This window comes from Serratia sp. Sp408 (assembly GCF_057180665.1).
On the sequence record NZ_JBXUFT010000009.1, the window covers coordinates 1 to 115,343 of the forward strand.

At 56.9% G+C, this 115,343-nt stretch carries 99 protein-coding genes, 3 tRNA genes and 1 pseudogene (1 of these 103 running past the window's edge); 36 read left to right on the plus strand and 67 right to left on the minus strand.

Annotation, left to right across the window (positions count from 1 at the left end; translation table 11 throughout):
* Positions 1-429: 429 nt before the first annotated feature.
* Positions 430-993, minus strand: a complete 564-nt coding sequence (gene gmhB / locus AC2AXP_RS20105; protein ID WP_039991821.1) for a D-glycero-beta-D-manno-heptose 1,7-bisphosphate 7-phosphatase — start codon at positions 991-993, stop codon at positions 430-432.
* Between the two features lie 186 nt (positions 994-1,179).
* Here gmhB and metN point away from each other — a divergent pair, with 186 nt between their 5' ends.
* The 6 genes from metN to proS all read left to right on the plus strand — a co-directional run bounded on the left by metN (position 1,180) and on the right by proS (position 6,857).
* A complete protein-coding gene (metN, locus tag AC2AXP_RS20110) occupies positions 1,180-2,211 on the plus strand; it encodes a methionine ABC transporter ATP-binding protein MetN (RefSeq protein WP_004959319.1) in 1,032 nt (343 codons plus the stop codon).
* Positions 2,204-2,857: a methionine ABC transporter permease MetI gene (locus AC2AXP_RS20115; protein ID WP_004959318.1), complete on the plus strand. Its 654-nt coding sequence runs from the start codon at positions 2,204-2,206 to the stop codon at positions 2,855-2,857. Before metN ends, AC2AXP_RS20115 begins: the two co-directional genes overlap by 8 nt.
* Positions 2,858-2,915: 58 nt before the next feature.
* Positions 2,916-3,731: a MetQ/NlpA family lipoprotein gene (locus tag AC2AXP_RS20120; RefSeq protein ID WP_004959317.1), complete on the plus strand. Its 816-nt coding sequence runs from the start codon at positions 2,916-2,918 to the stop codon at positions 3,729-3,731.
* A gap of 178 nt (positions 3,732-3,909) precedes the next feature.
* Complete coding sequence (rcsF, locus tag AC2AXP_RS20125) at positions 3,910-4,314, plus strand: Rcs stress response system protein RcsF (RefSeq protein ID WP_039991820.1); 405 nt, start codon at positions 3,910-3,912, stop codon at positions 4,312-4,314.
* Complete coding sequence (tsaA, locus tag AC2AXP_RS20130) at positions 4,311-5,018, plus strand: tRNA (N6-threonylcarbamoyladenosine(37)-N6)-methyltransferase TrmO (RefSeq protein WP_004959313.1); 708 nt, start codon at positions 4,311-4,313, stop codon at positions 5,016-5,018. The genes rcsF and tsaA overlap by 4 nt, the downstream gene beginning before the upstream one ends.
* A gap of 120 nt (positions 5,019-5,138) precedes the next feature.
* Entirely contained in the window at positions 5,139-6,857 is a 1,719-nt protein-coding gene (gene proS / locus AC2AXP_RS20135; RefSeq protein ID WP_004959311.1) for a proline--tRNA ligase, read from the plus strand.
* A 75-nt stretch (positions 6,858-6,932) separates the two neighbouring features.
* Here the strand turns inward: proS and nlpE are convergent, their stop codons facing one another.
* Genes nlpE through AC2AXP_RS20150 form a run of 3 tightly spaced genes read right to left on the minus strand, consistent with a single transcriptional unit; the run spans position 6,933 to position 8,638 of the window.
* On the minus strand, positions 6,933-7,616 hold the full coding sequence (gene nlpE / locus AC2AXP_RS20140; RefSeq protein ID WP_004959310.1) for an envelope stress response activation lipoprotein NlpE: 684 nt from the start codon (positions 7,614-7,616) through the stop codon (positions 6,933-6,935).
* A 56-nt stretch (positions 7,617-7,672) separates the two neighbouring features.
* Positions 7,673-8,086, minus strand: a complete 414-nt coding sequence (gene arfB, locus AC2AXP_RS20145) for an alternative ribosome rescue aminoacyl-tRNA hydrolase ArfB (RefSeq protein WP_004959308.1) — start codon at positions 8,084-8,086, stop codon at positions 7,673-7,675.
* Between the two features lie 3 nt (positions 8,087-8,089).
* Positions 8,090-8,638: a YaeQ family protein gene (locus AC2AXP_RS20150; protein ID WP_004959304.1), complete on the minus strand. Its 549-nt coding sequence runs from the start codon at positions 8,636-8,638 to the stop codon at positions 8,090-8,092.
* 203 nt (positions 8,639-8,841) lie between these two features.
* Between AC2AXP_RS20150 and AC2AXP_RS20155 the strand changes: the two genes are divergently transcribed.
* Together AC2AXP_RS20155 and rof are read left to right on the plus strand one after the other, a co-directional pair.
* Positions 8,842-9,042: a YaeP family protein gene (locus AC2AXP_RS20155; RefSeq protein WP_039992600.1), complete on the plus strand. Its 201-nt coding sequence runs from the start codon at positions 8,842-8,844 to the stop codon at positions 9,040-9,042.
* Positions 9,029-9,292, plus strand: a complete 264-nt coding sequence (gene rof, locus AC2AXP_RS20160) for a Rho-binding antiterminator (protein ID WP_039991819.1) — start codon at positions 9,029-9,031, stop codon at positions 9,290-9,292. The genes AC2AXP_RS20155 and rof overlap by 14 nt, the downstream gene beginning before the upstream one ends.
* Positions 9,293-9,359: 67 nt before the next feature.
* Here the strand turns inward: rof and AC2AXP_RS20165 are convergent, their stop codons facing one another.
* The 8 genes from AC2AXP_RS20165 to AC2AXP_RS20200 all read right to left on the minus strand — a co-directional run bounded on the left by AC2AXP_RS20165 (position 9,360) and on the right by AC2AXP_RS20200 (position 19,042).
* Positions 9,360-9,674, minus strand: coding sequence for a c-type cytochrome (locus AC2AXP_RS20165; protein ID WP_484381899.1), 315 nt, complete (start codon positions 9,672-9,674; stop codon positions 9,360-9,362).
* 19 nt (positions 9,675-9,693) lie between these two features.
* On the minus strand, positions 9,694-11,004 hold the full coding sequence (gene tilS, locus AC2AXP_RS20170; protein ID WP_484381900.1) for a tRNA lysidine(34) synthetase TilS: 1,311 nt from the start codon (positions 11,002-11,004) through the stop codon (positions 9,694-9,696).
* A gap of 56 nt (positions 11,005-11,060) precedes the next feature.
* Complete coding sequence (dtpD, locus tag AC2AXP_RS20175) at positions 11,061-12,521, minus strand: dipeptide permease DtpD (protein WP_004959284.1); 1,461 nt, start codon at positions 12,519-12,521, stop codon at positions 11,061-11,063.
* A 185-nt stretch (positions 12,522-12,706) separates the two neighbouring features.
* Positions 12,707-14,848, minus strand: coding sequence for a lysine decarboxylase CadA (cadA, locus tag AC2AXP_RS20180; protein ID WP_039991818.1), 2,142 nt, complete (start codon positions 14,846-14,848; stop codon positions 12,707-12,709).
* Between the two features lie 94 nt (positions 14,849-14,942).
* Complete coding sequence (gene cadB, locus AC2AXP_RS20185; protein WP_039991817.1) at positions 14,943-16,286, minus strand: cadaverine/lysine antiporter; 1,344 nt, start codon at positions 16,284-16,286, stop codon at positions 14,943-14,945.
* 360 nt (positions 16,287-16,646) lie between these two features.
* On the minus strand, positions 16,647-18,194 hold the full coding sequence (cadC, locus tag AC2AXP_RS20190; protein WP_004959272.1) for a lysine decarboxylation/transport transcriptional activator CadC: 1,548 nt from the start codon (positions 18,192-18,194) through the stop codon (positions 16,647-16,649).
* Positions 18,195-18,283: 89 nt separating this feature from the next.
* Complete coding sequence (locus tag AC2AXP_RS20195) at positions 18,284-18,673, minus strand: VOC family protein (protein WP_004959270.1); 390 nt, start codon at positions 18,671-18,673, stop codon at positions 18,284-18,286.
* Between the two features lie 135 nt (positions 18,674-18,808).
* Entirely contained in the window at positions 18,809-19,042 is a 234-nt protein-coding gene (locus AC2AXP_RS20200; protein ID WP_039991815.1) for a glutaredoxin domain-containing protein, read from the minus strand.
* Between the two features lie 147 nt (positions 19,043-19,189).
* Between AC2AXP_RS20200 and AC2AXP_RS20205 the strand changes: the two genes are divergently transcribed.
* Complete coding sequence (locus AC2AXP_RS20205) at positions 19,190-19,732, plus strand: MarR family winged helix-turn-helix transcriptional regulator (protein ID WP_081445095.1); 543 nt, start codon at positions 19,190-19,192, stop codon at positions 19,730-19,732.
* Between the two features lies 1 nt (position 19,733).
* On the opposite strand, the gene AC2AXP_RS20210 is transcribed toward AC2AXP_RS20205, so the two are convergent.
* The 18 genes from AC2AXP_RS20210 to rpsB all read right to left on the minus strand — a co-directional run bounded on the left by AC2AXP_RS20210 (position 19,734) and on the right by rpsB (position 42,016).
* Positions 19,734-21,875 carry a lysine decarboxylase LdcC gene (locus AC2AXP_RS20210; RefSeq protein ID WP_484381901.1) on the minus strand — a complete coding sequence of 714 codons (2,142 nt, stop codon included), beginning with the start codon at positions 21,873-21,875 and terminating at the stop codon, positions 19,734-19,736.
* Between the two features lie 107 nt (positions 21,876-21,982).
* Positions 21,983-22,942 carry an acetyl-CoA carboxylase carboxyl transferase subunit alpha gene (gene accA / locus AC2AXP_RS20215; RefSeq protein WP_004959261.1) on the minus strand — a complete coding sequence of 320 codons (960 nt, stop codon included), beginning with the start codon at positions 22,940-22,942 and terminating at the stop codon, positions 21,983-21,985.
* A 12-nt stretch (positions 22,943-22,954) separates the two neighbouring features.
* Entirely contained in the window at positions 22,955-26,443 is a 3,489-nt protein-coding gene (dnaE, locus tag AC2AXP_RS20220; RefSeq protein WP_039992597.1) for a DNA polymerase III subunit alpha, read from the minus strand.
* A gap of 94 nt (positions 26,444-26,537) precedes the next feature.
* Positions 26,538-27,146, minus strand: a complete 609-nt coding sequence (gene rnhB, locus AC2AXP_RS20225; protein ID WP_004959254.1) for a ribonuclease HII — start codon at positions 27,144-27,146, stop codon at positions 26,538-26,540.
* A complete protein-coding gene (gene lpxB / locus AC2AXP_RS20230) occupies positions 27,143-28,291 on the minus strand; it encodes a lipid-A-disaccharide synthase (RefSeq protein ID WP_484381902.1) in 1,149 nt (382 codons plus the stop codon). Before lpxB ends, rnhB begins: the two co-directional genes overlap by 4 nt.
* Positions 28,292-28,294: 3 nt before the next feature.
* The gene (gene lpxA, locus AC2AXP_RS20235; RefSeq protein ID WP_004959245.1) at positions 28,295-29,083 is read right to left on the minus strand and encodes an acyl-ACP--UDP-N-acetylglucosamine O-acyltransferase; all 789 of its coding nucleotides are present in this window, start codon (positions 29,081-29,083) and stop codon (positions 28,295-28,297) included.
* A gap of 3 nt (positions 29,084-29,086) precedes the next feature.
* Complete coding sequence (fabZ, locus tag AC2AXP_RS20240; RefSeq protein ID WP_147415637.1) at positions 29,087-29,542, minus strand: 3-hydroxyacyl-ACP dehydratase FabZ; 456 nt, start codon at positions 29,540-29,542, stop codon at positions 29,087-29,089.
* 174 nt (positions 29,543-29,716) lie between these two features.
* Positions 29,717-30,739 carry a UDP-3-O-(3-hydroxymyristoyl)glucosamine N-acyltransferase gene (gene lpxD / locus AC2AXP_RS20245; protein ID WP_198773918.1) on the minus strand — a complete coding sequence of 341 codons (1,023 nt, stop codon included), beginning with the start codon at positions 30,737-30,739 and terminating at the stop codon, positions 29,717-29,719.
* Positions 30,740-30,743: 4 nt separating this feature from the next.
* Positions 30,744-31,241 (minus strand): molecular chaperone Skp, encoded by a 498-nt coding sequence (gene skp / locus AC2AXP_RS20250; protein ID WP_039991812.1) that lies wholly within the window; start codon positions 31,239-31,241, stop codon positions 30,744-30,746.
* Positions 31,242-31,400: 159 nt separating this feature from the next.
* Entirely contained in the window at positions 31,401-33,803 is a 2,403-nt protein-coding gene (gene bamA, locus AC2AXP_RS20255) for an outer membrane protein assembly factor BamA (RefSeq protein ID WP_004959239.1), read from the minus strand.
* Positions 33,804-33,838: 35 nt separating this feature from the next.
* Complete coding sequence (rseP, locus tag AC2AXP_RS20260; protein WP_039992593.1) at positions 33,839-35,194, minus strand: sigma E protease regulator RseP; 1,356 nt, start codon at positions 35,192-35,194, stop codon at positions 33,839-33,841.
* A 28-nt stretch (positions 35,195-35,222) separates the two neighbouring features.
* A complete protein-coding gene (cdsA, locus tag AC2AXP_RS20265) occupies positions 35,223-36,071 on the minus strand; it encodes a phosphatidate cytidylyltransferase (protein WP_004959236.1) in 849 nt (282 codons plus the stop codon).
* A 9-nt stretch (positions 36,072-36,080) separates the two neighbouring features.
* Positions 36,081-36,839, minus strand: coding sequence for a (2E,6E)-farnesyl-diphosphate-specific ditrans,polycis-undecaprenyl-diphosphate synthase (ispU, locus tag AC2AXP_RS20270; protein ID WP_004959232.1), 759 nt, complete (start codon positions 36,837-36,839; stop codon positions 36,081-36,083).
* Between the two features lie 280 nt (positions 36,840-37,119).
* Positions 37,120-38,316 carry a 1-deoxy-D-xylulose-5-phosphate reductoisomerase gene (ispC, locus tag AC2AXP_RS20275; protein ID WP_039991811.1) on the minus strand — a complete coding sequence of 399 codons (1,197 nt, stop codon included), beginning with the start codon at positions 38,314-38,316 and terminating at the stop codon, positions 37,120-37,122.
* Between the two features lie 155 nt (positions 38,317-38,471).
* Positions 38,472-39,029, minus strand: coding sequence for a ribosome recycling factor (gene frr, locus AC2AXP_RS20280; protein WP_039991810.1), 558 nt, complete (start codon positions 39,027-39,029; stop codon positions 38,472-38,474).
* Between the two features lie 243 nt (positions 39,030-39,272).
* On the minus strand, positions 39,273-39,998 hold the full coding sequence (gene pyrH, locus AC2AXP_RS20285) for a UMP kinase (protein ID WP_004959220.1): 726 nt from the start codon (positions 39,996-39,998) through the stop codon (positions 39,273-39,275).
* A 184-nt stretch (positions 39,999-40,182) separates the two neighbouring features.
* Positions 40,183-41,034 (minus strand): translation elongation factor Ts, encoded by an 852-nt coding sequence (gene tsf / locus AC2AXP_RS20290; protein ID WP_088499771.1) that lies wholly within the window; start codon positions 41,032-41,034, stop codon positions 40,183-40,185.
* A 256-nt stretch (positions 41,035-41,290) separates the two neighbouring features.
* Complete coding sequence (gene rpsB / locus AC2AXP_RS20295) at positions 41,291-42,016, minus strand: 30S ribosomal protein S2 (protein ID WP_004959211.1); 726 nt, start codon at positions 42,014-42,016, stop codon at positions 41,291-41,293.
* Positions 42,017-42,384: 368 nt separating this feature from the next.
* Here rpsB and map point away from each other — a divergent pair, with 368 nt between their 5' ends.
* The 4 genes from map to AC2AXP_RS20315 all read left to right on the plus strand — a co-directional run bounded on the left by map (position 42,385) and on the right by AC2AXP_RS20315 (position 47,422).
* Positions 42,385-43,179: a type I methionyl aminopeptidase gene (gene map, locus AC2AXP_RS20300; protein WP_004959210.1), complete on the plus strand. Its 795-nt coding sequence runs from the start codon at positions 42,385-42,387 to the stop codon at positions 43,177-43,179.
* A 68-nt stretch (positions 43,180-43,247) separates the two neighbouring features.
* Positions 43,248-45,926 carry a bifunctional uridylyltransferase/uridylyl-removing protein GlnD gene (glnD, locus tag AC2AXP_RS20305; RefSeq protein WP_039992591.1) on the plus strand — a complete coding sequence of 893 codons (2,679 nt, stop codon included), beginning with the start codon at positions 43,248-43,250 and terminating at the stop codon, positions 45,924-45,926.
* Between the two features lie 166 nt (positions 45,927-46,092).
* On the plus strand, positions 46,093-46,917 hold the full coding sequence (dapD, locus tag AC2AXP_RS20310; protein WP_004959206.1) for a 2,3,4,5-tetrahydropyridine-2,6-dicarboxylate N-succinyltransferase: 825 nt from the start codon (positions 46,093-46,095) through the stop codon (positions 46,915-46,917).
* 115 nt (positions 46,918-47,032) lie between these two features.
* The gene (locus tag AC2AXP_RS20315) at positions 47,033-47,422 is read left to right on the plus strand and encodes a DUF3461 family protein (RefSeq protein WP_004959202.1); all 390 of its coding nucleotides are present in this window, start codon (positions 47,033-47,035) and stop codon (positions 47,420-47,422) included.
* A gap of 774 nt (positions 47,423-48,196) precedes the next feature.
* On the opposite strand, the gene AC2AXP_RS20320 is transcribed toward AC2AXP_RS20315, so the two are convergent.
* Genes AC2AXP_RS20320 through AC2AXP_RS20330 form a run of 3 tightly spaced genes read right to left on the minus strand, consistent with a single transcriptional unit; the run spans position 48,197 to position 49,780 of the window.
* Complete coding sequence (locus AC2AXP_RS20320; RefSeq protein WP_198773917.1) at positions 48,197-48,646, minus strand: flavodoxin; 450 nt, start codon at positions 48,644-48,646, stop codon at positions 48,197-48,199.
* A gap of 31 nt (positions 48,647-48,677) precedes the next feature.
* Complete coding sequence (truC, locus tag AC2AXP_RS20325) at positions 48,678-49,451, minus strand: tRNA pseudouridine(65) synthase TruC (RefSeq protein WP_004959198.1); 774 nt, start codon at positions 49,449-49,451, stop codon at positions 48,678-48,680.
* A complete protein-coding gene (locus AC2AXP_RS20330; RefSeq protein WP_039992590.1) occupies positions 49,451-49,780 on the minus strand; it encodes a YqcC family protein in 330 nt (109 codons plus the stop codon). The genes truC and AC2AXP_RS20330 overlap by 1 nt, the downstream gene beginning before the upstream one ends.
* Positions 49,781-49,963: 183 nt before the next feature.
* On the opposite strand from AC2AXP_RS20330, the gene AC2AXP_RS20335 reads away from it, so the two are divergent.
* A complete protein-coding gene (locus AC2AXP_RS20335) occupies positions 49,964-51,202 on the plus strand; it encodes an MFS transporter (RefSeq protein WP_039991808.1) in 1,239 nt (412 codons plus the stop codon).
* Positions 51,203-51,817: 615 nt separating this feature from the next.
* Here AC2AXP_RS20335 and syd read toward each other — a convergent pair.
* Positions 51,818-52,372 carry a SecY-interacting protein gene (gene syd, locus AC2AXP_RS20340; protein WP_039991806.1) on the minus strand — a complete coding sequence of 185 codons (555 nt, stop codon included), beginning with the start codon at positions 52,370-52,372 and terminating at the stop codon, positions 51,818-51,820.
* 63 nt (positions 52,373-52,435) lie between these two features.
* On the opposite strand from syd, the gene queF reads away from it, so the two are divergent.
* The 3 genes from queF to xni all read left to right on the plus strand — a co-directional run bounded on the left by queF (position 52,436) and on the right by xni (position 55,675).
* The gene (gene queF / locus AC2AXP_RS20345; RefSeq protein ID WP_004959189.1) at positions 52,436-53,281 is read left to right on the plus strand and encodes an NADPH-dependent 7-cyano-7-deazaguanine reductase QueF; all 846 of its coding nucleotides are present in this window, start codon (positions 52,436-52,438) and stop codon (positions 53,279-53,281) included.
* A gap of 219 nt (positions 53,282-53,500) precedes the next feature.
* Positions 53,501-54,865, plus strand: a complete 1,365-nt coding sequence (gene ppnN, locus AC2AXP_RS20350) for a nucleotide 5'-monophosphate nucleosidase PpnN (RefSeq protein ID WP_039991805.1) — start codon at positions 53,501-53,503, stop codon at positions 54,863-54,865.
* A 51-nt stretch (positions 54,866-54,916) separates the two neighbouring features.
* The gene (gene xni, locus AC2AXP_RS20355; protein WP_004959185.1) at positions 54,917-55,675 is read left to right on the plus strand and encodes a flap endonuclease Xni; all 759 of its coding nucleotides are present in this window, start codon (positions 54,917-54,919) and stop codon (positions 55,673-55,675) included.
* Between the two features lie 93 nt (positions 55,676-55,768).
* Here xni and rlmM read toward each other — a convergent pair whose 3' ends face one another.
* The 4 genes from rlmM to AC2AXP_RS20375 all read right to left on the minus strand — a co-directional run bounded on the left by rlmM (position 55,769) and on the right by AC2AXP_RS20375 (position 58,831).
* Complete coding sequence (gene rlmM / locus AC2AXP_RS20360; protein ID WP_004959184.1) at positions 55,769-56,869, minus strand: 23S rRNA (cytidine(2498)-2'-O)-methyltransferase RlmM; 1,101 nt, start codon at positions 56,867-56,869, stop codon at positions 55,769-55,771.
* The gene (locus AC2AXP_RS20365) at positions 56,862-57,257 is read right to left on the minus strand and encodes a DUF423 domain-containing protein (protein ID WP_088499772.1); all 396 of its coding nucleotides are present in this window, start codon (positions 57,255-57,257) and stop codon (positions 56,862-56,864) included. The genes rlmM and AC2AXP_RS20365 overlap by 8 nt, the downstream gene beginning before the upstream one ends.
* A gap of 50 nt (positions 57,258-57,307) precedes the next feature.
* The gene (locus AC2AXP_RS20370) at positions 57,308-58,225 is read right to left on the minus strand and encodes a transcriptional regulator GcvA (RefSeq protein ID WP_004959182.1); all 918 of its coding nucleotides are present in this window, start codon (positions 58,223-58,225) and stop codon (positions 57,308-57,310) included.
* 381 nt (positions 58,226-58,606) lie between these two features.
* Entirely contained in the window at positions 58,607-58,831 is a 225-nt protein-coding gene (locus AC2AXP_RS20375) for a YgdI/YgdR family lipoprotein (protein WP_004959181.1), read from the minus strand.
* Between the two features lie 192 nt (positions 58,832-59,023).
* On the opposite strand from AC2AXP_RS20375, the gene csdA reads away from it, so the two are divergent.
* Complete coding sequence (csdA, locus tag AC2AXP_RS20380) at positions 59,024-60,229, plus strand: cysteine desulfurase CsdA (protein ID WP_430299847.1); 1,206 nt, start codon at positions 59,024-59,026, stop codon at positions 60,227-60,229.
* A 24-nt stretch (positions 60,230-60,253) separates the two neighbouring features.
* On the plus strand, positions 60,254-60,688 hold the full coding sequence (gene csdE, locus AC2AXP_RS20385) for a cysteine desulfurase sulfur acceptor subunit CsdE (RefSeq protein WP_039991804.1): 435 nt from the start codon (positions 60,254-60,256) through the stop codon (positions 60,686-60,688).
* Here csdE and tcdA read toward each other — a convergent pair.
* Together tcdA and mltA are read right to left on the minus strand one after the other, a co-directional pair.
* On the minus strand, positions 60,679-61,488 hold the full coding sequence (gene tcdA, locus AC2AXP_RS20390; RefSeq protein WP_004959178.1) for a tRNA cyclic N6-threonylcarbamoyladenosine(37) synthase TcdA: 810 nt from the start codon (positions 61,486-61,488) through the stop codon (positions 60,679-60,681). The two genes, csdE and tcdA, sit on opposite strands and share 10 nt — an antisense overlap.
* A gap of 116 nt (positions 61,489-61,604) precedes the next feature.
* Positions 61,605-62,759, minus strand: a complete 1,155-nt coding sequence (gene mltA, locus AC2AXP_RS20395; protein ID WP_004959177.1) for a murein transglycosylase A — start codon at positions 62,757-62,759, stop codon at positions 61,605-61,607.
* A 246-nt stretch (positions 62,760-63,005) separates the two neighbouring features.
* Here mltA and AC2AXP_RS20400 point away from each other — a divergent pair.
* The 3 genes from AC2AXP_RS20400 to AC2AXP_RS20410 all read left to right on the plus strand — a co-directional run bounded on the left by AC2AXP_RS20400 (position 63,006) and on the right by AC2AXP_RS20410 (position 63,347).
* Positions 63,006-63,082: transfer RNA gene (locus AC2AXP_RS20400), tRNA-Met, on the plus strand.
* Positions 63,083-63,142: 60 nt separating this feature from the next.
* Positions 63,143-63,219, plus strand: a tRNA-Met gene (locus tag AC2AXP_RS20405).
* Between the two features lie 51 nt (positions 63,220-63,270).
* Positions 63,271-63,347, plus strand: a tRNA-Met gene (locus AC2AXP_RS20410).
* Between the two features lie 103 nt (positions 63,348-63,450).
* Here AC2AXP_RS20410 and amiC read toward each other — a convergent pair.
* Positions 63,451-64,707, minus strand: a complete 1,257-nt coding sequence (gene amiC, locus AC2AXP_RS20415; protein WP_004959176.1) for an N-acetylmuramoyl-L-alanine amidase AmiC — start codon at positions 64,705-64,707, stop codon at positions 63,451-63,453.
* Positions 64,708-64,937: 230 nt separating this feature from the next.
* Here amiC and argA point away from each other — a divergent pair, with 230 nt between their 5' ends.
* Positions 64,938-66,263 (plus strand): amino-acid N-acetyltransferase, encoded by a 1,326-nt coding sequence (gene argA, locus AC2AXP_RS20420; protein WP_039992588.1) that lies wholly within the window; start codon positions 64,938-64,940, stop codon positions 66,261-66,263.
* 13 nt (positions 66,264-66,276) lie between these two features.
* Here argA and recD read toward each other — a convergent pair whose 3' ends face one another.
* The 12 genes from recD to rppH all read right to left on the minus strand — a co-directional run bounded on the left by recD (position 66,277) and on the right by rppH (position 84,982).
* A complete protein-coding gene (gene recD / locus AC2AXP_RS20425; RefSeq protein WP_484381903.1) occupies positions 66,277-68,151 on the minus strand; it encodes an exodeoxyribonuclease V subunit alpha in 1,875 nt (624 codons plus the stop codon).
* Positions 68,148-71,708 (minus strand): exodeoxyribonuclease V subunit beta, encoded by a 3,561-nt coding sequence (gene recB / locus AC2AXP_RS20430; RefSeq protein WP_004959173.1) that lies wholly within the window; start codon positions 71,706-71,708, stop codon positions 68,148-68,150. Before recB ends, recD begins: the two co-directional genes overlap by 4 nt.
* Positions 71,705-74,593 carry a pitrilysin gene (gene ptrA / locus AC2AXP_RS20435; protein ID WP_004959172.1) on the minus strand — a complete coding sequence of 963 codons (2,889 nt, stop codon included), beginning with the start codon at positions 74,591-74,593 and terminating at the stop codon, positions 71,705-71,707. The genes recB and ptrA overlap by 4 nt, the downstream gene beginning before the upstream one ends.
* Before the next feature lie 180 nt (positions 74,594-74,773).
* Positions 74,774-78,145, minus strand: a complete 3,372-nt coding sequence (gene recC, locus AC2AXP_RS20440) for an exodeoxyribonuclease V subunit gamma (protein WP_484381904.1) — start codon at positions 78,143-78,145, stop codon at positions 74,774-74,776.
* Positions 78,146-78,210: 65 nt separating this feature from the next.
* Positions 78,211-78,642 (minus strand): prepilin-type N-terminal cleavage/methylation domain-containing protein, encoded by a 432-nt coding sequence (locus tag AC2AXP_RS20445; RefSeq protein WP_004959169.1) that lies wholly within the window; start codon positions 78,640-78,642, stop codon positions 78,211-78,213.
* The gene (locus AC2AXP_RS20450) at positions 78,632-79,072 is read right to left on the minus strand and encodes a YgdB family protein (protein WP_004959168.1); all 441 of its coding nucleotides are present in this window, start codon (positions 79,070-79,072) and stop codon (positions 78,632-78,634) included. The genes AC2AXP_RS20445 and AC2AXP_RS20450 overlap by 11 nt, the downstream gene beginning before the upstream one ends.
* On the minus strand, positions 79,069-79,644 hold the full coding sequence (locus AC2AXP_RS20455; protein WP_039991802.1) for a prepilin peptidase-dependent protein: 576 nt from the start codon (positions 79,642-79,644) through the stop codon (positions 79,069-79,071). Before AC2AXP_RS20455 ends, AC2AXP_RS20450 begins: the two co-directional genes overlap by 4 nt.
* Positions 79,638-80,138: a prepilin peptidase-dependent protein gene (locus AC2AXP_RS20460; protein WP_039992586.1), complete on the minus strand. Its 501-nt coding sequence runs from the start codon at positions 80,136-80,138 to the stop codon at positions 79,638-79,640. Before AC2AXP_RS20460 ends, AC2AXP_RS20455 begins: the two co-directional genes overlap by 7 nt.
* Positions 80,139-80,336: 198 nt before the next feature.
* Positions 80,337-81,131: a thymidylate synthase gene (thyA, locus tag AC2AXP_RS20465; protein ID WP_004959165.1), complete on the minus strand. Its 795-nt coding sequence runs from the start codon at positions 81,129-81,131 to the stop codon at positions 80,337-80,339.
* Between the two features lie 6 nt (positions 81,132-81,137).
* Positions 81,138-82,010 (minus strand): prolipoprotein diacylglyceryl transferase, encoded by an 873-nt coding sequence (gene lgt / locus AC2AXP_RS20470; RefSeq protein WP_004959164.1) that lies wholly within the window; start codon positions 82,008-82,010, stop codon positions 81,138-81,140.
* A gap of 185 nt (positions 82,011-82,195) precedes the next feature.
* Positions 82,196-84,442 carry a phosphoenolpyruvate--protein phosphotransferase gene (gene ptsP / locus AC2AXP_RS20475; RefSeq protein ID WP_004959163.1) on the minus strand — a complete coding sequence of 749 codons (2,247 nt, stop codon included), beginning with the start codon at positions 84,440-84,442 and terminating at the stop codon, positions 82,196-82,198.
* A gap of 12 nt (positions 84,443-84,454) precedes the next feature.
* Positions 84,455-84,982 carry an RNA pyrophosphohydrolase gene (gene rppH, locus AC2AXP_RS20480; protein WP_004959157.1) on the minus strand — a complete coding sequence of 176 codons (528 nt, stop codon included), beginning with the start codon at positions 84,980-84,982 and terminating at the stop codon, positions 84,455-84,457.
* Positions 84,983-85,677: 695 nt separating this feature from the next.
* Between rppH and mutH the strand changes: the two genes are divergently transcribed.
* From mutH to AC2AXP_RS20500, 4 genes are all read left to right on the plus strand, one after another.
* Complete coding sequence (gene mutH / locus AC2AXP_RS20485; protein ID WP_088499773.1) at positions 85,678-86,364, plus strand: DNA mismatch repair endonuclease MutH; 687 nt, start codon at positions 85,678-85,680, stop codon at positions 86,362-86,364.
* 91 nt (positions 86,365-86,455) lie between these two features.
* On the plus strand, positions 86,456-87,172 hold the full coding sequence (locus AC2AXP_RS20490) for a TerC family protein (RefSeq protein WP_004959150.1): 717 nt from the start codon (positions 86,456-86,458) through the stop codon (positions 87,170-87,172).
* Positions 87,173-87,315: 143 nt separating this feature from the next.
* Positions 87,316-87,534 (plus strand): YgdI/YgdR family lipoprotein, encoded by a 219-nt coding sequence (locus tag AC2AXP_RS20495; protein WP_004959143.1) that lies wholly within the window; start codon positions 87,316-87,318, stop codon positions 87,532-87,534.
* Between the two features lie 202 nt (positions 87,535-87,736).
* Positions 87,737-88,777, plus strand: coding sequence for an NADP(H)-dependent aldo-keto reductase (locus AC2AXP_RS20500; RefSeq protein ID WP_039991800.1), 1,041 nt, complete (start codon positions 87,737-87,739; stop codon positions 88,775-88,777).
* Positions 88,778-88,807: 30 nt separating this feature from the next.
* On the opposite strand, the gene lplT is transcribed toward AC2AXP_RS20500, so the two are convergent.
* From lplT to AC2AXP_RS20515, 3 genes are all read right to left on the minus strand, one after another.
* Positions 88,808-90,013, minus strand: a complete 1,206-nt coding sequence (gene lplT, locus AC2AXP_RS20505) for a lysophospholipid transporter LplT (protein ID WP_004959138.1) — start codon at positions 90,011-90,013, stop codon at positions 88,808-88,810.
* Positions 90,013-92,166, minus strand: coding sequence for a bifunctional acyl-ACP--phospholipid O-acyltransferase/long-chain-fatty-acid--ACP ligase (aas, locus tag AC2AXP_RS20510; RefSeq protein ID WP_198773906.1), 2,154 nt, complete (start codon positions 92,164-92,166; stop codon positions 90,013-90,015). The genes lplT and aas overlap by 1 nt, the downstream gene beginning before the upstream one ends.
* 418 nt (positions 92,167-92,584) lie before the next feature.
* The gene (locus AC2AXP_RS20515; RefSeq protein ID WP_004959136.1) at positions 92,585-94,861 is read right to left on the minus strand and encodes a molybdopterin guanine dinucleotide-containing S/N-oxide reductase; all 2,277 of its coding nucleotides are present in this window, start codon (positions 94,859-94,861) and stop codon (positions 92,585-92,587) included.
* Positions 94,862-95,106: 245 nt separating this feature from the next.
* On the opposite strand from AC2AXP_RS20515, the gene galR reads away from it, so the two are divergent.
* Positions 95,107-96,126 (plus strand): HTH-type transcriptional regulator GalR, encoded by a 1,020-nt coding sequence (gene galR / locus AC2AXP_RS20520; protein WP_004959134.1) that lies wholly within the window; start codon positions 95,107-95,109, stop codon positions 96,124-96,126.
* Between the two features lie 6 nt (positions 96,127-96,132).
* Here the strand turns inward: galR and AC2AXP_RS20525 are convergent, their stop codons facing one another.
* The 4 genes from AC2AXP_RS20525 to AC2AXP_RS20540 form a co-directional block, all read right to left on the minus strand.
* Positions 96,133-96,906: an FCD domain-containing protein gene (locus AC2AXP_RS20525; RefSeq protein ID WP_004959133.1), complete on the minus strand. Its 774-nt coding sequence runs from the start codon at positions 96,904-96,906 to the stop codon at positions 96,133-96,135.
* A gap of 134 nt (positions 96,907-97,040) precedes the next feature.
* Positions 97,041-97,358 (minus strand): PTS sugar transporter subunit IIB, encoded by a 318-nt coding sequence (locus AC2AXP_RS20530; protein WP_039991799.1) that lies wholly within the window; start codon positions 97,356-97,358, stop codon positions 97,041-97,043.
* A 10-nt stretch (positions 97,359-97,368) separates the two neighbouring features.
* Positions 97,369-98,796, minus strand: a complete 1,428-nt coding sequence (locus AC2AXP_RS20535) for a glycoside hydrolase family 1 protein (RefSeq protein ID WP_198773905.1) — start codon at positions 98,794-98,796, stop codon at positions 97,369-97,371.
* A gap of 8 nt (positions 98,797-98,804) precedes the next feature.
* A complete protein-coding gene (locus AC2AXP_RS20540; protein WP_004959127.1) occupies positions 98,805-100,127 on the minus strand; it encodes a PTS sugar transporter subunit IIC in 1,323 nt (440 codons plus the stop codon).
* Positions 100,128-100,309: 182 nt separating this feature from the next.
* Here AC2AXP_RS20540 and AC2AXP_RS20545 point away from each other — a divergent pair, with 182 nt between their 5' ends.
* Positions 100,310-100,624 (plus strand): PTS lactose/cellobiose transporter subunit IIA, encoded by a 315-nt coding sequence (locus AC2AXP_RS20545; protein ID WP_039991797.1) that lies wholly within the window; start codon positions 100,310-100,312, stop codon positions 100,622-100,624.
* 86 nt (positions 100,625-100,710) lie between these two features.
* Positions 100,711-101,721, plus strand: a complete 1,011-nt coding sequence (locus tag AC2AXP_RS20550; protein WP_198773903.1) for a LacI family DNA-binding transcriptional regulator — start codon at positions 100,711-100,713, stop codon at positions 101,719-101,721.
* Between the two features lie 99 nt (positions 101,722-101,820).
* Here AC2AXP_RS20550 and lysA read toward each other — a convergent pair whose 3' ends face one another.
* Entirely contained in the window at positions 101,821-103,077 is a 1,257-nt protein-coding gene (gene lysA / locus AC2AXP_RS20555; protein ID WP_039992585.1) for a diaminopimelate decarboxylase, read from the minus strand.
* 132 nt (positions 103,078-103,209) lie between these two features.
* Here lysA and AC2AXP_RS20560 point away from each other — a divergent pair, with 132 nt between their 5' ends.
* On the plus strand, positions 103,210-104,133 hold the full coding sequence (locus AC2AXP_RS20560; protein WP_198773902.1) for a LysR family transcriptional regulator: 924 nt from the start codon (positions 103,210-103,212) through the stop codon (positions 104,131-104,133).
* Here the strand turns inward: AC2AXP_RS20560 and AC2AXP_RS20565 are convergent.
* Both AC2AXP_RS20565 and AC2AXP_RS20570 read right to left on the minus strand, forming a co-directional pair.
* On the minus strand, positions 104,120-105,277 hold the full coding sequence (locus AC2AXP_RS20565) for an MFS transporter (RefSeq protein WP_004959118.1): 1,158 nt from the start codon (positions 105,275-105,277) through the stop codon (positions 104,120-104,122). The two genes, AC2AXP_RS20560 and AC2AXP_RS20565, sit on opposite strands and share 14 nt — an antisense overlap.
* 304 nt (positions 105,278-105,581) lie before the next feature.
* Entirely contained in the window at positions 105,582-106,493 is a 912-nt protein-coding gene (locus tag AC2AXP_RS20570) for a LysR family transcriptional regulator (RefSeq protein ID WP_198773901.1), read from the minus strand.
* A gap of 109 nt (positions 106,494-106,602) precedes the next feature.
* On the opposite strand from AC2AXP_RS20570, the gene AC2AXP_RS20575 reads away from it, so the two are divergent.
* Both AC2AXP_RS20575 and AC2AXP_RS20580 read left to right on the plus strand, forming a co-directional pair.
* Positions 106,603-107,487: an MBL fold metallo-hydrolase gene (locus AC2AXP_RS20575; RefSeq protein WP_004959114.1), complete on the plus strand. Its 885-nt coding sequence runs from the start codon at positions 106,603-106,605 to the stop codon at positions 107,485-107,487.
* A 23-nt stretch (positions 107,488-107,510) separates the two neighbouring features.
* On the plus strand, positions 107,511-108,161 hold the full coding sequence (locus tag AC2AXP_RS20580; RefSeq protein WP_039992584.1) for a DsbA family protein: 651 nt from the start codon (positions 107,511-107,513) through the stop codon (positions 108,159-108,161).
* 38 nt (positions 108,162-108,199) lie between these two features.
* On the opposite strand, the gene AC2AXP_RS20585 is transcribed toward AC2AXP_RS20580, so the two are convergent.
* The gene (locus tag AC2AXP_RS20585; protein WP_004959110.1) at positions 108,200-108,907 is read right to left on the minus strand and encodes a hypothetical protein; all 708 of its coding nucleotides are present in this window, start codon (positions 108,905-108,907) and stop codon (positions 108,200-108,202) included.
* Between the two features lie 199 nt (positions 108,908-109,106).
* Here AC2AXP_RS20585 and AC2AXP_RS20590 point away from each other — a divergent pair, with 199 nt between their 5' ends.
* Both AC2AXP_RS20590 and AC2AXP_RS20595 read left to right on the plus strand, forming a co-directional pair.
* On the plus strand, positions 109,107-110,840 hold the full coding sequence (locus tag AC2AXP_RS20590) for an ABC transporter ATP-binding protein/permease (RefSeq protein ID WP_484381905.1): 1,734 nt from the start codon (positions 109,107-109,109) through the stop codon (positions 110,838-110,840).
* 197 nt (positions 110,841-111,037) lie between these two features.
* Positions 111,038-112,267: a CynX/NimT family MFS transporter gene (locus AC2AXP_RS20595; RefSeq protein ID WP_416153061.1), complete on the plus strand. Its 1,230-nt coding sequence runs from the start codon at positions 111,038-111,040 to the stop codon at positions 112,265-112,267.
* Here AC2AXP_RS20595 and AC2AXP_RS20600 read toward each other — a convergent pair.
* The 3 genes and pseudogenes from AC2AXP_RS20600 to AC2AXP_RS20610 form a co-directional block, all read right to left on the minus strand.
* Entirely contained in the window at positions 112,264-112,434 is a 171-nt protein-coding gene (locus tag AC2AXP_RS20600; protein WP_004959106.1) for a hypothetical protein, read from the minus strand. The two genes, AC2AXP_RS20595 and AC2AXP_RS20600, sit on opposite strands and share 4 nt — an antisense overlap.
* 12 nt (positions 112,435-112,446) lie before the next feature.
* Positions 112,447-112,569 (minus strand): annotated as a pseudogene (locus tag AC2AXP_RS20605) (YmiA family putative membrane protein); the annotation flags it as partial.
* Between the two features lie 365 nt (positions 112,570-112,934).
* Positions 112,935-114,587 (minus strand): multidrug ABC transporter permease/ATP-binding protein, encoded by a 1,653-nt coding sequence (locus AC2AXP_RS20610; RefSeq protein WP_004959105.1) that lies wholly within the window; start codon positions 114,585-114,587, stop codon positions 112,935-112,937.
* A gap of 200 nt (positions 114,588-114,787) precedes the next feature.
* Between AC2AXP_RS20610 and AC2AXP_RS20615 the strand changes: the two genes are divergently transcribed.
* Positions 114,788-115,343: the 5' portion of a LysR family transcriptional regulator gene (locus tag AC2AXP_RS20615; RefSeq protein WP_004959103.1), read on the plus strand. The gene runs 365 nt beyond the window's last position; 556 of the gene's 921 nt are visible here — the first part of the coding sequence; its start codon is at positions 114,788-114,790; its stop codon lies beyond the right edge, outside the window.

The following is a 115,343-nucleotide window of genomic DNA, read 5'->3' on the forward strand; positions in this document are numbered from 1 at the left end:
TCAATCTGAGCCATGATCAAACTCTTCAATTAAAAGCTTGATTTGCTTCAACTCGTGAAGCGGTGCTCAAAGATTCACTAAATGAATTTTACTTCAGTAGTCACTCTTCAAGACTTGATATTTTTTTTGCTGCCGAAGCAGCTGGATATCGTCTTGTGAGTGCCCACACAGATTGTCTGATAAATTGTTAAAGAGCAGTGAGTTACGCGCCGAAGCTTGTTAACTCGAGGTGGCGTATATTACGCTTTCCTCTTTCAGAGTCAACCCGTTTTTTCAGGATTTTTTCTCTTTCGCCCTGGCTAGCTTGTGAAGTGAATCACTTGCCGTTGTGCCCGGTCGATGGAGGCGCATTATAGGGAGCCGGTTCAGAATGACAAGGATTAATATTCACTTTTCTTCCGACCGCTCACTATTCAGTCATAACGCCGATTAAATCCGCTTTTTAATCGCCTCGGGCAGGTCTGCCAGGCTATCCAGCACCCAATCCGCCTGTTTTTCACCGTCTTCGGTTACCGGTTTGCCGGTACGCACCAGGACTTTGGTGCCAACGCCCGCCGCCGCCGCCGCCAACATATCTTCTACTTTATCGCCAACCATATAAGAAGCAGCCATATCAATGTCCAATTCTTGCTGTGCTTGTAACAGCATGCCCGGCTGCGGTTTACGACAGTCACAGGTTTGACGGTAGGCGTCTACCGTGGCGTCAGGTAAATGTGGGCAGAAGTAAATACCATCGAGATCGACCTCACGGTCGGCCAGCGACCAGTCCATCCATTCGGTCAACTGCATAAACTGTTCTTCGCTGAACATGCCGCGCGCAATGCCGGACTGGTTGGTCACCAATACCAGGGCAAAACCCATTTTTTTTAGCTCACGGCATGCATCAATCACACCGTCAATAAATTGGAAATTATCGATTTCATGGACGTAGCCATGATCGACATTTATCGTGCCATCACGATCTAAGAAAATAGCTGGAACGCGTTGTGTCACCGGTTTACTCCTGAGGACCTGAAAACGCGCACAGTATCGCATGTTTGCCCTATGCTGAGAACGTTAGAGAACAACCTTGCCCGTTGACTTAGACGTCTAGACGCCTTAACATCTGAGCATACCTTGGTTCCACGCCAGGGTTTACTTTTATCTAGCCACGGGCAACCACGCTAAAATAAGAAGAATATGATTAAACTTTCTAACATCACCAAAGTGTTTCAGCAGGGTTCGCGCTCCATCACTGCGCTGTCAGACGTGACTCTCCACGTCCCTGCCGGACAGATCTACGGCGTTATCGGCTCCTCCGGCGCCGGTAAAAGCACGCTGATTCGCTGCGCCAACATGCTTGAGCGCCCTACCTCCGGCCAGGTACTGGTTGACGGACAGGATCTGACCTCGCTGTCGGAAAGCGAACTGACGCGCGCGCGTCGCCAGATTGGCATGATCTTCCAGCACTTTAATCTGTTGTCATCCCGCACGGTGTTTGGCAACGTTGCGCTGCCGCTGGAGCTGGACAGCACCCCGCGCGCGGACATCAAAAAGCGCGTCAGCGAATTGCTGGAGCTGGTCGGCCTGTCAGACAAGCATGACGCCTACCCCGCCAACCTGTCCGGCGGGCAAAAACAGCGCGTGGCTATCGCCCGTGCGCTGGCCAGCAACCCCAAGGTGCTGTTGTGTGACGAAGCCACCAGCGCACTGGACCCGGCGACCACCCGCTCCATTCTGGAGCTGTTGAAAGATATCAACCGCCGCCTCGGCTTGACCATTCTGTTGATCACCCACGAAATGGACGTGGTAAAGCGCATTTGCGATCAGGTTGCCGTAATCAGCCAGGGCCAACTGATTGAAAAAGACAGCGTCAGTGAAGTGTTCTCGCATCCCAAGACGCCGCTGGCGCAGCAATTTATTCAATCCACGCTGCATCTGGATATTCCTGACGACTACGCATTGCGTCTGAGCCCAGACCGCACCGGCGATCGCCAACCGCTGCTGCGCCTGGAGTTCACCGGCCAATCGGTCGATGCGCCACTGCTATCGGAAGCCGCTCGCCGCTTCAACGTCAACAACAACATTATCAGTGCGCAAATGGATTACGCCGGCGGAGTGAAGTTCGGCGTAATGCTGGCCGAGCTGCACGGCAGCGATGAAGACGCACTGGCGACAATTAAGTTCCTGCAAGAAAATCAGGTAAAAGTAGAGGTTCTGGGTTATGTCTGAGGCAATGATGTGGTTAATGGCGCGTGGCGTATGGGAAACCGTCATGATGACCTTTGTCTCGGGTTTCTTCGGTTTTGTCATCGGCTTGCCAGTTGGCGTGCTGCTGTACGTTACCCGCCCGGGACAAATCATCGCCAACCCGGCGCTGTATAAGGTGTTGTCGGGCCTGGTGAATATTTTCCGTTCGATACCCTTCATCATTTTACTGGTGTGGATGATTCCCTTTACCCGCATGATCGTGGGTACCTCGATTGGCCTGCAGGCGGCGATCGTTCCACTCACCGTTGGCGCTGCACCGTTTATCGCCCGCATGGTTGAAAACGCGCTGCTGGAAATCCCGTCCGGTCTGGTTGAGGCGGCACGCGCCATGGGGGCAACCCCGATGCAGATCATCAAGAAAGTGCTGCTGCCCGAAGCCTTGCCGGGTCTGGTCAACGCCGCCACCATCACCCTGATTACCCTGGTCGGCTATTCGGCGATGGGCGGTGCGGTCGGCGCCGGCGGCCTGGGGCAAATTGGTTATCAGTATGGATACATTGGTTATAACGCTACAGTTATGAATACGGTATTAATATTACTGGTAGTGCTGGTTTACCTGATCCAGTTCTGTGGCGATCGGATTGTTAAAACCGTTACCCATAAATAAGTTTCACAGCAACGCGCTCAACGGCGCATTACTTATGCGAGTCTAAAGAGGAAGGGATATGTCGTTAAAACTTAAATCCATCGCGGCAATCGGCGCACTGATCGGCACTCTGGCTCTGACAGGCTGCGGTCAGGATGAAAAAGATCCAAACCATATCAAAGTGGGCGTTATCGTCGGCGCCGAACAGCAGGTAGCGGAAGTCGCGCAAAAAGTCGCCAAAGAAAAATACGGTCTTGACGTTGAGCTGGTTACCTTCAACGATTACGTACTGCCAAACGAAGCGCTGAGCAAGGGCGATATCGACCTCAATGCCTTCCAGCACAAGCCTTACCTGGATCAGCAAATCAAGGATCGTGGTTATAAGCTGGTGTCGGTTGGCAGCACCTTCGTGTATCCGATTGCCGGTTACTCCAAAAAAATCAAATCGCTGAGCGAACTGCAACCGGGCTCGCAAATCGCCCTGCCTAACGATCCAACCAACCTGGGTCGTTCACTGCTGCTGCTGCAACAGGAAGGTTTGATCAAACTGAAAGACGGCGTTGGCCTGCTGCCAACCGTGCTGGATGTTACCGAGAACCCGAAAAACCTCAAGCTGGTCGAACTGGAAGCGCCACAGCTGCCACGTTCACTGGACGATCAGCAGATCGCGCTGGCGATTATCAACACCACCTACGCCAGCCAGATTGGCCTGACTCCGGCAAAAGACGGTTTGTTCGTTGAAGGCAAAGAGTCTCCTTACGTCAACCTGCTGGTTTCCCGTGAAGATAACAAAGACGCAGAAAACGTGAAGAAATTCGTTCAGGCTTACCAGTCTGATGAAGTTAACGATGCTGCCAATAAAATCTTCAACGGCGGTGCGGTAAAAGGCTGGTAATTCAATGGCCAAACGGCCGAGAGAATCAGAGCTGTCATCCGAATAACCTTCGGCTAACAGCTCCCACCACGCTATTTTATTCCTATAATTGCAAGACGGGCTGCGGCCCGTCTTGTTATTTCCACCATAGATTGCTTCAATAGCGCCACTTTATTTTATAAAAGGCAGAGGAATTTCCATGCGTGCTTTACCTCTCTGTTTGTTAGCGCTTACGCTAGGTGGCTGCTCCATGCTGCGTACCGAGCCAACCTCAACAAACAGTACCAGCAAACCAACGGCGACCACGCCAAGCAAAACCACACCTGCAGCGCGCCCGGCGCCGGTCAAGCTGTATAAAAGCGCCGAAGAGCTGGTCGGCAAGCCATTCCGCGATCTGGGAGAAGTGTCTGGCGAGTCTTGCCAAACCACCGTTCAGGATTCACCGCCGAACATGGCAACCGCACGTAAACGCATGCAGATCCGTGCGTCCTACATGAAGGCCAACGCCGTATTACTGCACGACTGCCAGATTGTCAGCGGTGTAGCCGGTTGTTATCAACAAGCCGTTTGCCAGGGTTCTGCGCTTAACGTCTCGTCCAAATGACCGAGTTCGTCTTTAATCAGATCGGTACTATCCGTTCACCGTACAAGGAAAAGTTCGCCGTACCCCGTCAGCCGGGACTGGTGGAAGACGGTGGCGGAGAGCTGGTTCTGCTGCCGCCTTACAATCAGGCAGAAGCGGTTCGCGGTCTTGGCGAGTTCAGCCATCTATGGGTGATGTTTATCTTCCATCAAACCATGGACGGCGGCTGGCGGCCAACCGTGCGCCCACCACGCCTCGGCGGCAATACCCGCATGGGCGTGTTTGCCACCCGCTCGACCTTTCGCCCCAACCCGCTCGGCATGTCGCTGGTTGAGCTGACCGGCATCCGCGTTCACGGCGGCGAAGTGGTGCTGGAACTGGGCAGCCTGGATCTGGTTGACGGCACGCCGGTAGTGGATATCAAGCCCTATCTGCCGTTTGCCGAAAGCCAGCCGCAGGCGATAGCCGGTTTTGCACAGGATGCCCCGCCTGCCGATATGCCGGTGTGCTTTTCGCCGCAAGCGGAACAGCAACTGAATGACAATCTGACACGCTACCCCAACCTGCGTCGTTTTATCAGCCAGGTACTGGCGCAAGACCCGCGCCCCGCCTACCGCAAAGGCGAGAAAACCGATCGTGATTACGCGGTCTGGCTGCTGGATTTCAACGTGCGCTGGCGGGTCGTTGACGAGGTGAGCGAAGTGCTTTCACTCGAGCGCCGTTAAATTTCCTCGCTCTCTCTTTTGACAACCGGCACACGCTGTTAAACTAAATCACTTTTGACAATTTTGGCCGCCACTCTGGCTGCCCGTTGCAATTTGCAGTTCTAACGGAACCAAAACACCATGCGTACTAGCCAATATCTGCTCTCCACACTGAAGGAGACACCTGCCGATGCCGAAGTGATCAGCCACCAGCTGATGCTGCGCGCCGGGATGATTCGCAAACTGGCCTCCGGTCTTTATACCTGGCTGCCGACCGGCCTGCGGGTTTTGAAAAAAGTTGAGAACATCGTTCGCGAAGAAATGAATAACGCCAATGCGATCGAGGTTTCCATGCCGGTGGTGCAACCAGCGGATCTGTGGCAGGAAAGCGGCCGATGGGAGCAATACGGCCCGGAATTGCTGCGCTTTGTCGACCGTGGCGAGCGTCCGTTCGTGCTCGGCCCTACGCATGAAGAAGTGATTACCGATCTGATTCGCAATGAAATCAGCTCTTACAAGCAGCTGCCGCTGAACTTCTTCCAGATTCAGACCAAGTTCCGCGATGAAGTTCGCCCACGCTTTGGCGTTATGCGTTCACGCGAATTCCTGATGAAGGACTCTTATTCGTTCCATACCACGCAGGAATCGCTGCAGGCCACCTACGATGCCATGTATCAGGCCTACAGCAAGATTTTCAGCCGTATGGGCCTCGACTTCCGGCCGGTACAGGCGGATACCGGCTCGATTGGTGGCAGCGCGTCCCATGAATTCCAGGTGTTGGCCGCCAGCGGTGAGGACGATATCGTCTTCTCGACCGGTTCCGATTATGCCGCCAACATCGAACTGGCCGAAGCCGTCGCGCCGGCACAGCCGCGTGCGGCAGCAACCGAAGAACTGCGCGTCGTTGATACGCCAAATGCCAAAACCATCGCCGATCTGGTTGATCAATTCCAGCTGCCGGTAGAAAAAACCGTCAAAACGCTGCTGGTGCACGCCACAGAAGAGAGCGGCCATAAACTGGTTGCCCTGCTGGTGCGCGGCGATCACGAACTGAATGAAATCAAGGCCGAGAAACTGCCACAGGTGGCCGCACCGCTGACCTTCGCCAGCGAAGAAGAAATTCGCGCCATCGTCGGTGCCGGTCCAGGTTCGCTAGGCCCAATCAACATGCCGATTCCCGTGGTGATCGACCGCAGCGTAGCGGCCATGAGCGATTTTGGCGCCGGCGCCAACGTTGACGGCAAACACTACTTCGGCATCAACTGGCAACGCGACCTGCCGCTGCCGCAGGTGGCTGATATCCGTAACGTGGTTGAAGGCGACGCCAGCCCGGACGGTCAGGGCACCTTGCTTATCAAACGTGGCATCGAAGTGGGCCATATCTTCCAGCTCGGCACCAAATACTCGGAAGCGATGAAAGCAACCGTGCAGGGTGAAGACGGTCGTAACCAGCTGTTGAACATGGGCTGTTACGGCATTGGCGTTACTCGTGTGGTGGCGGCAGCCATCGAGCAAAACCACGACGATCGCGGCATTATCTGGCCAGACGCCATTGCGCCGTTCCACGTCGCCATTCTGCCAATGAACATGCACAAGTCATTCCGCGTGCAGGAACTGGCGGAAAAACTGTACGCCGAACTGCGCAGCCACGGTATCGACGTCATCCTCGACGATCGTAAAGAGCGCCCGGGCGTGATGTTCGCGGATATGGAACTGATCGGCGTGCCGCACTCGATCGTGATCGGTGACCGCAATCTGGATAGCGACGAGATCGAATACAAAAATCGTCGCGTCGGCGAAAAACAGATGATAAAAACCGGCGATATCGTTGAGTATCTGCTGGCGCAGATCCAGCGTTAATCCGGACCGTGTCGGCATCCCGCGACCAACGGCCAACAAAAAACCCGCCTTGGCGGGTTTTTTTTCGCGTTTCGCTTATCGGCTGGCGCAGTTCTGGTTTTTATCGAACCTGATTTGCCCGTCCGGCACCAGCGCTTTCTCCACCAGCCCCTCTTCCATCGACGGCTGTACGCTAAAGTGGCCATTCAGCATCAGGAATACCGGTTCGCCGCCTTCGGCACCGGCCTTGGCATAGCCTTGTTCCAGCGCCAGATTATTGGCTACCGGGAAGGTCTTGCCGGTGGCGCAGTCTTTAAATACCGCCGCATCCGCCATATAGCTATAGCTGCCACGCAGCGCCATTGGCGTGTTCGGCAGTTTTTTCTCTACCGGTTGCAAGCGGTAGTTTAGCGTCGACACGATCGGCGCGCCGCTTTGATCCAACAGCGCCAGATCCTTGCCCTGCGGATGGAAATAACGTTTTTCGCCGTTGTTATCCGTCAGCACCAGCTTGTCGGCGGTACGCGCCCAGCTACCGTAGCTGGCAAACGTGCGATCGCCATCCTTACTGCCGAGGTAGGTTTCCTGCAGGACAAAGGTCCCGTCTTCATCAAGGAATAATGAGGTTTCCAGACCAGAGCAGTCGGCACAAGGCAATATGCCCTGATAACTTTGCTGCATTGGCTGCAGCGGTTGTTCCTTGGGCTGGTAATGATTGTTACAGCCTAATAAAGAGAGTGCGCCTGCGGCTAGAAACAGCGCGATTGTTATTTTCTTCACAGTTATTCTCCTACTGCGCTCTTCCCTTCAATAATGAAGGAAATAACCCAAATTCCTTAAGGGCGGACCTTGCCACGCAACGCTTTTGTCGCGCCTTTGCGCACCTTGTTTTCCAGTCGGCGTTTTTTCGCGCCTTTACTGGGTTTGGTCGCTTTACGTGTTTTTTCCACCACCATTGCCTGACGAATCAGCGCCACCAGCCGAGCCAGTGCCGCTTCACGATTTAATTCCTGACTACGGTATTCCTGCGCCTTGATAATCACCACACCGTCGCCGGTAATCAAATGATGATTAAGCGCCAATAACCTTTCTTTATAATACTCTGGCAGGCTGGAGGCCCGGATGTCAAAGCGCAAATGGATGGCGGTTGAGGTTTTATTCACATGCTGGCCACCGGCGCCCTGCGCGCGAATGGCCGTAAGTTCAATCTCGTGGTCCGCTATGGCGACATTTCTTGACAGTTCGAGCAACGGTTACACCTGCGCCTGTTGCCACTCGGCAAACTGGATTTCCAGACTATTCTGAGCATCAGACAGCCAAATAGTTCCTTCCTGCAACGTCGCTTGCAGCGTCATATTGCGATTGGCCAGCGCCGTCAGACGGGCCAATTGTTCATCATCCAAAAACCGAATGCTCAGGTTTTTGTGGTTAGCGACCTTACTTTGCATCGACTGCCACCACACGCGAGCCGCGCGTTCGCCATAGGCATAGACCACCACGCGTGGCGACTGATTGCAGGCTTTCTTAATACGCTTCTCATCCGGCAGCCCCATTTCGATCCACATTTCCAGACCGTTATGGTCATTGCGCTGCCAGATTTCCGGTTCGTCGTCGGCGCTAAGCCCTTTGGTAAACGTCAGCCGTTCGTCAGCGTGGCAGATCCACGCCAGCAGGCGCAACATCATCCGCTGTTCTGTCTCTGATGGATGCTGGGCAATGGTCAGCATCGCATCGTGATAGAAGTGACGATCCATATCGGCGATATTGACCGTGGCTTTATAAATAGTTGCTTTCAACGCCATGGGTAACCTCATTATTTTCAGGGCACAGTGTACTTGATTTCACCTGTTTCCGCTGAGAAAGCTCGGCGTTGTCGATATGGTACGGTGCTGATAACTTAATAACACCTGTGCTATAGTCCTCTAGGATAGGTTAACACTCTGAGAGCCTGAGTTTCATTGCATCAGGGCCGTCAATGACGCAGAGGTTCTTAAGGGAGGTAACTGTGCAACAATACAGCGAGTTAGTACGCCGTTTTTACGCCGAGATAGGCAGTGGGGATCTTGGCTACGTGCCCGATGCGCTAGCATGTGTATTAAAGGCATTGGACGATGTTGCTGCGAATAGCGCACTCCCGTCCTCCGTTAGGGAACAGGCGGCCTTTGCCGCCGCTAACTTATTGGTGAGCGACTATGTTGATGAATGATGAGTACCAATCCATCAATTGCGATGACTATGAAAGCCTGGAACTCGCCTGTCAGCATAACTACATCCTGACGCTGGAGTTACGCGACGGAGAAACGCTTGAAGGCAAGGCCAGTGAGCTGAAGTTTACCAAGGGCGTTGAGTATCTGATTATCGATCAAAGCGGCAGCGCACGTAGCCTGCGCCTGGACCATATCAAGAGTTTCAGCCATCCGCAAATCGGTACCGTGGTCGTCAGCCTGTCGGACTGAGCCACACGGTAACCCCATCCCACAGGGCAGCCAATGGCTGCCCTCGTCATTTCTGCACCGCGGGCTCTCAGGGTTTGAGGCTAGCGTAATAGGCCGCCAGATCGGCGATATCAGCGTCCGACAGTCCGGAGACGTACGCCCGCATCACCTCCGCCTGCCCGCCGGAACGGCCGCCGCTTTTATAGGCCTGCAGCGCGTGCTCCAGGTACATGGCATTTTGCCCGGCCAGATTAGGGTACATCGGCACCGACACTTTACCGCTCGCACCATGGCAGGCGAGGCAACTGGCTGATTTCTCCTTGCCGGCTGCGGCATCGCCGGCGGCCAGAGCCGACAGGCTGAACACGGCAAGCGCCGCCAGCAGAACACTGACAAATTTCATGATTATTCCTTTGGGATGCTTATTTTTTATTCCAGCGCAGCCGCCATACAGGGACATCAGCCACCGGTTGTCCGGCTTCGGTGATAAAAACCCCTAATGCGGCAATCAGGCAGTCATCATAATAGATCAACGGAATACGTTCACGCTGCCAAGGCGCAATCGCCAATTCCTGCCACAGTTTTTTAGCCGAACGCGAATGTCTGCGCCCCGCGATACGTAACCTGCCGCTAACGCCAAAACGCACGCTCACCGCCTGCTGCGGCTGCGGTGCGCGTACGATAATCTCCCCTTCGCCACGACTGATGCTGCCCAGGCCATCTGGCAAAGCGAGCGTCGCCGCGTCGAACCAGGGCAAATGCACTGCGCACAAGTCTGCCAACGGCGGCAGCAGATACAGGCGCTGGCGGTAACGGCGAACCTGGTAATGGGCCAGTTGCAGCTGCGGTTCCGCGTCGGCGCGCGCCAATGCCACCTCGTCCCACAGCCGTTGCAATTGCTCGCGTGACGGCATGGTGAAACCAGCGAGCGCTATCCAGCGGCGCAGCAATGCAAAACGCCGCGGGGCAGAACATGCCTGTAACCCGTCTATGGCAATCGACAGCTCTTGGTCAGTCAACGCCTGCAACTGCTCCGCCAGCAGTTCGTCAAGCAACAGCTCCTGCTCGGCGCACAGGCTGGCGCTGCGCGCAGCGGCAGTGGCAAAGTGCGGCCAGCGCTGCGTCAATAGCGGCAGCACCTGCAAGCGCAGAAAATTGCGGTCGAAACGTGCATCCTGATTACTGTCATCCTCGATCCAGTCGAGTTGCTGCCGAGCGGCATACTGTTCCAACTGCCGGCGGCTCACCCCGAGCAGCGGACGCAGCAACGGGGAGTCGCCCAGCGTGCCGTGCGTCGCCATTGCCGCCAGCCCCGCCGGCCCGCTGCCGCGCTTTAGCGCCAGCAGAAAGGTTTCGCACTGGTCGTCGAGATGCTGTGCCGTCAGCAGGGCCTCACCGCTCGACAGCGTCCGTTGCAGTGCCTGGTAGCGCGCCGTACGCGCCGCAGCCTCCAGCCCGCCGTCGCGACTCTCCACCTGCACATACTGCACCACCAGCGGCACCTGCCAGTTGGCACACTGCCGCTGGCAATGCGCGACCCAGTCATCGGCCAGGGCGCTCAGGCCGTGGTGCACATGCACCGCGCGCAATTGCAGCTCCGGCCGCCGTTGGCGAAGTTGCACCAGCAAGTGCAGCAATACGCTGGAATCCAGCCCGCCGCTGAACGCCACCAGCCACTGGCGGTGCTCGCCCAGCTGTTCTGCGAGCTGCGTCACTAATTGATTGGTCTTCATTGTTCGGCTTTATCACATCCACATTGCTGCACGGTAACTCTGCCGCCCCCGATCAATCAAGCATTAACCACCCGGCCAAGGCGGCGAGCGACCATCCACCAACCGACCAGCACGGCAATCACCAGCAATGCGCTGCCGGCCGCCCCCCAGCCAATCTGGCTGAAAATGCTGCCGTAGGCCTGGATCGCCGCGCCGCCGAGGCGATCTTCCGCCATCTGATTAGCGATAATGCCCGCCAGATAATTGGCCACCGAACCGGTCGCCAACATGTAAATACCGGTCAGCACGCCGGTGGCACCGGGGATATTCAAGCGGGTGATCTGCGCCATGGCCACCGGATCGATAAACAGTTCGGCGAACCCCATCATCGCCAGGCCGGCAATCATCAGCCCCATCGACGCTTGCCCGTTAATGTGCCCCAGCCGCGCGTTGAGCGCCATCAGCATAAACCCAACGCCGATCAACAGCAGGCCAAAGGCAAATTTGCACCAAATGCGCAACGTACGATTGCCCTCGCCCTCCGCGCTCATCAACCAGGCCAGCGCCACGCCGCCGAGCATCACCGCAAAGGCGTTCACCGACTGGAACAGCGCGGTAGGTACTTGCCACGATAACCAGCGACGATCGACGAAATGATCGATAAACAGGCTGATCGAACTGCCGCCCTGCTGAGCAAATGCCCAGAACAGCGTGCCCAGCAGCATCAGTATGACGATCTGCCACAGCGCACGCCGCTGCGTCGCATCCACCCGCCACAGAATACGCGCCACCAGCACCACCGCCGCCAGGCATACCAGAACCAGCAAATAACCGGCCAGGTCGTGAATAAATAAAAAGGTGAACAGCAGCGGCGACAACGGCAATGCGAGCAGTAGCCAGCCCCAATGCGGCACCCCTCCGCTTTTGCTCCGCATCAAGGCAACATTGACGCCACGGGTATGCTGAAAATGGCGGCTGCCACACAGAAAAATCATCAGACCGGCAAACATGCCGATACCCGCCAGGGCAAAGCCAACGTGCCAGCCGTAATGTTCCGCCGCCAGTCCACAGGCGATCGGTGCCAGGATCGAACCGACGTTGCCCGCGGCGTACAACAGCGAAAACCCCCCTTCGCGACGCGGATCGTGCGGTTGATACAGTTCGCCCAGCAGGCAGCTGATATTGGATTTAAACAGGCCATAACCGCAGACGATAATCGCCAGCGCCAGATACAGCGACTGGCTGGAAACCGCGCTCAGTCCAAGTACCACGTGGCCTAGCGTCATCAGCGCCGCACCGGCAATCACCGCGATGCGATTGCCCAGCAGGCGGTCGGCCAGCCAACCGCCGAGAATCGGCGTAACGTAAACCAGAGAAGCATAGGCGCTGTAGAGATTGATGGCGTGGCTGTCAGAATAGCCGAGTTGGTGGGTTAGATAGAGAATAAGTAACGCACGCATGCCGTAAAAGCTGAAATATTCCCAAATTTGTATCGCTACGACATAGTAGATTGCGCGCGGCTGTGAGGGTGTTTTCATGGTTTTCTCCCATCAGTCGATGAACTGCACGGCAAAAGGGAAGCGCGAACGCTTCCCTCGGTCCCCGTCATCATTACGCTGCCTTCAGATTGCCTGCACTACCGCGCTGCATTGACTTGCGTCTATTCATCGTCAGTGTTTTCAGCCGCCTTGATGCATCGCCAACCATGTCGGGTACGCTGGCCTTACTTATCGTTTTTCAGCACCTTCACGGTGTAGCGGCCATCCGCCTGACGGTAAGCGCCGTGGATATCGGTTTCGAAGCCCGGATAATGCGCGCCGATTTCGCACAGCATTTGCAGGAACTCCAGTACCGGCCGGCTTTCTTCGGTCAGCATTTCACCTGGCATGACCAACGGTACGCCTGGAGGATAAGGCAGAATCATGTTGGCATTGACCTTGCCAACCATCTCTTCCAGATACACTTCCTCAACCTCGCCGTGCAGCTCTTTCTGGAATGCCTGATACGGGTTCATCACCATGGTTGGCAACACCTCAAAGGCGCGGTACATCAGATCCGGCAGGTTATGCTGCTCGACCAACTGGTGAATATTGCGAGCCAGATCCTGAATGCGCATGTTTTCATAGAACTCAGGCGCTTCCTGATACAGCGACGGCAGCATGTTTTTCACCCGCAGGTTCAGATCGAACGAGCGCTTGAAGTCGGTCATGGCACGCAGCAGGCTGAGCGCCTTGGTTTTGTCGATACCAATGCTGAACAGGAACAACAGGTTATACGGACCGGTTTTTTCAACGATAATGCCGCGCTCATCCAGATACTTGGCCACAATGCTGGCCGGGATACCGAACGATTGCATGGTCCCTTCTTTGCTCATCCCTGGCGTCAGAATGGTCACCTTGATCGGGTCGAGATACATATGCTCGTTATCGATGTTTTTGAACCCGTGCCAGGCGCTGTCCGAACGCAGCGGCCAGCACTCCGGCTCATCGATATGCTCCGGCTGCCAAACGTCAAAGAACCAACCGTCGGACTCAACGTTCAGTCGTTTGATCTCCTTGCGGAAGCGGATGGCACGTTCAATCGAACCGTTGATCAGACGCTTGCCGGCATTGCCCTTCATCATCGCCGCCGCGGTTTCGGTCGACGCCACGATGCCGTAATGCGGCGAGGTGGTGGTGTGCATCATATAGGCTTCATTGAAGGTTTCTTCGTTGATGTCGCCCTTCACGTGGATCATCGATGCCTGTGAGAATGCCGCCAGCAATTTATGGGTGGATTGGGTTTCATAAATCACCTTGCCTTCCACACGGCCGCCGCTCATGCCGCACTTGCCTTTATAAATCGGGTGGAAATTGGTATACGGCACCCAGGCGGAATCAAAGTGAATGGATTTAACGTCCAGCGTGTTTTTAATAAAATCGGTGTTGTACAGCAGACCATCGTAGGTCGAGTTGGTGATCACCGCATGCACCGGCCAGGTCGCGTTCGGCGTTTCTTTTACCCGTTTGGCGATGGTGGCACGGCTAAATTCGCTCTGCGGGATGCCGCCGAGAATGCCGTAGGCGTTACGGGTTGGTCGGAAGTAGATCGGCGTGATGTCGCTCATCATCATCAGGTGCGTCAGCGATTTGTGGCAGTTGCGGTCAATCAGCACCGTGCTGCCCGCTGGCGCCGAGTACATGCCGACGATTTTATTGGCGGTGGAGGTGCCGTTGGTCACCATGTAGCTGCGTTCAGCGTTGAATACGCGGGAAATATACTCCTCGGCTTCTTTGTGCGGGCCGGAGTGGTCCAGCAGCGACCCCAGTTCCGATACCGAAATAGACACGTCGGACTTCATGGTATTGGCGCCAAAGAAATCATAAAACAGGCTGCCGACCGGGCTTTTCTGGAACGCGGTGCCCCCCATATGGCCTGGGGTACAGAAGGTGTATTTGCCTTCTCGCACGTATTTGAACAACGCCTTGGTCAACGGCGGCAGAATGGTATCGATGTATTCATCGGTGTTTTGCTTGATTTTGGCAGCAATATCCTGCGCCGCGCCCAGCGCGTATTCAAAGAAACGTACCTGCATGCGCAGATCGTTCAGGCTGACATCGAGCGTCGAGTAGGTATTGGCAAAGGCGTAAAGCGGCATGTATTCATTGAGCTGGCTGATTTCTTCGCACAGCTCCAGATTGTATTTGTCCCAGTCGAAAATCACCCCGCACAGGCGGGCATTATTTTCGATCAGTTTGAGCAGGTCTTCGCGATCGTTAGGATAAACAATGCGGAAATCCAGTCCTTCCAACGCCTGATGCAGTTCACGGATCGGCTCTTCTTTAAAGTAGACACCCATGTGATTCATGATGGCGATAACGTTCATAAGCATTTCTCCTGGCAAAGCAAGCCCCTTCCCATCGCGAGACAGGTCGGAAAGAAAGAGGCTGAGGTCATATCAGTTGGTCAGAGGCGGTGGATCAGTGCGCTTTGGCCGCTGCGTTGTCTTCGATAGCTGCCGCGTTGGCAACCTGACGGGTATTCATTTTCCGGGCGTAGAACATCAGGATGATCAGGCTGACGATAAAGGTGCCGGACAGTTCGAACGAATTGGCACCCATCAAGGCGATGAAGCAGAAGCCACAGCCGCAGATGGAAGCGATCAGGCTCAACAGGTTGCGAACATTGACGCCTTCAAAGCGAATCAGGTCTACGCACGAGTAGAAGTAAGGCAGCATGGTCAGCAGTACCGCGATGCCGGTCAGTTCGCCAAACAGGTCGGATGCCTTGCCGCCGTTGGAGCTCATCAGGGTGATCAGCACCATTAACGCGGTCATTTTGCAGCTGGCCAGCAGCAGGCCTTTCTTCGGTATGCCGTTTTTATCCAGTTCGCCGTACACTTTCGGGAAGTTACCGTCATTGGCGGCACGAACCCCGGCCTGGCCTACCAGCATCATCCACGAGCCCAGCGAGGTCAGACAGGCGAAGGCGGTGAAGGCTGAGACCATTGGCGCGGCCCAACCGCCCATAATGGTGGAGGCACTGATGGCAAACGGTGCGCCACTGGCGGCCATTTGGCTGGCAGGGTACATGCCGCTCAATACCTGGGTGGCGGCGATATAGATAATGCCGGCCAGACCGGTCCCCAACATGGTGGCCAACGGTACGGTGCGTTTCGGATTTTTTACCATGCCGGTGCTGACCGCAGCAGATTCCACACCGATGAAGGCCCACAGACACAGCAGAATACTTTTAACCACTGCGTGACTGTCAGTGGTGGTGGAGGTATTCCAGTTCGCCTGATAGGTAGCGACGTCAAACCAGTGCCAGCCGGCAATGGCGGTCACCACAATCGGGATCAACACCAGCACCAGGCCAAGGGTGGTCAAACGGCTGACCCAGGATCCGCCGAGCAGATTGACAAAGGTGAACACCCAGACGATAGCAATACAGGCAATGCCTGCCGGTACCGGATTATTCAGCGCGGGGAAGAAGGTAGAAAGGTAGGAAACGGCGGTAATGCCGATGGCCAGATTGCCAATCCAGTTGGCATGGTAATACAGAACGCCGGTCTGGAAGCCAAAGGCCGGCGATATTTCCCCGGCGTAGGCAATAGGGCCACCCTGTTGTGGATTTTTAGTGGCAAGTCTGGCGTAAACATAGGCCAACGACATCGCACCAATAATAGATATCACCCAGCCCCAAATGGCAATGGAGCCGATACTTGCCAGGTTCGCGGGTAATAGCGCAATCCCGCTCCCCATCATATTCCCGGCGACCACGCCGGTGCAGGCAATAAGCCCTATCTTCTTGGATGAAGCCATGTCTGTTCTCCTGAGTGTCATTTTTTATAAGCCAGGGCGATAAACCAACAATCAGCGACCTGACTTGATGCTCAGAATGTTAAACAGACGAGAATATAAAATCCTAAAGATAAAGTGATATTACACTCATGATCATACAAATGATAAGTTGAGGTTTTGCAGTAACATATAAATATGCCAAGCTCATATCAAGAAAAGGTAAACAGCCAATAAAAACAGCTGATTAGCCAGGTTAAAATAATTAACAAATGAAAAATACCCTCTCTGGAAAGTACTTATTGAATTACAAAACGACAACACAACGTCACATTAAATATAACGTCCTCGGTAACGCTGCGCTAGTCGAAAGCAATGACCAGGTTATTTATCGGCATCGTAATGAGACAAATAAGGTACGACCGCAGAAATTGAGGTTTGGAATACGCCATTTCTTATCCAATGCAGGGTATTTTCCCCAGGGCGCAAATTAAAAGCGGTGATGTAAGAGTCTGCCGCCAAATGATTTCGCCCCTGCATTTCATACACCTTGCCCAGCAGAACATAATTAATCCACGACATTTGCATATCGATAGCCTTATTTATCGCTCGGTAGGCGTCGTCGATTCTTCCCTGCCCCAGCGCTTCCACGGTATATATCTGCTGCAAGATAGGGCTGTCTTGCAATTGCGGCAGCTTTTCCAGCCGCGAGATCTCATCACGCAGCTGCTGCGATTGCTGACTGTCAAACGGTTGATATGAGTTTCTTAATACGTCAACCAGCGCTTTTTCTGCCCCGCTATAGATAAAATCAGGCGCGCTTTTCATCAGCGCGCTGAGCAGTTCACTAGCACGCGTCAGGGATTCAACATCCCCCTGAATCAACAGCTGGTGCGCCTGATAAAACTGCTGCAAGGCCGGCCCCTGCTGCGGCAGCACATCGTTCAGACGCTTTAGCAACTGCGGCGGCCACGGTTGCTTCAGCGCCACCGACATGCTGTTTAGCAAATCGGCCTGGATCTTGAGCTGATTATCCGTGGTGATAAAGTAACGTTTATCCAGCATGATGGCGCTATCGGCGTTATCCACCAGCTTTACCGACAGGAAACATTGCTGGGCGCGGTAGTGGCGCTGGTTGACGAATTCGATGGTCAGCGACTTGCCTGAACTGCTCGGCCCGCCGTAGTTATAGTTGGTTTGATCGTGGACCAAAAAGGTGGAGTAGGTATTGAGGGAGTCGGCAATCAGCTCACTGAGGCCAACCACGTAGGAAAGCTGCGGCATCCAGTTGCTGCAGCTGTTGCCGCCTTGAATGCGGATATCGATATCCCGCGGATTAAGCAGCATCGGCATGGTTGCTACCGGTACCCGCTGCGACAAGGTCGCAATACCGACAAACGCCACGCAGGCGCTGAGTGCGGCCAGGAAGCTCAACCATACCCAAAATGGCGAGCGTTGATAAAATCGCCTGCCGTTACGCGCCGGCTCGGCAGGTTTTGCCGCCGGGCGCGGCGGAATATAGTCTTGCGCATCATCTTCGCCGCCATCTTCCGGCTCATGGGTAATCACCGCCACCTGCGGCGCTGCCGGCGGTAGCAGTTCGCCCTCTTCGCACCACATGACCGGCGCAGCCAGCTTATAACCACGCTTGGGCACGGTGACAATGTATTCACGGCCGTTGCCATCGCCGTCTTTCAAATACTTGCGCAGTTCGGAAATGCTCTGCGTCACCACATGATTGGTGACGATATTGCGTTTCCAGACGTTATCGATCAGCTCATCACGACTCAACACCACGTCCGGATGCTGAGCAAAGTAGAACAGCATATCGATTAAACGTGGCTCCAGCGTCTTCTGACGCCCATCACGGCTGATTTGATTATTTGCTGGAGTAACCAGCCACTCTCCGACGCGAAATACAGGCTGTTGCATGGCGGAAATAACTCAAAGGGGACACGAAGCAAGCGCGCGATAATACCATAACCTCCTGCGACTTGGGCTGCGCCATGTCGATTAAGCATTCATTGTTCATATAACTCTAGCGGCAAGCCGTCAGGATCGCTGAAGAATGTGAAGCGTGCCCCGGTATAAGGGTCAACGCGTACCGTTTCGCATGCCACGCCAGCAGCCTGTAAATGCGCAATCGACTGCTCGATATCGTCGACGCTAAACGCCAGATGGCGCAGGCCACATGCCTCCGGACGGCTGACACGCAGCGGCGGTGACGGAAAGGAAAACAGTTCGAGGGTATATTGGCCATTCAGCGCCAGATCGGCCTTCCAGGAGTCGCGCTCCTGGCGATAAAACTCGCCTTGCAGGGTAAAACCCAGTATCTGGCAGTAAAAGTGCTTACTGACGGCATAATTGGAAGCAATGATTGCAATGTGATGCACCTGACGTAAAGCCAACATACTAACTCCTGATGTAAGGTTGGATGAGCTACGTTAGGCGATGAGTCCGACCGAGGTCAATCGGCAAAAGGCCGAATAGTAAAAAGCCCCGCTGAGCAAACGGGGCTTGAAACAATACCGTAGTCAACCTGGCGTTCAGCCTGACAGATCTGCCAGCGCCGCACCAAAGTTGATATGCAACACCTGACCATCCACCACCAGCGCAGGCACGCTCTTCACCCCTGCCCGTTCGGCATCGGCAATGCTGGCCGGCTGCTCGCCCAGATGCACCACATCCACGACGACATCATCACGCAGCAGTGCCAACAGCTGTTGTTCTGCACTCACGCAAACCGGGCAACCGGCATGATAGAAAACGGCTTTAGTCATGATAATTCTCCTTGTTATGACCTTGTGGGTAAGTTGATACCCCATTTAGTTTCGAATCGAAACCAAATGCACGATAAGGTCATCGCTACTGCTTGTCAATATAGTTTTCAATCGATACTATCTAGCGACGATAACGAGGGGATTATGCTGACACTGTTTGATTTGCTGGAACGCCTGAATAGCCTGCAGCGCAGCTGGCTGCGCAGTCATGAGGAGCTGGCCGCCTTGCCGCCGGTGCAGCTGAGTGCGCTGTATTATCTGGCGCGCTGCAATCACTATTCCAACACGCCGATGGCGGTGGCGGATTACCTTGGACTCACCAAGGGTACGGTGTCGCAATCGTTAAAAAAATTAGAGAGTAACGGGCTGATCGCCCGGATGGCGGACGTTAAAGATCGCCGCAGCGTACGATTGCAGCTGACCGACAAAGCGCGTGAATTGATGGACGCGCTGTTTCCTCCGGCCTATCTACGCGAGGCGCAGCAGGCGATGGGCAACGACGGCGATGATCTGTTGGCATTACTGACGCAGTTACTGCGCCAGTTACAAAAGCAAGGCGACGCTGCGCTGTTTGGTGAATGTCACCGCTGCCGCTACCATCAGCGGCGCGAAGGGCACGGCTTTTGCGGCCTGACGCATGAGCCGTTACCGCACGCCAGCGAGCGGCTTATCTGTCGCGAGTTTGCCTGAATCACAGCGGATCTTTCAGCACCTTCACCAGATAGCGCCCGTCGTCGGTCACTTTGGTACCATGAATGTCGGTTTCAAACCCCGGATAACGCTTGCCAATCGAACACAGCATCAGCAGAAAATCCAGCACCGCCCGGCTTTCTTCGGTGATCATTTCTCCCGGCATCACCAACGGCACCCCTGGCGGGTATGGCAGGATCATGTTTGCCGCCACTCTGCCTATCAGTTGATCTATTTTACAGCTTTCAACGTTGCCGCGCACCTGCTGCTGGAACATCTGGTGCGGGGTCAGGCACATTTGTGGCAAGACGTCGAACGCGCGTTGCATCAGGCGCGGCAAGTCGTGCTGGCAAATCAGCCGGTGGATGCCGGCGGCCAGATCCTGGATACGCATATTGCGATAGAAGTCGGGATCTTCGGCGTACAGATCCGGCAGCATATTCTTCACCCGCAGGTTAAGATCGAAAGCGCGTTTAAAATCGGTCAAGCCGCGCAACAGGCTCATCGCCTTGGTTTTATCAATACCGATGCTGAACAGAAACAGCAGGTTATAAGGACCGGTTTTTTCTACCACGATACCCCGTTCGTCGAGATACTTGGCCACCAGCGCCGCCGGAATACCACTTTCCGCCAATCCCCCCAACTCATTCATGCCGGGTGTCAAAATGGTCACCTTGATCGGATCGAGGAACAGGTGATCGCGGTCGGTGTTGCCGAAACCATGCCAGTTTTCGTCCGGCGACAACGCCCAGCATTCGGCCTGATCGATCTCTTTCGGTTGCCAGATGTCAAAAAACCAGCCGTCACTTTCCGCGCGCAACCGCTGTACCTCACGGCGGAAATGCAGGGCACGCTCTACCGAGCGGTTGATCATCCGCCGCCCCGGATTGCCACGCAGCATCGCCGCAGCGGTTTCCATTGATGCCACGATGCCGTAATGCGGCGAGGTGGTGGTATGCATCATATAAGCTTCATTGAAGGTACTTTCATCGTAATCCCCCTTGATATGTATCATCGAGGCTTGCGAGAACGCCGCCAATAATTTGTGCGTCGACTGGGTTTCGTAAATCACCTTACCGGCGATACGCTCGCCGCTCATACCGCTCTTGCCGCTATAGATGGGGTGAAAATTGGTGTATGGCACCCAGGCGGAGTCAAAATGGATCGACGGCACCTCCAGCGTCTGCTTGATAAAGTCGGTGTTATACAGCAGGCCGTCATAGGTGGAATTGGTGATCACCGCATGCACCGGCCAACTGGCATTAGCGGTTTCCGCAATGCGACTGCTGATACTCTCGCGGCTGAACTCCCGCCGTGGGATGCCGCCGAGAATGCCGTAGGCATTACGCAGCGGGCGCAGGTAAATTGGCACGATATCGCTCATCATCAACAGATGACACAGCGATTTGTGGCAGTTGCGGTCGATCAATACCGTGCTACCCGCCGGTGCCGAGTACATGCCAATAATCTTGTTGGCGGTCGAGGTGCCGTTGGTCACCAGATAGCTCTGCTCGGCGTTAAAGGTGCGGGCGATATACTCTTCGGCTTCCAGGTGCGGGCCGGTATGATCGAGCAGCGAACCCAGTTCGGTCACCGAAATCGAGACGTCGGCCTTCAGCGTATTGGCGCCAAAAAAGTCGTAGAACAGACAGCCGACCGGGCTTTTCTGAAACGCGGTGCCTGCCATATGGCCAGGGGTACAGAAGGTGTATTTGCCTTCCTTGACGTAGGTGAACAGCGCCTTGGTCAGCGGTGGCGTGATAGTGTCGATGTATTCATCGGTGTACTGGCGGATACGCTGGGCAATATCCTGCGCCGCATTCAGGCCGTACTCAAAGAAATACAGCACCATGCGCATTTCATGCAGGCTGACGTCGAAAGTCGAATGGGTGTTGATGAACGCATACAACGGCAAGTATTCATTGAGTTCGTTGATTTCGCTGCACAGTTCCAGACTGTACTCGTCCCAGTCGAAAATCACGCCGCAGATGCGCGCATTGTGTTCAATCAGCTTCAGCAGATCTGCGCTGCCTTGCGGATACACCAGTTGAAACCCCATGACAGACAGCGCCTGATGCAGCTCGCGTATCGGTTCATCTTTGTAGTAAACGCCCATCGGGCTCATGATCGCGATAATATTCATGGTGCTGCTCCTGTCAGTAAACGGCCAATACAACCTTATAAAGCATAAAGCAAAATAGACAGACGTAAAAAAACCGCCCGGAGGCGGTTTGGTGTGGCAAGCGCTTATCAGCAGTAGCCGTAGTTCATCAGGCGCTGATAGCGGCGATTGAGCAACTCTTCGGTGTTCAACCCGTCGAGATCGGTCAGATCGGCCAGCAACTGTGCCTTCAGCGATGCAGCTATCGCCGGCACGTCGCGATGAGCCGCGCCCAGCGGTTCCGGGATCACCGAATCAATCAGCTTCAGTTCTTTCAGACGCGGCGCGGTGATGCCCATCGCTTCTGCGGCGATTGGCGCTTTGTCAGCGCTTTTCCACAGAATCGAGGCACAGCCTTCCGGCGAGATCACCGAGTAGGTACTGTACTGCAGCATATTCACTTTATCGCCAACGCCGATCGCCAACGCGCCACCGGAGCCGCCTTCGCCAATAACCGTACAGATCACCGGCACCTGCAGACGCGACATCTCACGCAGGTTGCGGGCAATCGCTTCCGACTGGCCGCGCTCTTCTGCACCCACGCCCGGGTAGGCGCCCGGAGTGTCAATGAAGGTGATGATCGGCATCTTGAAGCGTGACGCCATCTCCATCAGGCGCAGCGCCTTACGGTAACCTTCCGGTGCCGGCATACCGAAGTTGCGGCGGATTTTCTCTTTGGTTTCGCGCCCCTTCTGGTGCCCGATGATCATCACCGGCCGACCGTCCAGACGCGCGATCCCACCGACGATCGCCTTGTCATCGGCATAGGCGCGGTCGCCGGCCAACTCTTCGAAGTCGGTAAAGATGTGTTTGATATAATCCAGGGTGTAAGGACGGCGCGGATGGCGTGCCAATTGGGCAACTTGCCAGGCCCCAAGATCGGAAAAAATCTTGCGCGTCAGCTCAACGCTCTTTTCACGCAGGCGCTGAACCTCTTCGTCCAGATTAATATCTAATTTTTCGTCTTGACGGCTGACTGCAGTCAGCGAGTCAATTTTCGCTTCCAGCTCTGCAATCGGCTGTTCAAAATCAAGAAAATTCAGACTCATAGTATTCCTATTTTAGTCAAATTCCAGTTCCACCTGCTCATTGCCTACCAAAGTCCGCAAATCTATCAACAAGCGGTCGGTGGGCGTCACACGCCAGGTTGCGCCAAAACGCAGCTTGGCCCGTGCGTCGATCCGTTGATAGTAGAGATGCACTGGAATCGTCCCCGAGCGATGGGGTTCCAACGACTGACGGAGACGGTTCAAAAGCTGGTCATCAATTTGCCTGTCAGTCAGCGAGATAGCAAGCCCGCGAGCGTATTTTTCACGTGCTTCGCTGATGTCCATGAGCTCACGGGCAGTCATTTTAAGCCCGCCGCTAAAGTCATCAAAGCTGACCTGTCCACTGGCAATCAGGATACGGTCTTTTTCCAACAAATGCTGGTATTTTTCCAACGCATCGGTGAAAAGCATCACTTCCAGACGCCCGGAACGGTCATCCAGCGTACAAATCCCGATGCGATTGCCACGCTTGGTGACCATCACCCGCGCAGCGACCACCAAGCCAACGGCGGTGGTCATTTTGCCCCGATCCGTCGGGTGCATGTCTTTCAAACGCTGGCCACCGGCGTAACGTTCGATTTCCTTAAGGTACTGGGTAATCGGGTGGCCGGTCAGATACAGCCCCAGCGTCTCCCGCTCACCGTCCAGCACCACCTGCTCTTGCCACGGTGCAACGTTGGCATAAGATTGCTCAACCTGCTCCGGCGCTTCCGCCAGCACGCCAAACATATCCACCTGGCCGATGGCCTCGGCTTTGGCATGCTGATCGGCCGCTTTCAGCGCGTCACCGAGCGAATTCATCAGCGCAGCGCGATGCGGTCCCAGGCGGTCAAACGCCCCGGACATGATCAGCTTTTCCAGAATGCGGCGGTTCAGCTTTTTGATATCAGAACGCGCGCAAAGGTCGAACAAGTCCTTGAAGTAACCCTGTTCGCCGCTGTTGCGCGCTTCAATAATAGCTTCAATTGGCCCTTCCCCCACACCTTTAATCGCGCCGATACCGTAAACGATTTCGCCGTCGTCATTGACGTGGAAGTGGTATTGGCCACTATTGATGTCTGGCGGCAGGATTTTTAGCCCCATCCGCCAGCACTCATCCACCAGCCCGACCACCTTGTCGGTGTTGTCCATATCGGCGGTCATCACCGCCGCCATAAACTCGGCCGGGTAGTGCGCCTTCAGCCACAGCGTCTGATAAGATACCAGCGCATAGGCCGCGGAGTGGGATTTGTTAAAGCCGTATCCCGCGAACTTCTCTACCAGATCGAAGATCTTGATCGACAGTTCACCGTCAATGCCCCGCGCTTTCGCCCCATCTTCAAAACCGCCACGCTGCTTGGCCATTTCGACCGGGTTCTTTTTACCCATCGCACGACGCAGCATATCCGCGCCGCCCAGCGTATAGCCAGCCAGCACCTGGGCAATCTGCATCACCTGTTCCTGATACAGGATGATGCCGTAGGTTGGCTCCAGTACCGGTTTCAGCGACTCATGCTGCCATTGAATGTCCGGGTAGGAGATCTCTTCACGGCCGTGCTTACGGTCGATAAAGTTATCCACCATGCCAGATTGCAACGGCCCCGGACGGAACAGCGCCACCAGAGCGATCATGTCTTCGAAGCAGTCCGGTTTCAGACGCTTGATCAGATCCTTCATGCCGCGCGATTCAAGCTGGAATACCGCAGTGGTTTCCGAGCGTTGCAGCATATCGAAGCTTTTCTTGTCGTCGAGCGGGATAGCGGCGATGTCGATCGGCGGCAGGTCGGTCTTGGCGCGCCGCTTGTTGATCATCTCCAGCGCCCAGTCGATGATGGTCAGGGTACGCAGGCCAAGGAAGTCGAACTTCACCAGCCCGGCGTATTCCACGTCGTTTTTATCGAACTGGGTAACCGGATGGTTGCCTTCCGCGTCGCAATACAGCGGAGCAAAATCGGTGATCTTGGTCGGCGCGATCACCACGCCGCCGGCGTGCTTCCCGGCGTTACGCGTCACCCCTTCCAGTTTGCGCGCCATGTCGATCAGCGCCTTGACCTCTTCGTCCGCTTCGTAGATTTCCGGCAACTGCGGTTCGGCGGCAAAGGCCTTTTCCAGCGTCATGCCCGGATCGGGCGGCACCAGTTTTGAAATGCGGTCGACAAACCCGTATGGATGGCCCAGCACGCGGCCAACGTCGCGAATTACCGCTTTGGCCGCCATGGTGCCGAAGGTAATAATCTGTGATACCGCTTCGCGACCGTACATCTCCGCCACGTGCTCAATCACCAGATCGCGTTTTTCCATGCAGAAATCGACGTCGAAGTCAGGCATCGAAACACGTTCAGGGTTAAGGAAACGTTCGAACAGCAGATCGAATTCCAGCGGGTCGAGGTCGGTGATCTTCAACGCATAGGCCACCAGCGAGCCGGCGCCGGAGCCTCGCCCTGGCCCTACCGGCACGTTGTTATCCTTCGACCACTGGATGAACTCCATTACGATCAGGAAGTAACCGGGGAACCCCATCTGGTTGATCACCTTCAGTTCGATATCCAGACGCTCATCGTATTCTGGCCGACGTTGGGCACGGACTTCAGGATCGGGGAACAGGAACTCCAGACGTTCTTCCAGCCCTTCTTTGGATTTGGCTACCAAAAAGTCTTCGGTAGTCATATCACCGGTTGGGAATTGCGGCAGGAAGTATTCACCCAGACGAATGGTGACGTTACAGCGTTTGGCGATTTCAACGCTGTTGATCAACGCTTCGGGAATATCGGCAAACAGCTCGCACATCTCGTCTTCATTGCGCATGTATTGCTGCGGGCTGTAATTGCGCGGACGTTTAGGGTCATCAAGGGTGAAGCCGTCGTGGATCGCCACGCGGATTTCATGGGCGTCGAAATCGTCTTCAACCAGAAAACGCACATCGTTGGTCGCCACCACCGGTAAATCACGCTCGGTCGCCAGGGCTACCGCGGCGTGCAGGTAGTTTTCTTCATCCGGCCGCCCGGTGCGGATCAGCTCCAGGTAGTAGTTATCGGGGAAATACTGCTGATAGAACGCCAGACACTGCTCAACCTGCGCGTGGTTGCCGCGCAGCAGAAATTTGCCAACGTCGCCCATCCGCCCGCCGGATAGCAATATCAGCCCTTCGCGGTGTTCTACCAGCCAGTCACGGTCGATGATAGGACCGGCGGCGCCGTAACCGCGTTGATAGGCGCGGGAGATCAGCAAGGTCAGGTTCTGATAGCCGTCGTTGTTGGCGGCCAGTACGGTAAGCTGCGCCAGCTCATCGCCCAGCACATCGCTTTGCACATGGAAATCTGCGCCAATGATCGGTTTGATACCGGCGCCGTGCGCGCTGCCATAAAACTTGACCAGACCGCACAGGTTGGTGAAGTCGGTGATTGCCAGGGCCGGCATGGCTAACGCAGCGGCTCTTTTCACCAACGGCCCGACTTTGGCGAGCCCGTCGATCATCGAGTAGTCGCTGTGAACGCGTAAGTGAATAAAACGGGGTTCGGCCATATCCTGATACCAGAAATGTGTGAATGTCATAACGTGGCGTCAAGCCGCTACCAGGGTATTTGTCATCCTGCTGCGGGGTAACGCACGTTACATTTTATTCAGCAAAAGGTGCGGCTTCCAGCGCTCTTCTTACCGGTGCAAAACTGCGTCGATGATGCTGCGTCGCACCATACTGCGCCAGCTTTTCCAAATGGAACGCGGTCGGATAGCCTTTATGCTGGGCAAAGCCGTAAGCCGGGAACGACAGATCCAGTTCGGCCATTTCGCGATCGCGCGTCACCTTGGCCAGAATCGACGCGGCACTGATTTCGGCAACCCGGCTATCGCCCTTCACTACCGCTTGCGAACGCATCGGCAGTTTCGGGCAACGGTTGCCGTCTATCAGCACCAGATCCGGCGTTATCGCCAAACCGGCCACCGCTCGCTGCATCGCCAGCATCGTGGCGTGCAGAATGTTCAAACTGTCGATTTCAGCAGGTTCTGCTCGGCCAAGGCTCCAGGCCTGGGCTTTGTCGATAATTTCGTCGTACAACGCCAGGCGACGTTTTTCACTCAGCTTTTTGGAATCGGCCAGGCCAACGATAGGACGTGCCGGATCGAGGATCACTGCGGCAGTCACTACCGCACCGACCAACGGGCCGCGCCCGACCTCGTCTACGCCGGCGATACATTGCGCCGTCGGATAAACAAAGGGTTCAATCATGCTTTTGCCAGCTCCAACACAGCCTGAGCGGCCTGTTCGTCAGCGCCACAGCGAATGCTCTGGTGCAATTCAAGGAATGTCTGTTTCAACTGCTCCGCTTGCGGGCTATCTTCCAGCAGAGGCAGCAGCGCGGCGGCCAGCTTGTCCGGCACGCAGTCATGCTGCAACAGCTCGGTGACGATTTCGCGCCCGGCCAGCAGGTTCGGCAATGAGACATACGGGGTCTTCACCAACCGCTCCGCCAGCCAAAAGGTAAACGGCTTCATGCGGTAACCGACCACCATCGGGCATTTTGCCAGCATGCACTCCAGCGCGGCGGTACCAGACGCCAGCAACGCGGCGTCGCTGGCCAGCATCGCCTCACGCCCTTTGCCGTCAAGCAAATGCGCCGGCAGTTCCGGCGCTACTTCCGCCTTGATGCGTTCAAACTGTTCACGCCGTTTGGCATTGACCAGCGGAACCACAATCTCCAGGTCGGGATAGCGCGTACGCAGCAACTGGGCAGTTCTAAGGAAATCCGCGCTGAGCATTTCCACTTCCGCACCGCGACTGCCCGGCAACAACGCCAGACAGCGGGCCTGAGGGTCAATGCCCAATGTGGCGCGCGCCGCCAGCTTGTCGGGCTGCAACGCCATGGCATCGGCCATGGTGTGGCCGATAAAGCGGCAGGGAACGTTGAAACGATCGTAAAACGCTTTTTCAAAAGGGAGAAACGCCAATACCAGATCGGTCGCTTTGCCAATTTTGAAAACGCGCTTTTGACGCCAGGCCCACACTGATGGGCTGACATAATGGATGGTGCGAATACCGCGTTGCTTCAGACGCCCCTCCAACGTGATGTTGAAGTCCGGCGCATCAATGCCAACGAAGACATCGGGGGCAAGCTCGCTAAAGCGGCGGGTAAGATCCTTGCGGATCTTCAACAGGCGAGGCAAGCGCTCAAGCACTTCCACAATGCCCATCACCGCCAGCTCTTCCATTTCATACCAGGCTTCACACCCTTCGGCCTGCATCAACGGGCCGGCAACGCCGACAAAACGCGCGTCAGGGTGTTTTGCCTTGAGCGCACGGATCAATCCGGCGCCAAGAATATCACCGGACGTTTCGCCGGCGACCAAACCGATAGTCAATGGACGCTTAGACATGGGTTAGCGAATGATACCGCGGGTGGAACGATTAAAGAAATCAAGGTATTGCTGTACCACCGGCTGCTGCTGTGCCAGGGCTTCGATTTCCGCTTTCGCTTCATCCAGCGTTTTTTCACTGCGATAAAGGATCTTGTAGGCATTGCGAATCGCCTGCATTTCGTCTTTATCAAATCCACGGCGTTTCAGGCCCACCGCGTTAACGCCGAACGGCGTAGCGTGGTTGCCTTGTGCGATGACAAAAGGAGGCACATCCTGTGCAACACCGGAGCAGCCGCCAACCATCACGTGTGCGCCGATAATGCAGAACTGATGAATGGCCGTCATACCGCCGATGATCGCATGATCGTCAATTTCCACATGGCCTGCCAGCGTTGCATTGTTGGCAAGAATGCAGGAATTACCCACCACGCAGTCGTGAGCAACGTGTACGTTGACCATCAGCAGGTTGTCATTACCCACTTTGGTTACGCCGCTACCCTGAGCCGTGCCGCGGTGGATGGTGACGCTTTCGCGGATGCGATTGCGATCGCCGACTTCGACACGCGTAGGTTCACCGGCGTATTTCAGATCCTGGTTCACTTCACCGATGGAAGCGAACTGGTAGATCTGATTGTCGCGGCCAATCCTGGTAATGCCATTGACCACAACGTGCGACTTCAGCAGCGTGCCCTCGCCGATTTCCACCTGCGAGCCGACGTAACTGAAGGGACCGATATGCACGCCAGCGCCGATAACGGCGCCTTCTTCAACAATTGCGCTTGGGTGGATAAAGGCGGTTTTGTCTATCACGGATTATGCCTCCCGGCTGCGGGCACACATCATGGTTGCTTCGCAGACAATTTTACCGTCAACGGTCGCCACGCCTTTAAAGCGCGTCAGACCACGGCGGGTTTTCTCGAAAGTGACTTCCATGATCATCTGATCGCCAGGTACCACTGGGCGCTTGAAGCGCGCTTCGTCGATACCGGCAAAGTAATATAGCTCGCCCGGTTCCAGTTTACCCACGCTTTTGAAGGCCAGAATGCCGGTGGCCTGCGCCATGGCTTCCAGGATCAATACGCCAGGGAAAATCGGTTTGCCAGGGAAGTGCCCCTGGAAAAACGGCTCGTTTACGGAAACGTTCTTCACCGCACGCAGATATTTATGCTCTTCAAACTCAAGTACACGGTCAACCAGCAAGAATGGGTAACGATGAGGGAGCAGTTCCAAAATTTCTGCAATATCTAGAGTATGAGTGTCGATAGTCAAAATACTCTTCCTGTCTCTAAAATCTGATGGCATCAACAACACGGCCTGCGTTGACCCCAAAAAGGAGATCATCAGGCAGGCCGCAAATTAACAACTATTTGCGCTTTTGGCCGCCATAGAGCGACCAACGCGTTTCGTTTTTCTACCCAGTAAGGCTCAGGCGGACGGCAGTGATTAGTCTTTTCCGACTTTTCGTTCGACAGCTTTTAAGCGTTTGCTAATCTCATCGATATTCATCACCAACGCGGCGGTTTTACGCCAAACTTTGTTGGGTTGTAACGGAATGCCCGAAGAGTATACCCCAGGTTCGGTGATTGGTCGCATAACCATTCCCATTCCTGTCACTACCACCTTGTCGGCAATCTCCATGTGACCATTAATCACACTGGCGCCACCGATCTGGCAATAGCGGCCAATTTTCAGGCTGCCGGCCATGATAACGCCGCCGGCAACGGCAGTATTCTCACCAATCACCACGTTATGTGCAATCTGGCATTGGTTGTCAATGATAACACCATTCCCGATATGAGTGTTATCCAAGGCACCGCGATCGATGGTGGTGCAGGCGCCAATCTCAACGCGATCGCCGATAATCACCGTGCCCAACTGGGGAATTTTAATCCAGTTGCCACGCTCGTTGGCATAACCGAAACCATCAGCGCCGATTACCGTTCCGGCCTGAATCAGGCACTGCTGCCCGATGACCACCTCATGATAAACGGTAACGTTAGCCCAGAGACGCGTACCTGCGCCAATGTGTGCATTCTTGCCGACAAAACACCCGGGACCGATAACCACGTTATCGCCGAGTACGGCACCCGACTCAATCACCGCATTGGCACCGACGGCAACATGCTCGCCAAGCTGTGCGTCAGGAGCAATCACCGCGCTCGGCGCGATATCCTGAGCCGGAGCCGGCGTGGTGTCCATCAATTGCGCCATGCGCGCATAGGTCAGATAAGGATTTTTCACCACCAGTGCCGCGCTGCGGCAGTGAGGCAAATCTGCTTCGGTCAGCACCACGGCGCTGGCCTGGCAGGAGGACAACCGCTCTTGATAACGGCTGTCTGACAAAAACGTGATTTGGCCCGCTTGTGCCGAATGCATAGAAGCAATGCCGGTGATGACGAGATCGCCATCACCGTGCAATTGTGCATCCAACTGCTGTGCTAAATCAGCCAGTCGAATTGAAGGCATGTTGTTATTTAACCTGTTTCAGCACGTCAGCAGTGATATCTTTTGAAGAGCCTGCGTAAGCGACGGCGTTAGCGTCGATCACCACGTCATAGCCTTCTTTGCTGGCAACAGATTTCACTGCATCCTGAATACGGCTCAGGATTTTGTTACGTTCTTCCATTTGACGACGACGGTTGTCCTGCTCAAAAGCCTGGGCTTTCTGAGAGAACTGCTCGCGTTGAGCCATCACGTCTTTTTCCAGCTTGCTGCGTTCGCTTGCCTTCATGGTAGAACCATCACGCTGCAACTTCTGCATTTTGGTTTGCAGGCTGCGTTCCATGTTCTGGAGTTCGCCCGCGCGGCCCTTGAATTCGTTTTCCAATTGTTTAGCAACGGTCTCACGTGCTGGCAACTGTTGGAAAATGCTGGAAACGTTGACGACAGCAATCTTGTCAGCTGCCTGAACGCCCGCTGAAGCAGCCATTGCTAAACCGAGGCCTGCGGCACACAACCACTTTTTCACTATAAACTCCTTACCATCACCCGTTTGTGTCATATGACACTTGAAATACACAATCTGCCAGACTTATCTCAAGACACAATGAGACTTATCTCTCTCTGCTCCGCCGACGGTCTGGCACCTGTGATTCTTAGCTACTGCTAAACCCAGAGATGAGACCCGTTACCAGGTCTTACCAATGTTAAACTGGAACTGTTCGGATTTGTCGCCTTCGTAATCCTTGAGCGGATTGGCATAAGAGAACACCAACGGCCCAAGCGGTGACATCCACTGCAATGCAATACCGGCGGAAACACGGATGTTACCCGGTTTGCTGTAGTCCGGTATGTCATAACCGGTGGTTTGACTGCTATCCCAGTTGGTATCCCACACGGTACCCGCATCGACGAACAGCGACGTGCGCACCGAGTTGGCGTACTTCTCGCTGATAAACGGCGTTGGGGTAATCAACTCCATGCTGGCCACCGCCATCGCGTTACCGCCCACCGCATCGTCGGAACCACAAATCTTGGTGCCGTTGCTGCAGCTGTAGGAGTTGGAATTGTAGTACACCGCCTTCGGACCAATGGTATTGGACTGGAAGCCACGCACGGTGCTTGAACCACCGGCATAGAAGTTCTCGTAGAACGGCATTTCCTTGCCGCCCAGACCGTCGGCATAGCCCAGACGGCCACGCCCCAGCAGAACCCAGGTACGGTCGTCGTTGATCGGCACGTACTGCACGCTGTCCAACGTCACTTTGTAGTATTCGTTGTCAGAACCAGGAATGGTGACTTTACCGTTCAAGGTGGTGCGGTTACCGGAGGTCGGGAAGTAACCACGGTCCAGATTGTTGTAAGTCCAGCCCAGGTTCAGCGTGAAATCGTCAGCCTTGTAGCTGGCGCGATCCGTGGTGTTCGGATCCTGGCCCATCGATTCGAGATAACGCCACATGGCGATCTGCGGCTGCATGTCGGACAGGCTGTTATGCACATAGCCCAGACCGGCGCGCAGCGAGTTGTTCTCGTTGATCGGGAAGCCCAGCGTGCCGTCTACACCGTAACTGCTGTTGGTATAGTCGGACAGATCCGCATCATCCGCCTTGAAGTCGTTGTAGAAGATACGACCGCCCAGACTGACACCGTCAACGGTGAAGTACGGGTTGGTGGCGGACAGTTCTGCATAGGTCTGGTAATCGTTCTTGGTGCCGCTGACGCCAACCGAGTAACCGGTACCCAGCCAGTTGTCCTGCTGCACGCCGACCTGGAAGCTGACGCCGCTTTCGGTGCCGTAGCCGACGCCGAAGTTGAAGGTACCGGTGTTGCGCTCCTTGACCTTGTAGGTCACGTCAACCTGGTCGGCGGTGCCTGGCACACGTTGGGTTTCAACGTCAACGGTTTCAAAGTAACCCAGGCGGTTCAGACGCTCTTTGCCCTGTTCGACCTGATCGTTGCCCAGCCACGCCCCTTCCATCTGACGCATTTCACGGCGCAGAACGGAATCTTTACTGGTGTCGTTGCCTTCAAACTTGATGCGACGCACATAGAAACGGTTGCCTGCATCGATGTTGACGTGCAGCTTGACGGTCTTGTCGGCGTCGTTGATTTCAGGCTGGGTCTGTACCCGCGGATAGGCATAACCGTAACGGCCCAACATCTTCTTGATGTTGTCTTCCATCTTGGTCACTTTGCTACCGTTGTACAGTTCGCCCGGCTCGATTTTGGTCAACTGGGCGACTTCGGCCGAATGGCCCGCCAGGTTGCCGTTCACCACCACGTCGGAAAGCTTGTACTGATCGCCTTCGGTAATGTTGACGGTGATGTAAATGCCTTTTTTGTCCGGCGTCAGGCTGACCTGCGTCGAATCAATGTTGAAGCGGGCATAACCGCGGTCTAGGTAGAAGCTGCGCAGGGTTTCGAGATCGCCCGCCAGTTTCTGCTTCTGGTATTTGCGATCGCCAACCACGTTCCACCACGGCACCTCATCACGCAGTTGGAAGCGTGAAATCAGCTCATCGTTGGTGAAGGCATGGTTGCCGACGATGTTGATTTGTTGAATTTTGGCGGAAACCCCTTCCGTGAACACCAGTTTCAGGTCAACACGGTTACGCGGCAACGGCGTTACCACGGCTTTCACCGAGGCGCTGTATTTACCGACGCTGTAATAGAAGTCTTCCAGGCCTTTTTCAATACTGGAGATCGTGGTGCGGTCGAGCGCCTCGCCAACCCGGACGCCAGAGGCTTCCAGGTTCTGCTTGAGCATATCGTCCTTCACCGACTTGTTACCGGAGAAGGTGATGCTGGCTATGGTAGGGCGTTCCTTAACCTGAACGATCAAGGTATTACCATCGCGCAGTACGCGCACGTCCTCGAAGTTGCCAGTGGCAAACAAGGCACGGATGGTATTACTGATATCATCGTCAGTGACGGTATCGCCTACGCGAACCGGCATGTTGAGTAACGCCGCACCGACGGCGACCCGTTGCAGGCCTTCGAAATGAATATCTTTCACTACGAACCCGTCTGCACCGTATACGGTGGCGCTGCCAAACAGCAGCGACGCTATGAGCAACTTTTTCATCGCCATCGTTGTTATGCGTTCTTCCTAACCTATCCCCGCCCCTAAAGGCGAGAAAAATCATTGAAAAGTGCAAGACCCATTAACAGCACCAACACGATCGAACCAATGCGGTAGCTGTAGTCCTGTACTCGCTCGGAAACCGGCCCACCCTTCAGCTTTTCTATCGCCAGGAAGAGGAGATGCCCACCATCTAACACCGGTAATGGGAACAGGTTGATGATACCCAGGTTAACGCTAATCAACGCCAGGAACATCAGGTAATACACGAACCCTACCCCGGCTGACGCCCCTGCTCCCTGCGCAATGGATATCGGGCCGCTCAGGTTATTCAGCTTTACATCACCGGTTATTAACTTGCCCAGCATGCTGACCGTTAACCGCATCAGCTGCCAGGTTTTGTCCCCGGCCTGATACAACGCCGGGAACGGCCCATACTGGCGAATCGTTTTGTACTCATCCGGCAGCGGCAACACCTTCGGAATAATGCCGGCAAAACCCACGCTTTTCCCTTCGCCCACCGGTTTTGTATCCGGTATCAGCGTCAAAGACAAGGGGGCGCCGTTTCTTTCAACTTCTAAAACCAGCGGTTGCCCGGGGCCGTCGTGAATGCGTTTCACCAGCGTTTGCCAACGACCCAACAGCTGCCCATCGACTTTAACGATCCTGTCACCGGCTTGCAAACCCGCTTTTTGCGCCGCGGACCCGGTTTGCACTTCGGCAAGCACCGATTCGATTTGCGGGCCACGCGGAATAATGCCCAGTGAGACCACCGGATCCTGCTTGTCTGGTTCAAAGCTCCACTGGCGCAAATCCAGGGTTTTGTTCACCAACTGCGACGAACCAAACGGCGCGACACCCACCTCGGTTTGCGTATCGCCAATTTTGGTAACCAGCGCCAAACGAACTGATTCCCAGTCAGGCGTTTCGATACCGTCAACCGACTTTAGTTCCATTCCCGGCGAAATTTGCGCCTGAGCGGCAATGGATTGAGGAGATATTTCGCCAATCACCGGACGGAAACTGGGCACGCCGATGATAAACACCAGCCAGTAGGCAAGAATGGCAAAAACAAAGTTGGCTATCGGCCCGGCGCTGACGATGGCTGCGCGCTGCCAGACGGTTTTGTTGTTGAAGGCCTGATGACGCAGCTCCGGAGCGACCGTCTCGACGCGTTCGTCGAGCATTTTCACGTAGCCGCCCAGCGGGATCAGCGCGATGACGAATTCGGTACCGTGCCGGTCGGTGCGTTGCCACAGGGCGCGGCCGAAGCCGATGGAAAAGCGTTCAACGCGGACGCCGCAGCGTCGAGCCACCCAAAAGTGCCCGAACTCATGCACGGTGATCAACACACCGAGTGCAATAATAAACGCTACCAGGTTCCAGAGCACGCTGAACATCATCCCTTCACTCCCCGTCAACGACGGATTAAAACACTAACAGCATCAGGCAGGCAAATACAGGCACGGCCGCGGTCAAACTGTCGATACGATCCAGAACCCCGCCATGGCCAGGTATCAGATGACCGCTGTCCTTGATGCCCGCTTCGCGTTTGAACATGCTCTCGGTCAGATCGCCCAGCACCGATGCCAGCGCGGCAATGATTGAACAGACCAGCAAGGTGGCCGGTATCACGTTCAATGGCGCATAGCGGCCAAACAGCCATGAAATAACTGCCGAGGTCACCAGCCCACCGATCAACCCTTCCCAGGTTTTTCCGGGCGAGACCTTTGGTGCCAGCTTGTGCTTACCCAGCATTTTGCCGAATACGTAGGCACCTGAATCCGCTCCCCATACCAGTAGCATCACATACAGCAGCCACCAGGCACCGGTAAAATGATTTTGTTCATAGCCGAACTGGCGCAACGCCACCATGCCCCAGAAAAACGGCACGATGGTCAATACGCCAAACAGCAGCCGCAACGGGCGCGAATTACGCCACAGGGCGGCTGAGCCCGGATAGAACAGCACCAGCAGCAACGCCGCCAGCCACCAGCCCATCGACGCCCATAACGGCCCACCGACCTGCAACAGATGTACCGACTGGTGATAGGCAGGCACGCTGAGCATCATCAACGCCAGCAGGAACCCGCAGAGTATCGCTAACCAGATTCGTTGGGAACGGGAAGCAAAACCAGCCAACTGGCCCCACTCCCAGGCTGCTAACATGCATACAACCAGCGTTACCAGTGCAAATCCCACCGGCGGCAGCAAAAACAGCGCTGCGATAACGATCGGTATTAAAATCAGAGCAGTTATGAGGCGATACTTCAGCAAAAGTTCCCCCTAGGACGCATTGACGCCGATAGGTGTTGTTCCCCCGAAGCGACGCTCACGTTGTGCAAATGCATTCAGCGCACCTTCAAAGACAAGTTCATCAAAATCAGGCCAGAGTACATCAGTAAAGTAAAGCTCGGCGTAAGCTATTTGCCATAATAAAAAGTTGCTGATGCGGTGCTCGCCACCGGTACGGATCACCAGATCCACCGGGGTCAGTTCGCTCATGCAGACCTGCTCGCTCAGCAATTCTTCATTAATCTGGTCCGGGCGCAGTAAACCTTCCTGCACGCGTTCGGCCAGGCGCTTCACTCCCTGAATGATATCCCAACGGCCGCCATAGTTGGCAGCAATGTTGAGCGTAAGACCATCGTTATTTTCTGTCAGTTGCTCGGAGCGGCGGATCCGCTCCTGCAAACGTGCGCTGAAACGGCTGACATCGCCGATTACGCGCAACCTGACGTTATGTTTGTGCAGGCTTTTTACTTCGCTGTCCAGGGCTCGGACAAAAAGCTCCATTAACGCTGAGACTTCCTGTGCCGGACGATTCCAGTTCTCACTGCTGAAGGCATAAAGCGTGAGCGCATCCAAATGATGGCTGGCAGCAAAGCTAACGGCTCTACGCACCGATTTCACCCCTGCTTTATGACCGAAGACACGTAACTTGCCCTGACGTTTAGCCCAGCGTCCGTTGCCGTCCATAATGATGGCGACATGACGAGGCCCAAAGATGGACGGATTAGCCTCTTGTTGATTTTCGGACGACATAACGCGTACTTATTTCCTCAATAGAAACACAAAAGCTTTTCCGGAGCACAGGCCCTTGCGCGCAAAAAAAGCCGTGTGCCCGACACGGCTTTTCAGTCTGCACGTCCTGAGCATGCCGATGATATTCGGAATGCAAATGGCTTTTCGACCGCCAATCAGGCCTTTATTCAACGGCATAACCGTTGGCAGGTGGCGCAGACTATATCACCTCAGCGAGGCCTGAACAAACAGGCCACGGCGGTGCGCGCAATTTACGAACAAAATTGAACCGTATTGCCAATCAGGCGCGCAGTTGCCGCACCAGATCGGTGGCCACATCACGCGCCTGACGATCAATGTCTAAGACCGCGTCGACGCACGTCGGTTCCTGCAAAGCCAAACCTTCGACGACTTTTTGGTTAACCGTGGCAATATCGGTAAAGCGAATCTGCGTCTGCAAAAACGCCGCCACCGCCACTTCGTTGGCGGCATTGAGCGCGGTAGTCGCCGCCTGCCCGGCATCACAGGCAGCAATCGCCAGATGCAGGCAGGGATAACGTTCACGCTCGGGCTCGGCGAAGGTCAGCGCGCCAATGCGGCAGAAATCCAGGGCAGCGACGCCGGAATTGACCCGCTGTGGATACGCCATCGCATGGGCTATCGGCGTACGCATGTCCGGGGTTCCCAGTTGCGCCAGTACGCTGCCGTCGGCATAGCGTACCATCGAATGGATCACCGATTGCGGATGCAGAATCACTTCCATCTGTTCGGCTGAAGCATTGAACAGCCAGCGGGCTTCAATGTATTCCAGACCTTTATTCATCATGGTGGCGGAATCGACCGAGATCTTGCGTCCCATTGACCAGTTTGGATGGGCACAGGCCTGATCCGGCGTCACCGCGGCAAACTGCGCCAGCGGCAGGGTACGGAACGGGCCGCCAGAACCGGTCAACACGATGCGTGACACACCATGATCTTCTAATGAAGAGTACCCCAACTGTCGCTGGATGCTCTCAGGTAAACTCTGAAAAATGGCGTTATGTTCGCTATCGAGCGGCAATAACTGGCTGCGACTCTTGCGTACCGCATCCATAAACAGGCGACCGCAGGTGACCAGCGATTCCTTATTGGCCAACAATACCTGTTTGCCGGCGCGGATCGCCGCCAGCGTGGGCAGCAGCCCGGCAGCGCCGACAATGGCGGCAGTGACCTGATCGACGTCGTCCAGCGCCGCCAGTTCGCACGCTGCCTCCACGCCTGCCAACACGTCGGTTGCGACACCGTTTTCCGCCAGGATACGGCGCAATTCCCGCGCGGAGGCTTCATCGGCCATGGCGGCATATGCCGGGCGGAACTCCAGACACTGCTCTGCCATTACCGCCACATTGCGGCCGGCAACCAGCGCCTTGATGGCGAAACGTTCGGAATTTTCCCTGACAACGGCCAGCGTGCTGGTGCCGACAGAGCCGGTGGAACCAAGAATAGTCAGTTGCTTCATGAGTTCGCTCTGAATAACTGTCTGAGGAGATCGGAGGTGTTCCAGTGTGAAACCTTGTACACCCGTTGTCATGATCTTTCAGTACGATGTAACGGGATCTGCGCCACAAAAAACAAAGCGCCGCCTGGGCGACGCCTGTTTCTCGTGCAAGCCGATTAGAACTCCATCAGCTCTTTTTCTTTGTCTGCCAGAGCGGCATCGACCAGCTTGATATAAGCATCGGTCATTTTCTGAACATCGTCTTGCGCGCGACGTTCTTCGTCTTCGCTGATTTCCTTGTCTTTCAACAGCGCCTTGATCTTATCGTTGGCGTCACGGCGAACGTTACGCACCGACACACGGCCCTGCTCTGCTTCACCGCGTACCACCTTGATCAGATCCTTACGGCGTTCTTCGGTCAGTGCCGGCAGTGGCACACGAATGTCGGAACCGGCAGACGACGGGTTCAGGCCAAGGTCGGAAGACATGATGGCCTTTTCGACCGCCGGGCTCAGCGAGCGGTCAAACACGTTGATTTTCAGCGTACGGGAATCTTCCACGGTGATGCTGGCCAATTGGCGCAGCGGCGTGGCAGCGCCGTAATACTCCACCATGATACCGTCGAGAATGCTTGGCGAAGCGCGGCCGGTGCGGATTTTGCTGATTTGGTTTTTGAATGCTTCAACGCTTTTTTCCATGCGTGTGTCAGCATCTTTTCTGATGTCGTTAATCACGTTGCGAACCCTTGAAAGCTGGTTACTTGGCAGGCCATTTTCCCCCTGGGTATTCCATCGCACATCACCGCTGGCTGCAACGTTGATCCTGGCGCTTAACGCTCCAAGCGCCGAAGTCCCGTACTGCCGACAAGATGCGCGGTGAAATCCTTTGGGTAGGTAATTATAGCCCGTGAATTTTACTCAAGGGGAACAGACGGCGCAGCGCACCGTCACTCCCCGCTAAATCAGGTTGAACGGCAATTATTTGCCGATCAGCGTACCTTCGTTTTCGCCCATCACGACGCGGCGCAGCGCGCCCGGCTTGTTCATGTTGAACACGCGAATCGGCAGACCGTGATCGCGCGCCAGCGTAAAGGCGGCCAGATCCATCACTTTCAGTTCGCGTTCCAGCACGTCTTGATAGGTTAACTGTTCGTACAGCGTCGCATCCGGGTTTTTAACCGGATCTGCGGAGTATACACCATCTACTTTAGTCGCTTTCAACACCACGTCGGCTTCAATTTCGATCCCACGCAGGCAGGCAGCAGAGTCAGTGGTGAAAAACGGGTTGCCGGTACCGGCAGAGAAGATAACCACACGGTTATTACGCAGCAGGCTGATTGCCTCTGCCCAGCTGTAGTTGTCGCACACGCCGTTCAGCGGAATGGCGGACATCAGGCGGGCGTTCACATAGGCACGGTGCAGTGCATCACGCATAGCCAGGCCGTTCATCACGGTAGCCAGCATTCCCATGTGGTCGCCCACTACGCGGTTCATGCCGGCTTGCGCCAGGCCCGCGCCGCGGAACAGGTTGCCACCGCCAATAACTACGCCCACTTGAATTCCCAGTTCGACCAGCTCTTTTACTTCCTGAGCCATGCGATCCAAAACGCTAGCGTCGATACCAAATCCTTCTGCGCCTTGCAGGGCTTCGCCACTCAGTTTGAGCAGGATACGCTGATATACGGGTTTTGCATTGGTTGCCATGGTTATTCTGTCCTAAGCAGCAGTAATGGTATTGGAGGTTTCAGCCGATGAAATGCGCCTGCGCAGAGTATAACCCGGCAGGGCCGCCATCGGTGTAAATCTGGCTGGAGTAACACATACCCGACAGCATTTTTTATGAGGGGTATAAAATGGAACCGCCCGGAGGCGGTCCCATTAACAGGCATTAAGACTGTTTGCTCATTGCTGCAACTTCGGCAGCAAAGTCGGCTTCAACTTTCTCGATGCCTTCGCCCACTTCGAAGCGGATGAAGTTAATCACGTCAGCGTTGTGCTCTTTCAGCACCTGGCCAACGGTTTTGCTTGGTTCGATAACGAAAGGCTGACCGGTCAGAGAAACTTCGCCGGTGAATTTCTTCATGCGGCCTTCAACCATTTTCTCAGCGATTTCTTTCGGCTTGCCAGACTGCATCGCGATGTCCAGCTGAACCTGGTACTCTTTTTCTACCACGTCGGCAGACACGTCTTCAGGCTTGACGAATTCTGGCTTGCTGGCAGCAACGTGCATGGCAATTTGTTTAACCAGTTCTTCGTTAGCGCCTTTAGCGGCAACCAGAACACCGATACGCGCGCCGTGCAGGTAGCTGCCCAGCACGTCGCCTTCCAGAATGGAAACGCGACGAATATTGATGTTTTCACCGATTTTTGCCACCAGAGCAACGCGTTCTTCTTCGAACTGTGCCTTCAGGACTTCAACGTCGGTTACTTTGCCAGCAACGGCTGCATCCAGCACTTTGTCAGCAAATGCCTGGAAACCGGCATCTTTGGCAACGAAGTCGGTCTGGCAGTTAACTTCCAGGATCACGCCGAAGTTGCCTTCGATCTTGGTTTTGATCACGCCGTCAGCAGCCACGTTGCCTGCTTTTTTCGCCGCTTTGATCGCGCCAGACTTACGCATGTTTTCGATTGCCAGCTCGATGTCGCCGTTGGATTCAACCAGCGCTTTCTTACAATCCATCATGCCTGCGCCGGTACGCTCACGCAGTTCTTTTACCAGAGCAGCGGTAATATCAGCCATTTCTTTATTCCTCGGTTATCTCGCTCGGAGATTTACCCTTCGTCTTTCGCGTCACCGCGGCGTTGGCTGCCTTTTCTCACCTTGACCACCTGGCTCGCCAGGCGCCTGGAGATTCGTGCAGTCTCCGCTCTGCCGCAACCCGAAATCTTTTGGGCAGGGTTCTCATTTAGATAAGCAAAGGGGGCCTTTAAGGGGCCCCCCTAACCAACATATGTCAATACCTGGTTAATAAGGGCTCGAGTTCGAGCTTGCCTTATTATTCAGCTTCTACGAAGCTTTCTTCCGCCTGAACGGCCAGATCTTGAGAACGACCTTCACGGACGGCAGCAGCAACGGCGGTCAGGTACAGGTTAACTGCACGGATTGCGTCGTCGTTGCCTGGGATGATGAAGTCAACGCCGTCTGGATCGGAGTTGGTATCAACGATAGAGAATACCGGGATACCCAGGTTGTTGGCTTCTTTGATCGCGATGTGTTCGTGATCGGCATCGATAACGAACAGAGCGTCTGGCAGACCACCCATGTCCTTGATACCACCCAGAGAGTTTTCCAGCTTGTCCAGTTCACGAGTGCGCATCAGCGCTTCTTTCTTGGTCAGCTTGTCGAAGGTGCCGTCTTGAGACTGAGTTTCCAGATCTTTCAAACGTTTGATGGACTGACGAACGGTTTTCCAGTTAGTCAGCATGCCGCCCAACCAGCGATGGTTCACGAAGAACTGGTCGCAGTTGTTTGCAGCTTCTTTTACCGCTTCGCTTGCAGCGCGTTTGGTACCAACGAACAGGATCTTGCCTTTACGGGAAGAGATCTTGGTCAACTCAGCCAGAGCTTCGTTGAACATTGGTACGGTTTTTTCCAGGTTGATGATGTGAACCTTGTTACGAGCGCCGAAGATGAAAGGCTTCATTTTCGGGTTCCAGTAACGGGTTTGGTGACCGAAGTGTACACCAGCCTGGAGCATGTCGCGCATGGAAACAGTTGCCATGATTAAACCTCTATAGATTAGTTGGGGTTATGCCTCCACGTATCCCATAACGCCGACCCCAGCATGACGATGTCACCCGAGGCACCCCGGCGGATGTGCCGATACGTGTGTGTTATTTACACAATGTGAGTGCAGTTAAAGTATTTTCGGCCATATCTGTCGTCGTCACAAGAACGAACTCACCGATCGCCGGCGCGCTTTATACCATAAACCGGCCACACACTCCAACTTTTGTTGCATTATCGTCGCGTTGCGGTCTGGCCGCGCGCAAATGAAATTTGGCAGCCTATCGGCGGGCTGATACCATAAGAGACTGCTTCCTATTCTTATTGTTGTCGGCATTATCGACACTCCTGCGGACGAATTTCATGGCAATTTCTATCAAAACCCCTGATGACATCCAAAAAATGCGCGTGGCCGGCCGTCTGGCTGCCGAAGTGCTGGAAATCATCGAACCCCACGTCAAACCCGGTGTCACCACCGGCGAGCTGGATCGCATCTGCCACCAGTACATCACCGAAAAACAGCAGGCCATCTCTGCCTGCCTGGGCTATCACGGCTTCCCAAAATCGGTGTGCATTTCTGTCAACGAAGTGGTGTGCCACGGCATCCCAAGCGATGACAAGTCGCTGAAAGACGGCGATATCGTCAACATCGACGTTACCGTCATCAAAGACGGCTGGCATGGCGATACCTCTAAAATGTTCCTGGTGGGCAAACCGACCATTCTGGGTGAGCGTCTATGCCGCGTCACGCAGGAAAGCCTGTATCTGGCGTTGAAAATGGTCAAGCCGGGCATTCGCCTGCGCACGCTGGGCAAAGCCATCCAGCAATTCGTCGAAGCGGAAAAATTCTCCGTGGTGCGTGAATATTGCGGGCACGGTATCGGCGAAGTATTCCACGAAGAACCGCAGGTGTTGCATTACGACGCCGACGACGGTGGCGTGGTGCTGCAGGCCGGTATGGCGTTCACCATTGAACCGATGGTCAACGCCGGTGATTACCGTATCCGCACCATGAAAGATGGCTGGACGGTAAAAACCAAGGATCGCAGCTTGTCGGCGCAGTATGAGCATACTATTGTGGTCACTGATAACGGCTGCGAAATAATGACGTTGCGCAAGGATGACACCATCCCCAACATCATTACGCATGAGATGTAAGTGCGGCGTCAACGCACTGCGAATGCATGACAGGCCGGCTTACGCCGGCCTTTTTTATGGGCCATCAAATGTCAGATAACTTCCGTGAACAGACCGCCCCGGTAACCTCTCCGCAGGCCGCACCAATGCAACCTGACTACCCCAACGTCTACGGCGATGAGGAAATCAACTGCGCCGCATTAAAACAGCGGCTGGAACAGTTTCAGCTATGGCTGGCGGCGGCATTTGACGCCGGTTCGAGCGCCGAAAGCCTGGTGGCGGCGCGCAGCGAGTTTATCGATCGCCTGTTGCGCCGGCTATGGACCTTCTACGGCTTCGACACGCTGACCGAAACCGCGCTGGTCGCGGTCGGCGGCTACGGCCGCGGTGAACTGCATCCCTTGTCGGACATTGATGTGCTGGTGCTGAGCCAGCAACGCCTCAACGACGGCCAGGCGGCACGCGTCGGCGAATTCATCACCCTGCTGTGGGATCTGAAACTGGAAGTCGGCCACAGCGTGCGTACGCTGGAAGAATGCCTGCTGGAAGGCCTGGCGGACTTGACCGTGGCCACCAATCTGATCGAATCGCGCATGATCTGCGGTGACGTCGCGCTGTTCCTGCAAATGCAGAAGCACATTTTCAGCGACGGTTTCTGGCCGTCGCCGCAATTCTTCCATGCAAAAATTGCCGAACAGCAGGAGCGCCACCAGCGCTATCACGGCACCAGCTACAATCTGGAACCCGACATCAAAAGCAGCCCCGGTGGCCTGCGGGATATCCACACCCTGCTGTGGGTCGCCCGCCGTCACTTCGGCGCCACCTCGCTTGACGAAATGGTCGGCTTCGGCTTTTTGACTCAGGCGGAACGCAACGAACTGAACGAATGCCAGAGCTTCCTGTGGCGCATTCGCTTCGCGCTGCACCTGATGTTGACGCGCTACGACAATCGGTTGTTGTTCGACCGCCAGCTCAGCGTGGCGCAACTGCTGCGTTACCAAGGCGAAGGCAACGAGCCGGTTGAACGCATGATGAAAGATTTCTACCGCATGACGCGTCGCGTCGGCGAACTCAATCACATGCTGCTGCAGCTGTTTGACGAGGCGATTCTGGCCCTGGACGCCACGGAAAAACCGCGACCGCTGAACGATGATTTCCAACTGCGCGGCGCCTTGATCGATCTGCGTGATGAAACGCTGTTTATCCGCCAGCCGGAAGCCATTATGCGGATGTTTTACCTGATGGTGCGTAACCGCGAGATCAAGGGCATCTATTCCACGACCGTGCGCCAGCTGCGCCATGCGCGCCGCCATCTTAAACAGCCGCTGTGTACCATTGCACAAGCGCGCGAACTGTTTATGGCGATCCTGCGCCATCCGGGCGCGGTATCGCGTGCGCTGGTGCCAATGCATCGCCACAGCGTGCTGTGGGCCTACATGCCGCAGTGGGGCAAAATCGTCGGCCAGATGCAGTTCGATCTGTTCCATGCCTATACCGTAGATGAACACACCATCCGCGTGCTGCAAAAGCTGGAAAGCTTTGCCGATGAAGAGACCCGCCCGCGCCACCCGCTGTGCGTCGAACTGTATCCGCGCCTGCCGCATCCGGAACTGTTGCTGATCGCCGCGTTGTTCCACGACATCGCCAAAGGGCGCGGCGGCGATCATTCGATACTCGGCGCGCAGGACGTGATCGAGTTCGCCGAACTGCACGGCCTGAACTCGCGCGAAACCCAACTGATTTCCTGGCTGGTGCGCTGCCACCTGCTGATGTCTGTCACCGCACAGCGCCGCGATATTCAGGACCCGACCGTCATTCAGCAATTCAGCGCCGAAGTGCAAAGCGAAACGCGGCTGCGCTATCTGGTGTGCCTGACGGTAGCCGATATCTGCGCCACCAATGAAACACTGTGGAACAGCTGGAAGCAGAGTCTGTTGCGCGAACTGTATTTCGCCACCGAAAAACAGCTGCGTCGCGGCATGCAAAACAGCCCGGATCTGCGTGAGCGCGTGCGCCACCACCGTTTGCAGGCGCTGGCTCTGCTGCGCATGGACAATATCGACGAGGAGGCGTTGCACCGCATCTGGAGCCGTTGCCGCGCCGATTATTTCCTGCGTCATTCGCCAAACCAGCTGGCCTGGCATGCCCGCCACCTGCTGGTGCATGACTCCACCCAGCCGCTGGTACTGGTCAGCCGGCAGGCGACGCGCGGCGGCACCGAGATCTTTATCTGGAGCCCGGACCGCCCTTACCTGTTTGCCGCCGTCGCCGGCGAAATGGATCGCCGCAATCTCAGCGTGCACGACGCCCAGATCTTCACCAATCGCGACGGTATGGCGATGGATACCTTTATCGTACTGGAGCCGGACGGCAGCCCACTGGCGCAGGATCGCCACGCGGCAATTCAGCAGGCGCTGCTGCAGGCCATTACCCTACGGGATTACCAGCCGCCGCGGGTGCGCCGCCCCTCGTCAAAACTGCGGCATTTCAGCGTGCCGACCGAAACCAGTTTCCTGCCAACCCACACCGATCGGCGTAGCTACCTCGAATTGACCGCGCTGGATCAGCCCGGTCTGCTGGCCCGGGTCGGCGAAGTGTTCGCCGATCTGGGGCTTTCACTGCACGGCGCGCGCATTTCCACCATCGGCGAACGGGTTGAAGACTTGTTTATCCTGGCGGACGGCGATCGGCGAGCCTTGAATGCCGAGACGCGCAGAAAGTTGGAACAACGGTTGACAGAGGCCCTCAATCCAAACGATAAAATGTGATATACCCATCATCTTGCAAACGGCAGCGTTGTTGGCTGCCCTTACTCACCCCAGTCACTAACTGACGTAAGTACTGGGGACTCGTGCGGCTGCCGCCTAACCGCCACTCGAAATCTTTTGGGTAAACAAGTAACCTTTAGCTAAACATTATCAGGACGAGAACAGAATGCAGCAATTACAGAACGTTATTGAAAGCGCCTTCGAACGCCGTGCAGACATCACGCCGGCAAACGTAGACAGCGTCACGCGCGAAGCGGTAAACCAGGTCATCGGCCTATTGGACAGCGGCGCGCTGCGCGTGGCCGAAAAGATCGACGGCCAGTGGGTCACGCATCAATGGCTGAAGAAAGCGGTGCTGCTCTCTTTCCGCATTAATGACAACATCGTGATGGACGGTGCCGAAACCCGCTATTACGACAAGGTGCCAATGAAGTTTGCCGACTACGACGAAGCGCGTTTCCAGCAAGAGGGCTTCCGCGTTGTGCCACCGGCCAGCGTACGCCAGGGCGCGTTTATCGCACGCAATACCGTATTGATGCCGTCCTATGTCAACATCGGTGCTTACGTTGACGAAGGCTCGATGGTCGATACCTGGGCTACCGTCGGCTCTTGCGCACAGATCGGTAAAAACGTTCACCTGTCCGGCGGCGTCGGCATCGGCGGCGTACTGGAACCGTTACAGGCCAACCCGACCATCATTGAAGACAACTGCTTCATCGGCGCACGCTCGGAAGTGGTCGAAGGCGTGATCGTCGAAGAAGGCTCGGTGATCTCCATGGGGGTTTACCTCGGCCAGAGCACCAAGATTTACGATCGCGAAACCGGCGAAGTGCATTACGGTCGCGTACCGGCCGGCTCGGTGGTGGTTTCCGGCAACCTGCCATCGAAAGACGGTTCCTACAGCCTGTACTGTGCGGTCATTGTGAAGAAAGTGGACGCCAAAACGCGCGGTAAAGTCGGTATTAATGAGTTATTACGCACTATCGACTAAACTTGAACGGCGGGTGATTCACCCGCTATTTTTTTGCCTTGATGCCAGTCACAGTCGCAGTACCGTCTTTTCACCATAATAAACCGTGAAATAAACACCATTAGAGGGGCGCTGTATGTACGATAACTTGAAAAGCTTGGGTATAAATCAACCGGAAGATGTCGATCGTTATAGCCTGCGACAGGAAGCCAATAACGATATTCTCAAGATTTATTTCCGCAAGGATAAAGGCGAGTTCTTCGCCAAGAGCGTGAAATTCAAATATCCACGTCAGCGCAAAACCGTGGTGGCGGACAACGCAGGACAGGGTTACAAGGAAATCCACGAGATCAACCCGAACCTGCGCTATGTGATCGACGAACTGGACCAGCTGTGCCAACGCGATCAGGTCGAAGTCGATCTGAAACGCAAGATCCTGGAAGATCTGCGTCATCTGGAAGGCGTGGTCTCGAACAAAATCGCCGAGATCGAATCCGATCTGGAGAAGTTGACCCGCGGTAAGTAAAAATTATAGCCCTCTGGTTATTCGAGGGCTAGTTTCACCAGCTATAACCGAGTATTGGCAATGACGGTTAAATGATGCACCGTCGACGCTGACAAATTTACCCTTTCCTTTACATCAAAGCCGGTTAATCATATATCGCGTCACAACGTTATTTCTATGCCATAAACCACGCTCTGTTTTATGACCAGTACTCCACTGGCAATCGATATACCGTGGGATATTTCTTAGCGAAAAAACATACGCCAGTTAACGATAAAAATATCCGTTGTTTTTATATATTTGAATTAATCAGCCTATTATTTCCCATTCCTCTAGGTTATATATTTTACTCAATCAACTCACTGCTGAATATACATTGAAAGCAACTCTTATTTATGTCGCCACCTCGATGATAGCTATACATTATTTATGTGATAGAACAAAAAGAAAATAAAGAGCATGCAGCAGCTCAAGCCTGATCAAATTGGCCTTGTCCGCGGTGGAGATACCGATTCTGGCTATGAAGGCCGCGGTTATTCAGCGGTCACGAGGGATACAACACCGGGAGCAATTGCAGGTGGTTGCCGTTCAAGGTTTACCTGGTGGAGCAGCGGGTGTTGGAATAGGAGCTGGCGTGATTGAAGCGACTCGATTTTATAATATAAATTGTGGTGATAATAATTCAGGAACACTGGGTGGGAATTCGAGTCGCCACAGCGTTAATGGACAATGCCGCGGGTAATTCAAGTTCAGAATAAATTAAGGCGCGAATCATGGATTAACGCGCCTTTTTTATTATTTCAGCAACGTGCCCCAGTGCTCTACCCAAGGGCAGGACGCCACTTCCGGTTCCGGCTGTTCTATGGCGTCAATTTCCAGCATCTCGCCTATCCGGGTCGCGCCCTGCTCTTGCAACAGTGCATCAAACGCCCGACCGGCGCCACAGAAGTTATCGTAGCTGCTGTCACCGAGAGCGATCAGGCCATATTTCAGTTCCGGTTGAAAACCAACCTCATCGCGAATGGCAGCAAACAGCGGTGCGATGCTGTCCGGCAAATCGCCTTGTCCGGTCGTTGAGGTAATCACCAGCGCATAATGCTGGCGATAATACTGCCAGGCTTCGAGCGTGCCTTCTTCGAACAGCTTGACCTCGTGGCCCTGCTCGCCAAGGATAGTTTCCGCTTCTTCCGCTACCAGCAAAGCATTGCCATACACCGTTCCAACGAAAATACCGACCTGAGCCATCGCTCCAACTCCCTTCCTGAACTGTAAAAAATTACCGGCTATCCTGACCGCTCGCGGTTGGAAACTCAACCCCGGCAAGCTCGGGTAGCACAGATAGCCAGCCAAACTGTGACATTACCCGCTGCCAGGTGTCATCCCAGCGCGCGGAAATGCATAACGGCTGGCCGGTCACCGGGTGTGTGAATTGCAAATGGCTGGCGTGCAGCATCAGCCGCGAACTGCCAAAATGCTGTGCCATACCGCGATTTTGCCGCAGGTCACCGTGCTTGCTGTCGCCGATAATCGGATGGCGCAGGTGCGTCATATGGCGCCGCAACTGATGTTTACGCCCGGTTTCCGGCTGCAGCTCCATCAGACTGTAGCGTGCGCTGTCATAACGGCCAATCGCCACCGGCATTTCGACCTGTGCCAGCGGCCGATAATGCGTGACCGCCGGCTGCGGCTCCTTGTCCTGCTCGGCAAACTTATCGGCAATCTTGTCCCTTTCCTGGGTCAGTGGATAATCCAGCCGCGCGCCTTGCGTAACAAAACCACGCACCACCGCATGATAGGTTTTCTGCACCTGATGCTGCTCAAACTGCTGTGACAGCAGGTGGGCCACCTCGCTGGATAGCGCCATCAGCAACACGCCAGAGGTCGGGCGGTCGAGACGATGCACGGTGAACACGTGCTGGCCAATTTGATCGCGCACGGTTTGCATCACGAAGACCGTTTCACGGCTGTCGAGCCAGCTGCGGTGCACCAGCCAACCTGCCGGCTTGTTTACCGCTACCAGGTATTGATCCTGATAAAGAATTTCAAGCATTAGCCGGGCTCTTTATTCAGCGTATTGTCCAGACGCTGCAACAGCACCAGCAGCGGCAGACAGTTTGGCTGCTTGTCTTTCAGCGCTTCCTCGAAATACGGCGTAATGGCAAAGCGGGTCGGCAACGGCGCACCGGCGTCCAGCAACGCATACATCCGCGGCAACAGCACCCATTGCAGCCACTCTTCCGCCAGCATGCTGTCGACGCAAAATGGCTCGGTGCTGCTGAACGCTTCAGGCGCAGGCGGCGACACCTGCCACAACGCCAAATCCCGCATGGATTGTTCTATCGCCTGCAAATCGTGGCGAACCTGATTTTGTATACTCATCTGCATTCCCGATCCGGTTAAACCATGGTAATCAGCGCGCTGGCTGAAAGGCGGCAGAGCATAGCATTTAACCTGTTATAGCCCAAATGCCAATGTCGAGCGTCGCCAGGGGAAATTTCATCTGGTGGCGTTCAGCGGCGCACGGCACAATAGATGCCCAAATACACCCACAAGATGAAACTCATGTCGCTTAACATCTCAACCAAACCTCACGCCACCCCAGGCAAGGCGATGCTGGCCTCGGTGACGGGCTACGCCATGGACGGCTTCGATCTGCTTATCCTGGGCTTTATGCTGCCGGTGATCTCCAGCGAACTGGGGCTGAGCTCATCAGAAGCTGGTTCACTGGTGACCTGGACACTGATTGGTGCGGTGCTGGGCGGAGTGATCTTCGGTCATCTGAGCGACCGCTTCGGCCGGATCCGCGTTTTGACCATCACCATCCTGATGTTTTCATTGTTCACCGGCTTGTGCGCGGTCGCGGTCGGTTACTGGGATCTGCTGGCTTATCGGACGCTGGCAGGCATCGGTCTGGGCGGCGAGTTCGGCATCGGCATGGCGCTGATCGCCGAAGCCTGGCCGGCAGAAAAACGCAATCGTGCATCGGCCTACGTCGGTATGGGCTGGCAACTCGGCGTGCTGGCTGCCGCCTTTCTCACGCCGCTGCTGCTAACGCATATCGGCTGGCGCGGCATGTTCCTCGTCGGTTTGCTGCCGGCGCTGGCGTCCTTCCTGATCCGTCGAACCATGGGCGAACCAGAAGAGTTTGCCCGTAACAAAAGCGACGACACGCCGCTCTCCTTTACCCAGCGACTCAGGCTGCTGTTCAGGGATCGCGCCACCGGTCGCGCCAGCATCGGTATTTTTATTCTTTGTTCGGTGCAAAACTTCGGTTATTACGGCCTGATGATATGGATGCCGACCTATCTGGCCAAAAACTTTGGCTTCTCGTTAACCAAATCCGGTATCTGGACCGCCGTTACGGTCATCGGTATGACCTTCGGCATCTGGCTGTTCGGTGTGCTGGCCGATCGCTTCGCGCGCTGGAAGATCTTTGTGGTTTACCAAATTGGCGCGGTGGTGATGGTGGTCTGTTACGCACAGCTCAGCGATCCGCTGTTGATGCTGTTCGCCGGTGCGGTGATGGGATTGTTTGTTAACGGCATGATCGGCGGCTATGGCGCATTGATTTCAGACATCTATCCAGTACAGGTGCGCGCCACCGCACAGAACATATTGTTCAACCTGGGGCGTGGCGTCGGCGGGCTTGGGCCTTTGGTGATTGGCGCGTTGGTGACGCAGGTCTCCTTCACCGCGGCCATCACACTGCTGGCAGTCATCTATCTGTTGGATATCTACGCCACACTGTGCCTGCTGCCGAAAAAGCACGGCAATGGCGATACCCTGGGGGCAATTGGCTGATCCGCAGGCCATGCCGGCCAACGGCATGGCGCCCGCTGAGCTATGACGGGCAAAAAATTGGGGGCACTGCGTTAACAGTGCCCCCGGTTCGTTTTATAGCTATCCCGCTACGCAGTGTGCTCCCTGCTCAATCCTTGAAAACTTTTCCTTCGGCCATCCTGACCAGACAATCCTTGCCGTATTCCTTTAAACGTCAGCCTGACGAGGTTCCGTGGTCTTCCTGACCCGCCGACCATCCTGTGCCGGTTCTCAATCTCCATCCTGGAGGTGTCCCTGGTTTCATGCCTGAAACATCCTGAGCATCATCCTGACGCCATCCCTGTCACTCTTCACTGAGTGCATCCACTTCTTCATCCTGAAGCCTGCATCATCCTGACGCATCCTGCTCCAACCATCATCCATCCGGTAGGCATAAGATCGCCTAATTCCATGCGGATCACAAGGGCTTGTAAAAGCATTACGTCAAAAATTGCGCCAAGAGTTATCTTAAGAGAAAGTTAACTATTTGATACACCTGGCAATAAATCAAATTTTGCGTTAACGCGATATGAAATTAAAAGCGATCTCGCACAACTCTTGTGAGAGATCTCTCACACGGCACGGCACGATTTAACCTCAGTCGCGCAATGTTGGCCGCAATGCATCCAAAAAATTGCCCAGACTGGCCGCCAACAAGGTACGCTTATCGCTGCCAAACTGTTCAAGCACCACGTTGCCGCTGACGTTGCACAGCGACACCACGGCCATCTCGGAGTCGGTAGTGGCTAAAAACAGCGTCGGCGACAGTTTCAGGCGCTTTTGCGTCACCAAATGGCCGATCAGGTTTTCCTGCAGGCGAATAAAGTCCTCGTCGCTCCATACCTGCAAAAGACAAAGCTGGTGCTCGCCGAACTGCGCGCTCATATCGCCAGCGAATTGCCGGGTATAAAAAGCGTGGATGTCCGGTTGCAAACGCAACGCCATTGCCGTTTCGACCTTTTCCAGCGTCGCGTCGGCAGGCGTGAACGGCTGCGGCAGCCACAACACCGCGTCCTCACGGTTTTCAACGATGCATGGCGAAGCAACGCCATACAGTTCGCAGCTTGCCGGCGCATGACCGCGCTCCTGCTGCCAAAGCGCCACATAGCGCTGGGTAAATTCACGCAGGGCGTGCGTTACTTGATGATCCATATTTCCTCTCGCATACGCTAAACTGGCTGCCATTGTACCTCGCTAACTTTAAGGTGACAGCAGATGTCCTCTCATCAAGATCATCAGGCATTATCGGGCCTGACGCTCGGCAAGCCGACGGCCTATCACGACCACTATGACGCGGCGCTGCTGCAACCGGTGCCACGCAGCATGAACCGTGAACCTCTGGGCCTGTATCCGGACAACCTGCCGTTCCACGGTGCAGACATCTGGACACTGTACGAACTCTCCTGGCTGAACAACAACGGTCTGCCGCAGGTTGCCGTGGGAGAAATCAGCCTCGATGCCGCCAGCGTGAACCTGATCGAGTCCAAAAGCTTTAAGCTGTATCTTAATAGCTTCAACCAGACGCGCTTTGCCGACTGGGAAACGGTGCGCAACACCCTGCAACGCGATCTGGCCGCCTGCGCGCAAGGCGGCATCGAGGTGGCACTCTACCCGCTGGATCGGCTGGAAGGTCAGCCTATCGCTGGTTTGCGCGGCGAATGCATCGATCGGCAGAACATCACCATCGACAACTATCAGTTCAACGCCGATTATCTGCAAAATGCCGCCGGCACGCAGACGGTAGAAGAAACGCTGGTCAGCCATCTGCTGAAGTCGAATTGCCTGATCACCAATCAGCCGGATTGGGGTTCGGTGCAGATCTGCTATCGTGGCCCGCAGATCGATCGCGAAGCATTGCTGCGCTATTTAGTGTCGTTCCGCCATCATAACGAGTTCCATGAACAATGCGTTGAACGTATCTTCAATGACATCATGCGTTTTTGCCAACCGCAGCAGCTGTCGGTCTATGCACGTTATACCCGCCGTGGCGGGCTGGACATCAATCCGTGGCGCAGCAATGGGCAATTTTCACCGTCACATGGCCGTCTGGCACGCCAATAATGCGAAGCGCTGCTCAACAACTGAGCTAACGGTAGCGTTACGTTGGTAAAAATCAGGGGACAGCGGTAAGGTTAAATAAGGACCAGCGCAGCAAAGCGCCCCTTGGCGTGCAAAGTGACAGCCTTACCGCCGTGTGCGAAAAGCCCATTTACAATAATCGATGCTGTTCTGCTGCCGTATGGATTACTACCGCCCCATGTTGGGTGCAAAGGAGTTACCTTGATTACACATATCAGCCCACTTGGCTCGATGGATTTGTTGTCGCAGTTGGAAGTCGACATGCTGAAGCGCACTGCCAGCAGCGACCTGTATCGTTTGTTCCGCAACTGTTCGCTGGCGGTGCTGAACTCCGGCAGCCAGACCGACAACAGCAAACAGCTGCTGTCGCGTTATGAAACCTTTGATATCAACGTACTGCGCCGCGAACGCGGGGTAAAACTGGAGCTGGTCAACCCGCCGGAGGAGGCCTTTGTCGACGGGCGCATCATTCGCTCGCTGCAAGCCAACCTGTTCGCCGTACTGCGCGATATCCTGTTTGTTCATGGTCAGTTGGTCAACGCCGGCCGCTTCCAGCATCTGAACCTGGAGAACTCCGCACATATCACCAACCTGGTGTTTTCCATTCTGCGCAACGCGCGCACGCTGCACCTCGACGAAGATCCAAACATGGTGGTGTGCTGGGGCGGCCACTCGATCAACCCGACCGAATACCTGTATGCGCGCAAGGTCGGTAGCGAGCTGGGTCTGCGTGAACTGAATATCTGCACCGGCTGCGGGCCGGGTGCCATGGAAGCGCCAATGAAGGGTGCAGCGGTCGGACACGCCCAGCAACGCTACCGCAACAGTCGTTTCATCGGTATGACCGAACCGTCGATCATTGCCGCCGAACCGCCTAATCCGCTGGTGAACGAACTGGTCATCATGCCGGATATCGAAAAACGTCTGGAAGCCTTTGTGCGTATCGCGCACGGCATCATCATTTTCCCAGGTGGCGTCGGTACGGCAGAAGAGTTGCTGTATCTGCTGGGTATACTGATGAATCCGGAAAACAGCGACCAGGTACTGCCGCTGATCCTCACCGGGCCGAAAGAAAGCGCCGATTACTTCCGCGTACTGGACGAGTTCATCATGAATACCCTGGGCGATGAAGCACGCCGCCACTACACCATTATCATTGACGATCCGGCCGAAGTGGCGCGCCAGATGAAACTGGCAATGCCGCTGGTGAAGGAAAACCGCCGTAATACCGGTGATGCCTATAGCTTTAACTGGTCAATGCGCATCGCCCCCGATCTGCAATTGCCGTTTGAGCCGACCCATGAAAACATGGCCAATCTCAACCTGTCGCCGGAGCAGCCGCCAGAAGAACTGGCTGCCGCCCTGCGCCGTGCGTTCTCCGGCATCGTCGCCGGCAACGTAAAAGAAAATGGCATTCACGCCATCGAGCAGTTTGGTCCTTACAAACTGCACGGCGATCGGCAGATGATGAAACAGATGGACAGCCTGCTACAAGGGTTTGTCGCCCAGCATCGCATGAAGCTGCCGGGCAGCGCCTACGTGCCCTGCTACGAAATCATTGCCTGATCCCCCTCCCCTGGGCGGCGCGAGCCGCCCACTTTAATTAGTGTAAATGTCATGCCCATATCCTTGCTTATTGTCGACGCGCTAAACCTGATCCGCCGCATCCATGCGGTACAGGGATCGCCATGCGTCGATGCCTGTCGCCACGCCTTGCGCCAGTTGATTCAGCACAGCAGCCCGAGCCACGCGGTGGCGGTGTTTGATGAGGACGATCGCAGTGACAGCTGGCGGCATCAGTTATTACCGGACTATAAGGCCGGGCGCTCGCCAATGCCGGAAAACCTGCAACAGGAAATGCCACAGCTGCGTCAGGCGTTCGAAGCCCTCGGCGTAGCCTGCTGGCATTCAGCGGGTAATGAGGCTGACGATCTGGCCGCTACGCTGGCGGTAAAAGTTGCGGCCGGCGGCCATCAGGTCACCATCGTCTCTACCGACAAAGGCTATTGCCAACTGCTGTCGCCCAAGGTGCAGATCCGCGATTACTTCCAAAAACGCTGGCTGGATATGCCGTTTGTGCAGCAGGAGTTCGGCGTGTTGCCGCAGCAGTTGGCGGATTACTGGGGATTGGCGGGGATTGGCAGCAGCAAAATACCGGGCGTCGCCGGCATCGGACCTAAAACGGCGGTGCAATTGCTGCAACAGGCGGGGAGTCTGGATGGCGTCTACCAACAGCTGGCGGCCATCCCGGAAAAATGGCGCAGCAAACTGGAACAACATCGCGAGATGGCTTACGTGTGCAAGCAAATCGCCACCCTGCGCACCGATCTACAGCTTAACGGCAACCTGCAACAGCTGCGACTGCCCGAACGCTGACCGGCATCCCCCCTGAAGGCGGCGGAGGGATTAGCGCGTCATGGTGGGCTGATTGGCGGGCAGCCGACAGCGCGCCCCCCGCCAACCCGGGGATTAACGTTCGTCGCGACGACCAGGGATCGCCGACCACATACGACGCACATGCACCGTCACTTCCTCACGATCGTGATACAACTGCTTGGCATGCACTTCAGCGCTGATATCCGCTGCCGCAAGCGCTTCACGGATGCTCTGCAAATTCTGCGAAACCTCTTCGTAACGCTTTTTCATTGGCAGTTTCAGGTTGAAGATTGCTTCGCGGCACCAGCCTTTGACCAGCCACTGGATCATTAAACTGGTCACCTTGGCCGGTTTCTCCACCATGTCGCACACCAGCCAGTATACCTTGCTGCTGGTAGGCTCGAAGCGGAAGCCATCGGCACGGTGGTGGGTCACCTGACCGGTATCCATCAGGCTTGGCGCCATCGGGCCATTATCCACCGCATGCACCATCATGCTGCGCTTCACCAACTGATAGGTCCAACCGCCAGGGCAGGCGCCCAGATCGACCGCATGCATACCGCTGGCCAACCGTTCGTCCCACTCATCGGCGGGAATGAAGACGTGAAAGGCCTCTTCCAGCTTCAGCGTAGAACGGCTCGGCGCATCGGACGGGAACTTCAGCCGTGGAATGCCCATATAAAACGGCGAGTTGTTATTGCTGTAGGAATAGCCGACGTAGCAACAGCCCGGCGCAATAAAGAATACGTGCACCACCGGCCGCGTTGGGTTCTCACGCGCCATCAGCACCTTTTGTTCGCGCATCGCGGCGCGCAGCGGCACCGTCAATTTACGGCAGAACTTCATCAACTCTTTACTTTCGTTGGTATCCGCCACCTCAACCCGCAGCTCGCCACCGCGATCGACCACGCCCATCAGCATACCGACAATCGGTGAAACCCGATCTTCAGGCGGCAGATCGCGCAGCAGTTCGCCAACCACCACCAGCTGACGGGCAAAAATCAGCTCGCGGAATGGAATTTCTTTTGCCAGACGGTCAGCGTCGTCCGGTTGATAGCACTCAAACAGCACATAGCCGCTGTTTTCCTTCACCCGTGCAAAACCAAAAATCTCCAGTTGCGCGGCTTTGTCGGTAATTTCCGCCGCACACTCTTTTTCAAAGCCGGGACGGCAGTACAACGCAATCTTATTCATGGCGCTCGGCCTTTTTCCCCAGACGCAACGCGCCAATCAACATCAATGCCCAACCGATCAGGAAGCACACGCCGCCAACCGGCGTGATATACACCCAGACCTTCAGGTGCGACAGCGCCAGACAATACAGGCTGCCGCTGAACAACACGGTGCCGAGCGCCAACAGCGCTCCGCTCCAGTAAAACCACAGGCTGACGCGACGTTGCATCGCCACCGCCAGCGCCAGGATCGCCAACGTATGGAACCCCTGGTAATCAAGACCGGTACGGATCCACGCCATTTCATTGGCGCCGAGGGTACCCGTCAGTACGTGTGCGCCAAACGCCCCCAGGGCGACAAACACAAAGCCGCTGATGGCGGCGAAAATCAGCATTGAACGACTTGTCATCGTTATTTACCTTTATTAAAGAAACCAGCCGCCGTCAGGCCGCGGCCAATTTATTGTTCATAGCGAAAGCGGAACTTTTCCTGTTCGCTGGCTGCTCGCGCCAGTATCCATTGGCGAAAGGCGGCTATTTTACCCAGTTCTGCCTGGCTGTCATGACATACCAGATAAAAAGCATTTTTGCTGACCAGCACATCATTAAACGGACAGACCAGACGGCCGGCTTCAATCTCGCTTTGCGCCATCACGTTATTGACCAACGCAACGCCTTGCCCGTGCACCGCCGCCTGTACCACCATGGCGCTGTGGCTGAAGATCGGGCCTTGCTGCACATTAATGTGCTGTAAGCCCAACTGGCGGGTATAGGCCAGCCAGTCGCGGCGTGAAGTATCATGCAGGAGCGTATGATAAGCCAGATCGTCCGGTGATTTTAATGCATGATCGCCGGTCAACAGGCTGGGTGAACACACCGGCAGTAAATATTCGGCATATAAACGCTCGGCGCGCAGGCCTGGCCAGTTGCCGCGCCCATAGAAAATAGCCACATCCACATCGTCGGCCAGCTTGTCCTCTTCACGGTCCACCGCCTGAATGCGTACGTCGATGCCCGGATAAGCTGAGTTAAAGCCGGACAGGCGCGGTACCAGCCACTGAATGGCAAAACTGGGCGGCAAACTGACGGTCAGCGCCCCTTTGGCGCTGCGTGCCTGCAGCTTGCGCGTCGCCTCATTGATCGACGAGAAAATCTCCTTGATATCCAGATAGTAACTTTGCCCTTCTTCGGTCAGCAACAGCGAACGGTTGCGGCGCCGAAACAGTTTCAGGCCAAGGAAGTCCTCCAGCGACTTGATCTGGTGGCTTACCGCGGCCTGGGTCACGAACAGCTCTTCTGCCGCTTTGGTAAAACTCAGGTGCCGTGCTGCCGCATCAAACACCCGCAGCGCATTAAGAGGAGGTAAACGTTTAGACATGAATTAGCTACTTTTGTGTAACAACTTCCGAGTGACTCAGCCAGGAAAGCGGGCTGCGTTGAACGGCAGGTTTCAGGCTCGTTTCCGTGAACCAATGCCATTAGTTTTTTTAATCCGAGGCATTATAATTTGTCCGTTGAGCATGCGCCAGCAAATACCTATAGTGGCGGCACTTCCCGGGCCGGAACGAAAAGGAATTGGGTGTCGAGGACGCCGATGAACTTTTGGCTTGTGGTTGTGATGTTGTGTTTGCAAATTGTCCGGCAATCCGGACGTGGTAGCTAAGCTACTGTTTTTTCACTTCCTGTACATTTACCCTGTCTGTCCATAGTGATTTTATGCAGCACCGCAAACGTTGCGGTGCTTTTTTTTATCTGGCGTTTACCGATCGCTTTCTGCCAGTTCCTTCACTTCTGCGCGGTTAATCTGCTGTTCCACGCCGTTGGCATCTTTGTAACTGATCATCCCGGTGTCATCATCAACCTGTGGTTTTCCATCAGCAACAATGGTTCGTCCATCATTGGTATGCATCACATAATTACTGGAACAGGCTGCCAGCGTGAATGTAAGCATCAGGGCAGAGATTACTGCGGCTGTTTTCTTCATTGTGGACTCCTTGTAGATAAAAATGCTGAAAAAAACCTTTTAAATTAGTAAAGGAAAGGTTTCATATGCCACTAAACAGCATAACAAACTCACTGAAGAATGCCAGACAAGCGCGGCAATTGAACGGCATAACTTGTTACTTTCGGAAAAATAGGACAGGATCGTTGCTTGTCCCAGCCAGTGATAGCTTGTATGACGTCGTTTAACCCTTCACTTTTCCGCAGCCAGTTTCCTGCCCTTGCGCAGGCCGGCATTTATCTGGACAGCGCCGCTACCGCGTTGAAGCCGCTGCCGGTTATTGCCGCGACCCAGCAATTTTACGGCAATGACGCCGCCACCGTGCACCGCAGCCAGCATCGAGCAGCGCAGGATCTGACCACCCGCTTCGAGCAGGCGCGCCAGCAAGTGGCAGGGCTTCTCAACGCGCCGAGCGCGGATGATATCGTTTGGACGCGCGGCACGACCGAAGCGATCAATCTGGTTGCGCAAAGCTACGCCCGCCCACGTTTGCAGCCCGGTGACAACATCATCGTCAGCGAAGCCGAACACCACGCCAATCTGATCCCCTGGCTGATGGTGGCACAGCAGAGCGGTGCACAGGTGGTGAAGCTGCCGTTGGGCGCCGACTATTTGCCCGATCTGAGCAAGCTTCCCCTATTGCTGAACGAAAACACCCGTCTGCTGGCGCTGGGGCAAATGTCCAACGTCACCGGCGGCTGCCCGGATTTGTCACTGGCCATTCGCCTGGCACACGCGGCCGGGGCAAAAGTGATGATCGACGGCGCTCAGGGTATCGTGCATTGCCCGGCCGACGTTCAGGCGCTGGATATCGACTTTTATGCCTTTTCCGGCCATAAACTGTATGGCCCGACCGGCATCGGCGTGCTGTATGGTAAAAGTGAACTGTTGGCGGAAATGGCGCCATGGCAAGGCGGCGGTAAAATGCTGACCGACGTGTCGTTCGACGGTTTTACACCGCAAAAGCCCCCTCATCGCTTTGAAGCCGGCACGCCGAATATCGCCGGCGTGCTGGGGCTGTCCGCCGCGCTAAGCTGGCTGGAAAGCCAAAGCAGAGATCTGGCCGAACTCTACAGCCGAGAACTGGCGGCCAGCGCCGAACGGCGGCTGGCGCAGCTGCCGGGGTTTCGCAGTTTCCGCTGTTCGGATGCCAGCCTGCTGGCGTTTGACATCGCCAATCTGCATCACAGCGACATCGTCACCCTGCTGGCAGAACAGGGGATCGCGCTGCGCGCCGGTCAGCATTGCGCACAGCCATTAATGGCGGCGCTCGGCGTCAGTGGCACCCTGCGCGCTTCATTTGCACCGTACAATACACCACAGGACGTCGACGCGCTGGTCAACGCGCTGACCAACGCCATCGATCTGCTGGCGGATTAATCGCTTATGACATACGGAGACAGCATGCTTGCCCCTCATCCCTTTGGCCGTGACATCAGTGCGCAAACGCTGATCGACACCTTCACCGCGTTCAAGCAGTGGGAAGACCGCTATCGACAGTTGGTGTTGCTGGCAAAACAGTTACCGCCGCTGCCGCAGGACTTACGCGGTGCAGAACAGGAACTGAGCGGCTGTGAGAACCGGGTGTGGCTTGGCCATCAGTTACTGGCAGACGGCACGCTGCACTTTTATGGCGACAGCGAAGGCCGTATTGTGCGCGGCCTGCTGGCAGTGTTACTCACCGCAGTGGAAGGCAAAACGCCCGCGCAGATCCTGGCGAGCGATCCGCTGGCATTGTTCGAACAACTTGGGCTGCGCGCCCAGCTCAGCGCAACCCGCGCCAGCGGCCTGGCTGCACTGGCCACCGCTGTCAAAGAGATTGCCGCGCGTTATGCCTGACGCGCAGCCTTGGCCAGCATTTTCTTCAGGGCGTGAGATACCGCCACAAAGCCAAAGGTAGCGGTGACCATGGTCGCCGCACCGAAACCGGCGCTGCAATCCATGCGCTTGGGTCCCTCAGCGGTACTGCGCGAGGCGCACACCGTGCCATCCGGCTGCGGATAAACCAGCGGTTCACTGGAAAATACGCAGTCGATCCCCAGCTTACCCTTGCTGTTTTTCACCACCTTGAAGTCGTTCTTCAGGCGTTCACGCAGCTTGGCCGCCAGCGGATCCTGAATGGTCTTCGCCAGATCGGCCACCGCGATCTGCGTCGGATCGATCTGCCCACCCGCGCCGCCGGTGGTCACCACCGGGATCTTGTAGCGCCGGCAATAGGCCAGCAACGCCGCTTTGGGTCGCACGCTGTCGATAGCGTCAATAACATAGCTGAAATTGTTCGTCAGCAGTTCAGCCACATTGTCCGGCGTAATAAAGTCATCGATGCAGGTCACCCGGCATTCTGGGTTGATCGCCAGAATACGTTCCGCCATCACCTCGGTTTTTGATTGGCCGACGTGCTGTTTCAGCGCATGGATCTGGCGGTTGGTATTGGTCACGCACACATCATCCATATCGATCAGGGTAATGGCGCCAATCCCGGTGCGCGCCAGCGCTTCCGCCGCCCACGATCCCACACCGCCGATGCCAATCACGCAGACGTGCGCCTGGGCAAACAACGCCAGCGCCTGCTGGCCATACAAACGCGCCGTACCGCCAAAACGTTGCAGATAGGCTTCTGAATAAGGTGTGGTGCTCATAACGCTTTATTTACCTTGGGCCGCTCGCCGGGCTAACGGCGAAGGCTGTTGATTATGCAAATGACAAGGGCCGGAAAATCCGGCCCTTGCGGGTCTGGAACGCGCTGCGTCGCGCTTTAACGGGTTACCAGCAGCGAGCCGCTCTGATTGGCTTTTGGCTGGTAGGCGCTGAACAACGGCGCGCTGTTATTGCCGCCCTTCAACACCCAAACGCGACCATAGTGGTTGTAGTAGCCCGCCGAATGGCCGGCTTCCGGGCCGATCCCCTGGTACATGTCAAAGTGCTGACCTTTGATGGCACCGCCAACGTCCAACGCCACCATCAGGCGCATCTCGTATTTTCCCGTGAATTTACCCTTGTTGTCCAGTAAAGGCACTTCCGCCAGCAGCGTGGTGCCGGCAGGAATTAACGAACGGTCGGAGGCCACCGAGGCTTTGGCGATCAGCGGCACCGCGCTGGCGCCCTTCACCGGCGCGAAGGACTCAGGGCGGAAGAATACGAACGACGGGTTCTGTTCCAGCAGTTCGCGCACTTCCGCTTCGCTATGGCTGTCAGCCCATTGGCGGATCGCCTGCATCGACATGTCCGGCTTGGCCACTTCGCCACGGTCGATCAGCACCTTGCCGATGCTGCGGTAAGCGTGGCCGTTCTTGCCGCCATAGCCAAAGAACACCAGGGGCTGGCCGTTACCGAAGTCGACATAACCGCTGCCCTGCACTTCCATCATAAAGTTGTCCATCAGGGAGTTGGTATAGGCAATGATATAGCGGTCATCAAGCGCGCCACTGTAGATACCGGCGCGATCCGGCAGGCGGCCGCGGCCTTTTGGCGGCATACGATAAAGCGGGTAGCGGAACTCGCCCTGTTGGGTGTAGCGCGCCTGCAATACCGGGGTATAGTAGCCGGTAAACTGAACGTTGCCGTAGTTGTCTACCCCTTCCATCTGGTAGGCATTCAAACCGAACTGGCTCAGCTGGCGCGTATCGGCACCGGAGGCCATCCAGCTCTGCACCGCCTGATAGGTACTGTTGTTGCGATTGAATAATGACGGCGACGCGTACTGAATTTCCATCAATTGATCTGAATAATCTTTGGCATTGACCGGTACGCCGCGGGCATTGGGCTGATTAACCAACTCCAGCGATTGCTCCAGCCGCCCATCCTTATATTGCTGACCGCGATCGGTCGGCTTTGACGAACAGCCTGCCAGCACCGCTACTACCGTCACCACTAACCCGCCCAGCAGGTATTTGCCCCAACGTCCTTTCATCGCGCACTCTCTTAGACAGATATAATTTGTCCCAACATATCTCGAAAGATAAGGGATATGACGGCAAAACGATAACAAACGGCCATGGATAAAGGAATCGCCTGCCAACAAAAAAATCGCCACCGGCAGGTTGCTAAAAAATCGGCAGATTGCGGGTAAAATCAGCAATAAAATGGCTTTCATTCAATTATCTGCAAAAAGGGGTTGCATCATAAATCATGGAGAGTATAGTGCGCTTCCATCGGACGCGGGGTGGAGCAGCCTGGTAGCTCGTCGGGCTCATAACCCGAAGGTCGTCGGTTCAAATCCGGCCCCCGCAACCAACCGATACCGTACCAGCGGTATCAGATAACAGGGTTGGCTTCGATAAGGCAGTAGACGGACGCGGGGTGGAGCAGCCTGGTAGCTCGTCGGGCTCATAACCCGAAGGTCGTCGGTTCAAATCCGGCCCCCGCAACCAACTGATATCATACCGTGATATCCATGCCAGACAGTAATGCATCAAGACGGACGCGGGGTGGAGCAGCCTGGTAGCTCGTCGGGCTCATAACCCGAAGGTCGTCGGTTCAAATCCGGCCCCCGCAACCAATTTGATGACCATAATCAAGCACCTTAACGGGTGTTTTTTTATGTCTGGAATTCCCCTCCCCAGGCGTTAATCACGCCGGACCACGCAGCCCGGCGCGCGCACTCAACGCCTGGCCAGCGCACCACCGTTGGCAAAGTAAGCCTTGATACCCGCCAGAATCGACTCGGCCACCTGCTGTTGAAAACGGCTGGTTCGCAACTTGCGTTCTTCTTCAACGTTGCTGATAAAAGCCGTCTCGACCAGAATCGACGGGATGTCAGGCGCCTTTAATACCGCAAAACCGGCCTGATCGACTCGGTTCTTGTGCAGCCGGTTGATTTTCCCCATGCGGTTCAGCACTTCTTTGCCAAACTTCAGGCTGTCGTTAATGGTCGCGGTTTGCAGCAAATCGAACATGGTGTGGTCGAGATAGCGGTCGCCGCTTTTGCTGACGCCGCCAATTTGATCTGATTCGTTCTGCGTCTGCGCCAGAAACTTCGCTGCGGCGCTGGTCGCCCCTTTGGTCGACAACGCAAACACCGAGGAGCCGCGGGCGGCCCGGCTGGTAAACGCATCGGCATGAATGGAAACGAACAGATCGGCGCGTTGCTTGCGTGCTTTGGCCACCCTCACCTTCAGCGGGATAAACACGTCTTCATTACGCGTCATAAACACTTTCATGTTGGGTTCACGCTTGATCATGGTGCTTAAACGGCGGGCAATTTGCAGCACGATGTCTTTCTCGCGCGTTTTGTATTTGCCGATAGCGCCGGGATCCTCACCGCCGTGGCCCGGATCGAGCATAATGACAATTGGCCGATCGCGCCCGGCCTTGCCGGCCTGCGGCGCCTGAGTTGGTGCCGGCAACGTCCGTTCCAAATCCCCTTTATTGTAATCTTCCAGCAATGCCAATAGCGGATCATACTCTTCGCCGGACGACGATTTGGACGGATACAAGTCCAGCACCAGTCGGTTACGGTATTCCGCCACCGGCGACAGGGTAAACATGTGCGGGCTGACGCTTCGCTTTAATTCCAGCACCAGGCGCACGGTATTCTTGTCAAACTGGCCGACGCGTGCCTGTTTCAGATAAGGATCGGCAGTCTGTACCTGGCCGGCGATGCCCTTGAGGATACTATTGAGATGCACGCCTTCGATATCCACCACGATACGATCGGGGTTGGTCAAGGCAAACTGCTTGTACTTCAGTTCCTCGTTGGATTCGAGCGTCACGCGGGTATAGGTAGAGGAAGGCCAGACGCGCACCGCAATCACGTGCGACGAGGCGGCAAAACCGACGCGGCTCACGCTCAGCAACCAGGTTGCGGCAACCCCCTGCAACAGACGACGGCGACCCAGATTGTGATTAGCGTTTGACATGCGGCTCCAGCAAAAAAATCAGCTTAAAAAAGCACCATAAAGTGAGAATGGCAAAAACTTTAACGAATCCATCCAGCGCTGTCACCAGAAAATCCTTTTATGTTTTGTCAATTTATTAACGATTTAGCGGTGTTAGCGCCAAAAAACCAATAAATTCCCACTTGCCATCAGCGCAAAAAAAGAATAAAAATACAAAAATACCGTATAAATATGCAAAAAGAGGTTTGACCGTGAAGGAACGTAGTACAGAGCTGGTTCAAGGATTCCGTCACTCAGTCCCTTATATCAATGCTCACCGCGGCAAGACTTTTGTGGTCATGCTGGGGGGAGAAGCCATTGAGCATGAGAATTTCTCCAACATCGTCAACGATATCGGCCTATTGCATAGTCTGGGCATCCGGCTGGTGGTGGTCTACGGCGCGCGGCCGCAGATTGACGGCAACCTGGCGTTGCATAACCTGGAGCCAATTTATCATAAGCATACTCGCGTCACCGATGCGCCGACGCTGGAGCTGGTCAAACAGGCCGCCGGTTTGTTGCAACTGGACATCACTGCCCGGCTGTCGATGAGTCTGAACAACACGCCGCTGCAAGGCGCGCATATCAACGTGGTCAGCGGTAACTTTATCATTGCTCAACCGCTTGGCATCGATGACGGCGTGGATTATTGCCACAGCGGCCGCATTCGCCGCATTGACGAAGAGGCGATCCATCGCCAGCTCGACAGCAACGCCATCGTGCTGATCGGCCCGGTTGCCGTTTCCGTTACCGGTGAAAGCTTTAATCTAACGTCGGAAGAGGTTGCCACCCAGTTGGCGATCAAGCTCAAGGCGGAAAAAATGATTGGCTTCTGCTCGTCCCAAGGGGTTAACGACGAGGAAGGCAATATCATTTCCGAACTGTTCCCCAATGACGCACAAAAGCGTATTGAGGAGCTGGAACAGAGCGGTGATTACCATTCGGGCACCGTACGTTTCCTGCGCGGCGCGGTGAAAGCCTGCCGCAGCGGCGTACGGCGCAGCCACCTGATCAGCTATCAGGAAGACGGCGCGTTAGTGCAAGAGCTGTTCTCACGTGATGGTATCGGTACACAGATCGTGATGGAAAGCGCCGAACAGGTGCGGCGCGCCACCATCAACGATATTGGCGGTATTCTCGAGCTGATTCGCCCGCTGGAACAGCAAGGCATTCTGGTACGCCGCTCGCGTGAGCAACTGGAAATGGAAATCGACAAGTTCACCATCATCGAACGCGATAACCTGACCATCGCCTGTGCCGCGCTATACCCATTCCCGGATGAGAAAATCGGTGAAATGGCCTGCGTGGCTGTGCATCCGGACTACCGCAGTTCATCGCGCGGCGAAATGCTGCTGCAAAGAGTGGAAACGCAGGCGCGCCAGATGGGGCTGAAAAAACTGTTCGTACTGACCACGCGCAGCATTCACTGGTTCCAGGAGCGGGGTTTCACTCCGGCGGACGTCGAGGTGCTGCCAATGCAGAAACAGGCGCTGTATAACTACCAGCGCCGTTCGAAGATCCTACTGGCCGACCTATAGCCCACCACCGACCTTAGCCCAGCGGTGTCTCACTGGGCTGAGCTACCATCACCAACCGCTCCGCCAGCCCGCTGCGCCGCTGGGTTGGCGTGCGGATGGCGCTGTTGAGCACCTTTTCACTTGCATACAGCGACAGCTGCCGACGCGCGCGGGTAATGGCGGTATACACCAGTTCGCGCGTCAACACCGGCAGAAAGTGGTTGGGCAGTACCAGCACCGTATGGTCAAACTCTGAACCCTGAGACTTGTGCACCGTCATGGCAAAGGCGGTTTCATGAGCCGGCAAACGACTGGGTTGTACCGATTTGATATTGCCGTCCGGCAATTGGAAATGCACACGCAGTTCGCCGTTCTCCCCCGGCAGCGCAATGCCGATATCACCGTTAAACAGCCCCAACGCACTGTCGTTACGGCCAATCATCACCGGTCGACCACGATACCAGCGCCCGGCGGAAGCCAGGTTGCGACGAATCAGCCCCGCACGTTGCAACCCGCTTTCAATCCGCTCGTTCAGTCCGGCAACGCCAAAGGGTCCTTCCCGCAGCGCGCACAGCACCTGGAAGCGGCCAAATGCCGCCAGGATCTCGACCGCCGGCGCTCCGGCGGCGACCCGCTGGAGATAGTCGCGATAACCGGCCACACAGGCATCCAGCAACGCCTGATAATCCTCGGTTTCCACCAGCGGATAACCGGCAACGTCGCTAAAACTGCCGTTGAGCGCGGCCCAGGCTCGTTTGTTGTCGCCGGCATTCACCGCCATCGCCAGTTGACCAATGCCGGAATCGGCGTCAAAACGGTAACTCTTGCGCAGCAAACACAGGCTATCGCGTACCGCTGCGTCACCCTGCGCGCTCTGACCGCTCAATGTACAGCCCGTCAATTGTGCCAATTGTGCAGCGCGAGCGTCGCTATAGCCTTGCTCGGCAAAACGGCAGATATCTCCCAGCACCGCGCCTGCTTCCACCGAGGCCAGTTGATCGCGATCGCCAAGAAAAATCACCCTGGCGTGCGGCGGCAAGGCGGCGATCAGACGCGCCATCATCGGCAGATCGACCATCGACGCCTCATCCACCACCAACACGTCGAGATGCAGCGGATTGCCACGATGATAGCGCATGCGTTGGCTGTTCGGCTGTGCGCCCAGCAGGCGGTGCAGCGTTGCTGCTTCGGTGGGGAATAACGCCCGCTGTTCAGGGCTGAGCGGCAATTGTCGGCTGGCGCTGCCCAGTGACTCGGTCAGTCGCGCTGCCGCCTTGCCGGTTGGTGCTGCCAGTTGAATGCGCAAACGCGCGCCTTCGGCCAACTGCACCAATGCGGCCAGCAGTTTGGCCACGGTGGTGGTTTTACCGGTGCCCGGCCCGCCGGATATCACCGCGATGCGCCGGGTCGCGGCCACCGCCGCGGCAATTTTCTGCCAGTCCGGCGTGTCCGTTGCTGTACCGAACAGCTGGTCGAGGATCGCGCGCAGACGCTGAGTTTCGATAACCTGCGGTATGCTATCGCTGCTGATAAATGCCGCTACCTGGCCTTCACTTTGCCACATGCGCTGTAAATACAACCGCTGTTTTTGCAGCACCAGCGGCGTTGGCAGACTGCCGTCACTGACCGCCGGCGAGCTCAACAACCGTTGCCGCCAGTCATCCAGATCGGGCAGTCCTGCTGCCTGCCACACCGCCTGTGCCAATGCTGGTTGCCGCCCGTCGAACAGGTTCTCCGGCATCAGCTGTTGCAACAGCAGACAGACGTGCCCCGCACCGGCTTCCGCGCTGAGGCAAGCGGCGGCCAGCAGCATATCCGGTCGATCCGGCGGCGCTACCACCCGTGCGAACTGCACGTCCAGCGGGCGCAGTACGCCAAGCGTTGCCGCTTGCTGCAATAAATCGATCATTGCTCGGCCTCCGTTGCACGGGATACGCCGCTGAACAGCCGATCCATTCCCATGACCAGTTCACCGTCCGGACGGCAGGAAAAGATGCCGTTGCCAGGGTGTTCAGCAGCGACGCCGCGCAAAAACAGATAAATCACGCCACCAAAATGGCGCTGATAATCGTAATCCGCCAGACGGTGCCGCAGGTAACGGTGCAATGCCAGCGTGTAGAGCTGATATTGCAGGTCGTAGCGATGTTCGGCCATCGCCTGCGCCATTGCCGGCTGGGTATAGGCGCTGCTGTCCTCCCCCAACCAGTTGGACTTATAGTCCAGCAGGTAATACTTCCCCTGCCAGCAGAATACCAAATCGATAAAGCCCTTCAGCATGCCCTGCACCTGCTGAAAGTCCAGTGCCGGACAGCGGGCAGACAGCGGATCGTAACGTTTGGTCAGCGCATCCAGCGCATCGGCGCGCAGCAGGTCACCTATCGGCAGGTAGAACTGCAGCTCAGCCTGTTTGGCCTGCGGCGCCAGCATCGCCAGTGATACCCCGCTGTCGTTGAGCCGGGTGTGCAGCAAGACCTGCATCCAGTCCTGCAACACCGGCAGCCAATGGTCGTCATAGCCGTGCAAACGCAACTGCTCCAGCAGCCAGTCGGCGTCCAGCGGTTGGCTGAAATCCAGCGTTTCGAACAGGCTGTGCAAGAAGGTTCCGGGTGCCGCGCCGCGAGGAAAAGTATGCGGAGTAAGCGCCGGCTCACCGTCTGCGGCTTGCTCGCCGGCGGCATCCACATCCAGCCGCGGCAGCAGATCCTGGGTGATTCCCGCCGCCCCATGCTGTTGCAGACCGGTATAACTGGTGACTCGCCAGTAATCCTGTACCTGGCGGGTAAAGCGGCGGGCGGTCAGTTCGGCCGCTGCCTCGGCTTGCGCTTGCCACGGTTGCGGATCAGGCTCGTCCACCGGCGACAGCGCGACGCCGTCGCCGGTCAACTGTTGCAAACGTTGCTGCAGATAGCTGGCATCGCCGGCTTGCCCGGCCTGCACCAGATAGCCCAGTGCACTGCGGTGCAAATCGGTGTCGCCCTGCTTCTTGCGCGTCCCCTGAATCAACGGGGCAATGCCAATGCTGCAGTGATAGACCGAACGGGTCAGTGCGACGTACAGCAGGCGCAGATCTTCCGCCAACCGCTCTTCTTCGGCCCAGGCAAGGCTTTCTTCATTGGCATTAAGATCGAGCAATGCCTTGAAATTATTGCGATCGTGATACAGCACCTGTTGCTGCTGGCGGAAATTGCCGACAAACGGCAGCCAGACCAGCGGATATTCCAGCCCCTTGGACTTATGGATAGTGATCACCTGCACCAGGTGGCGATCGCTTTCCAGACGCAACTGTTGATTGTCCGACTGGCGGTTAGGCTGGGCAATCTGCTGCGCCAGCCAGCGCACCAGCGCATGTTCGCTGTCGAGCTGCGCGGAGGTTTCCTGCAACAGTTCGCCCAGATGCATCACATCGGTCAGACGACGCTCGCCGCCGGGACTGGCCAGCAGGTTCTCCGCCAGATGACGGCGCGTCATGACTTCACGCAGCATCGGCAGTACGCCGCGCCGCTGCCAGTGGCTGCGATAGCCGTCAAATTCATTGACCAATAGATCCCAGGCACGTTCGTCATGGTTCAGCGCGTCCAGCGTCGGCGCGTCCAGCCCCAATAGTCCGGTCGCCATCGCGCTACGCAGCGTACGTTCCTGTTCAGGCGCCAATACCGCCTGCAAAAGCCACAGCAAATCCTTGGCCTCCGGCGTGTCAAAGACGCTGTCGCGGTTGGAAAGATACACCGACGGGATGGCCAATTGGCTCAGGGCATCGCGCACCAGCGCGGCTTCGGCGCGGCTGCGTACCAGAATGGTGATATCCGACGCCTGCACTGCACGGCGCTGTGCACCGTTAAGCAACCAGGCTTCACCGCGCTGGCCGGCGCTCAGCCAGTCACGGATCTGCGCCGCACACCAGCGCGCCATCATCTGTTGGTAATCACTTACTCCCACACCTTCGCCCTGCTGTAACCAAAAATGCAGCGCCGGCTGTACGGTCGCCTGGAGTTCGAACCCCAACCCCTGATTTTTAGCGGCAGCGGCCACGGCAACAAACGGGATCTGGCCAAACAGGAACGGCTGTCCAACCTGCGAAAACAGCTTATTGACGCTGTCTACCATGGCCGGAGACGAACGCCAGTTAGTCTCTAGCGTATAGTGGGCGCTTACCTCTGAGCGAGCACGCATATAGGTGAAAATATCCGCCCCGCGGAAGGCATAAATGGCCTGTTTGGGATCGCCGATCAGCAACAGACCACACTGTTCGCGTCCGACGTACAGCTTTTGGAAAATGCGATACTGCTGCGGATCGGTATCCTGAAACTCATCGATCATCGCCACCGGAAAGCGCTGACGAATCGCCTGCGCCAGCTGTTCCCCACCGGCGCTTTGTAACGCCGCATCCAGGCGACCAAGCAGGTCGTCAAAACCCAGTTCAGCGCGTTGACGCTTTTCCTGTTGGATTGAGGTGCGGATTTCGCTCAGCGCGCGCGCCATGATCAGATCACGCAGCGTCAGCGGTTGGTCAAACAGGCTATCGATGGCCACAAACAGCGGGTGTCGCGGTGGCTCGCCTTTTTTGGTTTTTTCCAGTAGCGTCGATTGGCGGAACTTTTCCAGCTCTTTCGGCAGTTGATAATCCTGGGTGGCCAATGCGCTCCATTCGCCAACCTTGCCCAGCCAGTTAGGTAAATGCTTACTGCTGTAGCTGCGTTTATCAACGCCGGAAGCGCTAATCAGCGCTTCCAAATCCGGCGCGGCCGCTTGCCATTGCGCTTTTATCTGCTCAATACGCGCCACGATTTGCTCGTGACGCATCAACACCGTTTCATCGTCTTTAGGCGGTTGTCGCAGGGTGGGCGCTTCGCCGTGCAGATAGCCGGCCAGATCGGCCAGTAACGCCTCCGGTCCACTCCATTCCTGACTGACCGCGCGGGCTACCGCCAGCGGCAACGGATAGCATTGCCGCCGCCAAAAGTCGGCGCAGGCCTGACGGCGCAGCGGCAGCTCATCCTGAATCAGCGTTTGTTCAAACAGAATCCCGGACTCGAAGGCATTGTGTGCCAGCATCCGCTGGCAGAAACCGTGAATGGTAAAGATCGCCGCCTCGTCCATCTGCCGCTCCGCCGCCAGCAACTGCGCCGCGGCGTCGGCCAGATCGTCGATTTCCGCCATCAGGGCGGAAAACAGCGGATCGGTGCACTGTTCCCGGCCGCGTACGCAGGCAATGCGCAGACCGTGGATATTGCTGCGTATCCGGCTGCGCAGCTCTTCGGTCGCCGCTTCGGTAAAGGTCACCACCAGGATTTCCTCTACCGTCAGCGGCCGCGGGAAAGCCGCCTGCTTGCCCAACCCCAGCAACAGGCGCAGATATAACGCGCCGATGGTGAAGGTTTTCCCGGTCCCTGCCGACGCTTCAATCAGTCGTTCGCCAAACAGCGGCAACGTCAGCGGATCGAGCCTCTGCGGGGTGCTGGTTGTCATGGCGTCGCGACCTTACGCGGCAGCGTTTGCTGGAGCGCCGACGCATTCGGCATCGACTGCCAGCCCTGCGGCGCCGCATAATCGGCTTTATCCTGACTGCTGCCGCTGACCTGCGACAACACCGCCAGGCCGTTCGGCTCAATCACCGCCTGGTGGAAAAAGTCCGCCAGTTTGGCCGGCGTCAGCTGCTGTACCTGGGCGATCAATTTCTCGCGGGTGTCAAAGGCAAAGTTACCGCGATCAAAATCATTGCTAAAGCGGCTGGCCTCTTCGCTCAAGGTCTGCGGACGCTGCTTCAGTTCGTTAATCAGCGCCTGCTGATACTGGGCGAAGTCGGCCTCACTCATGTCACGCAGGCGCTGCTCGGCCTTCGGATAGAAGTCCTGATAACGCTGATACAGGTAAGCCGGCTGTTTGCTGTTGCTTTGCAGCAGGAAGCCCAGCCCCCACTGCCGCCCCACCGACATTGGGAAGGCGAATACCGCATACCCCAACTGTTCCTGGGTACGCAACTGGCTATAGAACCATGGCTGGATAATCTGTCCGAGCAATGAGCTGTAAGCCATGCCGGTGACCTCTTGATAGCCAGTCGGTACATACACCGCCGCCAGCGCCGAATCGGTGCTGCTGCCCGGACGTTGCAGGCTGGCCAACTGCCGCTTGGCAATTTGCACGTCTTCGCCGTGCCACCAGGTCTCGCCGCTACAGCCCAAACGCTGTTTCAGCGAGGAGGCCAGCGTATCCACCTGTTGCTTGCTCATGTTGCCGACCACCAGCAGTTCAGGTGTCGCTTCAGCCAGCAACGCGTTGCGGTAGGTCAGCACGTCTTGCAGCGTCAGGGTCTGCAACAGGTTGCGGCGTTCGCTGCGCTCGCTGTACGGCACGCGAGAAAGCATCTGCACCGGTTGCATCGCCAGCTCAAACGCCTTGCCCTTTTCCGCGGCGTCCAGCTGTTCCAGATACCAGGACTTGGCCTGTTGCAACTGGTCTTCGGTCGGTGTAAAGCTCGAATAACCTTCAATCAGGGTAGTCAGCAGCTGTGGCAACCGCTGGGTAAAGCCGTTGGCATTAAACAACAGGCCATTGTCCGGCGAGGTAGAGAAGCTCAAGCCACCCACCGACGCCTGATAGCTCAGTTGGTCGAGGGCAATGCCCGCCAGGTAGTCAGTCAGCGAGAACAACACCTGATTGCGAGCGGAATCCATGGTTTTGGCGTTGCGGAACGCCACGGTGACATCGGCTTTCGGCTCATCGGCAAAATAACGGCTCGGCATATACAGCACACGCAGCCCCGGCTGATTGACCACCAGTTCGGGCTTGGTGAACGCATGCGAAGGTTGGTTGAGCGTGAAATCATCCGGGATATACGGATTCAGCGCGGGCAATGACAGGCTGATCCCCTGCCCCAACTGCTGCCATTGCTCAAACCGCGCGGCGTCGATTTTATTGACCTGATAAGGCGCGTTAACGAAATACGCCATTTTATCGTGAGGTTCATTCGGGCTGATAAACCAGATGCGCGCGTTTTGCGGCGTCATTTCCTCCAGTCGCTGCGCTATGGCTTGCGGATCGTATCGATCTGCCAGATAAGGCGCATCCAGCGTATGCTCAACCGGCACGCGCAACATGGTATCCACCAGCCATTCGATATAGTCCATATCGCGAGTAATCGACGGGTAGCGGAAATCCAGATTCAGCACGTGCGAGATTTCGTCAAAGTAGCTTTTTTTGACGCCTTCACTGCGCAGCATTTTCAAATAATTGAAGATAGCCGCCACCACCTCGTCACGCTGGGCCAACCCTTTGTCGGTGAGTGACACGCTGATGGAAAACACGCCGCCATTGCGATCGACCATCGGATCGGCGCCGGCATTGATGGCGTCTGCCAGCCCCTGTTTCTGCAACCAGTCTGACAGCGTGTTTTGGCTGCGGTTGCCGATCAGATAACTGATGTAGGTATCGGTCTTGCTGCGGAACGCCGCACTGTTGTTATCAATGCGGAACTCGACCTTCAGCTGTTTGCGCGGTTGGGCAGGCACGTAATGAATAATGATACCCTGCTGCTGTTTGGTGACCGCCGGAACGGTAATCGGCGCAACGCTGGCATTATGGTTAGGTACGCGGCCAAAGGTTTTTGCCGCCAGCGTGGCCAACTGTGGCAACGGCTGATTGCTGTACAGCACGCCCATCATCAGATTGGCGGAATAGTAGCGCTGGTAGAACGCCGTCAGTTCATCGTGCAGTTTGCTGCCGGGTTTATCCTTGAGCGTATCCAGATTGCCGCCGGAAAAGCGTGCGCTCGGGTGCGCCGGATTTAGCGTTTCCGCGCCGACCTGTGCCATGCGCATACCGTCGCGTGAACGCGCCATGGTTAATTCGGCATTCACCGCATTGCGCTCTTTGTCGGCATTGCCGGGATCGAGCAACGGCTCGGCAATGGCATCCGCCATGCGGTCAACCGCCGGTTCGAGCGCATCGTTTTCCACTTCCAGGTAAAAAGCGGTACGGTACGACGCGGTACTGGCGTTGTGGCTGCCGCCATGCTTCTTGAGAAATTCGGACAGGTTTTCCGGTTCCGGGTAACGCTTGGAGCCCATCAGAACCATATGTTCCAGATAATGTGCCAGACCAAGCTGGCTGTCGGGATCTTCCAGCGACCCTACCGGCAACGCCAACGCAGCCAACGACTTCGGCGCCTGCGGATCGGAAACCAGCAGCACCGTCATGCCGTTATCCAGTTTGATCGCCTGGTAATGGCGTGGATCGTGATCGCTCTTGTGGATTTTCTCCGCCAGCGGTTGCCATCCCTGTGCGGCCCAGCTTAACGGTGCCCAAAATAGTACTACCAACATCAACCCGCTGAGGCGGGCCAATCGTCTGCGCATATCCAAAATAAACCCCTATTCAGGCGCGGTTTCGCCACATCCCTGACGACCCCGCCGCTCATCAAAAAACAGCAAAGCTATATGCCGATATCTTATGTAAGACCGGAAACAACCCTGAAGGTTGAATATAAACCAGTTTATTTTTACCATCTCCCGACAACCAGTACCACCCGGTGACGATCACCCTATATTATGGCGAGCCACCGGCAGCAGGTAACGCTCTGTTTCCGCCACAATTTGTGCCAGCGTGGCGTTGTCCAACTGACGGAATACCCGCTGAATATACGGATCCTCCCCCTCGCCGGGAATGCGCTGATCGCCCTGCCATGCCAGCAGCAGTTTGGCCCGCGCCTTGGCCTGCGCCTCCTCGCCCCAATCAATCTGCTGTGAGTCCTGCTGATAGCACTGGCTTAACCACGCCCAGCCGCTTTTGTTCAGCAGCATCAGCGGTTCACACAGCCCGCGCTGATAACCGGCGATCAGCTCGGCAAGCTGGGCTCGCGCAGCCTCTGGCGGCAATGCGGCAAAACGCCAGACGGCGTTCTTGCGCCCGAACATCCGGCTTTCACCCTCGCCGCCGGCACAGCAATAGGCCAGATGTTCCAGCCACAGCAAGATACCGTCGACCGCAGACAGCGTCGCTGGCCGCCAACGCAGCAGACCGTCGTGCTGCACCTGATGCAGCCAGCCGCCAAGGCGCACGCCGGCGATGTCGAGATCCAGCTCCAGGCTACTGCTTTCCCGCCTTTCTTCGCGTACCTGCGCTGCCAGTTCGCTCATTTCCTCTTGCTGTTTTTGCCAGTAGATCTCGCCAAACGGGCCGTACGGCAAACCGCCGGAAGCGCGTATCCGCTGATACAGCCGCGTCGCATCCTGGTCTTCAATCAGCGCGTTCAGCAGCTGATTGTTGAATTGATAGCGGCTGAGGTTGTCCAGCGTAAACGGTTCCTCATCCGCCAGTTCGGTTTCTTCCAGAATGAAGTTGACCCCCAGGCGCAGTTGGAAGAAGGCGCGGATCGGATGGCGATAGAAACGCAGCAGATCGTCAAGTGATAGCTGCGTCTGCGGTTCTAGCGGCAGCGGCTGATTGAACACCGGGTGCGCTTCACCGCGCCGGTCGGCAGCCGGTAGCCATTCGGCAGCGTAGCTCTGCGCTTCGGCCTCCGGCAGAAAGTTCTCTACGGCGAACGGCATGCGGGCATGCCAGCGCAGCAAATGCTCACCGACCCGCTGCGCGCTGCCGTCGGCGTCCAGGTGCTCATCGCCCGGTAAACAATAGCTTTGTTGCAGATACTCCAGCAACTCGGTCACCAGCACCGAGGGATAACGCTCGCTATTATCCTGAATCGACCGGCCGATAAAGCTGATATACAACTGCTGCTGCGCCGACAGGATGGCCTCAAGGAACAGGTAGCGGTCATCGTCGCGCCGGCTGCGATCGCCACGCTTGACCTGTTGAGCCATCAGGTCAAAGCCCAGCGGTGGCAGGGTGCGCGGGTAAACGCCGTCGTTCATGCCCAGCAGGCATACTACCTTGAACGGAATGGAGCGCATCGGCATCAAGGTGCAGAAATTGATTTGCCCAGCCAGAAAACGCTGGCTGATACGCTCCTGGTCGAGCCGTGCTGCCAGCTCGTCTCGCAACAGCGTCAGGGGTACCGCGTCGGGGTAACGCGCCCCCTGGCCGAACTCGATCACCTGCTGCCACTGCTGTTCGATCAGCGCCAGTATCACTTCCGTGTCGGCATCGGCGGCAAAAAAACTGTCCAACAATCGGCGGCATAGCGGCAGCCACTCCGCCAGCGTACGTGCTTCGCCCAACCGTTGCCGCCAGTCGGCAAGCTGCGCCAACAGCTCCGCCAGTTGTCCGGCCAGCTCCGCCGCCAACCCGCTCGACTCGTCATACGGCAAGACGCCTTGCCAGTCGCCGATATTGCTGTCCATCGCATAACCGAGCAGCATGCGCGTGATGCCGAACTGCCAGGTGTGCTGGCCGGTGGCCGGCAGCGCCAGTTGACGCACGTTGTCATCGTCCAGCCCCCAGCGTACACCGGATTCGCTGACCCAGCGACGCAACAGACGCAGCCCCTCTTCATCGATGGCGAAGCGCGCCGCCAGCGCCGGAACCTCCAGCAACGCCAGCACCTGTTCAGCAGAAAAACGACTCTGCGGCAGATCCAGCAGTGAAATAAACGCCTGCAAGGCAGGGTGAGCCTGTCGTGCTTTCCGGTCGGAAATGGCGAACGGCAAATAGCGCTCCGGCGGCGCATTACCGAATACCGCCTGAATGTACGGCGTATAGCTGTCGATGTCGGCCACCATCACGATGATGTCACGCGGCGTCATCTGCGGATCCTCCGCCAGCATCGCCAGCAGTCTGTCGTGCAGCACCTCCACCTCGCGTTGTGGACTATGGCAGGCGTGCAGGCTGATGGAGCGATCGGCGGGATCGAGCGTACGCTTGTTGTCGCTGCGCTCCAGCGTTTGCGCCGTGGTGCCGATAATTGCGTGATCCTCCAGCTCCAGCATGTCATGCTGAATGGCATGCAGCAGGTTGTCCGGCGCAATATCCACAAAGGCGTCAACCTCCTGCAACGACGCCATCTGCGCCAGCAGGTACAAATGGTCGCGCCCCAGCTTGCCCCAGGAGGCCAGCAGCGGGTTGCTCAAGCGCTGTTCACCGTCGGCGTCAAACAGCTGTGCGGCCTGCTCCGGCTGGCGGAATAGCCCCTGTTCGCGCGCCTGCTGGTGATGGCGGCGTTTACGGCTTTGCAGCCGCGCCAGGAACGCATAATCCTGAATATCGCCCCAGTAGTAACGGCACGGGTTGGTGAACATAAGATGAATATCGATATGTTTGCCCAACGCCTGCAACGCCTCAAGGTAGATCGGCGGCAGCGCCGAAATGCCGCAGATAAACACCCGTGGTGGCAAACCCGGCGGGCAGGTTTGTGCCTGTTCCAGGGTGCTGATGAAACGCCGGTACAGATTGGCTCGGTGCCACTCCGGCTGCCCAAGCTGCCGGGTGTACTCCACCAGGCGTGCCCATAACGGCGCCTGCCATTGCTGCGCCTCTGACAGGGCGTCGATACGCTTGCCGCGTTGCCAGCTTTCCAGCCACTGCGGCCGATACACCAGATATTGGTCAAACAGATCGGCCACTCGCCCGGCCAACTGATGGATTTTGCGCTTGTCGTCGTCGTCGGACAGATAATGCTGTAACGACACAAACTCCGGCTCGGTCAGCATATCCGGCAGCAGCCACATCAGTTTCCAGGTCATGGCGTCTTTACTGAAGGCGCTCTCCTGCGGGATACCGGGCAATACGCGGGTGAACATTTCCCAGATAAACGATGCCGGCAACGGGAAGGCGATATTGGCGGCAATACCGAACTGTTCGGCCAGTTGCATCTGCAACCACTGCGCCATGCCGGGGCTCTGAACCAGTATGACTTCCGCTTGAAAAGGATCGGCCAACGGTTCTCTGTCGATCAACGCACTGGTCAGCGTCTTCAGCAAATCCAGCTGATTGGAATGGTAAACCGTGAACATGAGACTCCTTTAAACCCGTCATACTGTAAAAAATAGCGCGGCTCTGACGCCACGCTGGCGCCGCGTCACTGTTTCACGCCCGCGTGGCGCAACGGTACCGTCGCTGGCTGCCCCGATCGGTGACCACCGCTGCCGCCAGGCAAATCGCCGTCGCAATACCAGCGGCCAAGCTGGATCCGCTGTCGTTGCGGGGTTTGTATCGTGACCGTCAGCCGATGGCAAGCGCCATCTTCGCCACTGTGCTGTAGTTCACGTCGCCAGCCGGGGGCAAGCGTCTCCACCCCCTCAAGGCCGGCGGCATCACGCTCCAACTGTTGATGCGCCAATGCCCAGGCCTGGCGAGATTGCCATTGGCGCTGAAATCCCTGTAACAATACCTGATGGTACTGCAACAGGCCGAGTAACGACACCGAGAACAACAGCGCGGCAATTAACACCTCAGGCAGGCTGAAGCCGCGTTGAGGCGCCGCATCGGCCGCTATCGACTCAGTCCGCACAGTCGGCCTCGTTTCTTTCCGGGCAGAAATCCAGGCGCCCGCCGACTACCGCGGCCAGTTTGCCCTGGTCGTCTGGCGTCGCCAACTGGTAGAGCCAAAGCGGCCGATCGCCAGCCAGCGTTCCCCGGCCGCGCAGCAGCACGATCCCGGCCCGAGCCGACATTCTGCCGCAGACCTGCAACTCAGCCATATGACGCAGACAATGCCAGCGTTGCACGTTCAGCCGAGCGACCGGCCATGGCTGCACCAGGCCCCAATTCAGCGCCGACGACGCCTGATTATACGCCACCAGATAACGCTGCTGATCGGCCGCCAGCAACAGAGCGTTGTCCAGTTGCCGCTGCTGGGCAGTTAACAGCATCAGCCCCATCGCCAGCAGCAGCATCACCGCAGCCAACGCACTGCCGCCCCGCTGCCGCTGCGAGTTCATCGTAACACCAGGCTGACGGTAACGGTCAGCGTACGCTGGATATGCGGCCGCGCCGTTGCATGCCCTGTCAGCGACAGGTGTACCGCCTGGCGGCGATGCCGGCCGGGCAGCATGTCGATCCTGAAGCTGTCGATATGAATTTGCTGATGATCGAGCAACCGTTCCCAACCGCCGCCATGGCAGTGACTCACGCCGCGTTGGCGCTCCAACGCCCCCTGGCGCAGCCGATAGGCAAATTGTTCGGCTTCGCTGCCGCCCCTTTCCCAACGGCCATTGCGGTTCAGATCGTAACGGACGATCACACAGCTGGCGTTTGCTTCCCCCCGGTGCTGGCCAATGAGTAGCGGTTGGCCGTGACAATCACCGGCACAGAACCCGGTGCGACGAAGATCTTTTTCAATGCCGAATGCCAGCTGGCGCAGCGCCAGTTCCAGGCGATAATAGTGGCCAAGAGTCACACTCTGCTGACGCAAAAGCGGATACGTTTTGGCAGCCGCCAACGCAACCAGACTGCCGAAAACCATCGCCAGCAGCGCTTCGGGCAAGCTAAAACCTTGCGAGGACGCTAGCATCGGCCGATCCCGCCAAGCGCCGCCTCGACGCTGCATAACCGCAGCCGTCCTTGCGCCGATAGCACCACCCGCAGGCTGCCAACAGCGTTGCTCAATTGGATATGCCCGGCCTGGGCGCTGTTGCGCAGGCCGTAAAACCCGATCTCCTTGCGGGTATAATCGCTCAACAGCACGTCTGCAGACGGTGCCAGAAATACCCAACCTTCGGCCGTGTCACAGGTCAGCGGTTCGCTACCACTGCCGACGCACCAATGCTCCCCCGGTTTGAACCACAGCAGCGCGGCACGATTGCGCCAGTTGGCGTCAGCCTGCAGGCGAGTGAGAAACGCCAGCAGTTGCAGCGCGGAATGTTCCAACCGTAACGCCTGCCGGTGCTGCTGCCAGTGGCCGACACCCCAACCGCTCAGCAATGCGGCCAGGGCGATCGCCACCAGCAGCTCTATCAGCGTCATGCCGCGCTGGCGGTGGGCGTGACGAATGCATCTGTTTTTCATGGCGGCGAGTGTAACGCGCAGAAAAAAAGTGAACAGCGGACGGTGTGAAGGCTGGAAAACGTTACGCAATTTATTGATGCACAGGCTGAAACTGCCCATCAAAATACGAGGCGCTGCGCAAAATAATCTATTGCGACGCCGCGACGGGCGAAAAAAAGGCGCAAACAAGTTGCGCCTGGAGAGTTGCTTGATTGACGGTCAGATGGCGACCGGTGCCTTGATGGCAGGATGCGGATCGTAACCTTCGATTTCGAAGTCATCGAAACGGTAATCAAACAGCGACGCCGGTTTGCGCTTGATTACCAGCTTCGGCAATGGCCGTGGCTCACGGGTCAACTGCAACGCCGTCTGTTCCATATGGTTGCTATAGAGATGGGTGTCGCCGCCGGTCCAGACGAAGTCACCGACCTGCAGGTCACACTGCTGCGCCATCATATGCACCAGCAGCGCGTAGCTGGCGATATTAAACGGCAGACCGAGGAACACGTCGCACGACCGCTGGTACAGTTGGCAAGACAGCTTGCCGTCGGCCACGTAGAACTGGAAGAACGCATGGCACGGCGCCAGCGCCATCTGCTCCAGTTCGCCGACGTTCCAGGCGGAAACGATGATGCGACGGGAATCCGGGTCCTGTTTCAACTGTTGCAGTACGTTACTCAACTGGTCGATTTGACGCCCATCCGCCGCGCCCCATGCGCGCCACTGCTTGCCATACACCGGGCCAAGATCGCCGTTTTCATCCGCCCATTCGTCCCAGATGGTGACCTTATTGTCACGCAAATAGGCAGTATTGGTATCACCGTTCAGGAACCACAGCAGTTCATGAATGATTGAGCGCAGGTGACATTTTTTGGTGGTCACCAACGGGAAGCCGTCCTGCAAATTGAAACGCATCTGGTGGCCGAAAATGGACAACGTGCCAGTGCCGGTACGATCGGCTTTAGGGGTGCCCTCGGCGAGCACTTTCTTCATCAAATCCAGATACTGTTTCATTTTTCCTCACGAAGTTTGTTGCTGTGGACGACGACGATACGCCCAAATCATCATAATGATACCGGCCAATACCATCGGAATCGACAGGATCTGCCCCATACTGATCACGCCGTCGAACAGGCCGAGCTGCGCGTCCGGCTGGCGGAAGGCTTCGACGATGATGCGAAACGCCCCATAGCCAATCAGGAACAGGCCGGAAACCGCACCCATTGGGCGTGATTTGCGAATAAACAGATTCAGAATGATAAACAGCACTACGCCTTCAAGCAGCAGTTCATACAGCTGCGAAGGGTGACGCGGCAGCACACCGTACTGGTTCAGCAACGGCAGCCATTGCGGATCGGCGGCGGCAATGGCGATGTCTTCATTGCGCGAGCCGGGGAACAGCATCGCCCAAGGCACGTCGGAGGTGACGCGGCCCCACAGTTCGCCGTTGATGAAATTGCCGAGACGCCCGGCCCCCAGACCAAACGGGATCAGCGGCGCGATAAAATCCGATACCTGGAAGAACGTGCGCTTGGTGCGACGTGCAAACCAGAACATCACCAGAATCACGCCCAGCAGGCCGCCGTGGAATGACATGCCGCCATCCCAGACTTTGAACAGGTACAACGGATTATCAAGGAACAACGGCAGATTGTAGAACAGCACATAGCCAACGCGGCCACCGACAAACACCCCGAGGAAACCGGCATACAGCAGGTTTTCCACTTCGTCTTTGGTCCAGCCGCTGCCCGGTTTATTGGCACGGCGGATCGCCAGCCACATGGCAAAGACAAAGCCGACCAGGTACATCAAACCGTACCAGTGCAACGATACCGGGCCGATTGAAAAAATCACCGGATCAAATTTAGGAAACGCCAGATAGCTATTGCTCATCTATCACCACAACATGTCAATTATGTCGATTATTCTTCCCCAGTGGGGGCGGCAGGTGCCAAACGCGGTGCCGGCCAGCTTTCTGGCGGCAGCGCAATGGAGGAAACGCATCATAACATAGGCTTAGCGCTGTCCGGCCTGGCCCGCAGGGAAAAGTTCTGTAAAAAAATCAGTCAGCGCGCGGCTCAGCGCCCGCCACGAATCAGCCCGCCCATGCTGCGCCGCTCCATAAATGCCGCCACCAGATGGCGCACTTCGGTGGTCATCTGGGCATTGAGCACCCGCTGTGACAGGGCTTGCGCCTCTGCCAGTTCGATATGCCGCAGCAGGTATTTGATCCGCGCCACGCTGCGTCCGTTCATGCTGAGATGGCGATACCCCATGCCAACCAACAGCAGCGCGCCCATCGGATCGCCGGCCAGTTCGCCGCACAGCCCCACCTGCAAACCGGCGGCCTCCCCCTGCTCGACGATCATCTTCAGCACCCGCAGCATCGACGGATGCAGGCTGTCATACAGCGACGCCACGCGGGTATTGTTGCGATCGACCGCCAACAGATACTGCGTGAGATCGTTGGTACCAACCGAAATAAAATCAACCCGCCGAGCCAGGAAGGGGATCAGGAAGATCATGGACGGCACTTCAAGCATCACGCCGATCTTCGGCTTGGGAATGGCATATCCCAACACTTCTTCTACCTCGTTGCCGGCACGTTCGATCAACCGTTTCGCCTCGTCGATCTCATCCAGGCTGGTGATCATCGGCAACAGAATGCCCAGGTTGCCGGTACCGGCATTGGCGCGCAGCATCGCGCGCACCTGGATCAGGAATATTTCCGGCTGATCGAGGGTAACGCGGATACCGCGCCAGCCCAGACACGGGTTTTCTTCGCTGATCGGCATGTACGGCAGCTGTTTGTCGGCACCGATATCCAGCGTGCGCAGCGTGACCGGTTTGCTGGGATAAAGCTGCAACATGCCCTGATACTGCGCCACCTGTTCTTCTTCCGACGGAAAGCCGCTTTGCAGCATGAACGGGATTTCGGTGCGATACAGGCCGACACCGTCGACCCGGCCTCCCAGCAGTTGCTCATGTTCCGGGCTTAAACCGGCATTGAGCATCACCTGAATCCGCTCACCGCCTTTCATCTGGGCCGGTTGTTCAACGTCGTCTTCCGCCAGCTTGCTGAGTTCCAGCTCTTCGTTAATCAGCCGCTGATATTCCTGCACCAGCACCGGCTCCGGATCGACCAGCAGTTCACCGCGATAGCCGTCAACAATCAGCAGCCGCTGGTTCAGCAACGACGGCTGAATATCGGCCCCCATCACCGTCGGCACGCCCATTGCGCGTACCAGGATCGCGGCGTGCGAGTTGGCGGCACCGTCGCGCACCACCACGCCGGCCAGACGATCCGGCGGCACTTCCGCCAACAGCGTCGCCGTCAGTTCGTCCGCCACCAGCACAAAGCGAGCCGGCCACTGGGTGGCGCCCTCGGTGGTGTCATCAAGGTGGAACAGCAGCCGCTGGCCGAGCGCGCGCAGATCGCTGGCGCGTTCGCGCATGTAGGTATCCTGCAGGCTGGCAAACTGGGCGGCAAACGCCTCAATCACCTGCTTGACCGCCCACTCCGCCACCGAACCGGCGTCGATTTCGGCAAACAGTTCGCGTTTCAGGCGCGCGTCGTTCAACAGGTGGGAATAAAGATCGAAGATCGCCGCGCTCTCTTTTTGCGAGCTGGCGGCAAAGCGTTTGCTGAATCGGCGGAACTCCGCGCCGGCTTCTTCCAGCGCCTGGGTCAGCCGATCGCGTTCGCTGACGGTATCCAGCGTCGAGGCTCTGAAGACCTGGTCGAGCGACGGCTGGCTGCTGTCCTGCCAGCCTTCGGCCACCGCCACGCCCGGCGACGCCGCCAGGGCGCGGATACGCGTCTGGCGATATTGACCGAAGATGGCGTTGAGTTGCGATTGGGAGAGAATGCCGGCCATCTGCGTGGCCAGCGTAACCATGAAAGACTCTTCGCTTTCATCGAACTGGCGCAGCTCGCGCTGCTGCACCACCAACACGCCCAACAGCTGGCGGCGGTGGATAATCGGCACGCCGAGGAACGAACGGAAACGATCTTCCTTCACCTGCGGCACATATTTGAAGCTGGGGTGGCTTTGCGCATCCGCCAGGTTGATCGGTTCTGCCCGCCGACCGACCAGGCCAACCACGCCTTCGTCAAACGCCAGGGCAATGGTACGCCCGCGCGGCTTTTTCAACCCGCGCGTCGCCATCAGGTAATAGCAACGACGATCGTTATCTGCCAGATAGATGGAACACACTTCGGTGTCCATCGCCTGACAGGTTTCATTGACCAAAAGATCCAGCGCATCTGTCAAACTGGCTGCCGCGGCTACCTTCTCAACAATTTCTCGCAAGCGCGTGAGCATAGTCTGCTTAACTTAACCTCTTTTTCGGCGGTAAGCGGGAGCCTGCCGTGGCGCTGTCTGCTCCTGCATCGGCATCACGGTTGCTGCGAATTCTTTCATCACCCGGCGGTACACGTCACGTTTGAACGATACCACCTGACGTACGGGATACCAGAAGCTCACCCAACGCCAGCCGTCAAATTCCGGCGTGCTGCTGCGCTGCATATTGATATCCGCGTCATTGCACATTAGCTGCAACAGAAACCATTTCTGCTTTTGGCCGATACAAACCGGCTTTGTGTCCCAACGCACCAAACGTTTTGGCAATTTATAGCGCAACCAGTTACGGGTTGAAGCCAGGATACGCACATCCTTTTTATTCAACCCCACTTCTTCGAACAGCTCACGATACATGGCCTGTTCCGCGGTTTCGCCAGGGTTAATCCCACCTTGGGGAAACTGCCAGGAGTGCTGACCGTAGCGGCGGGCCCACAGGACCTGCCCCTGACGATTACAGATTACGATACCAACATTCGGGCGGTAGCCATCATCATCGATCACCGGACTACCTCGATAAGCAAAATTCGTAAAGATGCTCTGATTGTTTCACACAAGCTACAGGCGGTAAACCACTGCTTTGCAGCGCTGCGTCTCGGATAACGTTGGGATAACTCACAGATAATGGCAAAGTTATAAACAACGAGCGGGATTTTCACGGCGATTTATTCACTTTTTCTGTGGATAGGTGTGTGAAGAACTCAAGGGATAAGCCGGTAAAACTTCTTTCAACGCCAAATACGCCCCTGGGTGAATTATTTATTTATTGTTTTAAAACAATTGGGTAAATCGTTATCGTCAGTTATGTACAGGGTAAAAATGTGATCTATGCACGCTTGGGATCTTGCGCTGGTGAAAGATCCACCAAAGATGTTTTTATCCACAGATTATTCGCCTGCGTTACGCACAAATCGGACAAATTCGCAAAAAAACCGCTGAGTCAAGGCTGTAAATCGAACCAGTGATCGGTAAAAATGTGGGTTATCCCATAAATCTGTGGATAAATAGGTGTAAGATCCTGTTCATTGTCGGTGGCTACAGGTGCACAAGCGAAAACAGAAATCGCTTTCTGGCCGCCGGCATCAGAAAAACCCATGTAAAATCATGCTACTATTAACCTTTTCCCCAGGCGGCAGCCCAGGCTGACTACCGAGGGTAAATGCAGTGCATTTTTTAACCACCAAACACAGGCTTGATTTATGGCGCTTTTATCCCCGCTGCTCCCGCCGCCGAAAGATGAACAACAGCTGCTGGCGCGCGCGCAACAGCTTGCCGGCTGTAGCTTTGGCGAACTCGCCTCCCAGGCAAACATCGCCATCCCCAGGGACTTGAAGCGGGACAAGGGTTGGGTTGGCATGCTGTTGGAGCTGTATCTGGGCGCCATGGCCGGCAGCAAGCCGGAACAGGATTTCCCCGAGCTGGGCATTGAATTGAAAACCATCCCGATAGACGCCGCCGGCAAGCCGCTGGAAACCACCTTCGTGTGCGTCGCCCCACTCACCGGCAACAGCGGCGTGACCTGGCACAGCAGCCACGTGCGGCACAAACTGGCGCGGGTATTATGGATCCCGGTAGAAGGTGAACGGCAGATTCCGTTAGCGCATCGGCGCATCGGCTCGCCGCTGCTGTGGAGTCCGAACGCGCAGGAAGAAGAGATGCTGCGCCGCGACTGGGAAGAATTAATGGATCTGATCGTGCTTGGCCACGTTGAGCGCATTACCGCTCGCCACGGCGAGGTGCTGCAACTGCGGCCCAAGGCCGCCAACAGTAAAGCGCTGACCGAAGCCATCGGCGAACAGGGGCAGCCGATCATGACGCTGCCGCGCGGTTTTTATTTGAAAAAAAGCTTTACCGGCGCGCTACTGGCAAGACATTTCTTAATTTAAAGCGCCTTTGTTTAGTTCGCGTTTAACTAATGTCGTAATCTCGATAAGTGCGTATAATTCCCTCTTTGAAATTTTTAAGGTGTGCTGGGCAATGTTTGAGTGGATTGTAGATCCCAATGCGTGGTTGGCGTTAGGTACGCTGACCATCCTGGAGATCATTCTGGGTATCGATAACATCATCTTCCTTTCTCTGGTGGTGGCAAAGCTGCCTAAAGCGCAGCAGAACAAGGCACGTCGGATCGGCTTGGCGGGGGCAATGCTGATGCGGCTGGGGCTGCTGGCCTCCATCGCCTGGGTGATTCGCCTGACCCACCCGCTGTTTACCGTCATGGAACACAGCATTTCAGCCAGGGATCTGATCCTGCTGTTTGGCGGTCTGTTCCTGATCTGGAAGGCCAGCAAGGAGATCCACGAAACCATCGAAGGCTCCGAAGAGCATCACAGCAGCAAGGTGCATGGCTTTTTTGGTGCCATCGTGCAGATCATGCTGCTGGATATCATCTTTAGCCTGGATTCGGTGATTACCGCCGTTGGCCTGTCCGATCATCTGTTTATCATGATGGCGGCGGTGGTGATTGCAGTCGGCGTAATGATGTTCGCCGCGCGGCCGATTGGCGAATTCGTCAATCGTCATCCGTCGGTGAAGATGCTGGCGCTGGCGTTCCTGATCCTGGTCGGCTTCACCCTGATGCTGGAAAGCTTCCAGGTTCATGTGCCAAAGGGTTACATCTACTTCGCCATGTTCTTCTCGATGTCGGTAGAAGCGCTCAACCTGATGCGCGGCAAGAAAGACAAGCCAACCGCCTAACCTTAACGGAGGCGCATCCCTGTGCGCCTCCGGTCAACGAATCCTTTAACTTGCCAAGATAAAGAGTTATCTGAGATAACCTTTACGCATCATTTGCTAATCTTATAACAACGTTCTTTTATGCTTAATTGAGGATCCGCAGGATGAAAAAGTGGGTAATGGCAGTTTGCGCCGTGGTGATGGCCGCCGGATTGGCAGGCTGCTCCAGTGATTACGTGATGGCAACCAAAGACGGCAAGATGATCCTGACCCAGGGGAAACCCGAGATCGATGAAGATACCGGTCTGATCAGCTACCACGATGAAGCCGGCAACAGCCGCCAAATCAATGGCGATCAGGTATCGCAGGTTATCGAGCGTTAATCGTCTCAACGGCTATCGCTGACGTCAGCGCGCGGTAGCCATTCTGTTCCCTCCGCCGCATTTAATCCGCTTTCCCCTTCCGCGCAGCTTGGTTATAGTCGAGCAGAGCGTCCTGACGCTCTCTAGGCGACGAACCTGACGGCAGACTCCTGTTTCACCGGGCATCGCTGCCCGCAGCGCTATCAAGTAAGGAAGATCGTTAATGCAATATCATCGTATTCCCCACAGTTCTTTAGAAGTGAGCGTGCTGGGACTGGGCACCATGACCTTTGGCGAACAGAACAGCGAAGCCGATGCCCACGCGCAACTGGATTATGCGTTAGCCGCAGGCATCAATCTGATCGATACCGCCGAAATGTATCCTGTCCCACCTCGCCCGGAAACCCAGGGGCTGACCGAACGTTACATCGGCAGTTGGATCAAGGCGCGCGGCAACCGCGAAAAAATCGTACTGGCCAGCAAAGTCTCCGGACCGGTGCGCGGCAATGACAGCGGCATCCGACCGCAGCAGGCGCTCGATCGCAAAAACATTCGCGCCGCGCTGGACGCCAGTCTGCAACGTCTGAACACCGATTATCTCGATCTGTACCAGCTTCACTGGCCGCAGCGCAGCACCAACTGTTTCGGCAAGCTGAACTATCAATATACTGACGAGATGGCCAGCGTCACCCTGCTGGAAACGCTGGAAGCGCTGTCCGAACAGGTACGCGCCGGCAAGATCCGCTATATCGGCGTATCCAATGAAACCCCGTACGGCGTGATGCGTTACCTGAGCCTGGCGGAAAAGCACCAGCTACCGCGCATTGTCACCATTCAGAATCCGTACAGCCTGCTGAACCGCAGTTTTGAAGTGGGGCTGGCGGAAATCAGCCAGTTTGAAGGGGTAGAATTACTGGCCTATTCCAGCCTGGCCTTTGGCACACTGACCGGCAAATACCTGAACGGCGCCAAGCCGGCCGGGGCGCGCAATACCCTGTTTAGCCGCTTCACCCGCTATTCGGCGCCGCACACCCAACGGGCGATTGCCGAATACGTGGCGCTGGCGCAGCGACATAATCTGGATCCGGCGCAGATGGCGCTGGCATTTGTGCGCCAACAGCCGTTTGTCGCTAGCACGCTGCTGGGCGCAACCACCCTGGCACAGTTGCAGACCAATATCGACAGCTTCAACCTGACGCTGGACCAAGAGGTGTTACACGGGTTGGAGGAAATTCATACCCGCTTCACCATTCCTGCGCCATAACCACCACGGGCCGGCAATCCCGGCCCGCTATTACCCTGCCCGACCGGCGCGGCGCTGTGACAGCCACAGTGCGGCAATCGCCAGCGCAAATACCACGCCAAACCCGACGCCCACGCCAACCACCGGTACGCCAAGCTTCACCACCAGCGAATACAGGCCCAGCATCAACAGCATGGCGGTATTTTCGCCCAGATTCTGCACCGCAATCGCGTTGCCGGCCCCTACCGAGCGCTTGCCGCGCTCCTGCAGCAGGGCGTTCAGCGGAACCACGAAGAACCCGCCCAGTACGCCAATCAGCATCAGCAAGGCATAGGCGTTAATCATCGCGGTTTGCAGCGCAAACAGCGCCACCACCACGCCAATCAGAATACCGGCCGGCATGCAGCGCCGCACCGTTTCCAGCGTCACAAACCGTGCGGCGACACCGGCGCCGATCACAATCCCTACCGCCACCATGGCGTTGAGCAGCGTCGGCGTCGCGTTGTCGGCGATGCCGAGCGCCACCGGCACCCATAACACCAACAGAAAACGTAACGTCACGCCCGCCCCCCAGAACAGGCTGGTGCCAATCAGCGAAAAGCGCGTTTGTCCGTCGCGCCACAGCGTGACACTGGCGGCAAAGAAACTGCGCGTCATGGCGCGTGGTCGCCAGGAGGCTCCCGGCCGTGCCGCCGCCAGCCGTGGAATATACAGGTTGGCAACCACCGCCGCCGCGTAGACCAGCGCACACACCGCCAGCGCGGCAATAATGTGCCAATCCGCCAGCACGCCGCCGGCCACCGAACCGATGAGGATCGCGGCAATGGTCGACGCTTCCATCAGGCCATTGGCCTTGACCAGCTTCTCACCGCTGGTGATTTCGCCCAGAATGCCGTACTTCGCCGGTGAATACGCCGCAGCTCCCACGCCCACCAGGCTGTAGCCCAGAAACGGATTCAGACCAAAGCAGATCACCAGCGCCCCGGCCAGCTTTAGGCCGTTGGCGAACATCATGACGCGCCCTTTGGCAAAACTGTCGGCAATCTGGCCAACGAACGGCGCCAGAATGATGTAGGTGGCGACGAAGGCCATTTGCAGTATCGGCTGGCTCCAGTCCGGGTAAAGCTGCTGTTTGATCAACGCCAGCGTGGCGAACAGCAAGGCATTGTCGCCGAAGGCCGAGAGGAACTGCGCGCAAATCACGGCGATCATGCCGCGCGACAGCAGGGGGGCATTATCAGTCAACGGCTGATTCATCAGACACTCTCCGGCTGTTCAGCCATTTTACGCAGGGTGACATAGTCAGGTTTGCCGCTGCCCAGCACCGGCAAGGTTTTTATCAGGCGAATGTCACGCGGGACCACCAGCTCCGGGCTGCCCTGTTCACGCGCCACGCGCAGCAAGGCGTCGCGGGTAATGCTGTCATCGGTGGTATACAGCACCAGCGCTTCGCCTTTGCTGCTGTCGCTTTTCACCGTGGCGGCGTGATGCCCCTCCGGGGCGACGCGCAGCGCCAGTTGTTCCACGCTCTCCAGTGAGATCATCTCCCCTGCCAGTTTGGCAAAACGCTTCACCCGACCGCGAATGGTGCAATATCCCTGTTCGTCCAGCGTCACGATGTCACCGGTGTCGTACCAGCCCGGTTGCAGGTTGCCCTGTTGATCCTCGGCGACGGGCGGCTCCAGTTCGCCGGGCCGTTCAACCCGCAGATACCCTTTCATGATGTTCGGCCCACGCAGTTGCAGACGTCCTCCCCGATCGATGCCCGGCACCGGCATCAGCCGCGCCTGCATTTGCGGCATGATGCGGCCCACGGTGCCGACCTTGGTCGCCAGCGGTACGTTAATCGAAACCACCGGCGCACACTCGGTCACGCCATAGCCTTCCAGGATGCGAATGCCGTATTTGTCCTGGTAGATCTGTTTGGTGCTGTCCGCCAGCTTTTCCGCCCCGGCCACCACGTAACGCAGGCGGGCGAAATCATACGGATGGGCGAATCTGGCGTAATTGTTGAGGAAGGTGGCGGTGCCGAACAGTACGGTGCAGTTACGGTCATACACCAGTTCCGGCACCACGCGGTAATGCAGCGGACTGGGATAGAGGAAGATGCGGCTGCCGGTCATCAGCGGAGTAATCAGCCCGACCGTCAGGCCGAATGAATGGAACAGCGGCAACGATGACATAAAGCGATCGCGCGGCGTAAAGTCGGCGATGGTACGGATCTGCTCGACGTTGGCCAGCAGGCTGGCATGAGAATGCACCACCCCTTTCGGGTTGCCTTCCGAACCGGAGGTAAACAGAATCAGCGCCGCATCGTCCGGCCGTTGCGGCAGCATGGCACGTCTCGGCTGCAGTAAATGACGCAGGATCCACAGTTTGTCGGCCAGGGTGACGGTATCTTTCAGGTCTTCCAGATATACCCAGTTGGCGTCCGGCACCTGCTCCGGCAAATGGGTCAGCTTGCCCTTCTCCAGAAACTGGCGCGAAGTGACGATAGTGCGGATGGTGGCCGCCGTCATCGCACTCCTCAAGCCATTGGCGCCGGCGGTATAGTTGAGCAGCGCCGGGATACGATCCCCTAGCGACGCACCGAAAATGGCGGCGGCGGTAATGGTGGCGTTAGGCAGCAGCATGCCGACATGTTCGCCCTGGGCGGTGAAACGTTGCAGGATCCGACTGACACCCAACGATTTTTTAAGCAACGTGCGATAGCTGTCTTCCTTGAAATTGATGTCTTCAATACAGGGTTTGGCCATACCGTAACGCTCGGTTGCCGACAGCAGCGCCTCAAACAGGGTCTGCGGTTTGCGGCTATCCATGCGCGCCTTCATCATGATTTGATGCAGGCGGTCACCGGCCAGCATGCGCCGCTCGCGGGCACGCGGCGCCTCCGGCATCGGCAGAGTGGTCGGCGGCAGAATGCTGATGGTCACCTGCGGAAAGGCGCGGATCCGAAATACCCCTTTCATGCGGCCAAACGGGCTGAATTCCGGGCCGTCGATGCGCACCGGCACCACCGTGGCGCCGGACTTGGCGGCAATAAACCCGGCGCCTTCGTAAATCTTCATCAGCGAGCCGGTCACGGTTATACGCCCTTCCGGGAACACCACGATCGGTCGCCCTTTTTGCACTTCGCGCACCAGATGCTTGATCGCCATCGGCTTGGTGGGATCAAGAAAAACGAAGTCGATGTACGGCTTCAGCCAACGCATAAACCAGCGTTCCGAGACGCTGGAATACACCGCGAATACCGGTTTGATCGGTAAAAACAGCGCCAGCAGCACGCCATCGATAAAAGAGACGTGGTTGGGGGTGATCAGCAGTTTCTGCTGATCAAAATGGCGGGCATCGCCCTCGACGCGCACGCGATAAAGCAGGCGAAACACCGTGCGCAATACAGACATGATCATACCGCTCTCCCATGGGCTTGCCGGCGATGCAATCAGCGCGGTGGCGGATAACCGCCCCAAAAAACCGGGCGCTAACTGCTTGTAGGGAAAGGATACTATATGGCAGGCAAAAAAAAACCTACGCATCCGCGTAGGTTGGTGCAATTGAAAATGGCTTCAACATACAGAGTATGTCGATTTCTCACCAATCAATACCTCTGGGACTGCCTACTTTAGAGATGCCCGCTGTAAGAAACTACCGTTGAATCGAAAGAGTTTTGCTCTAAATGCAACCAGCTGTAAATTTCCGCGCTCGTCAGTAATAACTCAATGAAACGTCAACGATCTCGCGGAAAAACGTAGCAAAAAATGCGTATTCGGCCGCGCGGAAAACGCGCCCGTTGAGCAGCAAAAATCGGCGTAAGGCCGTTTTTTGCCGTCAAGCTGCGCCGTTCGGCAATACCGCACTGACCTCCACCAGGCAACTCATGGCATTCGGCCCCTGGGTCAACGGCGAGGTGCCGATATCCAGCGTCAGCACGTTGGGATTGCCGGCCTGTTCGACGGCATGCCGCTGCGCGCCAAAGCCCGGATCGAACCAGGCGCCGGTGGCCATCAGCACCACGCCGGGCGTCACGCCATCGGTGATGCTGACGCCGGCCAGGCAGCCGCCGCGCGCATTGCTGACCAGCACCTGCGCGCCGTCGTCAATGTCGCGCGTCTCGGCATCGGTCGGGTGCATATACAGCGTCTCACGGCCGGCGGTTTTATTGGCCTGTACCTGCGGCGCCGGATCCATCTGGCTGTGCAGCCGATCGGCCGGCTGGATCGAGATCAAATGCAGTGGCCACTGCTGCGCCTGCGGCGCCCCCAGCCATTCAACCGGCGGCTGCCACTGCGGATGCGGGGCAAAATCCTGGTAGCCATAGCCGGCGATTTTTTCGCTGAACAGTTCGATCTTCCCGCTTGGCGTTTGCAGCGGGTGGCCGTGCGGATCGTCGCGGAACTGGTCAAAGAAGACGAAGTCCCGTTCCGGTGCCGGCAATTCGACATAACCTTGCTGCCAGAACGTTTCGAACGCCGGCCATGCCACACCGGTGCCCGCCTGCGCCAAACCACACTGCCGGTAAATATGCTCAATCCACTGGCGTTCGCTGCGGTTTTCGGTGAACGACTGGCGATACCCCAGCCGTTCGGCCAGATCGGCGAAAATGTCAAAATCGTTGCGCGCCTGGTGCTGTGGCGCGATCGCCTGATGCATCGCCAATACGTAACGATCGCGCGACGAACCACCAATGTCGTTACGCTCCAGCGAACTGGTGACCGGTAGCACGATATCGGCCATTTTCGCCGCCGGTGTCCACCAGATGTCCTGCACGATCACCGTGTCCGGCTTTTGCCAGCCCTCCATCAGTCGGTTCAGCTGCTGATGGTGATGGAACGGATTGCCGCCGGCCCAATGCACCAGATGAATATCCGGATAGTGCCGCGTTTCGCCCTGGAACTGGTACGCTTCGCCGGGTTGCAGCAGCATGTCGCAAATGCGCGCCACCGGGATCGCCAGATTGGCCGGGTTACTGCCTACCGGCATGGTTGGCCCGGGGGTATCAACCCGCGGGTTGCCAACGCCGTTCATTGAACCGTGGCCGAACGAAAAACCACCGCCCGGCAGCCCGACCTGCCCCAGCATCGCCGACAGGGCAATCATCATCCAGTACGGCTGTTCGCCACGGTGTGCGCGTTGCACCGAATAGGAACAGGTGATGAAACTGCGCACGCCAATCAGTTGCTGTGCCAAACCGGCAATGCGCTCCGCCGGAATGCCGGTGATGGCGCTGGCCCACTGCGGGGTTTTCGCTACGCCATCGGTTACGCCGCGCAAATAGTCCGCCAATTGGGGGTAACCCACGCAATGACTGGCAAGGAAGGCTTCATCCTGCGCGCCATGTCGCTGGATCTCATAGCCCAGCGCCAGCATCAGCGCGACGTCGGTATTGGGGCGGATCGGGATCCATTCGGCGTTGACGAAGGCCGGGCAATCGTCGCGCATTGGGCTGATGTTGATCACCGGCGTGCCCTTGCGCACCAGTTTTTCCAGCCACGGTTTCAACGCATGCTCCGCCGCCCCACCGGAGGACACCTGAGCGTTTTTCAGCGCCAGTCCGCCAAACGCCAGGAAGATATCGCAATGTTCCACCACGCTCGGCCAGCTGGTCACCCGCCCGGTCAGTGGCGTAAAGGTGCCGATGACGTACGGCAGGAAGAACTGCGCCGCGCCCCAGCTGTAGTTACCCAACTGATCGACACCGCCGCCGCCGGAAAAGTAGAAGCGGCGCACCAGTGAACGCGCGTGATGCAGGCGCCCGGCGGAAGACCAGCCGTAAGACCCGGTGAACAGGCCAGAGGGGCCGTAGCGGTCGCGCACACGACGATTTTCTTCCGCCACCAGATCCAGCGCCAGCTCCCAGTCTACCTCGACGAAATCCTCGCGGCCGCGCAGGGTGCGGTCGCTGCCCTCGCGTTTTTGCAACCAGGAGCGGCGCACCGCCGGTTTGCGAATGCGTTTGTCCGAATAGGTCATCGGCACAATGGAATCGAGCATCGGCGACGGATCGGGATCGCCGGCAAACGGTTCGCAGCGGATCAGCCGGCCGTCTTCAACCACGGCGGTATACGCCCCCCAGTGTGCGAGTTGCGGATAACGTTTAATAGACATGACGTTCTCAAACAAAAAATGGAATGGGCAAAAATACCATTGCCGGCGGGGACAGCCAAAGTACAAATCGCTCTATTACCTTCGCATCACGGCCTAAGCGCAGCGCTGCGCCACCGCCAAATGAGGATAACGTGCCAATATCTGCCAACGCCGCCACAGTTACGCAGTCGGCGACTTGCAGCCGAACGGTTTTTCCGCAAAACTGGGGAATGTAAGCGATTACCCCAGGATAAGTTGAAGCATATATGGCTACCATAAAGGATGTTGCCAGGCTGGCGGGCGTTTCCGTTGCCACGGTATCTCGCGTGATCAATAACTCGCCGAAGGCCAGCGATGGTTCGCGCAGCGCAGTGCTGGCGGCGATGGAGCAATTACAGTATCACCCCAACGCCAACGCCCGCGCGCTGGCGCAACAATCCACCGAAACCGTCGGACTGATCGTCTCCGACGTCTCCGATCCGTTCTTCGGCGCCATGGTGAAGGCCGTTGAGCAAGTGGCCTACACCACCCATAACTTTCTGCTGATTGGCAACGGTTACCACGACGCCGAAAAAGAGCGTCAGGCGATAGAGCAGCTGGTGCGCCACCGCTGTGCAGCACTGGTGGTACACGCCAAAAAACTGACCGATATGGAGCTGAGCGTCTGGATGCAGCAAATCCCCGGTATGGTGCTGATCAACCGCACGCTGCCCGGTTATGAAACCCGCTGCGTGGCGTTGGACGATCGTTACGGCGCCTGGCTGGCGACCCGCCATCTGATCCAGCAGGGGCACCAGCGCATTGCCATCATCTGTTCCACCCACCAGATTTCCGACGCCACCGATCGCCTGCAGGGCTATCTGGACGCGTTGCAGGAACACGGTATTGCGGTGGATGAAAAGCTGATTGCCTACGGCGAACCGGACGAAATTGGCGGCGAGCAGGCGATGACCGAACTGCTGGGGCGCGGCAAGAGCTTCAGCGCGGTGACCTGCTATAACGATCCGGTGGCCGCCGGGGCGCTGTCGGTGCTGAGCGATAACAGCATCGACGTGCCGGGGCAGATATCGTTGATTGGCTTTGATGATGTACTGATTTCGCGCTATCTGCGACCGCGCCTGACCACCGTGCGCTACCCGGTGGTGGCAATGGCAACCCAGGCGGCAGAACTGGCGCTGGCGCTGGCCAACGGCCAGCCGCTGCCGGAAATCACCAATATGTTCAGCCCGACGCTGGTGCGGCGCCATTCGGTCGCCAGCATCAACAATGCGCTCGACCAGGGGTAGTTCGCCCTACACCAGCTTGCCCTGGAAGATCGGCACCGACTCAAACAGATAGCCGTCGAATTCCGGGGCATCGACGTCAGACAGCTCCATCAGCGTGCCTTTGATGTTTTCCATGTGCTGCCACATCGCCTGATACGATCCCATCACGTCGCGACGGCGCAGCGCCGCCAGAATGTTCTGGTGATCCGCCAGCCACTTCAGCCGATAGCCCTTGGTAGCAATGCGGCTGTGCAACTGCTGCCACAGCGGGCTGGCATCCCGCCGCTGCCAGAGGCTTTTTACCGTATCCAGCAGCATCTGATTCTGGGTTGCACCGGCGATCAGCAGATGGAACATCTTGTCATTGTCGCCGCTTTCGTCATTGGCAATGATGGCGCGTTGTTCCTGTTCCAGCGTACGCCGCAAATTTTCGATGTCGGCCTTGGTGGCCATTTTGGCGGCAAACGCCGCGATATTGCTTTCCAGCAGTTGGCGCGCCTGGAGCATTTCAAACGGCCCGACCTCGCTGTGCAACAGCGAATCGTCATCTTCCGCCGCGTCGTTCGGCATGCGGATCACGTAGACGCCCGAGCTCTGGCGAATATCCACCGTACCTTCCAGTTCAAGCATCAGCAGCGCTTCGCGCACAATAGTTCGGCTGACACCGTAGGTTTCGGCGATGTTGCGCTCGGGCGGGAGACGCGTGCCGATAGCGAAATGGCCCTGCTGAATTTTTTGCCGAAGGTCCCGTCCAATCTCCTGATACTGCTTTTTTTCCTGCGGAATCACGACTTTGTCCACCGTTTCACCCTGAAAGACGCCTGGCCCATGCCATACCTTGCATACAAGAGGTATCTAGCCCGAAAAGTCCGCTCCCGACGGCATGCACTGGCGGATGATGGGCTCACCCGCCAGCCGTTGGGACGACAACCGGGCTAGTCTACCAAACCCAGCGCCTGATCGAGTACTTTTGCGCCGTTTAACGTGCCGTATGCCACAGAATCGATCACCGCGATCGGGATCTGGTAGTGGTCAGTCAGCTTTTTGTTTTCCGTCAGCTTGAAGCGCACCTGCGGCCCCAGCAGCACCGCAAGGATATCGTTGCCGTAACTTTGCAGCTCATCTCGCAGATTCTGTTCGGGGATGGCGTAGATCTGTAATTCCAGCCCGCGCGCCGCCGCCTCTTTTTCCATTTTGGTCACCACCAGCGAGGTGGACATGCCCGCCGAGCAGGCCAGAACGATTCGTTTCATCAGCAATTCCTTATTTGTTTTCATCGTCAAGCGTCAGGGTCAGTCGCCGGCTGTCGCTCAGTGCGCGGAACCAGTGCGCCGACTTTTTTGGCCGCCGGTTACGCTGGTTGTCCAGATCGATCTCAATCAGGCCGTAGCGGTTCTTGAAGGCGTTCATCGGCGACACGTTGTCGGTAAACGCCCACAGCATATAGCCCCGGCAGTTCACCCCGGCCTCTACCGCTTTCAGCGTCCAATAGAGATGTTCGCCAATGAATTCGATGCGGTAGTCGTCCTGGATTTCGCCGTCGGCATTTTTAAACTGCGCTTCGTTCTCAATGCCCATGCCGTTCTCAGCGACAAACCAGGCAATGTTGCCGTACTCGTCGCGCATGCGCAGGCCCATGTCGTAAACGATTTTCGGCAGGATTTCCCAACCGCGCGATTTGTTCATCCGCCGCCCCGGCAGTTCAAAATGCTCGTAGTACATCGCCGGGTGGAACGGCGTTGCGCTGTGCCATTGGCGGCTCGGCGCCTTGACGCGGTGCGGGTAATACAGGTTGATACCCACTTCGTCGACGGTGTTGTCGCGGATCAGCGCCATGTCCTCCGGCGTCCAGGCAAAATGCACCCCATGCTGGTTCAGCAGCGTCAGCAGTTCCGCCGGGTATTCTCCCTTGATCGCCGGATCGAGAAACACCCGGTTATAGAACAGATCGTAAAGCTCGGCGGCACGCCGGTCGTGCGGCGCACTGGAGCGCGGATAGGTCACTTCCGGGTTGAGGATCACCCCGATGCTGCCGGCACAGCCCATCTGGCGGAACAACTGCACCACCGAAGCGGTCGCCAGATTTTTATGGTGGTTCCACTGCATCCATTTGCCGGTGTTCTGCTCGTACGGCCAGCGGATGGCGTCAAGATACACCCGCGTCTGCACCACCACCGGCTCGTTGAAGGTGAACCAGCGCGTCACCTTGTCGCCGAAGCGCTCAAATACCCGACGCGCATACAGTACGAACAGTTCCACCACCCGCCTGGAGTTCCAGCCTTGGTATTTTTCCAGCAGGTAACCCGGCAGCTCGTAGTGCTCCAGACACAGCATCGGCTCGACGCCCTGGCGTTTCATTTCGTCCAGCAAGGCGTCGATATAGGCAGCGTACTCCTCATCCACCACCCCTTGCTCATAATCGGTAAGGAAACGCGACCAGTTGATCGACGTACGGTAATGGCTGACGCCGCTTTGCTTCATCAACGCCACGTCTTCACGGTAGCGATTGATAAAGTCGGTGGCGACCGACGGGCCGTAGCCGTTATGCCAAACGTGGCGATCGTGCCGATACCACAAATCCAGGTAAGAATCCTGCCCCGGTTTTTTGCCGCTCCAGCCCTCGGTCTGCCAGGCGGAAGCCGCCGCGCCGAGGATAAAATCGCTGGGTATTTCGAGTGAAACCTGACTCATTGCGCACCTCATGCATTCTGTATAACGGGTTGTTCAGCCTGCTCGGCGCGGCGCGCCGCCACTTTGACAAACGGCAGGTAAATCAGCGTGGCGACCACGATGCAGATCAACTGGGTGACCACCGCCCCCATCGATCCGGCGGTCGACAGCCAGGCATTGATGATCGGCGGCGTGGTCCACGGCACCATCACCACCGCCTTGCCGGCGAAACCGATGCTGGTGGCGAAATAGCCGATGGTGCCGGTGACCAGCGGCGTGATGATGAACGGGATCGCCAGGATCGGGTTGAGCATGATCGGCATCCCGAAGATCACCGGTTCATTGATGTTGAAGAAGCTCGGCCCAAGCGACAGCTTGCTGATTTCCCGCATCTCCTTGCGCTTGGTGGCGATCATCACCGCAAACAGCAACCCCAGCGTGATGCCGGATCCGCCGATGCTCATATACACATCCCAGAACGGCATGGTGATGATGTTGGGGATCTCCTTGCCCTGCTCGAAGGCGGTCATGTTGACCATGATCGCCCCCAGCAACAGCGGCTCGCGGATCGGTTTCACCATCTGGTTGCCATGAATGCCAATCACCCAGAACAGCTGCGCCACGAACATCAGGATCAGAATGCCAGGCAGGCTTTGCACCACCGTTTCCAGCGGCTGCTGCACCACCTGATACACCGCGTCATACAGGTAAATGCCGGTGACGCGGTGGAAGACAAAGCCAAAGGTGGCGATCGCCACTACGGTGATGATCGCCGGGATCAGCGCCGAAAACGACGCAGAGACGTTCGGCGGCACGCTTTCCGGCATTTTGATTTTCAGCCGGTCGAGGGTTTCCAGTCTGGAATAGACCTCTACCGACAAAATGGCGATAAACATGCCGAGGAACAGGCTGCGGGTATCCGAAAACTGCTTCGCCAGTACGTCTTTCACCACCTGCATCTGGTTGTTGACCATCAGTTCAACGGTGGTCGGCGTGACCGCGATAAAACAGATCACCGCCAGCAGGCCGGGGAACAGCGATCGCGATCCGTTAATCTTGCCCAGCTCGATACCGATCAGAAATACCGCGCCAATGTTGAGAAAGCTCAGCGTGGCGTAGTTGATGCTGCTCATGATCGGCTTGAAATCCGCCAGGAACGAGAACATGGCGAAACTGGCCAGGCCGTTCTTGGGATCCATCACCATATTGGAGATCAGCACCGAAAACGCGCCGACGATAATCACCGGCATCAGCGTGATGAACGACGCCTTGATGGCCATGATGTATCTGTAACTGTTGAACTTGTTGGCGAAGGCTCCCAGAGAGTCTATTAGCCGGTCCCGAAATGACATGACACCACCCCTTGTTGTGTTGTGCTGGCTCAGATGACCGATTCGCGTACCGCTGTTTCGCGATTTGGCATACCAAAAATAAGCCAAGCGGATTATTTTTCTGTGATCACACTCTCACAAGGGGATATTGGGATTCCAATATGATGAAAAAAGCCAATTTTGGCATACCAATAGGAACTATCATGACGATCGATCTGGAACAAACGGTAATGGAACTGTTGATCAACGCTGGCGAAGCGCGATCCCACGCGATGTCGGCCATTCAGGCGGCTCGGCAGCGTCAGTGGGCACAGGCGCAGGAGGCGTTGACCGCCTCGCAGGCCGCCGCGCGCGAAGCGCACAAGGTACAAACCCAATTGATTGGTCTGGATGAAGGCGTGGGCAAGATCCCGGTAAACCTGATCATGGTTCATGCACAGGATCATCTGATGACCGCCATGCTGTGTCACGATCTGGCGCAGGAGATCGTATTGCTGCGTCAGGAGGTGTTCGCCTAGCGATCGACCGCTGTCCTTGGCCAGCCCCTATGCTAGACTGCCACTACTTTCCACAGCGGACGTTTGCATTACGAGGTTAGCCACAGATGATCACCATGTTGGATGTTTCCATTCGCGCAGGGGTGTCGAAAGCAACGGTATCCCGCGTTTTAAATGGCACCGGCCAGGTGAAAAAGAGCACCCGCGACGCGGTGTTCAAGGCGATGGACGAGCTGGGCTACCGACCCAACTTTCTTGCCCAGTCGCTGGCGAACAAAAGCTCCAATAGCATTGGCCTGGTGGTGTCCAATTTCGATGGCCCCTACTTTGGCCGCCTGCTGCGCCAGGCCGCCAAACTGATTGAGGCCAGCGGCAAGCATCTGATCGTTACCGACGGCCACGACACGCCGGAGGACGAGCTGCAGGCGGTACAGCTGCTGGCGGATCGCCGCTGTGACGCCATTATCCTCTACACCCGCTTTATGGATGAAGCCGCCTTGATGGCGCTGCTCGACAGCCTGCCGGTGCCGATGATGGTGATTAACCGGGATTTGCCGCAGGCGCGGGAACGTTGCGTGTTCTTCGAACAGCAGCAGGCGGCGTTCAAGGCAGTGGATTATCTGATTGGCCAGGGGCATCGTGAAATAGCCTGTATTACCGGCCCGATCGCCACGCCAACCGCCCAGTCACGGCTGGCGGGCTATCGCCAGGCGCTGCAACAGCATCAGATAGCCTTTGACGACGCCCGCGTGGCCTACGGCGACAGCAGCGTGGCTGGGGGGTATCGCGGCTGTCGCGACCTGCTGGCAGGCGCTGCCGCCTTTAGCGCGCTGTTCGCCAGCAATGACGATATGGCCATCGGCGCCATGAAGGCGCTCAGCCAGGCCGGTAAACGTCTGCCGCACGATGTATCACTGTTCGGTTTTGACGACGAACCAAGCGCAGCCTATCTGCAACCGGCGTTGTCTACCGTCTATCTGCCGATCGATGCGATGATAGAAGCCGCCATCGGCCAGGCGCTACGCCTGATTAACGGCGATCCCCTGTTGGCATTGCAGCCATTCACCGGTGAACTGAAGCTGCGTGAATCGGTGATAGCCGGTCCGTACGCCAAATAATCCCCCTCTGCCGGCGCGCTGCCGTTGGCAATAAAAAAACCCCGGCGGCTGCGGCTGCAACCCCGGGGTTTATTCGTCGCAATGCGCTATGACGTTGCGTTACACCCGTTCCAGCGCGATCAGCTCGTCGATGGTCTGACGGCGGCGGATAAGCCGCGCCTCGCCGTTTTCAAACAGCACTTCCGGCAGCAGCGGGCGGCTGTTGTAGTTGGAAGACATCGAGGAGCCGTAAGCGCCGGTGTCATGGAACACCAGATAATCCCCCACCTGCACCGCCGGCAGCGCACGGGTTTCCACCCCACCGCCGGCCTGCTGGGTAAAGACGTCGCCGGATTCGCACAGCGGACCGGCAATCACCGTATCGCGCAGCGGCTGTCCTGCGGTATCGCGGCCGTCGGCCGGCAGTAATGAAATATGGTGATAACTGCCGTACATCGCCGGACGCATCAAATCGTTGAAGCCAGCGTCAACCAGCACAAAGTGACGGCTACCCATATCCTTCACCGCACGCACTTCTGCCACCAGTACGCCAGCCTCCGCCATCAGGAAGCGGCCCGGTTCGATCTCCAGCGCCACCGGGTGACCCAGGTGCGCGGCAATACGTTGCCGAGCGCGGTCCCACAGGCCAAAATAGTGTTCAGTATCAATGGCCTCTTCGCCGTGTTGATACGGGATAGACAGACCGCCACCGGCCGAAATGGCAGCAATATCCTGCCCCAGATCGATCACCTGCTGTACCATGGCGTCACACACCCGCTCCAGGTGCTGATAATCCACGCCGGAACCGATATGCATGTGTACGCCCAACAGCGTCAGGCCGTAGCGCTGAATTTTTTCCACCGCCTTTGGCAAATCGGCATACCAAATGCCGTGTTTGCTGTTTTCGCCGCCGGTATTGGTCTTCTGGCTATGGCCATGGCCGAAGCCCGGATTGATGCGTAACCACACCGGGTGCCCGGCCGAGCATTGACCCAACTGTTCCAGCATATCGATCGAACCGGCGTTGACCGGGATCTTCAGTTCGCTGACGCGCGCCAGCGTGGCGTGGTCCAGCACATCGGCGGTAAACACTATCTCGTCGCCGCCCGGCTGATAACCGGCCTGCAACGCGCGTTCGACTTCACCCAGCGACACCGAATCAACCTTGACGCCCTGCTGGCGCATCAGGCGCAGGATATGAATGTTAGAACAGGCCTTCTGGGCAAAGCGAATCACGTCAAAATGGCGCAACTGGCTGATGCGCGCACTGATAATCGCGGCATCATAAGCCCAGACCGGGCAGCCGAAACGCGCTGGCAGCGCCAACAGATTGGTGGCATTCAACGCAGTGGAAGTGTCATTCAAGGCGCGTGGCATGGCAGAATTCTCAAAATAAACGTTTTCACTATCATGCCGCAGCGACAATCGGCGGGAAAATATCCGTTTCTCCATAGTCTATTCATTTATGATATACCTGATAACCGACTTTACGCGCTGCCGGAGACTCCCATGCACGCCATAACGCTGCGCCAGATTGAAATCTTCCATGCGGTGATGACCACCGGCAATCTCACCGAAGCCGCGATTTTGCTGAAAACCTCGCAGCCCACCGTCAGTCGTGAACTGGCGCGTTTTGAGAAACTGATACAGCTGCAGCTGTTTGATCGGGTGCGCGGGCGTTTGTCGCCAACGGTGCAGGGGCTGCGGCTGTTCGAAGAAGTTCAGCATTCATACTATGGTCTGGAGCGCATCAAGACCGCGGCCGCCGGCATTCGTCAGTTTCAGCAGGCGCAACTGTCCATCGCCTGTCTGCCGGTGTTTTCCCAGTCGCTGCTGCCCGCGGTGTGCAAACCGTTTATCGACCAGTACCCGGAAGTGAGTTTCAGCGTAATACCGCAGGAATCGCCGCTGCTGGAAGAGTGGCTGTCGGCGCAGCGCCACGACCTGGGATTGACGGAAAATAACCAGACCCCGGCCGGCACCGAGCGCATGACGTTAATGACATTGAACGAGGTTTGCGTGCTGCCCGGAGGGCACCGGCTGCTGGCGAACAGCGTGCTGACGCCGCAGGACTTCGCCGGGGAAAACTTTATCAGTCTGTCGAACACCGACAGCTATCGCCAACTGCTCGACGCGCTGTTCAACGAACAGCGGGTCGAGCGGCGTATGGTGATGGAAACGCACAGCGCGGCTTCGGTGTGCGCCATGGTCAGGGCCGGCGTCGGCATTTCGATCGTCAACCCGCTGACCGCGCTGGATTACGCCGACAGTGGGGTGCACCTGCGGCCGTTCAGCATCGACGTACCGTTCACCGTCAGCCTGATACGGCCATTGCATCGCCCGTCGTCGGCGCTGGTCAGCGCCTTCGTTACGCATCTGCAACAGCGGGCGGCACATTTCCCCGCCCGTCTGGCTACGGTTATCGCGCGCTAGCCTGGCGGCGGGCGCGGCCAAAGGTCACCAGGCACAGCACCAGGCCAACCAGCGCCAGCAGTGCGGCTGCCAGCGGCACCGCCGTCAACCCCAGCCCCTGCGCGATGGTCACGCCGCCAACCCAGGCCCCTAGCGCATTGCCAAGGTTAAACGCGGCAATGTTCAGGGTCGAAATCAGATTCGGCGCTTTCTTGCCGTAGGTCACCACGTTGATCTGCAACGCCGGTACCGCAGCAAATGACACCGCCGCCCACAGGAACAGGGTGATTTCCGCCGGGATCAGCGCACTGCTGGTCCAGCTGAACAACGCGGAAAATAGCGCGATCGCCAGAAATACCCCGGCCAGGGTCACGCCCAGCCGCCAGTCGGCCAGACGACCGCCGAGAATATTACCCAGCGTCAGGCCAACCCCCATCAGCAGCAGCGTCCAGCTAACCCCATGCGGTGAAACGCCGGTCACGTCGGTCAACAGCGGCGCGATGTAGGTGAACAGGGTGAACATCGACGCGGCAAATGCCACCGTCATCATCAGCGACAGCCAGACGCCGGCGCCACGCAACGCCACCAGCTCCTTTTTCAGATCGGTTGGCGCCTCGTCCTTTACCACCGGCAGGTTACGGTACAGCGCCAGCAACGCGGCAACGCCAATCAGTGCCACCGCCCAGAAGGTTGAACGCCAGCCCAGTGCCTGCCCCAGCGCGGTACCCAACGGCACGCCCAGTACGTTGGCCAGCGTCAGACCGGTGAACATCAGCGCCACCGCCGACGCCCGGCGGTTCGGCGCCACCAGGTTGGCCGCCACTACCGCGCCGATGCCAAAGAACGCGCCATGGCACAACGCGGTAATAATGCGCGCCAGCATCAGAAAACCGTAGCTGTAGCCCAGCGCGCACATCAGGTTGCCGACGATAAAGATCGCCATTAACAGCAACAAGGTATTTTTACGTGGCAGACGCGCGGTCAACAGCGCCATGATTGGCGCACCTATCGCCACGCCCAGCGCATAGCCACTGATCAGCCAGCCGGCCGACGGAATGGAGACCTGCAGATCCTGTGCGACCTCAGGCAGCAACCCCATGATAACGAACTCGGTGGTGCCGATGGCGAATGCACTTAATGCCAGTGCGAGCAGAGAAACAGGCATGACTAACGCTCCCAATTAACCACGACCCCGCGCACGCGCGGCCGATAAAAAACGCAAAAAACAGGCGAACCACAGGGTCGCCCGTCATCAGATGAATAGGTGTAGGGAACAGGTAGGGCTAAACGATATAACCTTATAATTATTAAGTATAATTTTCTTATTCCACGCCATAGGAATAGCACGCGTCGCCGGCATAAAACCAGCGTAGCGCCACGCGCGGCGCATAAAAAAACCGCGTTATCCGGCTAAGCGCTTGAATGAGCTAATGATGAAAAATGTGAGGAAATATTACCTTGGGGTGACGTTAGCGGCGCAAGGTCGCCAACCACTGCGCATCGTGGCTGAACCACTCCACCAGAAAGTCCAGCATGGTACGCAGCGTGGCAGGCATTTGCCGACGCGACGTATAAATGCCGTAAATACCCATAGATTGCGGCTGGTAGCCCGGCATCAATTCCACCAGCTCCCCTTTCGCCAGCAGCGGGGCGGCCGAATAGTACGGCTGCAACGAGATCCCGGCGCCTTGCAGCGTGCCGGCCATTAACACCACCGATTCATTGGCGCTCAGGTTGCCGCTCACCGCCACCGCCGACTTCACGCCCTGATGCTCAAAATGCCACAGGCTCTTGCCGAAATAGGAATAGGTCAGGCAGTTGTGTAACGCCAGATCCTGCGGTTGGCGCGGCGTACCGTGCGCGACCAGGTAAGCGGGAGCGGCACAGACCACCGACGCACAGGTGGACAGCGGCCGGGCTATCAGGTTCGGATCCAGCTCGTTGGTGATACGCAGCGCCAGATCGATGCGCTCTTCCACCAGATTGACCGCCCGGTTATTCATTTGCAGATCGACCGCGACCTGCGGATGGCGCTTGAGATACTGGCTAACCGCCCCTACCAGCGCGGTCTGCCCCAGCGATTGCGAACAGGTGATGCGCAGCAACCCGCGCAGCTCATCAGACGACTCCTCCTGCGCCAGATCGATGTCTTGCGCCACCTGCAGCATTTGCCGACAACGTTGCAGCGTGCGCTCACCGGCATCGGTCAGGCTGAGTTTGCGCGTAGTGCGATGCAGCAAGCGCGCACCGGCCCACTGTTCCATCTGCGCCAGATAACGCGTCACCATGGCGCGCGACATACCCAACGCCTCAGCGGCGGCGATCATGCTGCCCCGTTCGACGATGGAGACAAACACTTCGGCGGCGGTAATGCGATCCATAATTCGTCCGATTTATGCAATCAATAATTGCTCATTATCCGGTTTTTCTATCGATTCATGCAACCTACTATCTTTCCGTCAGCAAACAACATCGATAGGACACCTGCACATGTTTAAAAAATCATTTATCGCTCTGGCATTCACCGGCGTCGCCGCCGTCAGCACCTACGCCAACGCAGCCGGTTCACTGACCATGGAAGTCTACAACCCGGGCGCCGACAGCGTGTTCCCGGTGTCTTCCGAAATCATCAGCGGCCCGCACCAGGTCGCGCTGATCGACGCCCAGTTCCAGCGCAACGACGCTGAACAGCTGGTCAAGAAGATCAAGGCTACCGGCAAGCAACTGACCACCGTTTACATCAGCCACTCCGATCCGGATTTCTATTTCGGCCTGGAGGTGATTAAAGCTGCGTTCCCGCAGGCCAACATCATCGCCACGCCGGCAACCATCAAAGAAATCAACGCGACAAAAGACGGAAAACTGGCCTATTGGGGGCCGATCCTGAAGCAAAATGCGCCGAAAAGCGTCGTCGTACCGCAGCCGTTGCAGGGCAACAGCTTCACTATTGACGGACAAAAGGTGGAAGTGAAAGGCCTGAATGGCCCAACGCCGGAACGCACCTACGCGTGGATCCCGTCGCTACAGGCAGTGGTCGGCGGCGTGGCGGTGGCCGGTGACAACATTCACCCATGGATTGCCGATAACCAGACGGCAACCTCACGCGCCCATTGGCAGCAAACGCTGGCCAGCATTGAAGCGCTAAAACCACAGGTTGTGGTGCCAGGGCATTTCCTGCCAGGCGCGCCGCAAACGCTGGCTTCCGTCAGCTTTACCCAGCGTTACCTGACCACGCTGGAAACCGAGTTGCCGCAAGCCAAGGATGCAGCCGCACTGATAGCGGCGATGAAAAAGCACTACCCGAACCTGAAGGATGAATCGAGCCTGGAATTGAGCGCCAAGGTGCTGAAAGGCGAAATGAAATGGCCGCAATAAACGCTAACGCATCGAGGTATATGATGAACTCTGCCACCCTGCATTATATTTACGATCCGCTGTGCGGCTGGTGTTATGGCGCCGCACCGCTGCTTAAGGCAGCTCAGAGCCTGCCGGAGCTGAATATCGAGTTGCACGCCGGTGGCATGATGACCGGCGACAACCGCCGGCCGATCGGTGATGAATGGCGCGAGTATGTGATGCCGCACGATCGCCGGATTGCCGAGTTGACCGGCCAGAGCTTTGGCGAAGCCTATTTCAACGGGCTGCTACGTGACAGCACGGCGATGCTGGATTCAACGCCGCCGATCACCGCCATCCTGGCTGCGCAACGGCTGGCCGGACGTGGGCTGGACATGCTGCACCGCATTCAACAGGCGCATTACCAGGAAGGTCGACGCATTGCCGACACGCCGGTATTGGAGTCGCTGGCACGCGAGCTGGGGTTGCCTTCCGCCGCGTTCATCGCCGAAATGCGCTTCAACAGCGGTGCGCCAACCGCCCAGCACATCGCCGACAGCCGGGCGTTACTGGCCAAAGTTCGCGGCCATGGCTTCCCGACGTTTGTGTTGCAAGATAGCGAAGGACACATGCGCCAGTTGCCGGCCAGCAATTACCTGAACAACGTTGCCGGCTGGACGGCAGCGCTGAGCGGCGCAGTCACCTGGGCCTGATGCCGCCGGGGAGACGCTGGCGTCTCCCCGCTGCAGGCTTATTCTACCCGGACAAAGCGCCCCTGCGCCTGCACGTTATGGCCAAACCCGCAGTCGCCCTGGGTATGCAGATCGACGGCATCGGCGCTGAATTTCAGGGTCACATCGCACGCCATACCCACCTCTTCGACCGACTGATGGTAGACCGCCCGGTGGTCGGTAATGCTCAGCAGATCGCTGAACTCGCCCATATTCGGCCCATAGTACAATCCCATGCCCGGCATATAGTAGCCGGCATAGCTGATATGCCAGCGCTTGCCCTGCGGCGCTACGCTGACCTCGCTCCACACGCCACGGCCGGCATACTGCCAATACACGCCAGCCGGGCCGTCAGGCGCCGGTTGCTGCGCCAATCGCGCCTGCAGCAATGCCAGATTATGCTGAGATTTACCGTCGTTCGGTGCCAACGCCAGGTAAGCCCGCGCCTTGAGTAACTGCCCGGCATGGATCCACGCCAATGCCACATTGTTGTAGGCGGTTGCCGTTGCCCGCTCGCTTTTGCCGCAAAACTCGCTCCACGCGGCCTGATCGCGGAAGATCTCGGCGGCTTTGACATAATCGCCACGTTGATAGGCGGCAGTGCCCAGTTCGGCATAACCGGACACTTTCCGGCAGTCTGCCTGAATATCCGGCTCATCAATTTGTGCCAGCGCCTGCTCGCTGACCAACGCCCCATAAGCCAGCAACAGGGGATACAACGCCTTCATGCCTTTTCCTTTCCGTCACGCAAACAGCAAACATGCTGATTTGGCGCCAGTATAACCGGATGATCGGCCAGCTTCACCCTTGCCGATTCAGTGATGATATTTCAAAGGGTTAGGCTGGTTAAACCTGCTTACAAGCGCTGTTTGTTTGTTACCGGCCAAGCGCACATGCTGATCGCTGGCTTTTTTGACCAGGAGCAGTATGAACAGTCCCCTCACGCAAAAGCATGCCATCTGGCAACTGATAAAACCGTTTTGGATATCTGAAGAAAAGTGGCGCGCCTGGGCGATGCTGCTGGCCATCGTAGCGCTTTCGCTGGGGCTGGTTTACATCAGCGTGCAGATTAACCAGTGGAATCAGGTGTTTTATGACGCGTTGCAGAACAAGAACTATCCGGTTTTCAAGCAGCAGCTGTGGCGCTTTAGCTATCTGGCGCTGATCTTCATTGTGCTGGCGGTGTACAAGGTCTATCTGACCCAGGGCCTGCAAATGCGCTGGCGGCGCTGGATGACGGAAAAATACATGACCCGCTGGCTGACGCATCAGGCCTATTATCATACCGAGCAACAGCAGTTGATTGACAACCCGGATCAGCGTATTGCCGAAGATCTCAACGTATTGACCCAATACACGCTGTCGCTGTCGCTCGGCCTGCTGTCCAGCCTGGTGACGCTGTGTTCCTTCGTCACCATTCTGTGGCATGTCAGCGGGCCGCTGACCTTCGCCCTGCTCGGCCATAGCGTTACCCTGCCGGGCTACATGCTCTGGTTCGCCTTGTTATACGCGGTGCTCGGCTCGCTGCTGATTGGCTGGGTCGGCAAGCCGCTGGTAATGCTGGGCGTCAATCAGGAGCACTATGAAGCCAACTTTCGTTTCGGGCTGATCCGCATCCGCGAGAATAACGATGCCATCGCCCTCTACCACGGCGAAGCGCACGAAACCCGACAGTTGAGCGGCCGCTTCGAGGCGATTCGCAGTAACTGGTGGTCGATCATGCGCGTCACCCGTCGGCTCAACATCGCCAGTAATTTTTATGCTCAGTTCGCGATCATCTTTCCCCTGTTGGTGGCGGCACCGCGCTATTTTTCCGGCGCCATACAGATGGGCGGCATGATGCAGATTGCTTCGGCCTTCGGCCAGGTGCAGGGGGCACTGTCGTGGTTTATCGACGCCTTTAACGATCTCGCCACCTGGAAAGCCTGCGTCAACCGTCTGGCCGGCTTCAACGCCGCAGTCGATCAGGCACATCACCAGCCGCGCGGCATCGCGTTGCAGCGGCAGGGCACCGAACCGCTGACGCTCACCAACCTCAGCCTGCACCTGCCGAGCGGCCAGCCGCTGATGACCGACGCCAACCTGACGCTGCAACGCGGTGAACGCGTGCTGATCGTCGGCCCTTCCGGCTGCGGAAAATCAACGCTGCTGCGCGCCATTGCCGGTATCTGGCCGTATGGCAACGGTGCCATTTATCGCGATATCAGCCTCAGCACGCTGTTTCTGCCGCAGCGCAGTTACATTCCCATCGGTACGCTACGCGCAGCATTAAGCTATCCGCAGGTGGAAAATGAATACGACGATGCCGCATTGCTGCAAACGCTGCAAAAATGCCGGCTGAGCCATCTGCAGCGCTGGCTGGATACCTCCGCCAACTGGAGTCACCGCCTGTCACCGGGCGAACAACAGCGGCTGGCATTTGCCCGCGCCATTCTCACCCGGCCGGATACGCTATTCCTTGACGAAGCCACCAGCGCGCTGGATGACGAAACCGAACAGTTGATGTATGGCCTATTGCGGGATGAATTGCCCAACGTAACGCTGATAAGCGTGGCCCACCGCAACAGCGTGGCAAAATACCATCAGCACTGCTGGCGATTCAGCCGCCAGGGCGATCGGCCAGCGCGAATGACGCCAAGCCCGCTGCCGAGTTCGGCATAACCCCCTCTGCTACCGGCGTCCGACGGGGCGCGTATCCCGCCGGCGTCATTATCTGCCTGCGCCGCTTGTCAGGCATGGCGTTGTTGCCTACACTGGCGCACAGATATCGGCCACTGGCCGCTACGTAAGCGTTAACGTCAATCAACGCATCACGCCATGCAGAATTGATTGGCTGCATGCCCTGGTGCGAGGATTGTATGCCCCAACCCGTTTCATCTGCCATTTCCACTGCCGCTGCCACGCGCCGTCGGTTACACCGCCCTTTGCTGTTGATCGTTGGCATTATGCTGGTAGCAGCGAACCTGCGTGCGGCACTGACCAGCGTCGGCCCATTGCTGGAACAAATCCAGCAGCAACTGACGCTGTCGGCCACCGCCGCCGGGCTGTTGAACTCATTGCCACTGATACTGTTTGCGCTGCTGTCGCCCGTGACCCCGGCGCTGGCACAGCGTATCGGCATCGAACGCACGCTGGGGCTGGCCTTGCTGATGCTGGTGCTTGGCATTGCACTGCGTTCGCAGCCACCAACCAGTCTGCTGTGGCTTGGCAGCGGGCTGATCGGCGCCGCGATAGCCTTTGCCAACGTGCTGCTGCCAACCCTGGTCAAACGGGATTTCCCGCAGCGCGCAGCAGCCATGATCAGCGCCTATGCCGCGGTGATGTCGCTGGTGGCGGCGATTGCCTCCGGCATGGCGGTACCGCTGGCAGCGCTGAACGATAACGGCTGGCGATTTTCTCTGTTGTGTTGGGGGTTGCCGGCGCTGTTGGCGCTGCTGGTATGGCTACCGCAGTTGCGCAATCGCGCCTTGCCCCAACCGATGCCCCTACAGGCGCCATCCAGGGCGCTATCGCCGTCTCGTTCACCGTGGGGCAGCGCGCTCGGTTGGCAGGTCGCGCTGTTTATGGGACTGCAGTCGGTCACGTTTTACACCATCATCGGCTGGTTCAGCGCCTTTGCCGCCAGCCATGGCACCTCGGCACAACAGGCCGGTTTCGAACTGTTCATCTACCAGGTGGTGGCCATCGTGGCGAACTTCGTGATGGTGATCATTCTGCCGCGCGCGCGCGACCAGCGGGCTATTGCCCTGGTCAGTTCTTTGCTGATTTTTATCGGCGTCGGAGGGTTATTACTGTTGCCGGCCAGTTCGCTGGTATGGCTGGTATTCGCTGGGCTGGGAGCCGGTAGCTCGCTGGTACTGGCGCTGTCGTTCTTTGGCTTGCGCAGCCAGCATCATCAGCAGGCGGCGTTATTGTCCGGCATGGCCCAGTCCGTCGGCTATTTGCTGGCGGCGGTTGGCCCGACCCTGTTCGGCCTGCTGCACGATCTGACGCAAAGCTGGAACGTGCCGCTCGGCATTCTATTGGGATTAACCCTGCTGCAGATGCTGTTTGGCATCCTGGCTGGCCGCAGTCGGGTTATCGGTTAATCGGGCGCGCGGGCAGGATCCGGCGTCGGGGTTTTGGCGTCGTCATCCTGCCACAGGTCTTCAATAAATGAACGTTGCGCTTCGTTGAGTTGCCACGACGGCGGGATTTTCGCCTTGCCGTTATCCGGCCGCCGTGACTGCTTTTTTGTTTCTGGGTTCTTTTTCATCGTCTTGCTTCCCTAAGTGGTCAAAAACCAGTAGACCGTCAGGCCCACCACGATCCAAAAAACACCGCATCCGATGAAAACGGCCAGCCAGGCTTTCCGCCGCAGCTGGGGATCTTCCTTATAGTCCATACGTTCCCCGCCAACTAATAGATAATAGTAATTATAAACTCATTATTGATCGTTTTAAACGATCGATAATGAGTTTTTTCCTATGGCGAAAGAAAGGAAATTGTACTAAGAAAAATCTTATTAGGCAGTACATAAGTGGGGATATTCGATAACCAGTTAAAAAGAAAGGATAAAATTGTCTTACCTGCTATCACACGCCAGAGAGTTTGCCATTTTTCGGCGACGCAAAAATCAACCGGGCGTTAACAGACAGACAGGTTTATCAATGGCAGAATCAGAATTTTCAGTTGGGGAGTCGACAGGAGCAGCGCGTTCCCTGCGCTGCCGGCATGCCTCGGTGGGTCAGGCGCCGAGCCGATGCATTAACGCGTTCAGCCGATTTGCGTGACCGAATCCCGGCTGGCGCGTTCGCGCTCGCTGCCGGTCAATTCGCTCAGTTGCCCGGCGCGCATTTCCAGCAGTCGGTCGGCATGTTCGAAATAGTGATCGTCATGACTGATGGCAAACACCGTTTTGCCCAACGCCCGCAACTCAGGCAGCAGCTCCCGGTAGAAGATACGGCGGAACTGCGGATCCTGATCGGCGGCCCATTCGTCCAGCAACAGGATTTCACGCTGTTCGGCAACCGCCAGCAGCAACGCCAACCGCTTGCGCTGCCCTTGCGATAGCTGCGGATTGGTCACGCGATTACCGTCAAACTCCAGCTTGCTCTTCATGTTCAAGCGTTCCAGCCAGCGCTCGACCAGCGCGGCATCTGGCGCTGCGCCGTTTGGCCCTTGCAAATGCTGGAATTGATGGAAATCGGTGAAAATAGCCGAAAACAGCCGGCGATAGTCGTCACGGTCCTGCGCTTGCTGTAGCTTGCCATCCAGCAGGATTTGCCCGCTGACCGGCTGGTATAGCCCGGTCAACAGCATCGCCAGCGTCGATTTGCCGCTGCCGTTGCCACCAATCAGAAACACCAGTTCCCCGCGCTGCAACGTCAGGTTAAGCGGGCCGACGGCGAACCCCTGGCGCTGCTCGTTCGAACCGTAGTGGAATACCACATCGCGCAGCTCCAGAGTGTGCCATGGCTTGGCTACCGCGGCGGGAAACGCTTCCTGATAGGCGGCCAGTTTTAGCGACTTGACCTTGTTAAACGCCACTTCCGCGCTGAGCAGGGTGGGGAAAGCGCCAACCGCCTGTAACAGCGGCGTGCGCAGAAACAGCAGGGTCAATGAATAGGTAGCGGCCACGGTGGTATTGGCCCAACCCAGACTGTTGGCCATAAAGAACACCAGACCGATGGCGCCCAGCATCATGATATTCGACCAGTTTACCGCGCTGAGGTGGAAGGTATCCGCCCGGATAATATGGTGACGGTAGTCCACGGCATCCGGCTGATAGGCTTGCTGAAACAGCGCCTTGGCGCGGTCGCGGTTTAATGCCAGCTCTTTGCGCCCGTCAATCGCCGATTGATAATCCTGATATAACCGCTCTTCGGCTTCACGCACCAGAGTCAGATGGCGATACACCCGCGACACCAGCACCCAACTGACGAAAATAGTGACGGCAACCCAAATGGCGGTGACCACCAGCATCTGCGGCGACAGCCAGCCGAGATAGGCCGCGCAGCCGAGCGTCAGGATAATGCCCTGTACCAGTTCCGGCAGGCGGACAAACGCCAGGGTGATATTGCGGATGTCGCTCGACAGGCTGGCCAGCAGCGAGGCGCTGCCCAACTGTTCGATGCGTTCGATATCGGTATCCAGAATACGTTTGATCAGTTGACCACGCAGGCGATAGACAAAATAGTGGCCCAGGGCGGTCAACGCCAGCTGCGATGCCAGCGTCACCACCATCAGCAGCGCCAGCAGGCCGAGGAACTGCGGCAGTATGGTCAGCGGATTGCCCGCCGCCGCCATCAAATTCAGATTAATAAAAGCAATGATGCCAATACCTAACGCGGCACTGGCCATGGTTAATGCCATCACCGCCACAAAAGGCCAGCGATACTGGTGATACACCACCCGCAGCAATTCCATGAATAACCCCTGAACAAAAAAAAGCAATGGCAGGCATTGTAGTCGGCACGAGGGTGATATCAATCAAATATCACCATTCGCCACGGCACCGGGCGACGCCGCGCAGTGGGCCGCAGGCTGCCTGGCAGCGTTAACAGTTTGCTTCCGGCCCGGCAGGCTCTACACTGACGCTTCGTCATGGCCACGGAAAACAGGGCGCTATGTTACCTACCCACGAATATGCCAACGATTTGATTCTGTTTGCGTTAATTGTTGAATGCGGCTCATTTAGCAAGGCGGCGGAAAGCGCCGGTATCACCAGTTCGGTGATCAGCAAACGCATCGGCCGGCTGGAAAAGTCGCTCGGCGCACGCTTGCTGTACCGCACCACCCGCAGCCTGACGCTGACAGAAAACGGCCAGGAGCTTTATCGCCATGCCAGGACCATCAGCAGCCAGATGCAGGAAGCGCTGTACGCGGTCAGCGAAAGGAGCGAGGCGCTGACCGGCACTATCCGCATGTCGGTGCCGACCATTTCCGGCGAATTATTGCTCAGCGAAAGCGTGGCCGAATTCTGCACCCAGCATCCGGATCTGAAGGTGGAAATGCGGCTGGAAAACCGCTTCGTCGATCTGGTCAACGAAGGCATCGATCTGGCGATCCGCACCGGCACCATGCCGGACTCCAGCCTGATTGCCCGGCATATCCTCGACTCCCGTTGGGTGATCGTCTGTTCGCCAAGCTATCTGGAACACCATCCACAACCCACCACCACCG

Excerpts from the sequence above, each read along its gene's own strand:
- metN (WP_004959319.1), top strand. The coding sequence starts at position 1,180 with ATGATTAAACTTTCTAACATCACCAAAGTGTTTCAGCAGGGTTCGCGC.
- AC2AXP_RS20115 (WP_004959318.1), top strand. The coding sequence starts at position 2,204 with ATGTCTGAGGCAATGATGTGGTTAATGGCGCGTGGCGTATGGGAAACC.
- AC2AXP_RS20120 (WP_004959317.1), top strand. The coding sequence starts at position 2,916 with ATGTCGTTAAAACTTAAATCCATCGCGGCAATCGGCGCACTGATCGGC.
- rcsF (WP_039991820.1), top strand. The coding sequence starts at position 3,910 with ATGCGTGCTTTACCTCTCTGTTTGTTAGCGCTTACGCTAGGTGGCTGC.
- tsaA (WP_004959313.1), top strand. The coding sequence starts at position 4,311 with ATGACCGAGTTCGTCTTTAATCAGATCGGTACTATCCGTTCACCGTAC.
- proS (WP_004959311.1), top strand. The coding sequence starts at position 5,139 with ATGCGTACTAGCCAATATCTGCTCTCCACACTGAAGGAGACACCTGCC.
- AC2AXP_RS20150 (WP_004959304.1), bottom strand. The coding sequence starts at position 8,638 with ATGGCGTTGAAAGCAACTATTTATAAAGCCACGGTCAATATCGCCGAT.
- rof (WP_039991819.1), top strand. The coding sequence starts at position 9,029 with ATGTTGATGAATGATGAGTACCAATCCATCAATTGCGATGACTATGAA.
- AC2AXP_RS20165 (WP_484381899.1), bottom strand. The coding sequence starts at position 9,674 with ATGAAATTTGTCAGTGTTCTGCTGGCGGCGCTTGCCGTGTTCAGCCTG.
- tilS (WP_484381900.1), bottom strand. The coding sequence starts at position 11,004 with ATGAAGACCAATCAATTAGTGACGCAGCTCGCAGAACAGCTGGGCGAG.
- dtpD (WP_004959284.1), bottom strand. The coding sequence starts at position 12,521 with ATGAAAACACCCTCACAGCCGCGCGCAATCTACTATGTCGTAGCGATA.
- cadA (WP_039991818.1), bottom strand. The coding sequence starts at position 14,848 with ATGAACGTTATCGCCATCATGAATCACATGGGTGTCTACTTTAAAGAA.
- cadB (WP_039991817.1), bottom strand. The coding sequence starts at position 16,286 with ATGGCTTCATCCAAGAAGATAGGGCTTATTGCCTGCACCGGCGTGGTC.
- cadC (WP_004959272.1), bottom strand. The coding sequence starts at position 18,194 with ATGCAACAGCCTGTATTTCGCGTCGGAGAGTGGCTGGTTACTCCAGCA.
- AC2AXP_RS20195 (WP_004959270.1), bottom strand. The coding sequence starts at position 18,673 with ATGTTGGCTTTACGTCAGGTGCATCACATTGCAATCATTGCTTCCAAT.
- AC2AXP_RS20200 (WP_039991815.1), bottom strand. The coding sequence starts at position 19,042 with ATGACTAAAGCCGTTTTCTATCATGCCGGTTGCCCGGTTTGCGTGAGT.
- AC2AXP_RS20210 (WP_484381901.1), bottom strand. The coding sequence starts at position 21,875 with ATGAATATTATCGCGATCATGAGCCCGATGGGCGTTTACTACAAAGAT.
- accA (WP_004959261.1), bottom strand. The coding sequence starts at position 22,942 with ATGAGTCTGAATTTTCTTGATTTTGAACAGCCGATTGCAGAGCTGGAA.
- dnaE (WP_039992597.1), bottom strand. The coding sequence starts at position 26,443 with ATGGCCGAACCCCGTTTTATTCACTTACGCGTTCACAGCGACTACTCG.
- rnhB (WP_004959254.1), bottom strand. The coding sequence starts at position 27,146 with ATGATTGAACCCTTTGTTTATCCGACGGCGCAATGTATCGCCGGCGTA.
- lpxB (WP_484381902.1), bottom strand. The coding sequence starts at position 28,291 with ATGTCTAAGCGTCCATTGACTATCGGTTTGGTCGCCGGCGAAACGTCC.
- lpxD (WP_198773918.1), bottom strand. The coding sequence starts at position 30,739 with ATGCCTTCAATTCGACTGGCTGATTTAGCACAGCAGTTGGATGCACAA.
- bamA (WP_004959239.1), bottom strand. The coding sequence starts at position 33,803 with ATGGCGATGAAAAAGTTGCTCATAGCGTCGCTGCTGTTTGGCAGCGCC.
- rseP (WP_039992593.1), bottom strand. The coding sequence starts at position 35,194 with ATGTTCAGCGTGCTCTGGAACCTGGTAGCGTTTATTATTGCACTCGGT.
- ispU (WP_004959232.1), bottom strand. The coding sequence starts at position 36,839 with ATGTCGTCCGAAAATCAACAAGAGGCTAATCCGTCCATCTTTGGGCCT.
- ispC (WP_039991811.1), bottom strand. The coding sequence starts at position 38,316 with ATGAAGCAACTGACTATTCTTGGTTCCACCGGCTCTGTCGGCACCAGC.
- pyrH (WP_004959220.1), bottom strand. The coding sequence starts at position 39,998 with ATGGCAACCAATGCAAAACCCGTATATCAGCGTATCCTGCTCAAACTG.
- tsf (WP_088499771.1), bottom strand. The coding sequence starts at position 41,034 with ATGGCTGATATTACCGCTGCTCTGGTAAAAGAACTGCGTGAGCGTACC.
- rpsB (WP_004959211.1), bottom strand. The coding sequence starts at position 42,016 with ATGGCAACTGTTTCCATGCGCGACATGCTCCAGGCTGGTGTACACTTC.
- map (WP_004959210.1), top strand. The coding sequence starts at position 42,385 with ATGGCAATTTCTATCAAAACCCCTGATGACATCCAAAAAATGCGCGTG.
- glnD (WP_039992591.1), top strand. The coding sequence starts at position 43,248 with ATGTCAGATAACTTCCGTGAACAGACCGCCCCGGTAACCTCTCCGCAG.
- dapD (WP_004959206.1), top strand. The coding sequence starts at position 46,093 with ATGCAGCAATTACAGAACGTTATTGAAAGCGCCTTCGAACGCCGTGCA.
- AC2AXP_RS20315 (WP_004959202.1), top strand. The coding sequence starts at position 47,033 with ATGTACGATAACTTGAAAAGCTTGGGTATAAATCAACCGGAAGATGTC.
- AC2AXP_RS20320 (WP_198773917.1), bottom strand. The coding sequence starts at position 48,646 with ATGGCTCAGGTCGGTATTTTCGTTGGAACGGTGTATGGCAATGCTTTG.
- truC (WP_004959198.1), bottom strand. The coding sequence starts at position 49,451 with ATGCTTGAAATTCTTTATCAGGATCAATACCTGGTAGCGGTAAACAAG.
- AC2AXP_RS20330 (WP_039992590.1), bottom strand. The coding sequence starts at position 49,780 with ATGAGTATACAAAATCAGGTTCGCCACGATTTGCAGGCGATAGAACAA.
- AC2AXP_RS20335 (WP_039991808.1), top strand. The coding sequence starts at position 49,964 with ATGTCGCTTAACATCTCAACCAAACCTCACGCCACCCCAGGCAAGGCG.
- syd (WP_039991806.1), bottom strand. The coding sequence starts at position 52,372 with ATGGATCATCAAGTAACGCACGCCCTGCGTGAATTTACCCAGCGCTAT.
- queF (WP_004959189.1), top strand. The coding sequence starts at position 52,436 with ATGTCCTCTCATCAAGATCATCAGGCATTATCGGGCCTGACGCTCGGC.
- xni (WP_004959185.1), top strand. The coding sequence starts at position 54,917 with ATGCCCATATCCTTGCTTATTGTCGACGCGCTAAACCTGATCCGCCGC.
- rlmM (WP_004959184.1), bottom strand. The coding sequence starts at position 56,869 with ATGAATAAGATTGCGTTGTACTGCCGTCCCGGCTTTGAAAAAGAGTGT.
- AC2AXP_RS20365 (WP_088499772.1), bottom strand. The coding sequence starts at position 57,257 with ATGACAAGTCGTTCAATGCTGATTTTCGCCGCCATCAGCGGCTTTGTG.
- AC2AXP_RS20370 (WP_004959182.1), bottom strand. The coding sequence starts at position 58,225 with ATGTCTAAACGTTTACCTCCTCTTAATGCGCTGCGGGTGTTTGATGCG.
- AC2AXP_RS20375 (WP_004959181.1), bottom strand. The coding sequence starts at position 58,831 with ATGAAGAAAACAGCCGCAGTAATCTCTGCCCTGATGCTTACATTCACG.
- csdA (WP_430299847.1), top strand. The coding sequence starts at position 59,024 with ATGACGTCGTTTAACCCTTCACTTTTCCGCAGCCAGTTTCCTGCCCTT.
- csdE (WP_039991804.1), top strand. The coding sequence starts at position 60,254 with ATGCTTGCCCCTCATCCCTTTGGCCGTGACATCAGTGCGCAAACGCTG.
- tcdA (WP_004959178.1), bottom strand. The coding sequence starts at position 61,488 with ATGAGCACCACACCTTATTCAGAAGCCTATCTGCAACGTTTTGGCGGT.
- mltA (WP_004959177.1), bottom strand. The coding sequence starts at position 62,759 with ATGAAAGGACGTTGGGGCAAATACCTGCTGGGCGGGTTAGTGGTGACG.
- amiC (WP_004959176.1), bottom strand. The coding sequence starts at position 64,707 with ATGTCAAACGCTAATCACAATCTGGGTCGCCGTCGTCTGTTGCAGGGG.
- recD (WP_484381903.1), bottom strand. The coding sequence starts at position 68,151 with ATGATCGATTTATTGCAGCAAGCGGCAACGCTTGGCGTACTGCGCCCG.
- recB (WP_004959173.1), bottom strand. The coding sequence starts at position 71,708 with ATGACAACCAGCACCCCGCAGAGGCTCGATCCGCTGACGTTGCCGCTG.
- ptrA (WP_004959172.1), bottom strand. The coding sequence starts at position 74,593 with ATGCGCAGACGATTGGCCCGCCTCAGCGGGTTGATGTTGGTAGTACTA.
- recC (WP_484381904.1), bottom strand. The coding sequence starts at position 78,145 with ATGTTCACGGTTTACCATTCCAATCAGCTGGATTTGCTGAAGACGCTG.
- AC2AXP_RS20450 (WP_004959168.1), bottom strand. The coding sequence starts at position 79,072 with ATGAACTCGCAGCGGCAGCGGGGCGGCAGTGCGTTGGCTGCGGTGATG.
- AC2AXP_RS20455 (WP_039991802.1), bottom strand. The coding sequence starts at position 79,644 with ATGCTAGCGTCCTCGCAAGGTTTTAGCTTGCCCGAAGCGCTGCTGGCG.
- AC2AXP_RS20460 (WP_039992586.1), bottom strand. The coding sequence starts at position 80,138 with ATGAAAAACAGATGCATTCGTCACGCCCACCGCCAGCGCGGCATGACG.
- thyA (WP_004959165.1), bottom strand. The coding sequence starts at position 81,131 with ATGAAACAGTATCTGGATTTGATGAAGAAAGTGCTCGCCGAGGGCACC.
- lgt (WP_004959164.1), bottom strand. The coding sequence starts at position 82,010 with ATGAGCAATAGCTATCTGGCGTTTCCTAAATTTGATCCGGTGATTTTT.
- ptsP (WP_004959163.1), bottom strand. The coding sequence starts at position 84,442 with ATGCTCACGCGCTTGCGAGAAATTGTTGAGAAGGTAGCCGCGGCAGCC.
- mutH (WP_088499773.1), top strand. The coding sequence starts at position 85,678 with ATGGCGCTTTTATCCCCGCTGCTCCCGCCGCCGAAAGATGAACAACAG.
- AC2AXP_RS20490 (WP_004959150.1), top strand. The coding sequence starts at position 86,456 with ATGTTTGAGTGGATTGTAGATCCCAATGCGTGGTTGGCGTTAGGTACG.
- AC2AXP_RS20495 (WP_004959143.1), top strand. The coding sequence starts at position 87,316 with ATGAAAAAGTGGGTAATGGCAGTTTGCGCCGTGGTGATGGCCGCCGGA.
- AC2AXP_RS20500 (WP_039991800.1), top strand. The coding sequence starts at position 87,737 with ATGCAATATCATCGTATTCCCCACAGTTCTTTAGAAGTGAGCGTGCTG.
- lplT (WP_004959138.1), bottom strand. The coding sequence starts at position 90,013 with ATGAATCAGCCGTTGACTGATAATGCCCCCCTGCTGTCGCGCGGCATG.
- aas (WP_198773906.1), bottom strand. The coding sequence starts at position 92,166 with ATGATCATGTCTGTATTGCGCACGGTGTTTCGCCTGCTTTATCGCGTG.
- AC2AXP_RS20515 (WP_004959136.1), bottom strand. The coding sequence starts at position 94,861 with ATGTCTATTAAACGTTATCCGCAACTCGCACACTGGGGGGCGTATACC.
- galR (WP_004959134.1), top strand. The coding sequence starts at position 95,107 with ATGGCTACCATAAAGGATGTTGCCAGGCTGGCGGGCGTTTCCGTTGCC.
- AC2AXP_RS20530 (WP_039991799.1), bottom strand. The coding sequence starts at position 97,358 with ATGAAACGAATCGTTCTGGCCTGCTCGGCGGGCATGTCCACCTCGCTG.
- AC2AXP_RS20535 (WP_198773905.1), bottom strand. The coding sequence starts at position 98,796 with ATGAGTCAGGTTTCACTCGAAATACCCAGCGATTTTATCCTCGGCGCG.
- AC2AXP_RS20540 (WP_004959127.1), bottom strand. The coding sequence starts at position 100,127 with ATGTCATTTCGGGACCGGCTAATAGACTCTCTGGGAGCCTTCGCCAAC.
- AC2AXP_RS20545 (WP_039991797.1), top strand. The coding sequence starts at position 100,310 with ATGACGATCGATCTGGAACAAACGGTAATGGAACTGTTGATCAACGCT.
- AC2AXP_RS20550 (WP_198773903.1), top strand. The coding sequence starts at position 100,711 with ATGATCACCATGTTGGATGTTTCCATTCGCGCAGGGGTGTCGAAAGCA.
- lysA (WP_039992585.1), bottom strand. The coding sequence starts at position 103,077 with ATGCCACGCGCCTTGAATGACACTTCCACTGCGTTGAATGCCACCAAT.
- AC2AXP_RS20560 (WP_198773902.1), top strand. The coding sequence starts at position 103,210 with ATGCACGCCATAACGCTGCGCCAGATTGAAATCTTCCATGCGGTGATG.
- AC2AXP_RS20565 (WP_004959118.1), bottom strand. The coding sequence starts at position 105,277 with ATGCCTGTTTCTCTGCTCGCACTGGCATTAAGTGCATTCGCCATCGGC.
- AC2AXP_RS20570 (WP_198773901.1), bottom strand. The coding sequence starts at position 106,493 with ATGGATCGCATTACCGCCGCCGAAGTGTTTGTCTCCATCGTCGAACGG.
- AC2AXP_RS20575 (WP_004959114.1), top strand. The coding sequence starts at position 106,603 with ATGTTTAAAAAATCATTTATCGCTCTGGCATTCACCGGCGTCGCCGCC.
- AC2AXP_RS20580 (WP_039992584.1), top strand. The coding sequence starts at position 107,511 with ATGAACTCTGCCACCCTGCATTATATTTACGATCCGCTGTGCGGCTGG.
- AC2AXP_RS20585 (WP_004959110.1), bottom strand. The coding sequence starts at position 108,907 with ATGAAGGCGTTGTATCCCCTGTTGCTGGCTTATGGGGCGTTGGTCAGC.
- AC2AXP_RS20590 (WP_484381905.1), top strand. The coding sequence starts at position 109,107 with ATGAACAGTCCCCTCACGCAAAAGCATGCCATCTGGCAACTGATAAAA.
- AC2AXP_RS20595 (WP_416153061.1), top strand. The coding sequence starts at position 111,038 with ATGCCCCAACCCGTTTCATCTGCCATTTCCACTGCCGCTGCCACGCGC.
- AC2AXP_RS20600 (WP_004959106.1), bottom strand. The coding sequence starts at position 112,434 with ATGAAAAAGAACCCAGAAACAAAAAAGCAGTCACGGCGGCCGGATAAC.
- AC2AXP_RS20610 (WP_004959105.1), bottom strand. The coding sequence starts at position 114,587 with ATGGAATTGCTGCGGGTGGTGTATCACCAGTATCGCTGGCCTTTTGTG.